General features: G+C 62.0%; 98 protein-coding genes, 1 tRNA gene and 4 pseudogenes (1 of these 103 running past the window's edge). 55 read left to right on the top strand and 48 right to left on the bottom strand.

What is annotated here, in order from left to right:
- Nucleotides 1-299: 299 nt before the first annotated feature.
- The gene (gene tyrS / locus M1B34_RS15580; RefSeq protein WP_268265579.1) at nucleotides 300-1,499 is read right to left on the bottom strand and encodes a tyrosine--tRNA ligase; all 1,200 of its coding nucleotides are present in this window, start codon (nucleotides 1,497-1,499) and stop codon (nucleotides 300-302) included.
- A gap of 210 nt (nucleotides 1,500-1,709) precedes the next feature.
- On the opposite strand from tyrS, the gene M1B34_RS15585 reads away from it, so the two are divergent.
- Complete coding sequence (locus tag M1B34_RS15585; protein WP_268265625.1) at nucleotides 1,710-3,125, top strand: peptidoglycan DD-metalloendopeptidase family protein; 1,416 nt, start codon at nucleotides 1,710-1,712, stop codon at nucleotides 3,123-3,125.
- Nucleotides 3,126-3,128: 3 nt separating this feature from the next.
- On the top strand, nucleotides 3,129-4,220 hold the full coding sequence (locus M1B34_RS15590; protein WP_268265580.1) for an anhydro-N-acetylmuramic acid kinase: 1,092 nt from the start codon (nucleotides 3,129-3,131) through the stop codon (nucleotides 4,218-4,220).
- A 70-nt stretch (nucleotides 4,221-4,290) separates the two neighbouring features.
- Here the strand turns inward: M1B34_RS15590 and erpA are convergent, their stop codons facing one another.
- Nucleotides 4,291-4,641, bottom strand: a complete 351-nt coding sequence (gene erpA, locus M1B34_RS15595) for an iron-sulfur cluster insertion protein ErpA (RefSeq protein ID WP_007906865.1) — start codon at nucleotides 4,639-4,641, stop codon at nucleotides 4,291-4,293.
- Nucleotides 4,642-4,809: 168 nt separating this feature from the next.
- Nucleotides 4,810-5,844, bottom strand: coding sequence for an N-acetyl-gamma-glutamyl-phosphate reductase (argC, locus tag M1B34_RS15600; protein WP_123327433.1), 1,035 nt, complete (start codon nucleotides 5,842-5,844; stop codon nucleotides 4,810-4,812).
- A gap of 135 nt (nucleotides 5,845-5,979) precedes the next feature.
- Between argC and hemJ the strand changes: the two genes are divergently transcribed.
- From hemJ to coq7, 6 genes are all read left to right on the top strand, one after another.
- Nucleotides 5,980-6,411, top strand: a complete 432-nt coding sequence (gene hemJ / locus M1B34_RS15605; RefSeq protein ID WP_123327434.1) for a protoporphyrinogen oxidase HemJ — start codon at nucleotides 5,980-5,982, stop codon at nucleotides 6,409-6,411.
- 34 nt (nucleotides 6,412-6,445) lie between these two features.
- Nucleotides 6,446-7,420, top strand: a complete 975-nt coding sequence (locus M1B34_RS15610) for an NAD(P)H-dependent flavin oxidoreductase (RefSeq protein ID WP_268263553.1) — start codon at nucleotides 6,446-6,448, stop codon at nucleotides 7,418-7,420.
- A gap of 84 nt (nucleotides 7,421-7,504) precedes the next feature.
- Complete coding sequence (locus tag M1B34_RS15615; protein WP_268265581.1) at nucleotides 7,505-8,482, top strand: DUF805 domain-containing protein; 978 nt, start codon at nucleotides 7,505-7,507, stop codon at nucleotides 8,480-8,482.
- A gap of 59 nt (nucleotides 8,483-8,541) precedes the next feature.
- Nucleotides 8,542-9,330 (top strand): SDR family NAD(P)-dependent oxidoreductase, encoded by a 789-nt coding sequence (locus M1B34_RS15620; RefSeq protein WP_268265582.1) that lies wholly within the window; start codon nucleotides 8,542-8,544, stop codon nucleotides 9,328-9,330.
- A 73-nt stretch (nucleotides 9,331-9,403) separates the two neighbouring features.
- Nucleotides 9,404-9,742: a histidine triad nucleotide-binding protein gene (locus M1B34_RS15625; protein ID WP_123327438.1), complete on the top strand. Its 339-nt coding sequence runs from the start codon at nucleotides 9,404-9,406 to the stop codon at nucleotides 9,740-9,742.
- Nucleotides 9,743-9,867: 125 nt separating this feature from the next.
- Nucleotides 9,868-10,515, top strand: a complete 648-nt coding sequence (gene coq7, locus M1B34_RS15630) for a 2-polyprenyl-3-methyl-6-methoxy-1,4-benzoquinone monooxygenase (RefSeq protein WP_123327439.1) — start codon at nucleotides 9,868-9,870, stop codon at nucleotides 10,513-10,515.
- Nucleotides 10,516-10,698: 183 nt separating this feature from the next.
- Here the strand turns inward: coq7 and M1B34_RS15635 are convergent, their stop codons facing one another.
- Nucleotides 10,699-11,121: an OsmC family protein gene (locus M1B34_RS15635; RefSeq protein WP_020295492.1), complete on the bottom strand. Its 423-nt coding sequence runs from the start codon at nucleotides 11,119-11,121 to the stop codon at nucleotides 10,699-10,701.
- A 232-nt stretch (nucleotides 11,122-11,353) separates the two neighbouring features.
- Between M1B34_RS15635 and crp the strand changes: the two genes are divergently transcribed.
- A complete protein-coding gene (gene crp / locus M1B34_RS15640; RefSeq protein WP_123327440.1) occupies nucleotides 11,354-11,998 on the top strand; it encodes a cAMP-activated global transcriptional regulator CRP in 645 nt (214 codons plus the stop codon).
- Here the strand turns inward: crp and M1B34_RS15645 are convergent.
- The 17 genes and pseudogenes from M1B34_RS15645 to M1B34_RS15725 all read right to left on the bottom strand — a co-directional run bounded on the left by M1B34_RS15645 (nucleotide 11,995) and on the right by M1B34_RS15725 (nucleotide 31,648).
- Nucleotides 11,995-12,696: a lipoate--protein ligase family protein gene (locus M1B34_RS15645; RefSeq protein WP_268265583.1), complete on the bottom strand. Its 702-nt coding sequence runs from the start codon at nucleotides 12,694-12,696 to the stop codon at nucleotides 11,995-11,997. The two genes, crp and M1B34_RS15645, sit on opposite strands and share 4 nt — an antisense overlap.
- Nucleotides 12,697-12,763: 67 nt before the next feature.
- The gene (gene trpC / locus M1B34_RS15650) at nucleotides 12,764-13,600 is read right to left on the bottom strand and encodes an indole-3-glycerol phosphate synthase TrpC (RefSeq protein ID WP_268263550.1); all 837 of its coding nucleotides are present in this window, start codon (nucleotides 13,598-13,600) and stop codon (nucleotides 12,764-12,766) included.
- A complete protein-coding gene (trpD, locus tag M1B34_RS15655) occupies nucleotides 13,597-14,646 on the bottom strand; it encodes an anthranilate phosphoribosyltransferase (protein WP_123327443.1) in 1,050 nt (349 codons plus the stop codon). Before trpD ends, trpC begins: the two co-directional genes overlap by 4 nt.
- Before the next feature lie 9 nt (nucleotides 14,647-14,655).
- Nucleotides 14,656-15,249, bottom strand: coding sequence for an aminodeoxychorismate/anthranilate synthase component II (locus M1B34_RS15660; RefSeq protein WP_123327444.1), 594 nt, complete (start codon nucleotides 15,247-15,249; stop codon nucleotides 14,656-14,658).
- A 12-nt stretch (nucleotides 15,250-15,261) separates the two neighbouring features.
- Nucleotides 15,262-16,749, bottom strand: coding sequence for an anthranilate synthase component I (trpE, locus tag M1B34_RS15665; protein ID WP_123327445.1), 1,488 nt, complete (start codon nucleotides 16,747-16,749; stop codon nucleotides 15,262-15,264).
- A gap of 71 nt (nucleotides 16,750-16,820) precedes the next feature.
- Nucleotides 16,821-17,639 (bottom strand): phosphoglycolate phosphatase, encoded by an 819-nt coding sequence (locus tag M1B34_RS15670; protein ID WP_268265584.1) that lies wholly within the window; start codon nucleotides 17,637-17,639, stop codon nucleotides 16,821-16,823.
- Complete coding sequence (gene rpe / locus M1B34_RS15675; protein ID WP_123327447.1) at nucleotides 17,636-18,310, bottom strand: ribulose-phosphate 3-epimerase; 675 nt, start codon at nucleotides 18,308-18,310, stop codon at nucleotides 17,636-17,638. The genes M1B34_RS15670 and rpe overlap by 4 nt, the downstream gene beginning before the upstream one ends.
- Nucleotides 18,311-18,390: 80 nt before the next feature.
- Nucleotides 18,391-19,539 carry an iron-containing alcohol dehydrogenase gene (locus M1B34_RS15680; RefSeq protein WP_268263549.1) on the bottom strand — a complete coding sequence of 383 codons (1,149 nt, stop codon included), beginning with the start codon at nucleotides 19,537-19,539 and terminating at the stop codon, nucleotides 18,391-18,393.
- Nucleotides 19,540-19,655: 116 nt separating this feature from the next.
- Nucleotides 19,656-21,089 (bottom strand): hypothetical protein, encoded by a 1,434-nt coding sequence (locus M1B34_RS15685; protein WP_268265585.1) that lies wholly within the window; start codon nucleotides 21,087-21,089, stop codon nucleotides 19,656-19,658.
- A gap of 79 nt (nucleotides 21,090-21,168) precedes the next feature.
- Nucleotides 21,169-22,317 carry an iron-containing alcohol dehydrogenase gene (locus M1B34_RS15690; RefSeq protein WP_268265586.1) on the bottom strand — a complete coding sequence of 383 codons (1,149 nt, stop codon included), beginning with the start codon at nucleotides 22,315-22,317 and terminating at the stop codon, nucleotides 21,169-21,171.
- A 194-nt stretch (nucleotides 22,318-22,511) separates the two neighbouring features.
- On the bottom strand, nucleotides 22,512-23,885 hold the full coding sequence (locus M1B34_RS15695; protein ID WP_268265587.1) for a sigma-54 interaction domain-containing protein: 1,374 nt from the start codon (nucleotides 23,883-23,885) through the stop codon (nucleotides 22,512-22,514).
- A 103-nt stretch (nucleotides 23,886-23,988) separates the two neighbouring features.
- Nucleotides 23,989-24,813, bottom strand: a complete 825-nt coding sequence (locus M1B34_RS15700; protein WP_123327452.1) for an ABC transporter permease — start codon at nucleotides 24,811-24,813, stop codon at nucleotides 23,989-23,991.
- Nucleotides 24,814-24,826: 13 nt separating this feature from the next.
- Nucleotides 24,827-26,074: an ABC transporter permease gene (locus M1B34_RS15705; RefSeq protein WP_123327453.1), complete on the bottom strand. Its 1,248-nt coding sequence runs from the start codon at nucleotides 26,072-26,074 to the stop codon at nucleotides 24,827-24,829.
- A gap of 68 nt (nucleotides 26,075-26,142) precedes the next feature.
- Nucleotides 26,143-27,186: an ABC transporter substrate-binding protein gene (locus tag M1B34_RS15710; protein ID WP_268265588.1), complete on the bottom strand. Its 1,044-nt coding sequence runs from the start codon at nucleotides 27,184-27,186 to the stop codon at nucleotides 26,143-26,145.
- 44 nt (nucleotides 27,187-27,230) lie between these two features.
- On the bottom strand, nucleotides 27,231-28,355 hold the full coding sequence (locus M1B34_RS15715) for an ABC transporter ATP-binding protein (protein ID WP_123327455.1): 1,125 nt from the start codon (nucleotides 28,353-28,355) through the stop codon (nucleotides 27,231-27,233).
- 230 nt (nucleotides 28,356-28,585) lie between these two features.
- Nucleotides 28,586-29,215 (bottom strand): response regulator, encoded by a 630-nt coding sequence (locus M1B34_RS15720; protein ID WP_123327456.1) that lies wholly within the window; start codon nucleotides 29,213-29,215, stop codon nucleotides 28,586-28,588.
- 40 nt (nucleotides 29,216-29,255) lie between these two features.
- Nucleotides 29,256-31,648 (bottom strand): annotated as a pseudogene (locus M1B34_RS15725) (PAS domain-containing sensor histidine kinase).
- 74 nt (nucleotides 31,649-31,722) lie between these two features.
- Here M1B34_RS15725 and M1B34_RS15730 point away from each other — a divergent pair.
- A complete protein-coding gene (locus M1B34_RS15730; RefSeq protein ID WP_123327458.1) occupies nucleotides 31,723-32,721 on the top strand; it encodes an alpha/beta hydrolase family protein in 999 nt (332 codons plus the stop codon).
- Nucleotides 32,722-32,782: 61 nt separating this feature from the next.
- Here the strand turns inward: M1B34_RS15730 and M1B34_RS15735 are convergent, their stop codons facing one another.
- From M1B34_RS15735 to M1B34_RS15745, 3 genes are read right to left on the bottom strand one after another with little or no spacing between them, the layout of a single operon-like run.
- Complete coding sequence (locus M1B34_RS15735; protein ID WP_123327459.1) at nucleotides 32,783-33,550, bottom strand: DnaJ domain-containing protein; 768 nt, start codon at nucleotides 33,548-33,550, stop codon at nucleotides 32,783-32,785.
- Between the two features lies 1 nt (nucleotide 33,551).
- On the bottom strand, nucleotides 33,552-34,223 hold the full coding sequence (murU, locus tag M1B34_RS15740; RefSeq protein ID WP_268265589.1) for an N-acetylmuramate alpha-1-phosphate uridylyltransferase MurU: 672 nt from the start codon (nucleotides 34,221-34,223) through the stop codon (nucleotides 33,552-33,554).
- Nucleotides 34,220-35,245 (bottom strand): aminoglycoside phosphotransferase family protein, encoded by a 1,026-nt coding sequence (locus M1B34_RS15745; protein WP_123327461.1) that lies wholly within the window; start codon nucleotides 35,243-35,245, stop codon nucleotides 34,220-34,222. The genes murU and M1B34_RS15745 overlap by 4 nt, the downstream gene beginning before the upstream one ends.
- 130 nt (nucleotides 35,246-35,375) lie before the next feature.
- Here M1B34_RS15745 and M1B34_RS15750 point away from each other — a divergent pair, with 130 nt between their 5' ends.
- From M1B34_RS15750 to M1B34_RS15800, 11 genes and pseudogenes are all read left to right on the top strand, one after another.
- Complete coding sequence (locus M1B34_RS15750; RefSeq protein ID WP_268265590.1) at nucleotides 35,376-38,171, top strand: LPS-assembly protein LptD; 2,796 nt, start codon at nucleotides 35,376-35,378, stop codon at nucleotides 38,169-38,171.
- A pseudogene (surA, locus tag M1B34_RS15755) lies at nucleotides 38,152-39,467 on the top strand (peptidylprolyl isomerase SurA). Before M1B34_RS15750 ends, surA begins: the two are co-directional and overlap by 20 nt.
- On the top strand, nucleotides 39,464-40,453 hold the full coding sequence (pdxA, locus tag M1B34_RS15760) for a 4-hydroxythreonine-4-phosphate dehydrogenase PdxA (RefSeq protein WP_268265591.1): 990 nt from the start codon (nucleotides 39,464-39,466) through the stop codon (nucleotides 40,451-40,453). The pseudogene surA and the gene pdxA overlap by 4 nt, the downstream one beginning before the upstream one ends.
- Complete coding sequence (rsmA, locus tag M1B34_RS15765; protein WP_123327465.1) at nucleotides 40,450-41,268, top strand: 16S rRNA (adenine(1518)-N(6)/adenine(1519)-N(6))-dimethyltransferase RsmA; 819 nt, start codon at nucleotides 40,450-40,452, stop codon at nucleotides 41,266-41,268. The genes pdxA and rsmA overlap by 4 nt, the downstream gene beginning before the upstream one ends.
- Nucleotides 41,269-41,391: 123 nt before the next feature.
- A complete protein-coding gene (apaG, locus tag M1B34_RS15770) occupies nucleotides 41,392-41,772 on the top strand; it encodes a Co2+/Mg2+ efflux protein ApaG (protein ID WP_268265592.1) in 381 nt (126 codons plus the stop codon).
- A gap of 1 nt (nucleotide 41,773) precedes the next feature.
- On the top strand, nucleotides 41,774-42,646 hold the full coding sequence (locus tag M1B34_RS15775) for a symmetrical bis(5'-nucleosyl)-tetraphosphatase (RefSeq protein ID WP_123327467.1): 873 nt from the start codon (nucleotides 41,774-41,776) through the stop codon (nucleotides 42,644-42,646).
- A 31-nt stretch (nucleotides 42,647-42,677) separates the two neighbouring features.
- Nucleotides 42,678-43,007 carry a thiosulfate sulfurtransferase GlpE gene (gene glpE, locus M1B34_RS15780; protein ID WP_268263541.1) on the top strand — a complete coding sequence of 110 codons (330 nt, stop codon included), beginning with the start codon at nucleotides 42,678-42,680 and terminating at the stop codon, nucleotides 43,005-43,007.
- A 300-nt stretch (nucleotides 43,008-43,307) separates the two neighbouring features.
- Entirely contained in the window at nucleotides 43,308-45,230 is a 1,923-nt protein-coding gene (locus tag M1B34_RS15785) for a PrkA family serine protein kinase (RefSeq protein ID WP_123327469.1), read from the top strand.
- A 113-nt stretch (nucleotides 45,231-45,343) separates the two neighbouring features.
- On the top strand, nucleotides 45,344-46,615 hold the full coding sequence (locus M1B34_RS15790; protein WP_123327470.1) for a YeaH/YhbH family protein: 1,272 nt from the start codon (nucleotides 45,344-45,346) through the stop codon (nucleotides 46,613-46,615).
- Nucleotides 46,612-48,174 carry a SpoVR family protein gene (locus M1B34_RS15795; RefSeq protein ID WP_123327471.1) on the top strand — a complete coding sequence of 521 codons (1,563 nt, stop codon included), beginning with the start codon at nucleotides 46,612-46,614 and terminating at the stop codon, nucleotides 48,172-48,174. The genes M1B34_RS15790 and M1B34_RS15795 overlap by 4 nt, the downstream gene beginning before the upstream one ends.
- A gap of 66 nt (nucleotides 48,175-48,240) precedes the next feature.
- Nucleotides 48,241-49,470: a multifunctional CCA addition/repair protein gene (locus M1B34_RS15800; RefSeq protein WP_268265593.1), complete on the top strand. Its 1,230-nt coding sequence runs from the start codon at nucleotides 48,241-48,243 to the stop codon at nucleotides 49,468-49,470.
- 46 nt (nucleotides 49,471-49,516) lie between these two features.
- On the opposite strand, the gene folK is transcribed toward M1B34_RS15800, so the two are convergent.
- Both folK and folB read right to left on the bottom strand, forming a co-directional pair.
- The gene (folK, locus tag M1B34_RS15805; RefSeq protein WP_268265594.1) at nucleotides 49,517-50,032 is read right to left on the bottom strand and encodes a 2-amino-4-hydroxy-6-hydroxymethyldihydropteridine diphosphokinase; all 516 of its coding nucleotides are present in this window, start codon (nucleotides 50,030-50,032) and stop codon (nucleotides 49,517-49,519) included.
- The gene (gene folB / locus M1B34_RS15810; RefSeq protein WP_123327474.1) at nucleotides 50,023-50,376 is read right to left on the bottom strand and encodes a dihydroneopterin aldolase; all 354 of its coding nucleotides are present in this window, start codon (nucleotides 50,374-50,376) and stop codon (nucleotides 50,023-50,025) included. The genes folK and folB overlap by 10 nt, the downstream gene beginning before the upstream one ends.
- A 74-nt stretch (nucleotides 50,377-50,450) precedes the next feature.
- Here folB and plsY point away from each other — a divergent pair, with 74 nt between their 5' ends.
- Nucleotides 50,451-51,020, top strand: coding sequence for a glycerol-3-phosphate 1-O-acyltransferase PlsY (gene plsY, locus M1B34_RS15815; protein WP_123327475.1), 570 nt, complete (start codon nucleotides 50,451-50,453; stop codon nucleotides 51,018-51,020).
- A 45-nt stretch (nucleotides 51,021-51,065) separates the two neighbouring features.
- Here the strand turns inward: plsY and tsaD are convergent, their stop codons facing one another.
- Nucleotides 51,066-52,091, bottom strand: coding sequence for a tRNA (adenosine(37)-N6)-threonylcarbamoyltransferase complex transferase subunit TsaD (gene tsaD / locus M1B34_RS15820; RefSeq protein WP_268265595.1), 1,026 nt, complete (start codon nucleotides 52,089-52,091; stop codon nucleotides 51,066-51,068).
- A 200-nt stretch (nucleotides 52,092-52,291) separates the two neighbouring features.
- Here tsaD and rpsU point away from each other — a divergent pair, with 200 nt between their 5' ends.
- The 16 genes from rpsU (at nucleotide 52,292) to M1B34_RS15900 (ending at nucleotide 73,166) form a co-directional block, all read left to right on the top strand.
- Entirely contained in the window at nucleotides 52,292-52,507 is a 216-nt protein-coding gene (gene rpsU, locus M1B34_RS15825; protein WP_002551877.1) for a 30S ribosomal protein S21, read from the top strand.
- A 481-nt stretch (nucleotides 52,508-52,988) separates the two neighbouring features.
- Nucleotides 52,989-54,962 (top strand): DNA primase, encoded by a 1,974-nt coding sequence (gene dnaG / locus M1B34_RS15830; RefSeq protein ID WP_268265596.1) that lies wholly within the window; start codon nucleotides 52,989-52,991, stop codon nucleotides 54,960-54,962.
- Between the two features lie 67 nt (nucleotides 54,963-55,029).
- Complete coding sequence (rpoD, locus tag M1B34_RS15835) at nucleotides 55,030-56,877, top strand: RNA polymerase sigma factor RpoD (RefSeq protein WP_123327478.1); 1,848 nt, start codon at nucleotides 55,030-55,032, stop codon at nucleotides 56,875-56,877.
- 117 nt (nucleotides 56,878-56,994) lie between these two features.
- The gene (locus M1B34_RS15840; protein WP_268265597.1) at nucleotides 56,995-60,738 is read left to right on the top strand and encodes a bifunctional diguanylate cyclase/phosphodiesterase; all 3,744 of its coding nucleotides are present in this window, start codon (nucleotides 56,995-56,997) and stop codon (nucleotides 60,736-60,738) included.
- A gap of 15 nt (nucleotides 60,739-60,753) precedes the next feature.
- A tRNA-Ile gene (locus M1B34_RS15845) sits at nucleotides 60,754-60,830 on the top strand.
- A gap of 321 nt (nucleotides 60,831-61,151) precedes the next feature.
- Nucleotides 61,152-62,060 carry a sugar ABC transporter substrate-binding protein gene (locus M1B34_RS15850; protein ID WP_268265598.1) on the top strand — a complete coding sequence of 303 codons (909 nt, stop codon included), beginning with the start codon at nucleotides 61,152-61,154 and terminating at the stop codon, nucleotides 62,058-62,060.
- Between the two features lie 80 nt (nucleotides 62,061-62,140).
- Nucleotides 62,141-62,602, top strand: coding sequence for an Lrp/AsnC family transcriptional regulator (locus M1B34_RS15855; RefSeq protein WP_123327481.1), 462 nt, complete (start codon nucleotides 62,141-62,143; stop codon nucleotides 62,600-62,602).
- A 176-nt stretch (nucleotides 62,603-62,778) separates the two neighbouring features.
- Entirely contained in the window at nucleotides 62,779-64,461 is a 1,683-nt protein-coding gene (locus tag M1B34_RS15860) for a flavin monoamine oxidase family protein (protein ID WP_268265599.1), read from the top strand.
- A gap of 76 nt (nucleotides 64,462-64,537) precedes the next feature.
- Nucleotides 64,538-65,332 (top strand): carbon-nitrogen hydrolase family protein, encoded by a 795-nt coding sequence (locus M1B34_RS15865; protein ID WP_123327483.1) that lies wholly within the window; start codon nucleotides 64,538-64,540, stop codon nucleotides 65,330-65,332.
- 49 nt (nucleotides 65,333-65,381) lie between these two features.
- On the top strand, nucleotides 65,382-67,874 hold the full coding sequence (pqqF, locus tag M1B34_RS15870; protein ID WP_268265600.1) for a pyrroloquinoline quinone biosynthesis protein PqqF: 2,493 nt from the start codon (nucleotides 65,382-65,384) through the stop codon (nucleotides 67,872-67,874).
- Between the two features lie 136 nt (nucleotides 67,875-68,010).
- Nucleotides 68,011-68,085 carry a pyrroloquinoline quinone precursor peptide PqqA gene (pqqA, locus tag M1B34_RS15875; RefSeq protein ID WP_009045898.1) on the top strand — a complete coding sequence of 25 codons (75 nt, stop codon included), beginning with the start codon at nucleotides 68,011-68,013 and terminating at the stop codon, nucleotides 68,083-68,085.
- A 99-nt stretch (nucleotides 68,086-68,184) separates the two neighbouring features.
- Nucleotides 68,185-69,096 (top strand): pyrroloquinoline quinone biosynthesis protein PqqB, encoded by a 912-nt coding sequence (gene pqqB / locus M1B34_RS15880; protein WP_268265601.1) that lies wholly within the window; start codon nucleotides 68,185-68,187, stop codon nucleotides 69,094-69,096.
- Nucleotides 69,097-69,202: 106 nt separating this feature from the next.
- On the top strand, nucleotides 69,203-69,955 hold the full coding sequence (gene pqqC, locus M1B34_RS15885; protein WP_123327485.1) for a pyrroloquinoline-quinone synthase PqqC: 753 nt from the start codon (nucleotides 69,203-69,205) through the stop codon (nucleotides 69,953-69,955).
- Nucleotides 69,952-70,227 carry a pyrroloquinoline quinone biosynthesis peptide chaperone PqqD gene (pqqD, locus tag M1B34_RS15890; RefSeq protein ID WP_268265602.1) on the top strand — a complete coding sequence of 92 codons (276 nt, stop codon included), beginning with the start codon at nucleotides 69,952-69,954 and terminating at the stop codon, nucleotides 70,225-70,227. Before pqqC ends, pqqD begins: the two co-directional genes overlap by 4 nt.
- On the top strand, nucleotides 70,199-71,368 hold the full coding sequence (gene pqqE, locus M1B34_RS15895; RefSeq protein WP_268265603.1) for a pyrroloquinoline quinone biosynthesis protein PqqE: 1,170 nt from the start codon (nucleotides 70,199-70,201) through the stop codon (nucleotides 71,366-71,368). The genes pqqD and pqqE overlap by 29 nt, the downstream gene beginning before the upstream one ends.
- The gene (locus tag M1B34_RS15900; RefSeq protein ID WP_268265604.1) at nucleotides 71,334-73,166 is read left to right on the top strand and encodes a S9 family peptidase; all 1,833 of its coding nucleotides are present in this window, start codon (nucleotides 71,334-71,336) and stop codon (nucleotides 73,164-73,166) included. The genes pqqE and M1B34_RS15900 overlap by 35 nt, the downstream gene beginning before the upstream one ends.
- Nucleotides 73,167-73,257: 91 nt before the next feature.
- Here the strand turns inward: M1B34_RS15900 and M1B34_RS15905 are convergent, their stop codons facing one another.
- The 3 genes from M1B34_RS15905 to M1B34_RS15915 all read right to left on the bottom strand — a co-directional run bounded on the left by M1B34_RS15905 (nucleotide 73,258) and on the right by M1B34_RS15915 (nucleotide 75,656).
- Nucleotides 73,258-73,416 (bottom strand): YqaE/Pmp3 family membrane protein, encoded by a 159-nt coding sequence (locus M1B34_RS15905; RefSeq protein ID WP_011063854.1) that lies wholly within the window; start codon nucleotides 73,414-73,416, stop codon nucleotides 73,258-73,260.
- A 261-nt stretch (nucleotides 73,417-73,677) separates the two neighbouring features.
- Nucleotides 73,678-74,961, bottom strand: a complete 1,284-nt coding sequence (locus tag M1B34_RS15910; protein WP_268265605.1) for an aspartate aminotransferase family protein — start codon at nucleotides 74,959-74,961, stop codon at nucleotides 73,678-73,680.
- A complete protein-coding gene (locus M1B34_RS15915; protein ID WP_268265606.1) occupies nucleotides 74,958-75,656 on the bottom strand; it encodes an MOSC domain-containing protein in 699 nt (232 codons plus the stop codon). The genes M1B34_RS15910 and M1B34_RS15915 overlap by 4 nt, the downstream gene beginning before the upstream one ends.
- 102 nt (nucleotides 75,657-75,758) lie before the next feature.
- On the opposite strand from M1B34_RS15915, the gene M1B34_RS15920 reads away from it, so the two are divergent.
- Nucleotides 75,759-76,688: a LysR family transcriptional regulator gene (locus tag M1B34_RS15920; protein WP_268265607.1), complete on the top strand. Its 930-nt coding sequence runs from the start codon at nucleotides 75,759-75,761 to the stop codon at nucleotides 76,686-76,688.
- 238 nt (nucleotides 76,689-76,926) lie between these two features.
- Here the strand turns inward: M1B34_RS15920 and M1B34_RS15925 are convergent, their stop codons facing one another.
- The 10 genes from M1B34_RS15925 to bioB form a co-directional block, all read right to left on the bottom strand.
- Nucleotides 76,927-78,705 carry an acyl-CoA dehydrogenase C-terminal domain-containing protein gene (locus M1B34_RS15925; RefSeq protein WP_268265608.1) on the bottom strand — a complete coding sequence of 593 codons (1,779 nt, stop codon included), beginning with the start codon at nucleotides 78,703-78,705 and terminating at the stop codon, nucleotides 76,927-76,929.
- Between the two features lie 191 nt (nucleotides 78,706-78,896).
- Nucleotides 78,897-80,693: an acyl-CoA dehydrogenase C-terminal domain-containing protein gene (locus M1B34_RS15930; RefSeq protein ID WP_268265609.1), complete on the bottom strand. Its 1,797-nt coding sequence runs from the start codon at nucleotides 80,691-80,693 to the stop codon at nucleotides 78,897-78,899.
- Nucleotides 80,694-80,783: 90 nt separating this feature from the next.
- Nucleotides 80,784-82,076 (bottom strand): GGDEF domain-containing protein, encoded by a 1,293-nt coding sequence (locus tag M1B34_RS15935; protein ID WP_123327494.1) that lies wholly within the window; start codon nucleotides 82,074-82,076, stop codon nucleotides 80,784-80,786.
- A 219-nt stretch (nucleotides 82,077-82,295) separates the two neighbouring features.
- On the bottom strand, nucleotides 82,296-84,101 hold the full coding sequence (locus M1B34_RS15940; RefSeq protein ID WP_268265610.1) for a phenylacyl-CoA dehydrogenase: 1,806 nt from the start codon (nucleotides 84,099-84,101) through the stop codon (nucleotides 82,296-82,298).
- A gap of 305 nt (nucleotides 84,102-84,406) precedes the next feature.
- Nucleotides 84,407-84,703 (bottom strand): pyrroloquinoline quinone biosynthesis protein PqqE, encoded by a 297-nt coding sequence (locus M1B34_RS15945; protein ID WP_123327496.1) that lies wholly within the window; start codon nucleotides 84,701-84,703, stop codon nucleotides 84,407-84,409.
- A 106-nt stretch (nucleotides 84,704-84,809) separates the two neighbouring features.
- Nucleotides 84,810-85,490 carry a dethiobiotin synthase gene (bioD, locus tag M1B34_RS15950; RefSeq protein ID WP_123327497.1) on the bottom strand — a complete coding sequence of 227 codons (681 nt, stop codon included), beginning with the start codon at nucleotides 85,488-85,490 and terminating at the stop codon, nucleotides 84,810-84,812.
- The gene (gene bioC / locus M1B34_RS15955; protein ID WP_268265611.1) at nucleotides 85,487-86,299 is read right to left on the bottom strand and encodes a malonyl-ACP O-methyltransferase BioC; all 813 of its coding nucleotides are present in this window, start codon (nucleotides 86,297-86,299) and stop codon (nucleotides 85,487-85,489) included. The genes bioD and bioC overlap by 4 nt, the downstream gene beginning before the upstream one ends.
- Nucleotides 86,292-87,023, bottom strand: a complete 732-nt coding sequence (locus M1B34_RS15960) for an alpha/beta fold hydrolase (protein ID WP_268265612.1) — start codon at nucleotides 87,021-87,023, stop codon at nucleotides 86,292-86,294. Before M1B34_RS15960 ends, bioC begins: the two co-directional genes overlap by 8 nt.
- Nucleotides 87,016-88,194, bottom strand: coding sequence for an 8-amino-7-oxononanoate synthase (gene bioF, locus M1B34_RS15965; RefSeq protein ID WP_268265613.1), 1,179 nt, complete (start codon nucleotides 88,192-88,194; stop codon nucleotides 87,016-87,018). Before bioF ends, M1B34_RS15960 begins: the two co-directional genes overlap by 8 nt.
- Nucleotides 88,195-88,329: 135 nt before the next feature.
- Nucleotides 88,330-89,385 carry a biotin synthase BioB gene (bioB, locus tag M1B34_RS15970; protein ID WP_268262761.1) on the bottom strand — a complete coding sequence of 352 codons (1,056 nt, stop codon included), beginning with the start codon at nucleotides 89,383-89,385 and terminating at the stop codon, nucleotides 88,330-88,332.
- 91 nt (nucleotides 89,386-89,476) lie between these two features.
- Here bioB and M1B34_RS15975 point away from each other — a divergent pair, with 91 nt between their 5' ends.
- From M1B34_RS15975 to rarD, 5 genes are all read left to right on the top strand, one after another.
- Entirely contained in the window at nucleotides 89,477-90,217 is a 741-nt protein-coding gene (locus M1B34_RS15975) for a ComF family protein (RefSeq protein WP_268262760.1), read from the top strand.
- Nucleotides 90,218-90,278: 61 nt separating this feature from the next.
- Entirely contained in the window at nucleotides 90,279-91,043 is a 765-nt protein-coding gene (locus M1B34_RS15980) for a TOBE domain-containing protein (RefSeq protein WP_268265614.1), read from the top strand.
- A gap of 71 nt (nucleotides 91,044-91,114) precedes the next feature.
- Entirely contained in the window at nucleotides 91,115-93,019 is a 1,905-nt protein-coding gene (locus M1B34_RS15985) for a PhoX family protein (RefSeq protein WP_268265615.1), read from the top strand.
- Between the two features lie 145 nt (nucleotides 93,020-93,164).
- Nucleotides 93,165-94,139, top strand: a complete 975-nt coding sequence (locus M1B34_RS15990; protein WP_123327505.1) for a serine/threonine protein kinase — start codon at nucleotides 93,165-93,167, stop codon at nucleotides 94,137-94,139.
- A 310-nt stretch (nucleotides 94,140-94,449) separates the two neighbouring features.
- A complete protein-coding gene (gene rarD / locus M1B34_RS15995) occupies nucleotides 94,450-95,337 on the top strand; it encodes an EamA family transporter RarD (RefSeq protein WP_123327506.1) in 888 nt (295 codons plus the stop codon).
- 223 nt (nucleotides 95,338-95,560) lie between these two features.
- Here rarD and M1B34_RS16000 read toward each other — a convergent pair whose 3' ends face one another.
- The gene (locus M1B34_RS16000) at nucleotides 95,561-96,079 is read right to left on the bottom strand and encodes a glycine cleavage system transcriptional repressor (RefSeq protein ID WP_268262757.1); all 519 of its coding nucleotides are present in this window, start codon (nucleotides 96,077-96,079) and stop codon (nucleotides 95,561-95,563) included.
- 545 nt (nucleotides 96,080-96,624) lie between these two features.
- On the opposite strand from M1B34_RS16000, the pseudogene M1B34_RS16005 reads away from it, so the two are divergent.
- Nucleotides 96,625-98,801, top strand: a pseudogene (locus M1B34_RS16005) (malate synthase G).
- A 96-nt stretch (nucleotides 98,802-98,897) separates the two neighbouring features.
- Here the strand turns inward: M1B34_RS16005 and M1B34_RS16010 are convergent.
- A complete protein-coding gene (locus M1B34_RS16010; RefSeq protein WP_268265616.1) occupies nucleotides 98,898-99,344 on the bottom strand; it encodes a response regulator in 447 nt (148 codons plus the stop codon).
- Between the two features lie 260 nt (nucleotides 99,345-99,604).
- On the opposite strand from M1B34_RS16010, the gene M1B34_RS16015 reads away from it, so the two are divergent.
- From M1B34_RS16015 to M1B34_RS16045, 7 genes and pseudogenes are all read left to right on the top strand, one after another.
- A complete protein-coding gene (locus tag M1B34_RS16015) occupies nucleotides 99,605-101,539 on the top strand; it encodes a putative nucleotidyltransferase substrate binding domain-containing protein (RefSeq protein ID WP_279653324.1) in 1,935 nt (644 codons plus the stop codon).
- On the top strand, nucleotides 101,536-102,243 hold the full coding sequence (locus M1B34_RS16020; protein WP_268265617.1) for a 3'-5' exonuclease: 708 nt from the start codon (nucleotides 101,536-101,538) through the stop codon (nucleotides 102,241-102,243). Before M1B34_RS16015 ends, M1B34_RS16020 begins: the two co-directional genes overlap by 4 nt.
- Before the next feature lie 115 nt (nucleotides 102,244-102,358).
- Complete coding sequence (locus M1B34_RS16025; RefSeq protein WP_123327512.1) at nucleotides 102,359-102,877, top strand: RNA polymerase sigma factor; 519 nt, start codon at nucleotides 102,359-102,361, stop codon at nucleotides 102,875-102,877.
- Nucleotides 102,874-103,854, top strand: coding sequence for a FecR domain-containing protein (locus M1B34_RS16030; RefSeq protein WP_123327513.1), 981 nt, complete (start codon nucleotides 102,874-102,876; stop codon nucleotides 103,852-103,854). Before M1B34_RS16025 ends, M1B34_RS16030 begins: the two co-directional genes overlap by 4 nt.
- 167 nt (nucleotides 103,855-104,021) lie before the next feature.
- Nucleotides 104,022-106,459: pseudogene (locus tag M1B34_RS16035) on the top strand (TonB-dependent siderophore receptor).
- Between the two features lie 61 nt (nucleotides 106,460-106,520).
- A complete protein-coding gene (locus tag M1B34_RS16040) occupies nucleotides 106,521-107,645 on the top strand; it encodes a PepSY-associated TM helix domain-containing protein (RefSeq protein ID WP_268265618.1) in 1,125 nt (374 codons plus the stop codon).
- Entirely contained in the window at nucleotides 107,642-107,830 is a 189-nt protein-coding gene (locus M1B34_RS16045) for a hypothetical protein (protein WP_123327516.1), read from the top strand. The genes M1B34_RS16040 and M1B34_RS16045 overlap by 4 nt, the downstream gene beginning before the upstream one ends.
- Here M1B34_RS16045 and M1B34_RS16050 read toward each other — a convergent pair.
- Nucleotides 107,808-108,230 (bottom strand): hypothetical protein, encoded by a 423-nt coding sequence (locus M1B34_RS16050; protein ID WP_123327517.1) that lies wholly within the window; start codon nucleotides 108,228-108,230, stop codon nucleotides 107,808-107,810. The two genes, M1B34_RS16045 and M1B34_RS16050, sit on opposite strands and share 23 nt — an antisense overlap.
- A 119-nt stretch (nucleotides 108,231-108,349) precedes the next feature.
- Between M1B34_RS16050 and M1B34_RS16055 the strand changes: the two genes are divergently transcribed.
- Nucleotides 108,350-108,979, top strand: coding sequence for a glutathione S-transferase (locus M1B34_RS16055; RefSeq protein WP_123327518.1), 630 nt, complete (start codon nucleotides 108,350-108,352; stop codon nucleotides 108,977-108,979).
- A gap of 141 nt (nucleotides 108,980-109,120) precedes the next feature.
- Here the strand turns inward: M1B34_RS16055 and creD are convergent, their stop codons facing one another.
- The 4 genes from creD to rloA2 all read right to left on the bottom strand — a co-directional run bounded on the left by creD (nucleotide 109,121) and on the right by rloA2 (nucleotide 113,246).
- Nucleotides 109,121-110,497 (bottom strand): cell envelope integrity protein CreD, encoded by a 1,377-nt coding sequence (gene creD / locus M1B34_RS16060; protein ID WP_123327520.1) that lies wholly within the window; start codon nucleotides 110,495-110,497, stop codon nucleotides 109,121-109,123.
- Nucleotides 110,498-110,593: 96 nt separating this feature from the next.
- Entirely contained in the window at nucleotides 110,594-112,012 is a 1,419-nt protein-coding gene (gene creC / locus M1B34_RS16065) for a two-component system sensor histidine kinase CreC (protein ID WP_268265619.1), read from the bottom strand.
- Nucleotides 112,012-112,686, bottom strand: a complete 675-nt coding sequence (creB, locus tag M1B34_RS16070) for a two-component system response regulator CreB (RefSeq protein ID WP_268265620.1) — start codon at nucleotides 112,684-112,686, stop codon at nucleotides 112,012-112,014. Before creB ends, creC begins: the two co-directional genes overlap by 1 nt.
- 59 nt (nucleotides 112,687-112,745) lie before the next feature.
- Nucleotides 112,746-113,246 carry a retropepsin-like aspartic peptidase RloA2 gene (gene rloA2, locus M1B34_RS16075; protein WP_268262754.1) on the bottom strand — a complete coding sequence of 167 codons (501 nt, stop codon included), beginning with the start codon at nucleotides 113,244-113,246 and terminating at the stop codon, nucleotides 112,746-112,748.
- A 184-nt stretch (nucleotides 113,247-113,430) separates the two neighbouring features.
- Between rloA2 and M1B34_RS16080 the strand changes: the two genes are divergently transcribed.
- A complete protein-coding gene (locus M1B34_RS16080; RefSeq protein ID WP_268265621.1) occupies nucleotides 113,431-114,318 on the top strand; it encodes an acyltransferase in 888 nt (295 codons plus the stop codon).
- Here M1B34_RS16080 and M1B34_RS16085 read toward each other — a convergent pair whose 3' ends face one another.
- Nucleotides 114,319-114,876 carry a DUF2780 domain-containing protein gene (locus tag M1B34_RS16085; RefSeq protein ID WP_123327525.1) on the bottom strand — a complete coding sequence of 186 codons (558 nt, stop codon included), beginning with the start codon at nucleotides 114,874-114,876 and terminating at the stop codon, nucleotides 114,319-114,321.
- A gap of 154 nt (nucleotides 114,877-115,030) precedes the next feature.
- On the opposite strand from M1B34_RS16085, the gene M1B34_RS16090 reads away from it, so the two are divergent.
- Nucleotides 115,031-115,343, top strand: the 5' end (the start) of a protein-coding gene (locus tag M1B34_RS16090) for an RNA polymerase sigma factor (RefSeq protein ID WP_123327526.1). It continues 329 nt past the right edge of the window; only the first 313 of its 642 coding nucleotides appear in the window; the start codon lies at nucleotides 115,031-115,033; the stop codon falls past the right edge of the window.

The following is a 115,343-nucleotide window of genomic DNA, read 5'->3' on the forward strand; positions in this document are numbered from 1 at the left end:
CAACTTCAACCACTTGCGCTCGATCACTCGTTAGCGGGAGGCGAATTCTACAGCGTTACACGCTGCTGTCAAACACCTCTTTTTTCTCCGCTTTCGACCGAGAAAGATCGAAAACGTTAATAGAGCCTAACTAAAACCGCTCTACCAACTCCTTCTGGGCTTTCGATAAAACTGAAGCAAAGTCGCTGTCGAAAAACTGCGTAACTCGTTGAGTTTCAAGGAGTTTTCCGTTTCGACTGCGCCGGAAGTGGGGCGAATTATAGGGCCCATAGAATCTGCCGTCAACACTTATTTCAAAATCATTCCGACTTAAGCGTAATACGGGCAAAAGCCTTCTTGCCGGCCTGGCACACGTGAGTAGCACCCAATGCGTATATATAGGTGCGATCAACCACCTCACCATCTACACGCACGCCACCAGACCCCAGAAGATCCCGAGCCACTGCAGCATTCTTCACCAAACCAGCCTTATTAAGGACAGCGGCGATCGGCATATCTTCAGTAGCACTCAGCTCGATCTCCGGCAGATCATCCGGCAACTCGCCATCCTTCATGCGATTACCTGCCGCGCGATGGGCATTCGCTGCCGCCTCCTCACCATGAAAACGAGCAACAATCTCTTCCGCCAGCTTGATCTTGATATCCCGCGGATTCGCACCACTCTCGACCTCAGCCTTAAAGGAAAGGATCTCCTCCATGGAGCGGAAGCTGAGCAGCTCGAAGTAGCGCCACATCAACGCGTCAGGGATCGACACCAGCTTGCTGTACATGACACCTGGAGCTTCCTGGATTCCGACGTAGTTACCCAGGGACTTGGACATCTTCTTGACGCCATCCAACCCCTCAAGCAACGGCATCGTCAGAATGCATTGCGCTTCTTGACCGTAGCCGCGCTGCAACTCGCGCCCCATGAGCAAATTGAACTTCTGATCAGTGCCGCCCAATTCCACGTCCGCACGCAACGCCACCGAGTCATAGCCCTGAACCAAGGGATACAGGAACTCATGAATAGCGATAGGCTGATTGGTGGAGTAGCGCTTGTCGAAGTCGTCACGCTCAAGCATGCGCGCAACGGTGTATTGAGAGGTCAGACGAATGAAGTCCGCCGGCCCCATCTGATCCATCCAGGTAGAGTTAAAGGCGACTTCTGTCTTGGCAGGATCGAGAATCTTGAAAACCTGGCTCTTGTAGGTCTCGGCATTCTCGAGCACTTGCTCGCGAGTCAACGGCGGACGCGTTGCACTCTTGCCACTCGGATCACCAATCATCCCAGTGAAGTCACCAATGAGGAAGATCACCTGGTGACCCAAGTCCTGGAACTGACGCAGCTTATTAATAAGCACCGTATGACCCAGGTGCAGATCCGGCGCCGTCGGGTCGAAGCCAGCCTTAATACGCAGCGGCTGGCCGCGCTTGAGCTTCTCGACCAACTCAGACTCGACCAACACCTCTTCCGCACCACGTTTGATCAGCGCTAGCTGCTCTTCAACCGACTTCATAACAGACCCGCAAGGCTCAGATTCAAAGGGAACCAACCATACAAGATCACGGACTAATTACAAGTTTTGCCCGGCGCACGGGCAACATTCTATAGGCGCGGCTTCCGCACGCTTGCGTCACTGATGATTTGGTTATATTTTATACAGTTATTTCATCTTCATCATGTCATTCATCTTTTCCAATTCATCTTTTCTAAAGCCAAATTACTTATGACCACAGAACCGTCTAAAGCGCCGCCGCTTTACCCGAAGACCCACCTGCTCGCAGCAAGTGGTATCGCCGCCCTCCTCAGCCTCGCACTACTGGTCTTTCCTTCCAGTGATGTAGAAGCCAAAAAGACAACGCTGAACCTTGATCTGGAAAGCCCAACTCAACAACTGACACAAGATCAAGACGCTGCAAACCTCGAACAAGCCACAAGCGAAGCCGTAGCCTCGCCATTCGCACAGATCGAAAACAGTACGGATGACACCCAGGAAACCGCCGAAGCCGAACCGGCCGTCCAAGAGGAAATCAAGGCACCCGGCCATAAAGAAGTCATCGTTGCCAAAGGCGACACGCTTTCAACACTCTTCGAGAAGGTCGGCCTGCCCTCGACTGCGGTGCATGAAGTGCTGGCCAGTGACAAACAGGCCAAGCAGTTCACCCAGCTCAAGCATGGCCAGAAGCTTGAATTCGAACTGAGCCCGGATGGCCAGTTGAACACCCTTCACAGCAAGGTCAGCGACCTCGAAAGCATCACCCTGACCAAGGGCGACAAAGGGTTTACCTTCAACCGTGTCACCACCAAACCCGTCGTACGCTCGGCCTATGCCCACGGAATCATCAACAGCTCCCTGTCGCAGTCGGCAGCACGAGCGGGTCTGTCGCACAGCCAGACCATGGACATGGCCAACGTATTTGGCTACGACATCGACTTCGCCCAGGACATTCGCCAGGGCGACGAATTTGATGTGATCTATGAACAGAAGGTCGCCAACGGCAAAGTCGTGGGGACCGGCAACATCCTGTCTGCCCGCTTTACCAACCGTGGCAAGACCTACACCGCAGTGCGCTACACCAACAAGCAAGGCTCCAGCAGCTACTACACCGCCGATGGCAACAGCATGCGCAAAGCCTTCATCCGCACACCGGTGGATTTCGCCCGTATCAGCTCACGCTTCTCCATGGGCCGCAAACATCCAATCCTCAACAAAATCCGCGCCCACAAAGGCGTCGACTACGCGGCTCCGCGTGGTACGCCGATCAAGGCTGCGGGTGACGGCAAAGTCCTGCTCGCCGGGCGCCGAGGTGGTTACGGCAACACGGTAATCATCCAGCACGGCAACACCTACCGCACCCTCTACGGGCACATGCAAGGTTTCGCCAAAGGCGTCCAGACCGGCGGTAATGTGAAACAGGGCCAAGTGATTGGCTATATCGGCACTACCGGGCTCTCAACAGGCCCGCACTTGCACTATGAGTTCCAGGTCAATGGTGTGCACGTTGACCCGCTGGGTCAGAAGCTGCCTATGGCTGACCCGATCGCTAAAGCCGAACGTGCCCGCTTCCTGCAACAAAGCCAACCGCTGATGGCACGCATGGATCAAGAGAAGGCCACCATGCTGGCTTCGAGCAAGCGTTAAGCCATGACGTTCTATATAGGCGTGATGTCCGGCACCAGCCTCGATGGGCTGGACATCGCTCTGATCGAGCTGAACCCGGCGATCAAACTGGTCGCCACCCACTACATCCCCATGCCCGCCCCCCTGCGCGCCGAGCTGCTCGGCTTATGTGCCAGCGGCCCGGACGAAATCGCCCGCTCAGCTTTGGCCCAGCAACAATGGGTAATCCTCGCAGCACAGGGCATACGCACCTTACTTGAGCAGCAACAGCTTTCAGCACAGGACATCCGCGCCATTGGCAGCCACGGGCAAACCATTCGCCATGAGCCGGCTCGCGGCTTTACGGTGCAGATCGGCAACCCTGCCCTGCTGACCGAGCTGACGGGCATTAGCGTCGTCAGCGACTTCCGCAGTCGTGATGTCGCTGCCGGCGGCCAGGGTGCTCCATTGGTTCCCGCTTTTCATGAAGCGTTGTTTGACCAGCAGCCAGGCAAGCGCGCCGTCCTGAATGTCGGAGGCTTCAGCAATCTGAGCCTGATCGAGGCCGACAATCCAGTCGCCGGTTTTGACTGCGGCCCCGGCAATGTCTTGCTCGATGCCTGGATCTACAATCAGCGCGCAGAGCATTTCGATCGTAATGGTCAGTGGGCAGCCAGCGGCAAGGTCGCCCCGCTCCTGTTAAAGACCCTGCTCAGCGATCCATTCTTTGCCACCCAAGGCCCTAAAAGCACTGGCCGCGAAGTGTTCAACCTTGAGTGGCTGCAGCAGCATTTGGCAACGCTGCCCGCCATTGCAGCCGAAGACGTGCAGGCCACCTTGCTGGAGCTGACGGCGCTGACCATCGTCGACTCGCTGCGGGCCGCACAAAGCGACACTACGGAGCTCTTGGTCTGTGGCGGCGGCGCGCATAACGCAACCCTGATGAATCGTCTGTCCAGCCTCATGCCCAACACCCGGGTCAGCAGCACTGCGGCATACGGCGTGGACCCGGACTGGGTTGAAGCCATGGCGTTTGCCTGGCTGGCCCATTGCTGCCTGGAAGGTATTACCGCCAACCGCCCAAGCGTGACAGGCGCCCGCGGCCTGCGAGTGTTGGGCGCTATTTACCCAGCCTGAGCAGCAGACAGCAAAACGCCGCAGGGCCGGAAGGCCGTGCGGCGTTTTACAAAACCGAGTTGCTGCAGGATCAGATCGAGAACGAAGAACCGCAACCACAGGTTGTCGTGGCATTCGGGTTCTTGATCACGAAGCGCGAACCTTCCAGGCCTTCCTGATAATCCACTTCCGCACCTGCCAGATACTGGAAGCTCATAGGATCGACCACCAGGCTCACACCCTCGCGCTCGACGATGGTGTCGTCATCGGCCACTTCCTCATCGAAAGTAAAACCGTACTGAAACCCGGAACAACCGCCGCCCGTAACGAATACGCGCAGCTTCAAGCGATCATTACCCTCTTCATCGACCAGGCTCTTCACCTTGTGCGCGGCACCGTGAGTGAATTGCAAAGCCGTGGGGGTGAAGGATTCAACGCTCATGCTGACTATCTCCCGGCGTGTGCCGTCATATTGCGTGATGACGCGCATTATCCGCTTCTCCCAGAAAATCGGTCAACTATTGTTACGGTATATCAGTCAGCAAAAACGCCCCTGCAGAATGCACAAAGGCCCGATCAACGGGCCTTTGTGTGATGGCAGGAGAGCCGCTTAAGGCAACATGCCCGCGTGGGACAAGCCCAAACGCTCATCCAGGCCGAACAGGATGTTGAGGTTTTGTACCGCCTGACCCGAAGCGCCCTTGACCAGGTTATCGATCACCGACAGCACCACCACCAGATCACCGTCCTGCGGCCGATGAACGGCAATCCGGCAAACGTTGGCACCGCGCACGCTGCGGGTTTCAGGGTGGCTGCCGGCCGGCATCACATCCACGAACGGCTCGTTGGCATAACGCTTCTCGAACAAGGCTTGCAGGTCCACCGAGCGATCCACGACCGTGGAGTAGAGCGTCGAGTGAATACCGCGAATCATCGGTGTCAGGTGTGGAACGAAAGTCAGGCCCACATCCTTGCCAGCGGCACGACGCAGTCCCTGGCGAATTTCCGGAAGGTGACGGTGCCCTTTGACTGCATAGGCCTTCATGCTTTCCGACGTCTCGGAATACAGGGAGCCGACACTGGCACCACGACCAGCACCGCTGACACCCGATTTGCAATCCGCGATCAGCCGCGAAGTATCCGCTAGCCCTGCTTCAAGCAATGGCAGGAAACCCAATTGGGTGGCGGTAGGGTAGCAACCCGGCACGGCAATCAAACGCGCGCCCTTGATCTGCTCACGATTGACTTCCGGCAAGCCGTAGACGGCCTCGCCCAACAGTTCTGGCGCGCCGTGGGGCTGGCCGTACCACTTGGCCCACTCATCAGCATCCTGCAGACGGAAGTCCGCCGAGAGGTCTATGACTTTGGTCCCAGCGGCCAGTAACTCACCGGCCAAGGCATGGGCAACACCGTGCGGCGTGGCAAAGAACACCACATCACAGGCGCCCAGGGTCTTGATATCGGGCACGCTGAAAGCCAGGCCGTCGTAGTGGCCTCGCAGGTTGGGGTACATATCGGCTACGGCCAGGCCGGCCTCGGATCGGGAAGTGATGACGACCACTTCTGCCTGCGGATGCTGTGCCAACAGACGCAGCAATTCGACACCCGTGTAACCCGTGCCGCCGACAATACCGACCTTGACCATAAACCTGCCCTCAACGAACCCACTGGAAAGCCGTCGATAATAGGGGCCGCAAGGTTCTGCGACAACCACGAACGTGACGTGCGGACGCTCAAGCCTCTACTATCTTGGCTACCGTGAACCTGGGAATAACTAAAAATGCTTTATCTATGGCTCAAAGCCTTTCACATCATCAGTCTGGTCTGCTGGTTTGCTGGCCTGTTCTACCTGCCCCGCCTGTTCGTCTACCACGCACAAAGCGAAGACACCGTCAGCAAAGAGCGCTTCAGCCTCATGGAGCGCAAGCTCTACCGCGGCATCATGGGGCCGGCGATGGTCGCCACCCTGGTATTCGGCATCTGGCTACTGAGCCTCAACCCCAGCGCTTATTTCGGCCAAGGCGGCTGGATGCACGCCAAGCTGACCCTGGTGGTACTGCTCATCGGCTACCACCATATGTGTGGCGCCCAAGTGAAACGCTTCGCTCGTGGCGAAAACACCCGCAGCCATGTCTTTTATCGCTGGTTCAATGAAGTTCCGGTTCTGATATTGCTGGCTATCGTAATTTTGGTCGTTGTGCGGCCGTTCTAACACCTAATAGCCGTTACTCATGAGGGTACTTCCAATGTCGCTGCCCGCTCTGCTCGAACAACGTCTGCGCCTGCCAATCGTGGCAGCGCCGATGTTCCTGATTTCCAATCCGCAACTGGTACTGGCCTGCTGTCGCAATGGTGTAGTCGGCACATTCCCGGCCCTCAACCAACGAGAAAGCAGTGGCTTCAAGGCCTGGCTTGAGGAAATCGAAACGGGACTGGCGACATTGGACAATCCCGCGCCCTACGGGGTGAACCTGATCGTGCATAACAGCAACCCGCGCCTCCAGGCGGACCTGGAAATCTGCATCGAGCACAAGGTCCCCCTCATCATCACTAGCCTCGGCGCAGTGAAGGAGTTGGTTGACGCGGTGCACAGCTACGGCGGCCTGGTCTTCCACGACGTGACCAACCGACGCCACGCTGAGAAGGCCGCCGAAGCCGGGGTCGATGGGCTGATCGCCGTCGCGGCGGGCGCAGGAGGTCATGCCGGTACCTGGAGCCCGTTTTCGCTGATTGCGGAGATTCGCCAGTTCTTCGACAAAACCCTGCTACTGGCCGGCTGCCTGAACCATGGTCATGAAATTCTCGCCGCCCAGTTACTGGGGGCAGACCTCGCCTACCTGGGAACGCGCTTTATCGGTACCACCGAAAGCCACGCGCCTGACGCCTATAAGGAAATGCTGCTGACATCCAGAGCCGCAGACATCGTGCACACCGCCGCGGTGTCCGGGGTTCCAGCCAGCTTCATGCGACAGAGCCTGGAAAACGCCGGCTTTGATCTGGCCGCGCTCCAAGGTAAAGGAACAGTCGACTTCGGCTCCAAACTCAAGCCCATCAGCGACGAAGCCAAGGCCTGGAAAACCGTCTGGTCGGCCGGCCAGGGCGTTGGCGGCATCCATGACCTGCCCACTATCGATAAGTTGGTGGCACGGCTGGATGCCGAGTACCGCCAAGCACAGGAACAATCAGCCTTGCTGCAACAGCACTGGCCACGCAAATCCTGAATGTTTTTGGCCAGTCCAGGGGCGCTGGCCGTAAACTAGCCACCTTTTGTATAACCCTTCAATTCAAGTGACAAGGAAGCCCCCATGAGCGAATCCCGCTTCAAGATCGTGTTTGATGGAAGCCTCTTGCCCGGTGTCGAAATAAACACCGCTCAACTCAACCTGGCCGAACTGTTCAAAAGTGATATCGCCTCGATTGAACGCCTGTTCAACGGCCAACCGGTGGAACTCAAGCGCGACCTGTCACAAGCCGACGCGGATCGCTACCTGGAGGCCCTGAACAAAACCGGCATCGCCGCACGGATTGAACAGGAACAACTGCTGGACCTGCAGTTTGACGCCCTGGTCCCGCCCAGCCCTGCTCCTGCTCCTGCTCCTGCTCCTGCTCCTGCTCCTGCTCCTGCTCCTGCTCCTGCGGCCAGCGAATCGCCTTATGCACCACCCCGGGCGACCGTCGGCACCAGCATCGCCGAGTTTTCCACCTTGAAAGTGATGAGTTTTCAAGGCCGCATCGGGCGAGTGCGTTATCTCGCGTGGACGCTGGCACTGAGCCTGGCAATGATGGCCGTTATCGGCGTTGGCGCCATGATCGGCTTCGCCAGCATGCTGACCCTGCAATCCTCTGTGTTTGCCATGATCATCGGCGGCCTCATTTCAATCGGGCTACTGGTGGCCTTCACCGTGGTCGCCATCCAGATCTCTGTTCAACGCCTGCATGACCTCGGCTGGTCGGGCTGGCTCTGGCTGATCAACTTCGTCCCCATCGTCGGCGGCGTATTCCCGTTCGTGCTGGCAATCGCCCCTGGCAACACCACTGCCAACCGTTACGGCGCTCCGCCACCGCCTAACAGCACCGCGGCCAAGGTACTGGCCTGGATGTGGATCCCCCTGTTCGTATTGATCATGGTGGGGACGGTTGTCGGTGGCCTCAGCTCCCTCGGAGAGCGCTACAGCGAAAGCACTACCAGCTACAGCGAAAGCATCGAGTCCGGCGACGCCGATGATGCCAGCGAGCCAGCCGAATCGGCCGCCCCCGCTGTAGACTACGACGAAGAAGAATAAACGCGCCTGACCTGCGGCCTCTCTGTCGCAGGCTGCCGGCCGTTGCGATGGAGAACTGCATGACCCGTTACGCTCTGATCACCGGTGCTTCCAGTGGCATAGGCCTGGCCATGGCCGAAGCACTGGCCCGGCGCGGCCGCAACCTGCTTCTGGTGGCCCGTCAGCGTGATCAGCTGGAAAGTATTGCCCTGGAATTGACTCAACGCTTCGGCGTTGAGGTGCTATTTCGCGCCTGCGACCTGGGCGAGCCGTTGCGGCTGTCGGGCTTTCTGTTGGAGCTCGAAGAGGGCGATCGACAGATCGATCTGCTGGTCAACTGCGCGGGAATGGGCACCAGCGGCCCCTTCCTGGCCCAGGACTGGATGACCGAGCAGGACCTGATCGAAGTCAATATCCTGGCCCTGACCCGCCTCTGTCATGCCCTGGGCAATAGCATGGCGCTCCTCGGTGGCGGGCAGATCCTCAATGTCGCCTCGGTCGCGGCCTTTTACCCCGGCCCCTGGATGAGCACCTACTACGCCAGCAAGGCCTATGTCCTGCACTTTTCAGAAGGTCTGCGTGAAGAACTGAAGAAATGCGCGGTCAAGGTCTCGGTGCTTTGCCCAGGGCCGACACGCACCGCGTTCTTCCGCACCGCTCAGCTGGACGATGAAAAACTGCGCAACAGCAAACTGCTGATGAGCCCTGAAGAGGTCGCACTCTACGCCGTGCGCGCGCTGGAAAAGAACCGCGCCATCATCATCCCCGGCCGCCTGAACCGCTGGATGGCCTTCAGCAGTCGCCTGGGCTCACGCTGGCTGATCCGCAAAATCGTCGGCTACGCCAACCGCGCCTACTGCCCGCGTTAACCAAGCAAAAGGCTGGGCGCACTCGGATCGCCTGAGTACACTCAGCCCGGACCAACACAACGGAGAAACAGCTGTGGATACTCTGTTCACCAAGATCATCAACAGAGAAATACCCGCGAATATCATTTACGAGGATGACCAGGTACTGGCCTTCCACGATATTGCCCCCCAGGCACCGGTGCATTTCCTGGTGATCCCCAAGAAGCACGTGCGCACCCTCAACGACCTGACCGAAGACGATAAAGCGCTGGCCGGGCACATTCTGTTCACCGCGCAACGCCTGGCCAAAGAGCTGGGTTGCGATGACGGCTTCCGCGTGGTCATGAACTGCAATGAGTTGGGCGGGCAGACCGTCTATCACATTCACATGCACGTGCTGGGTCAGCGTCAGATGAACTGGCCACCGGGCTGATTGCTCTGGCACGGCACTTTGCAGCGCCCTCTTGGTTTATTCCCGGGAGGGTGCGCTGATCCAGCGCAGGTTTCGCTCCAACGATTGGAGTAAACTGGCCGCCGAGATTTTTCCCGGAGATAAGTATGACTACCCAACGTCACTACTCGCCGATTGACCGCCTGCTGCTGCAGGCCGATACCGCCATGCGCACTCTGCTGCCCTTTAGCGGCCAGCCTTATCGCCCTTCGCCTGCCATCGTGCAGCCGGAAGCCCAGATGAGTGACGAGGAGACCCGTCACGTTGCCGGGCTGATGCGCATCAACCACACCGGAGAAGTCTGCGCCCAGGCGCTGTATCAAGGGCAAGCGCTGACGGCCAAGCTGCCGCAGGTACGTGCTGCAATGGAGCACGCCGCAGAAGAAGAGATCGATCACCTGGCCTGGTGCGAACAACGCATCCGCCAATTGGGCAGCCACCCCAGCGTACTCAACCCACTGTTTTACGGTTTGTCGTTCGGCATCGGCGCGGTCGCCGGGCTGATCAGCGACAAAGTCAGCCTGGGTTTCGTCGCCGCCACCGAAGACCAAGTGTGCAAGCATTTGAATGAGCACCTGGAGCAACTGCCCGCCGAGGACGAAAAGTCCCGGGCCATTCTTGAGCAAATGCGCATCGACGAAGAGCTCCACGCCGAAAGCGCCCTCGATGCCGGCGGTTTCCGTTTCCCGGCACCGGTTAAGTTCGGCATGAGCCTGCTGGCCAAGGTCATGACCAAAAGCACTTATCGCATCTGAGCCAACACTCGGGCACAAAAAAGGGCGCTATCACAGCGCCCTTTTCTTTTACCTGGAAAACCCACTCGGCTCTCGCGCGTAGAAGGTCTCCAGACTGTCTTGCTTCACCCAGTCAGCGCAGAGCTGTATGGGCGAGCTGTCGCAATCCCGGCCCCACGCAGGACTCGGAGATTAAAAGGCAGATCAGCCCAACTCGACGATTTCATAGTCGTGGGTAATGGCCACACCGGCGGCGCCGAGCATGATCGAGGCGGAGCAGTACTTCTCGGCCGACAGCTCGATGGCGCGCTTGACCTGTGCCTCTTTCAAGCCACGGCCCTTGACCACAAAGTGCATATGAATCTTGGTGAAGACCTTGGGATCTTCAGTCGCGCGCTCGGCCTCGAGAAAAGCCTCGCAACTTTCCACGGCCTGGCGGGACTTCTTGAGGATGCTGACCACGTCGAAGTTGCTGCAACCGCCCACACCGAGCAGGAGCATTTCCATGGGGCGAACACCCAGGTTGCGGCCGCCGGCCTCTGGAGGACCATCCATTACCACCACATGGCCGCTGCCCGATTCACCGAGGAACATGGCTTCGCCAGCCCATTGGATGCGTGCCTTCATCGCCAAGACTCCACTGTTAAAAAAGGGTCGCCAGCTTAGCACAGGGCCTCGAAATGACAGCCTTTTGCCTGTTCATCGGATCAGAGGATGACCAATTGGAAAAATCTTAATCTGCTCAAGATGTGTCTGTTAAGCTGACGCCAATCGGCTGGCGCATCGCCACCTCTCCAGTGTTCAGCGCTCATCCTTATAAAAACCAAATCACACCGTGCAGTCTTTTCGGGATACAACCATGGTTGCTGTTGCCCCAACTCCCAAGATCAAGAACCTCGACAAGCTCTTGCAGCATTGCCAGCGTCGACGCTACCCGGCCAAAAGCAACATCATCTGCGCCGGCGATGCTTCACAGACTCTGTTCTTCATTATCAAAGGCTCGGTCACCATCCTGATTGAAGACGACGATGGTCGGGAAATGATCATCGCCTACCTCAATGCCGGTGATTTTCTCGGTGAGCTGGGCCTGTTCGAAGAAGCCGGGCACGAACAACAGCGCAGCGCCTGGGTCCGGGCCAAGGTCGAATGCGAAGTGGCGGAAATCAGTTACGCCAAGTTCCGCGAACTGTCCCAGGTCGACCCGGACATTCTCTATGTGCTCAGTGGCCAGATTGCCCAGCGCCTGCGCAACACCACACGCAAGGTCGGCGACCTGGCGTTCTTCGATGTCACCGGACGGGTAGCCCGCTGCCTGTTGGAGCTGTGCAAACAGCCGGATGCCATGACCCATCCTGACGGCATGCAGATCAAAGTGACCCGCCAGGAAATCGGCCGGATTGTAGGCTGCTCACGGGAAATGGTCGGTCGCGTGCTCAAGGACCTGGAAGAGCGCAACCTGGTGCACGTCAAAGGCAAGACCATGGTGGTCTTCGGTACCCGCTAACCGGGCAATAGCTGCATCAGCATTTTTCGATACAGGCTGTCCAGGCGCCCAATCGCCTCAGGAGCCGCAAAGGCTTCGTGCAACGCGATATGACTTTCTGCGCGGCAACGCTGCTCCAGGCCGCAGGCCTGATTGAAGCCATTGACCGCCGCCACCATCGACTCACGCTCGTCATCCAGTAATAACGCGCCATGCACTAGGCCAACCGGGCGTTGCCCGCCTTTGCTCTGGCGCCAACGCTGTGCGGTGCCGACCATCTTGCGGCCGTCGAGGTTGACGTTGAAACGGCCGTCACAGAAGGCCCCGTCCACTTCACCCAGAGACGGGTTGCCGCCCAGTTCGCCCAGCAGGTCACAAATAGGCTGGCACAGGCGCCGGTACGCAGTTTCGATCCGCCCGTGGTCACCTTCGCTGCGCGGCGGCGCATAGACCAGGGCGATATTGACCGTAGCCGCCGATTGAGGCACCGGCTCACCCCCCGTTTCCCGCAACAGCACCGGCCAACCGGCGGCGGCCGATGCCTCGCACGCCTGCTCGAACCCGGGCAGCCGGCTCAAACGCCGCGGCATGACCAGCGCCTTGTCACTGGGCTGCCAGAACAGCACGCCAAACTCGGCCTCACCGGCACACACGCGGGCCAGCAGGTCCTGCTCGGCTTGCAATCCGGCTTCGACGGTCAAGGCTAGGGGCTGAGTCATGGCAGTAACGATCCTTTGCGATAGGTATGAAAAAGCCGGCATCGCCGGCTTGTTCATTCAGTCAGTATCAATCCAGGGTGGAGCCGCTCACCGGCACGCCACGCTCAGGGAAGAACAGGCGCTGCAGTTCTGCTCCCGGGCTCTCGGCACGCATAAAGGCCTCGCCCACCAAGAACGAATAGACATCACTGATTTCCATCAGCTCGACATCCGCTCGATTGAGGATGCCGCTCTCGGTGATCACCAAACGGTCACGGGGAACGCGAGGCAACAGATCGAGGGTGGTTTCCAGGTTGACGTCGAAGGTGTGCAGGTTGCGGTTGTTGATCCCCACCAACGGCGTGTCGAGGGTTTTCAAGGCCCGCTCCAGCTCGTCGCCATCATGCACTTCCACCAGCACATCCAGGCCAACACCTTTGGCCACCGCCGCCAGCTCAGCCAGCTTGACGTCGTCCAGGGCGGCCACGATCAACAGCACGCAGTCAGCACCCAGGGCACGGGCTTCAACGATCTGGTAAGGATCGATCATGAAATCCTTGCGGATCACCGGCAGCTTGCAAGCCGCGCGCGCTTGCTGCAGGTAGACATCGGCTCCCTGGAAATAATCCACATCGGTCAACACCGACAGGCAGGTGGCACCGCCTTTCTCGTAGCTCTTGGCGATATCCGCCGGCAGGAAGTTTTCCCGGATCACGCCTTTACTGGGGGACGCCTTCTTGATCTCGGCAATCACCGCCGGCTGCTTGAGCTTGACCTGATCGATCAGAGCCTTGGCAAACCCGCGCGGTGCATCCGCCGCGCGCGCCAGCACTTCCAGCTCCGCCAGGCTCACCCGGGCACTGCGCTCGGCCACTTCCTCAACCTTGCGAGCGAGGATATTTTCCAGAACCGTCGGCACACTCATCCTTCATTCTCCTGCTTGAATACCGCGGTAAACGCGCCCAACTCTTCGAGCTTCTCTCGGGCCAGGCCGGTGTGCAGGGCGTCGTGGGCCAGGGCCACGCCTTCTTTCAAACTGCTGGCGTGGTCCGCCGCATACAGCGCCGCGCCCGCATTGAGCACAATCATCTCGGCAGCCTTCTGCCCGTGCTCGGTTTTGCGCCGGCCCAGGGCATCACGGATCAACTCCAGGGACGCTGCCGGGCTTTCGACCACCAGGCCGAACAAGCTCTGGCTCTTGATGCCCAAGTCTTCCGGCTGGACCCAGTACTCGGTGATTTCGCCGTTTTTCAACTCGGCCACGTAGGTCGGCGCTGCCAGGCTGAACTCATCCAGGCCATCCTGGGAGTGCACCACCAACACATGCTTGCTGCCCAGACGATGCAAGACTTCAGCCAACGGCCGGCACAACGCCTGGGTGAAGACGCCTACCACCTGGTGCTTGACCCCGGCCGGATTCGTAAGCGGGCCGAGCATGTTGAACAAAGTACGCAAGCCCAAGTCGCGGCGCGGGCCGGCGGCATGCTTCATCGCACCATGGTGGGCTTGGGCAAACATAAAGCCGATGCCGACGTTATCAATGCAGCGCGCCACCTGCACCGGCGTCAGGTTCAGGTAGATCCCGGCCGCTTCCAGCAGGTCGGCACTGCCGCTCTTGCCGGACACTGCACGGTTACCGTGCTTGGCAACGGTGCAACCCGCCGCTGCGACCACAAACGAAGAGGCGGTGGAGACGTTGAAGATGTTCGCCCCATCGCCGCCGGTGCCGACCACATCGACCACGCCGTCGAGGGTCTTGAGTTCAACCTTGTCTGCCAGCTCACGCATCACCGAGACGGCACCGACGATCTCGTCAATGCTCTCGCTTTTCATGCGCATGGCCATCATAAAGGCGCCGATCTGCGCGTCCGTGCATTGCCCGGTCATGATTTCGCGCATCACATCGCGCATTTCATCAGTGCTCAGGTCCAGGTGGCCGACGATACGGCTCAGGGCTGTCTTGATATCCATGGAAAGTCCTTAGCGCGTGCCGCCGCTCTGTTTGAGGAAATTGGCGAACAGCTCGTGGCCCTGCTCGGTGAGGATCGACTCGGGGTGGAACTGCACACCCTCGATGTTCAACGTCTTGTGGCGCAGCCCCATGATCTCGTCGACCGAGCCGTCGGCCAGTTGGGTCCAGGCGGTCACTTCCAGGCAGTCGGGCAAGGTCTCGTGCTTGACCACCAGGGAGTGATAACGGGTCACCGTCAGCGGGTGATTAAGCCCGGCGAAAACCCCTTGGTCTTCGTGGAACACCGGGCTGGTCTTGCCGTGCATCACTTGCCGAGCCCGCACCACCTGGCCGCCAAAGGCCTGGCCGATGGATTGGTGCCCCAGGCAAACGCCAAGAATCGGCAACTTACCGGCAAAGTAATGAATGGCTTCGATGGAGATACCGGCTTCGGTCGGGGTGCACGGGCCAGGCGAAACGACGATCCGCTCAGGGTTCAGCGCCTCGATCTGGGCCACAGTCAATTCGTCATTGCGCACCACCTTGACCTCGGCCCCCAGTTCACCCAGGTACTGCACGACGTTATAGGTAAAGGAGTCGTAGTTATCGATCATCAGCAACATAGTGAAAACTCCTCAAGCCTTGGGTGCGGGGGTTTGTTCGGCGAGCGCTACAGCGCGGAACATGGCGCGTCGCTTGTTCAGCGTCTCTTCCCACTCCAGGGCCGGTACCGAATCGGCCACGATGCCGCCGCCGGCTTGCACATGCAGTTCACCGTTCTTGATCACCGCGGTGCGGATGGCAATCGCCGTGTCCATGTTGCCGTTCCAGGCGAAGTAACCCACCGCGCCGCCATAGACGCCGCGCTTGACCGGCTCCAGCTCATCGATGATTTCCATGGCGCGGATCTTCGGCGCACCGGACAAGGTGCCCGCCGGCAAGATCGCCCGCAGCGCGTCCATGGCGGTCAGGCCGGCCTTCAGTTGACCGGTGACGTTGGAAACGATGTGCATCACGTTGGAATAACGCTCGATGACCATCTTCTCCGTGAGCTTCACCGAACCGATCTCGGAGACCCGGCCCGTGTCGTTACGCCCCAGGTCGATCAGCATCAGGTGCTCGGCGATTTCCTTGTCGTCGGACAGCAAGTCTTCTTCCAGCGCCAAGTCCGCTTCCTCGGTGGCCCCGCGTGGGCGGGTGCCGGCAATCGGGCGCACGGTAATCAAGTTGTCTTCGACCCGCACCAGCACTTCTGGGGAACTGCCCACCACATGGAAGTCGCCGAAGTTGAAGAAGTACATATAAGGCGTCGGGTTGAAGCAGCGCAGCGCCCGGTACAGGTCAATGGGCGCAGCCTTGAAGTCGATGGACATGCGTTGCGACGGCACCACCTGCATGCAGTCGCCCGCCAGGATGTATTCCTTGATGGTATCGACGGCACGCTCGTAGTCGGCCTGGGTAAAGCTCGAACGGAACACCGGGTCGGCACTCTGTTGCCGACTGAAATCCAGGCCGGCGCGCGGGGTGATCGGCTGGCGCAGCTGTTCGAGCAGCGCCTGCAGACGCGCCTGGCCTTGTTCGTAGGCGTTGTCCTGGGCTGGGTCGGCGAGCACGATTGCGTGCATCTTGCCGGCGAGGTTGTCGAACACCACCACCGCGTCGGAGACCATCAGCAGAATGTCCGGCACGCCGATGGGATCGGGGTTCGGGCATTTGCCCAGGCGCTTCTCTACATACCGCACACAGTCATAGCCGAAGTAACCCACTAGACCACCGTTGAAACGCGGCAAGCCGGCAATGGTCGGCACGTTGTAGCGGGCTTTGAACGCTTCGACGAAGGCCAGCGGGTCGGCCACTTCATGGCGTTCGATCTCGACGCCGTCGTGGGTCACGCTGACCACGTGGTCGTGAACCCGCAGCACGGTGCGGCACGGCAGGCCGATGATCGAGTAACGGCCCCACTTCTCACCGCCTTGCACCGACTCCAGCAAATAAGAGTTGGGCTCATCGGCGAGCTTCAAGTAGATGGACAGGGGTGTATCGAAGTCGGCCAGGGTTTCGCATGCCAGGGGGATGCGGTTATAGCCGGCTGCGGCCAAACGCAGGAATTCTTCGCGAATCATGGGGTGCCTCGTGGCTTGAGGGTCTAACAGTCAGGTATGCAAACGTGCCGGACGATCCGGCCAGACAAAAATCAGGCGCGCCAACGCCAGCGGGCCAAGGCCTTGATGACTTTCATCCAGAGTTTGCGAGTGACCACCACGATGGGATTTCCAGGAGGGGATTGAACAGCGTCGGGCAACGTTATCTCAGCGGCCGTCTCTAAGCAACCAGGGATCAGCGCCCGCAGATTGTCGATCACCAGCGCCGGAGATTCCTCGGCAATCGGCCGGCCATGGTTGTAGCCATAACTCAAGGCCACGCACTTGACCCCCGCCGCCTTGGCCGCCAGCACGTCACTGCGTGAGTCGCCGACGAACAGCGACTGGGACGCCGGCACGCTGGCCATTTTCATGACAAAGAACAGCGCCGCCGGGTCAGGTTTCTTCTGGGGCAAGGTATCGCCGCCAATGATCCAGCGGAAATAACGACCGATCTTCATCTGGTCCAGCAAGGGCGCGACGAAGCGCTCCGGTTTGTTGGTGATCAGGGCCATTTCCACGCCCTGCTTGTGCAGCCACTTGAGGGTTTCACGCACGCCGGGGTAGACCACGGTCAGCGCATGGCCGTCTTCGTAGGCAACATTGAACAATTCCAGGGCCTGCTCGGCTTCAGCCTCGTCCACACCTTGAGGGTCGAGGCTGTTAGCCAGGGCCCGGTGCACCAGCATCTGCACGCCGTTGCCCACCCACTGGCGCACCGATTCGATGCCAGCGGGCGGACGCCCCAACTTGAGCAACATGTCATCCACAGCGGCCGCCAGGTCGGGGACCGAATCGACCAGGGTGCCATCCAGGTCGAACATCACCAGCCGCGGCAGGCTCCCGGGAAACAGCTGCTCAAAAGCGCTCATGGTCGGGCCAGCGCCAGTTCGGAACGCATTTTCTCAATGACTTCCTGGTAATTCGGGGCATTGAAGATCGCCGAGCCGGCGACAAAGGTGTCCGCACCGGCCGCGGCGATTTCACGGATGTTGTTGACGTTGACCCCGCCGTCGATTTCCAGGCGTATATCGCGCCCGGAGGCATCGATCAAGGCCCGCGCCTCACGCAGCTTGTCCAGGGTGCCAGGGATGAATTTCTGCCCGCCAAAGCCTGGGTTGACGCTCATCAGCAACACCATGTCGACCTTGTCCATCACGTACTTGAGTACGTCCAGCGGGGTCGCCGGGTTGAACACCAGGCCGGCCTTGCAGCCGCCTTCACGGATCATCTGCAGGGAGCGATCGACGTGCAGGGTGGCCTCAGGGTGGAAGGTGATGTAGGTGGCGCCAGCTTCGATGAAGTCGCCAATGATGCGATCCACCGGGGACACCATCAAATGTGCGTCGATCGGCGCGGTAATGCCGTACTTGCGCAGCGCGGAGCAGACCATTGGGCCGATGGTCAGGTTCGGCACATAGTGGTTGTCCATGACATCGAAGTGCACGATGTCAGCGCCGGCGGCGAGAACGTTATCCACTTCTTCACCCAGGCGGGCGAAGTCGGCGGAGAGAATCGACGGAGCAATAGCGAAGGGCTGCATGACGCACCTTTTTTGAGCGGAATCACGGTGGCGCGCATTGTATACCTCATGCTTTGGCCCGCGCACCGTGACCGCGATGATCAGTACGCAGCGCGGTAGATTTTCTCGATATCAGCAGGGCTCAATCTGCGCGGATTGTTGCGCATCAAGCGCTCAATGCCCGCGGCTTCCAGGGCCATGGCCGGTAGCGCATCCTCGGGCACGCCGAAACTGCGCAGGCCTTGGGGGATTTCCACGGCGGTGCACAGCGCGGTCATGGCCTCCACCGCTTTGTCGGCGGCCTCTGCGGCACTCAGTCGCGCCGTCTTCACCCCCATGGCTTCGGCAATGTCCTGCATGCGTTCGACACAGGCCAGCTTGTTCCAGGCCATCACATACGGCAGCAACAGCGCGTTGCTGACCCCGTGGGACACATGAAAGCGCCCGCCCAACGGGTAGGCCAGGGCATGCACCGCGCCCACCCCGGCATTCCCGAAGGCCATGCCGGCCATCAAACTGGCGGTGGCCATGTCTTCCCGAGCCTGCAGGTGCGACGGATTGGCGTAAGCCTTGGGCAAGGCCTTGGCGATCAACTTGATGGCGCCGATCGCCAGGGCATCGGTGATCGGCGAGGCATTCAGCGACAGGTAGGCCTCGACGGCATGCACCAGGGCGTCCACCCCACTGGCCGCAGTGACGCTGCGGGGACAAGTCAGGGTCATCTGCGGGCTGACCAGTGCCACATCCGGCAGCAGGTAGTCACTGACGATGCCCTTTTTCAGCTGGGCTTTACGGTCCGAGAGAATCGCCACATTGGTCACCTCCGAACCGGTGCCGGCGGTGGTTGGAATGGCGATCAGCGGTGGCCCTTTGCGCGGCACCTGGTCGACGCCGAACAAGTCTGCCAATGCTCCGTGGTAACCGGCATAGGCGCCCACGCTCTTGGCGATATCGATGGCACTGCCGCCGCCCAGGCCAATCAGCCCGTCGTGCCCGCCTTCGCGGTAGACCCGCATGCAATCCTCAACGATGGCAATCTCCGGATCAGGCTGCACGCGGTCGAAAATCTCGTAACTGCGCTCCCCCAGCTGCGCCAGGGCCAGCCCCACAGTGCCGGACTTGACCAGCGCGGCGTCGGTGACGATCAGCGGATGGTCGACATCCAGGCGCGTCAGCTCGGCACCGAGCTGCTCGATGGCGCCGGCGCCGGTCAGGAGTTTATGGGCGCTCTTGAAAGAGGAAATACTCATGGGCTCATGCCTCTTGTTAGAAGTGGGGCTGGCACAAGCGTAGCTGGGGATTGGCAATTGTCAGTGCAGGACGCCAGGCAGGCCCACCCGGCCTGGCGTCCTCGGTTGTGGCGGGCTTAGGCCACTTCCTCACGCACCTTGGTCGCGCTCACAGGCGCCGCGCTGGGTGCGGGTGGTGCGTCGGCGCAATCCAGGTCCTTGCTGAAGGTGCGGTCGTTTTCACCTTTGAAGAAGTTCTTGCCGTAAATCAGCAGGCACAGCACCACGCCAATGGCAAAACCCCAGCTCGCGCCCTTGATCGCCAGTACGGCACCGATCACCCCGGCAATCCCCAGGTCACGCTGGCTGCGGGCCTCTAAAATCCCCAGGCGCACACTGACGTAGCCCTGGATCAGCAAGGTCAAGGCCAGCGCCACGCCGAGAATCGGCTGCACCAGGGTCACCACCGGCAACAGCAGCAGGCCGGTGTTGGTGCCCCAGCGGAACGAGCCCATGCCGCCGTAGATCGACTTCATGGCCTTGGGGCCGCCCTTGAAGCGCTCGATCACCACCACCAGCATCGCCGCCCACTTCGGCCCGCACATGGCGATATCCGGACCAAAAATACTCATGAAGGCGTTGCGCCCACCGAAGATCAGGTGCGAACGGTCCGGGTCGTAGTCGATTTTCTCGTCCTTGCGGATCTGCTCGGCTTCATCCAGCAGCACCTTGGCGCTGAGCACGTCGCCGAAAACGATGATGTACACCGCCAGCATGGTCGGCAGCGCCGTGATGAACATCGACAGCGGCGGCATGCCCAGACCGAACACCGTGTAGTTAGTCCACAGCCCCGCGAAGTCCGGCTTGCTGAAGCCCCACTGGATGGTCGGCCACGGCGCTTCGCCAAACAGCGGTGCGATCACCACCGCCAGCAGGATGATCGGCAAGATGCCGAGCTTGGCGAAGTTCCACCAGAAGCGGTTACGCAGCTTGAGCTGGGCAAAATGCTGGGAAAAGATCAGGTAGAACGCGATGCCGATGGCGATGGAAATGGTCCAGGGCAGGCTGTCGAACTTGCCGCCGACCTGGAACACCGCGGTCACCGCGCTGATGCCGGCGCCGACGATAATCCCCGACTTGATCGCCGACGGCACAAACCCCACCACCTTGCGCGCCATGCCGGTGGCGCCCAGGGCAATGGAAAACACCCCGAGCATCAACTGGAAGGCAATCAAGGCATGGACACGCTCCGGGCCCATGGGGAACTGCGAACAGTAGGCCATCAACAGAGGCACCGCCGGGGTGATCCAACCGGGTACCACCGGGTCGCCCAGCAGGTGGTGCGCCAGGTACAACAGGCCATTGAGCATCACCACAGCCAGGGCGATTTCAAACGGCATGCCGAGGAATTCGGTCATCAGGGGAATGGCCGCCAGGTCGACGGCGCACATCAGCAGGCCCTGCAGGTAATCCGGCAGTTCGAGCTTGTAGTGGATAACGGGTAAACGCACCTTGAACGGACCAAGGGGTATATACGGCGACTCGTGCCGTGTATCGGAAGGCGTTGGCATCAACTGCACCTGTCTTATTGGAATTGGTTGCGGTGTAAAACCGCCTGCAGCGGCACGGACCGCCGCAGGCACAGGCCGATCAGTAGGCGGCCCGGTAGATCTGCTCGATATCGGCGGCGCTGAGTTTGCGCGGGTTGTTGCGCATCAGGCGTTCGATGCCGCTGGCCTCGACGGCCATGGCCGGGATCGCATCCTCGGGCACGGCGAAGCTGCGCAGGCCTTTGGGGATATCCACGGCAGCGCACAACGCAGCCATCGCTTCCACCGCTTGATCGGCCGCCTGCTGATCACTCAGCCCAGCCAATTGCACGCCCATGGCCGCGGCGATATCACGGAAGCGCTCGACGCAGGCCATCTTGTTCCAGGCCATCACATAGGGCAGCAGCAAGGCGTTGCTCACCCCGTGGGCAATGTTGAAACGCCCACCCAAGGGATAGGCCAAGGCATGCACCGCGCCCACGCCGGCGTTGCCGAACGCCATGCCGGCCATCAGGCTGGCGGTGGCCATGTCCTCACGGGCCTGCAAATGGTTGGGGTTGGCGTACGCCTTGGGCAGCGCCTTGACGATCAGGCGGATCGCCCCCAGCGCCAGGGCGTCGGTGATCGGCGACGCATTCACCGACAGGTACGACTCAATGGCATGCACCAGGGCATCCACGCCGCTGGCAGCGGTCACGCCCCGTGGGCAGGTCAAGGTCATCACCGGGCTCACCAGCGCGACATCCGGCAACAGGTAATCGCTGACGATGCCCTTTTTCAACTGGGCTTCCTTGTCGGAAAGGATCGCCACATTGGTCACCTCCGAACCGGTCCCCGCCGTGGTCGGGATGGCGATCAGCGGTGGGCCTTTGCGCTTGACCTGGTCCACACCGAACAGCTCCGCCAGCGGGCCGTCATGGCCGGCAAAGGCCGCCACGGCCTTGGCGATGTCGATGGCGCTGCCGCCGCCCAGGCCGATCAAGCCATCGTGGCCACCGGCGCGGTAAGCCCGGGTGCAGTCCTCGACAATGGCAATTTCCGGCTCTGGCTTGACCTCGTCGAAAATCCCGTAGGCACACCCACCCAAGTGGGCCAGGGCCAGGTCGACGGTGCCGGACTTGACCAGGATCGCGTCCGTCACGATCAGCGGGTTGCTGATATTCAGGCGCGCGAGTTCGCCGGCCAGTTGCTCGATGGCGCCTTGGCCAGTAATCAGTTTGTTGGCAATTTTGAACGCAGAAATACTCATCAGCTCGGCCTTGATTAATTGTTGTGGCAAGTGCCGCGCAGGGGCGGCACTCCGAAGGGCTCGAACGCTGTAGAGCGAAAGCTGTGCCAACATGTCGCAGGCCTTGTAGATCAAGGCTGCGGGGGTTCGGAGGAAAAATGACCGGGCAGACGCGATTGTTTTTCTAATCGCTGAGGCGGGTGTTGATCAGCAATCTAATCAGAGTGTTCCCAGCGTTTCATCTTCTGCACCACCGTCGCCTGGCTCACGCCCAGGGCCTTGGCGGCCAGGCGGGTGGTCTTGTGCACTTGCAAGGCCGCACGAATGGCCTGGCGCTCGGCGTTTTCCAGGACCTTGCGCAATAGCAGGCGGCTGTCGTCGGTGTTGCGCGCCTGGCGATCGATGATGTCTTCCGGCAGGTCCAGGGCCTCGATGACCTGGCTGTTGCAGGTCACCACCAGCCGCTCCACCACATTGATCAGTTCACGGATGTTGCCCGGCCAGGCGTAGTCCCCAAGCAACTCCAGGGCCTCCAGACTCCACTGCGCCTGTCGCGAATAGCGCTGGTTGAAGTGCGCCAGGTAGTACTCGAGCAAGGGGCCGATTTCCTCGCTGCGCTCGCGTAATGCCGGAATGCTGATGGGCACCACGTTCAGGCGGTAATACAGGTCGGCGCGGAACTTGCCCTCGGCCACTTGCTGTTTGAGGTCGTGGTGGGTGGCGCTGATGATGCGCACATCGACCTCTTTGAGCTCCAGCCCGCCCACCGGGATAAAGCGGTTCTCCTCGATCACCTTGAGCAGCTTGACCTGCACCGCCAGGGGCAGGTCGCCAATCTCGTCGAGGAACAAGGTGCCGTTGTGGGCCAGCTCCAGCAGCCCGCGCTTGCCCTTGGTTCCGGCACCGGTGAAGGCGCCCGGGGCGTAGCCGAACAGCTCCGCCTCGATCAGGTTCTCCGGCAAGGCCCCGCAGTTCAGGGCCAGGAACGGCTCCTTGGAGCGGCCACTGGCGTTATGGATAAATTGCGCCACCAGGGTCTTGCCGACGCCGGTCTCGCCCTGCAGCAAGACCTTCACATCACAGTCGGCCACCTGCCGAGCCAGGGCGAAGACCCGCCCCGACACTTCCTGGTCGGCCATCAAGGGGGATTGCAGCAGGTTGTCACGCTGACCGGCATGCAGGCGCGCGGTGCTGTTGCGCAGTTGCTTGAGTTGTTGCAACTCGTCGCGCTCACGCTTCATGCGCAGCAGCTCGGTCATGTCGCGCACGGTGCTGACCACATAACGGATGCTCTGGTCGGCGGCGAGAATGGGCGTGGCACTGACCAGCAGCTTCTTGCCTTGGCTCAGGCTCTGCATCACCGACGTCGGCTTGCCGTCCTGCAACACCCGCAACGATGCGGACTGGGAGATCAGCCCGGACTTCACCAGTTCCTGCATCTGCCGCCCCAAAAGGTCGGCGCCACTCAGGCCGGTGAGGCGCTCGTAGGCCTGGTTGACCTTGAGGGTCTTGCCCTGGCCGTCGGTGATATAGACACCGTCATGCAAGGCATTGAGCAGCTCTTCGAAGCTGGCGTCGTTGAAGTTCACCCGTGACTCCACAGTAGGCTCGTGAAGCGCGAAGTTTACGGGTGATCATCGGCCAGGTGTGATTCGGCGGCCCCGACCTTAGTTCAAGGCCGCCCGGGGGAGGTCAGACTTGGGCAGTGCGCAGCTTCTCGCTGCGCCCACGCAGCCATTCCAGGGTCAGCAGCAGGATCACCGAGAAGGCAATCAGCAGGGTCGCCGCAGCGGCGATGGTTGGGCTGAGGTTCTCGCGGATGCCGCTGAACATCTGCCGAGGCAGGGTCGCTTGCTCGGGGCCGGCGAGGAACAGGGTCACCACCACTTCATCGAACGAGGTGGCGAAGGCGAACAACGCCCCACTGATCACCCCGGGGGCGATCAACGGCAAGGTCACCCGGCGGAACGCGGTCACTGGCGAGGCCCCCAGGCTGGCCGCAGCACGCACCAGGTTGTGGTTGAAGCCCTGCAGGGTGGCCGACACGGTGATGATGACGAACGGCACGCCCAGCACCGCATGCACCACGATCAGCGAGAAGAAGCTATTGCCCAGGCCCAGCGGGGCGAAGAACAGGTAGCTGGCCACACCGATGATCACCACCGGCACCACCATCGGTGAAATAACCAGGGCCATCACCAACGGCTTGCCGGGGAAATCGCCCCGGGTCAGGCCGATGGCCGCAAGGGTACCGAAGATCATCGCCAGCACGGTCGCGGCCGGGGCAACGATGATGCTGTTCTTCAAGGCACGCATCCACTCCGCCGAGGCGAAGAAGTCCTGGTACCAGTGCAGCGAGAAGCCCTGCAACGGGTACACCAGGAAGCTCCCCGAGTTGAACGACAGCGGGATGATCACCAACACCGGCAACACCAGGAACAACAGGATCAAGCCGCAGAGAATCCGCAAGCTGTAGAACCAGACCCGTTCGACGGGCGACATGTAAGGGCTCAGCATTTCGATTCTCTCCTTAGCTCAGGCGCAGGCGACTGGCGCCCACCAACCAGCTGTAAATCAGATAGAGCACGATGGTCGCCAACAGCAGCAGCCCACCCAGTGCGGTCGCCATGCCCCAGTTGATGCTGGTGTTGGTGTAGAAGGCAACGAAGTAGCTGACCATCTGATCGTTCGGGCTGCCCAGCAGCGCCGGGGTGATGTAGTAGCCAATGGCGAGGATGAACACCAACAGGCAACCGGCGCCCACACCGGCATAGGTCTGCGGGAAGTACACCCGCCAGAAGCTGGCGAACGGATGGCAGCCCAGGGAAATCGCGGCGCGCATGTACGTCGGGGAGATGCCTTTCATCACGCTGTAGATCGGCAAGATCATGAACGGCAGCAGGATGTGCACCATGGAGATGTAGACCCCGGTGCGGTTGAATACCAGCTCCAGGGGCTTGTCGATCACCCCCATGGCCAACAGCGCGCTGTTGATCAGGCCGCCGGACTGCAAGAGCACGATCCACGCCGCCACCCGCACCAGGATCGAGGTCCAGAACGGCAGCAGCACCAGGATCATCAGCAGGTTGCTTTTGCGCGCCGGCAGGTTGGCCAGCAGGTACGCCAGCGGATAGGCCAGGGCCAGGCAGATGGCGGTGATCACCAGGCCCATCCAGAAGGTCCGGGCAAAGATGTCCAGGTAGATCGCCTGGTCCGGGGTGGCTGGCGCCACTTCACCGAGGTCGTCGATGCGGTGGTCCACGGCGGCCAGCAGGTAGTAAGGCGTCAGGCTGCTGGTGTTGCGACGGATCGCCTGCCAGTAGGCCGGGTCGCCCCAACGCTCGTCCAGGCTTTCCAGGGCTTCTTTATAGGCGCTCGGCTCGGCCTTGAACGGCAGGGCCCGGGCAGTTTTGGTCAGCAGGCTGCGATAGCCGGCCAACTCCATGTTCAGGCGCTTGGACAGGTCGCCCAAGGTTTGATTCTTGCGTGCTTCGGCCAGGTCTTCGCTCAAGGCCTTGTAGGCCGGTTCTGCCGGCAAGCCCCGACCGTCCCAGCCACTGATGGCGGCAACGGTACGCGGCATGCCTGCCACCACTTCCGGGTTACCGACGCTCTTGTACAACAGCGCCACAATCGGCACCAGGAACACCAGCAGCAGGAACAGCACCAGAGGCGCAATCAGGGCTTGAGCCTTCCAGCGGTTGACCCGCTCGGCACGTGCCAGACGCTGCTTCAAGGTGGGGCCGGTGACCGCGTTCAGGGGAACGGTGATGGTCATGACAAACTCCGCAAGACTTTAAACGATGGCGCCGTCACCCAGAGGTGACGACGCAGTTGCAGGGCGCCTTACTTGGCAGCCCAGGCGTTGAAGCGCTGCTCCAGTTGCTCGCCGTTGTCAGCCCAGAAGCTGACGTCGATCTGCACCTGGTTGGCGATGTTTTCCGGGGTGGTCGGCATGTCCTTGAGGATGTCTTTGGCCAACAACGGAACCGCCAGGGTGTTAGCCGGGCCGTAGGCGATGTTTTCCGAGTAGGTCTTCTGCTGCTGTGGCTGGACCGAGAAGGCGATGAACTTCTTCGCCGCTTCCGCACGGTCCTTGGCCAGGCCTTTAGGAATGGCCCAGGCATCGAAGTCGTAGATGCCGCCGTTCCACACCACTTTCAGGTTGCTTTCTTTCTGCACGGCAGCGATCCGGCCGTTGTAGGCCGAGCTCATGACCACGTCACCCGAGGCCAGGTACTGCGGCGGCTGGGCGCCGGCTTCCCACCATTGGATGCTCGGCTTGAGCTCGTCGAGTTTCTTGAACGCGCGGTCCTGGCCATCTTTGCCGGCCAACACTTTGTAGACGTCTTTCGGCGCAACGCCGTCGGCCATCAGGGCGAATTCCAGGGTGTACTTGGCGCCTTTACGCAGGCCACGCTTGCCCGGGAACTGCTTGGTGTCCCAGAAATCAGCCCAGCTGGTCGGTGCGGTTTTCAGCTTGTCGGCGTTGTAGGCCAACACGGTGGACCAGACGAAGAAGCCCACGCCGCACGGCTGGATCGCGCCCTTGACGTAGTCTTCGTTCTTGCCGAACAGGGCCGGGTCCAGTTGTTCGAACATGTCCTCGTCGCAACCACGGGACAGTTCCGGGGATTCAACTTCCACCAGGTCCCAGGACACGCTCTTGGTGTCGACCATGGCTTTGACCTTGGCCATTTCACCGTTGTATTCGCCGGCGACGATCTTGCCGTGGCCCGCCGCTTCCCAAGGTGCGTAGAAGGCTTTGACCTGCGCGGCCTTGTTCGCCCCACCAAAGGACACCACGGTCAGGTCGGGACCTGCCGCCATTGCGCTTGCCGCACCCATCAAGCCCAGTGTCAGGGCGGTGAATTTCAGGGATCTCAACATTTATTGTGTTCTCCACGTGCAGGGTTGGTGTTGCCAGGGGGCGATCAGTTCGCCTCTAGAAGGGGGTCAAGCGCACGAACGTGCTCGACTTGCCAGCCAAGCGGAACCACATCGCCCACCGCCAGCGCAGTATCGAGCTCGGCAATCGGCTGTTTCACGAAGAAGTCGGCCTTGCCGCAGACTTCCAGGCGAACCCGGACGTGGTCGCCCAGATAGATGAACTCCGCCACCCGTCCCGAGAAACGGTTGACGCAGCTTTCACTGGAACCGTTGAGGCTCACACGTTCCGGGCGGATCGACAGGGTCACCGGCTCGCCAATCTTGCCGACGTTGACCGCCAGGGCCTCGACCTTCTCGCCCCGGCCCAGCTCGACCACACAACGGTCGCCGGTGTGGCTGTGCAGCCGGCCATTGAGGCGGTTGTTTTCGCCGATGAAGTTGGCCACAAAAGTGTTTTTCGGTTCTTCGTAGAGGGTACGCGGCGGGGCGATCTGCTGGATCTCGCCCTGGTGGAACACCGCCACACGGTCGGACATGGTCAGGGCCTCACCCTGGTCGTGGGTCACATAGACCACGGTCACGCCGAGGCGCTGGTGCAGGTGTTTGATCTCCATCTGCATGTGTTCGCGCAGTTGCTTGTCGAGGGCGCCGAGGGGTTCGTCCATCAGTACCAACTGAGGCTCGAACACCAGGGCCCGAGCCAGGGCCACCCGCTGCTGCTGGCCGCCGGAAAGCTGGGCCGGATAACGCTGGGCGAACGCCTCGAGCTGGACCATGCTCAGCACGCGTTTGACCCGCTCGCTGATGTCGGTCTTGCTCAGGCCACGTACCGACAGGGGAAAGCCCAGGTTCTCGGACACGGTCATGTGGGGGAACAAGGCGTAGTTCTGGAACACCATGCCGATGTCGCGCTTGTGCGGCGGCACGTTGTTGATGGAGCGCCCGGCCAGCTGGATCTCGCCAGCGGTCGGGGTTTCGAAACCGGCCAGCATCATCAGGCTGGTGGTCTTGCCGGAACCCGAAGGCCCGAGCAGGGTGAGGAATTCGCCTTTGCGAATTTCCAGGTTGAGGTCTTTGACGATCAGGTTCTCGCCGTCGTAGCTCTTTTGCACACCACGAAAGCTGACCAGAACATCGTTGGCCCCAGCACTTGAATCGACCTCGCTCATACCCACACCTTTTGTTTATGACGGCTGTGGACCAAGCCTAGTGGAGGCCGCAAAGCGCGCAAATCGGGGGGTAGGAGAGATTCGCCTCAGCCGGATGGAAGGTTGCGTGTAGGGATTGCCCTACAAGGATGGCGGGATTGGATAAGCGCAGTGGCGAGTGTGTCGCGGCAAGCGGCAAGAACCGGCAAAGGCTTGGGGTGTGGATGTCGTTAATGGATATGTGGCGGCGCCTAGAGCAGTTTGTGTTCCATCGCGTACTTCACCAATTCGGCCAGGGAAGTGATGTTGAGCTTCTGCATCAGCCGCGCTTTGTGGGTGCTGATGGTTTTGCTGCTCAGGGCCAGTTGCTGGGCAATGTCGTTGACGTTGGCGCCCTGGGCCAGGCGCTCGAACACCGAAAATTCGCGCTCCGACAATAAGGAATGCAGGGGCCGGCTGTCCGTCAGGCCGACCTCGAAGACCATGCGGTCCGCCAAGTCCGGGTCGATGTAGCGCCCGCCCGAAGCGACTTTGCGAATCGCCGTCAGCAACAGCGACGGATCGCTGTCCTTGGTGGCGTAACCCGCCGCGCCAACCTTCAGCGCCCGGGCCGCCATTTGCGCCTCATCGTGCATGGACAGCACCAGGATCGCCGGCGGGTTGTTCAAGGCGCGAATGCGTGGAATCGCCTCCAGGCCGTTGACGCCGGGCATGGAGATGTCCAGCAACACCACCTCGCACGGCACATGGCGCAGGGTTTCGAGCAACTGTTCACCGTTGCTCGCCTCACCCACCACGACCAGGTCCTTGGCCAGGCCGATCAGTTGCTTGATGCCTTCACGAACGATGGTGTGGTCTTCGGCTACCAGTACACGAATCACGCAGTTCTCCTTTTTATCAGGGCGTTATCAAAGCAGTGGTTCACGCATCCAGGGGCACCCTGACGCTCAGGGTCGTGCCCTCCCCCAACTCACTGTGCAAGACCAGGCTACCGCCCATGATCAGCACCCGCTCACGCATGCCTACCAGGCCGAAGGACGTTGGCCGGCTGGCGTCGGCGACAAAACCCTGACCATCGTCGCTGATGCTCATGCACAACTCATTGCCCTCCAGAGCCAGGCTGAGTTCGACAGTATGCGCTTGCGCATGCCGCATGACATTGGTCAGCGCCTCTTGAAGGATACGGAACAGGCCGATGGCCTTGGCGTCGCTGAGCACCGGCAAGTTGTCGGGGACCTGGACCAGGCAAGGAATCTGCGTACGCGCTTCAAAACGCCGGGCCTGCCACTCGATGGCCGAAGCGATGCCGGCGTCGAGGATCGGCGGGCGCAGGGCCGTGGCCACGTCCCGCACCAACTGGAACAACTGGGCGATCAGGCGCTTCATGCTGTTGAGCCGCTCGTGTAGCCCCGGATCAAGCTGGGCATAGGCCAGCTCGCACATGGAGGTTTCCAGCTTGAGCACGGTGAGCATCTGCCCCAGTTCGTCATGCACTTCCCGGGCGATGTGGGCCTTTTCCTCTTCACGCACACTTTCCAGGTGCGCCGAGAGTTCGCGCAATTGCTCACGGGAACTGGCCAACTCCAGCTCGATGCGCTTGCTCTCGCTGATGTCCCAGACAATGCCGTCCCAGACAAAGGCGCCGTCATCGAGACGCCGGGTAATGGCCTTGATTTCCGCCCAGCGCTGCTCGCCCTGGCGCGTCAGGATCCGCCCCTGCCAGGACCAATCGCTGTCGGTGTCCAGGGCCTGGTCCTGGGTGCGGTGATAACTGGCTTTGTCGTCGGGATGGACCAGGCTGCGCAGCCCCATGTCCCGGTGGCTCAGCACGGCCGGCGCATAGCCCACCAGGCTCTCGCTGCCTTCGCTGATGTAGGCAAAATCAATCTGCCCGGTAACCGGCGCCCGCTCCAAGCGAAACACCAGCCCCGGCACATTGGCAGCAATGCCTTGCAATCGCGCTTCGCTTTCACGCAGGGCGGCCAGGGCGCGGCGGCGCTCGGTGACGTCATTGAGGTAGACCACCAGGTATTCACTGTCGCGAAAGCGCAGGAAACTCAAGGACACGTCCACCGGCAAAATGCTGCCGTCGGCTTTCACACACTGGGTTTCAAAACTCTGCGCGCCCTCCTCGCTGGATCGGGCGCGCTTCCACAGGTTCAGCCAACGATCCATGTGCAGGTTGGGCTCGAAGTCGATCAACGGCCGGTCAATCACAGCGCCCGCCACGTAACCGAGCATCTCTTCGGCAGCCCGGTTGGCATAACGCACATGGCTGTCCCAGTTGACCCAGAGAATGCCCACGGTGCTCTGGTCAATGGAGAACTGGGTCAGGCGCAGGGCTTCTTCACCGGCCGCGCGAAAGGCAATGTCCTCCCGGGCAGCCAGCAAGCTCTGCTCCAGGCTGCGTTGCTGGCGACGCTGCCAAACCACAATGGCCATGCTGGCCAACAGCAACACCAGGGCGATCAGGCTGAGGTTCTGCCAAAACCCCGGCGACTCGGCCAACCGCGGGTACTTGGGTTGCAGCCAGCGGTTGTGCAGTTGCTCCAGCTCTTTGGCCGGCATCGCATGCAAGCCGTTCTCGACGATGCTGGCTAACTCGGGCCAGTCGCGCCGGGTGGCAACACGCAGCAGTTGCGGCAGGCCGATATCGCCGACCACCGCCAGCTCGGCGAACTCCGGCTCACCCGAGAGCCGGCTGAGCTGGGCCTCATCGACCACCGCGTAGCGCGCCTGCTGGCTGAGCAGCAATTGCAGGGCCTGGCGCTCCAGAGGGACGCCCTGCAGGTTCAGGTTGGGATAGGTGACTTTCAGGTAATCGGCCACGGTGCTGGGCATGCGCACGGCGACCCGGGACTGGCTATCGAGCTTCTCCAGTTCCACCGCGCCGGAGCCTTTACGCTCGCCTACTACCAACTGCGGCACACGCATATAGGGGTCGCTGAACATCCACAGGCGCAGCCCGGCCGGGGTTTGGCTCAGCCCCGGCGCCATGTCCACCTCGCCCTCGCGCAGGGCTCGCTCCAACTGGGCCTGGTCAGGGAAGTTGCGCCAGCTCAGCTCGACCTTGAGCGCCTTGCCCAGCCATTGCATCAGCTCGACGTTGGCCCCGGAAAGGCGTTGCAGGCGGCGGTCGTACAAAGCGAAAGGAGCCTGCAACACCAGGCCCACCCGCAGTTCCTTGTGCTGTTCGAGCCATTGCTGCTGCTCCTGGCTCAAGGGCACGGCGGCACCGGAGTGGCCGGTGCCGCCCAGGCCATCAAGGGAAGGCAGAGACAGCCGATAACCAACAGGCAGCGCATACGCATCATCTGAACTCTCACCCACTGACAAATACTGACCAACCCATTAGGCTGCCGGGATTACTTCTGGCCTGGAATATCCGATGCCCTTTGTCTACCGCTCGGCACTGCCCGCATTGTGCCTGTCGCTGATCCTGCCCTGTGCCTTTTCTGTCAGCGCCGCCGAACCGGCACCCGCCGCAACGGAAAAAGCCGCCGAGGAAAAACCCCAGGAACGTCAACCGCTGCTCGAGCGCAGCCAGGAAGATGCCACGGCCCTGGAGCGCCAGATTCCACCCCAGGAACAACAGCAACTGCAAGCGGGCGGCGACACTTTCCTCGCCCTGTGGAAGCCCGCCAACACCAGCGACCCGAAGGGCGTGGTGATTATCGTCCCCGGGGCCGGGGAAACCGCTGACTGGCCGCAAGCCATTGCACCGCTGCGCAACAAGTTGCCGAACGCCGAGTGGAGCAGCCTCAGCCTGACCCTGCCCGACCTGTTGAGCGACGCCGCGCAAGCACGGGTCGTCGAAACGCCTGCGCCTGCCCCTGACGCCAAGGTTGCCAGCAGCAAAGACGCCAGCACCGAAGCCAAGCCCATCGAGCAGGTCGCCGGCGGTGAAGCCGATATTGCCGACCGCGCAGTGGTCGAGAGCGCCGACGAACAGGCCAAGGCCGACGCGGAACGGCTCTTTGCCCGCATCGACGCGGCATTGGCCTTCGCCGAACAACAGAACGCCCGCAGCATCGTCTTGCTCGGCCATGGCACCGGCGCCTATTGGGCGGCGCGCTACCTGAGCGAAAAACAACCGGCCCAGGTGCAGAAGCTGGTGATGGTCGCGGCCCAGACACCGGCCATCGGCAAGCCGGAGCTGGCGGCCGTGACCCCGACGTTGAAACTGCCCACTGCGGATTTTTTCTACAAGGACCAGCCCCAGGCGCAAAAAGCTGCGCTGGAGCGTTTGCAAGCCAGCAAACGGCAAAAGGCCGCGGACTTTACCCAGATCGCCCTCAAGGCCTTGCCGGGCAATAGCGCCGCGCAGCAAGAGCAACTGTTCCGGCGCATACGCGGCTGGTTGAGCCCGCAAAACGTCGAAAGTTGAACCCAACCGCCCGTAGCGCACCTGCAGCCTTAGCTGGCAGGCGCGCCACGAGCGACGCGGTTTAACGAAAGTCCCGGCGCTGGCGGATCAACGTGTAGGCGCTGTGCAGTTCACGGGTCTTCTCGGTGGCCTCACGCACCTCATTGGCGGTGGCACCGGTGCCGGCAATCTTGTCCGGGTGGTGCCGACTGAGCAGGCGTCGATAGGCTCGCTTGATCTGCGCCGGCTCACTCGTGGCGGAAACACCGAGCAGGCGCAACGCATCCTGATAACTCCCGGCACTGTTGGTGAGCGGTCGCTTGTTGGGCTCATAGTCATGGGCCAAGGCCTGAACCTGCGGCGCACTCCACCCCAACCACTTGCCCCATAGCAGCAGCAATTCACGCTCGGCGCTGCCCGCTCGCCCATCGGCCCAGACCATGCGCCAGCACGCGCGCAACACGCCCTCTGCCGCATGGGGCTGAGCCCCGAGGCGCCGCAGGTAACCGCGCAAACGATCATTGCCCGACTTACCCCGGTTGAACGCCGCAATCGCCCGACGCTGGGCCGACTCGGCCATTTCCAGGGCGCGCATTTCCTGGCGCGCCTGCTGGATATGCCCATCCACTACCCGACCATCACTTTTGGCCAGGCGCCCCAAGAGCACGAACAGCAGTTCATCATTGCGCAGCGCCGGACGACCGCCCAAGCGCTCGCGCACATGGGCCCAGCTGTGCAACTGCAGGCGCCGATCCAGCGCCTGCCCCAATAACGCGCCCAATATGGCCCCCGGAATACTGGCGATGGCAAACCCCGCTCCGGCTCCAATCAGAGTCCCTGGCCATAACATCTCAGCGACTCGCTTCTAGCAGCTGTTCAACCTCGGCCAGACGCTCCAGGGTGCCGACATCCACCCAGTGACCGCGCAACGTCTCGCCAGACACCTGGCCGTCCGCCATCGCCTTGCGCAGCAACGGCGCCAGCTTGAACGCCCCCGCTGCGCAACCGGCAAACAACTCCGGGTGCAACACCGAAACACCGCTGTAGGTCAGGGTCGACTCGCCCAGCTGCGGCTCGCACACCTCGTCCTCCACCAGGCTGAAGTCGCCTGCAGGGTGATGGGGGGGATTGCTCACCAACACCAGATGCGCCAAGCCATGGATCGGCGCGTGCAAGACGCTGAAGTCGTAGTCGGTCCAGATATCGCCATTGACCACCAGGAACGGCTCATCCCCCAGCAACGGCAAGGCGCGGAAAATGCCGCCGCCGGTTTCCAGCGGCTCGCCCTCGGGGGAGTACTGGATACGCACGCCCCAGCGCGAACCGTCCCCCAGGTAATCCTCGATCTGCTGGCCCAGCCAGGCGTGGTTGATGACGATGTCGGTAAACCCCGCAGCGGCCAGTGCCCGCAGGTGGTACTCGATCAACGGCACGCCGCCCGCGCGGATCAGGGGCTTGGGTGTGGTCAGGGTCAAGGGGCGCATGCGCTCGCCCTTGCCTGCCGCCAGGATCATTGCCTTCATGAGTCGGCTCCGACCGAGGCGCGCAAACTGGCCAGCAGCTCACCCAGCTCCGCCAACTCCGGCCGACGCAGCAACACGGCTTCTATATAAGCAAAGAAACGCGGCACGTCGGCCAGGTAGCGCGGCTTGCCGTCGCGATGGCAGATCCGCGCAAAAATCCCGATGACCTTGAGGTGCCGCTGCACGCCCATCAAATCGCTGGCGCGCAGGAAGTCGTCGAAGTCCGGCTGGACCGGAATACCCCGCTCACCGGCCTGGCGCCAGTAAGCCTCCAGCCAGGTGCGCACTCGCGCCTCGGGCCAACTGAGGAAGGCATCCTTGAACAGGCACGTGACGTCATAGGTCACCGGCCCATAGACCGCATCCTGGAAATCCAGCACGCCCGGGTTAGGCTCGCTGAGCATCAGGTTGCGCGGCATGTAGTCGCGATGCACCAGCACCTTGGGCTGGGCCAGGGCGCTGTCGATCAGCAGGTCGCTGACCCGCTGCCATTGGCCACGTTGCGCGGGGTCGAGCTCGACTCCCAGCTCGCTGCCGACGTACCACTCGGGGAACAGCTCCAGCTCGCGGCGCAACAGCGCCACGTCATAACTGGGCAGCGGCGCCTGCATCGGCAATTGCTGGAAGGCCAGCAACGCAGTCAGGGCGTCGTTGAACAAGGCATCGGCATTGTCGCTGTCGATGACGTCGAGGTAGGTCTGATTGCCCAGGTCATTGAGCAAAAGAAAACCGCGGGCCAGATCCTCGGCATAAATTTTCGGCACATTTATTCCCGACGTGGCGAGCAAATGGGCGATATCGACGAAGGGTTTGCAGTTTTCCTGAGGCGGCGGCGCGTCCATCACCACAAAACTGCGGCCCTCGCCCTGCCAACGGAAATAACGCCGGAAACTGGCGTCACTGCTGGCCGCGGTCAATGTGGCCGGGGGCACTGCACCCCAGCCTTGTGCTGCATAAACGATTGCCAACTGCTCATCGAGCCAAACTTTCAGGTGTTGCAAGCGTACATCTTGGTCAGGCATTGCAAGGGTCTCCGACGGCGCTAGCCGTCAAGCGGGTCATGCTTTATTATCCAGCATCTTTTTCAGACCATCGAGAGGCGTGCGGCCCCCACCGCGGGCAGATGGCACGCAGGAAGCCCGGACTAATAAGATGGCATTGAAATCCCCCGCGTTTCGTAAAAAATTTCCGTTGTTGGTTACCGGCGGTTTGCTGGCCCTGCAACCTCTAGCCACTTCCTTCGTGGTCGCCGCGGAACAGTATGACTGCTCAGTCTCTGCTTCGGGTGGCTGGGCCTGCGCGCCGAAAAGCAACGCCGCCCAGCTCCCTCCGCGTCCGGTGCATGACGTCGGCGTCGCTAGCTCCACTGGCGAAACCCCGGCTGACAGTGGCTCCACCGCCGAAACGGGCAACAAGCCCGTGCTGGTCACCGAAGCCAAAGGCCGTGGCCTGAAGTCACGCAGCGAAGACTACAGTCACCTCGACTGGGTACCGCGCGAGAAGCTCACCGCCGCCCAACTGGCCGAGACCGGTCCTTACTGCTCTGGTTCCTATATCGAACCGATTCGTCCTGGCATGAATGACAAGACGAGTAAAAGTGACGCCCCGACCTTTATCGGCGCCAAGGCTTCGCGTTATCAGCAGGAAGAGCAAGTCGCGACCCTGGCCGGTGACGTGGTCATGCGCCAAGGCAGCATGCAAGTCGAAGCCGACGAAGCCAGCCTGTACCAGGCTGAAAACCGCGGCGAGCTGAACGGCAACGTGCGCGTACGCGACAACGGCGCCCTGCTGGTCGGCGACCACGCCGATGTGCAGTTGGACACCGGCGAGGCCAAGGTCGACAACGCCGAATACGTCCTGCACAAATCGCGAATCCGCGGCAGTGCGCTGTACGCCAAGCGCGCAGAGAACGCCATCATCCGCCTCAAGGATGGTACGTACACCTCGTGTGAACCGAACAGCAATGCCTGGCAGCTCAAGGGCAACAACATCACCTTGAACCCGGCCACCGGCTTCGGTACCGCGACCAACGTGACGCTGCGGGTCAAAGACATTCCGGTGCTCTACACCCCGTACATCTATTTCCCGATTGACGATCGTCGTCAGTCCGGTTTCCTGCCGCCGACCATCGGCACCGGCAGCGATACCGGCTTCACGATGGTGACGCCGTACTACTTCAACCTGGCACCGAACTACGATGCCACCGTCTACCCGCGCTACATGAGCAAGCGCGGGCTGTTGATGGAAGGCGAGTTCCGTTACCTGACCCAAAGCAGCGAAGGTCAGTTCGGCGCCGCGTACCTCAACGACGACGACACCGAGCGCAAGCAGCAGACCGACTACGAAAAAACCCGCTACATGCTCAACTGGCAGCACAAAGGCGGGCTTGATTCGCGCCTGATGACCGAAGTCGACTACACCAAGATCAGCGATCCGTACTACTTCCAGGATCTGCAATCGGAACAGATCGGCATCTCCACGTCGGACTACGTCAACCAGCAAGCGGTGGCCACCTACCGGGGCGACAGCTACACTGCGCGCCTCAATGTGCAGGCTTATGAGCTGGCGAGTGTTTCCAACATCACGCCTTACAACCGCCTGCCTCAGCTGACCCTTGACGGGACCCTGCCTTACCATCCGGAAGGCCTGGACTTCACCTACAACACCGAACTGGTGCGCTTTGAGCGTGATCTGTATAGCGGCACCTATACAGACCAGGACGGTGTAGAGGCTGCTCGCCTGGACACCAACGTCGCCGGCCTGGCTCGCGCCAACGGCGATCGCCTGAACTTGAAGCCTGGTGTCAGCCTGCCGCTGAACTGGACGTACGGCTACCTGACCCCATCGGTCAAGTACATGTATACCCAGTACGAGCTCGACCTTGACGGCCAGGGCAAGCAGGATCTGCTGACCAACCGTAACAACTCGGCGTCCCTGGGCGAGTCCTTCAGCAGTTCGCAAAACCGTGGCGTGCCCATCGTCAGCGTCGACAGCGGCCTGTACTTCGACCGCGACACCCAGTGGTTCGGTACCAACTACCGGCAGACCCTGGAACCACGCATGTTCTATCTCTATGTCCCGGAGAAGGACCAGAACGACATTCCGGTGTTTGACAGCCGCGAATACTCGTTCAACTACGCCTCCCTGTTCCGCGAGAACCGTTTCTCCGGTTCGGACCGTGTCGGCGACGAGAACAAGCTGTCCCTGGGCCTGACCAACCGCTGGATCGAAGACAACGGCTTCGAGCGCCAGCGCATCAGCGTCGGCCAGGCCCTGTACTTCAAGGACCGCACTGTCCAACTGCCAGGCATCAACTACCGCGACCGCGACGAAGCCACTTCGGACGTTTCGCCTTATGCCCTGGAATACGAGTTCCGCTTCAACCGCGACTGGCGCGCAACCGCCGAGTACAACTGGGACCCGGACACCCACAGCCCCCGCTCGGGTAGCACCATGTTCCACTACCAGCCTGAAGATAATCCGAACAAGGTTATCAACGCCGGCTATCGCTATCGCAACGACATGGTTCGCTACGACCAATCGACCGGTAAGTGGACCACTGGCAGCGACTACGGCACTGCGGGCCAACCTGGCTACGTGAAGGACTACTACAAGATCCAGCAGCACGACTTCTCGGTGATCTGGCCGATCGTGCCGCAATGGAACGCCATCAGCCGCTGGCAGTACGACTACAACCGCAACCGCACGCTGGAAGCCTTCGGTGGTTTCGAGTACGACAACTGCTGCTGGAAACTGCGCCTGATCAGCCGTTACTGGGTCAAGTATGACGAGTTCAGTCAAGACGCTCCGGAGAACGAAAAAGGCGACCGCGGCATCTTCCTCCAAATTGTTCTGAAGGGACTCGGTGGCGTTATGGGCACCAAGGTAGAGAGCTTCCTCGACAAAGGCATCCAAGGTTATCGTGAACGTGAAGACCAAGCTTTCTGATTGTCTGCGCCCGCTGATGCTGGGCGCGCTGTTCCTGAGTACCGCGGCCAGCGCCGCGGTGCAGCCCATCGACAAGGTCGTGGCCATCGTCGACAACGACGTGGTCATGCAGAGTCAACTGGACCAACGGGTTCACGAGGTTCAGCAAACCATCGCCAAGCGTGGCGGTGGCGTGCCGCCCACCAGCGTCCTGGAACAACAGGTACTGGAACGCCTGATCGTCGAGAACCTGCAACTGCAGATCGGCGAGCGCTCCGGCATCCGCATCACCGATGAAGAGCTGAACCAGGCCATCGGCACCATCGCCCAGCGCAACAACATGAGCATCGATCAATTCCGTGCGGCCCTGGCCCACGACGGCCTGTCTTATGAAGACGCCCGTGACCAGGTCCGTCGCGAGATGGTCATCAGCCGTGTACGTCAGCGCCGCGTCGCCGAACGCATCCAGGTCTCCGAGCAAGAAGTGAAAAACTTCCTGGCTTCCGACTTGGGCAAGATGCAGCTGTCCGAAGAACTGCACCTGGCCAACATCCTGATCCCAACCCCGGAAAGCGCCAACTCCGAAGCGATTCAGGGTGCCGCGCGCCAGGCGATGGAGGTCTATCAGCAACTCAAGCAAGGCGCTGACTTCGCCCAGATGGCCATCGCTCGCTCCGGCAGCGACAACGCCTTGGAAGGCGGCGACATGGGCTGGCGTAAGGCCGCTCAACTGCCACCGCCTTTCGACCGCGAGCTGAGCGCCATGTCCGTAGGCGATATCACTCAGCCAGCGCGTACACCTGGCGGCTTCATCATCCTCAAGCTGCTGGAGAAGCGCGGCGGTGGCAATCAGGTGCGGGACGAAGTCCATGTTCGCCATATCCTGATCAAACCAAGCGAAATCCGCAGCGAAGAAGAGACCAAGCGCCTGGCGCAGAAACTCTACGAGCGCATCGAAGCCGGCGAAGACTTTGCCGAACTGGCAAAAAGCTACTCGGAAGACCCGGGCTCCGCACTTAACGGCGGCGACCTGAACTGGATCGACCCGAACGCCCTGGTGCCCGAGTTCCGCGAAGTGATGGCCAAGACCCCGCAAGGTCAGCTGTCCAAGCCGTTCAAGAGCCCGTATGGCTGGCACGTCCTGGAAGTCCTTGGCCGTCTGCCACCGACAGCACCAGCCAGGCCCGCGAGCAGCAAGCCATGACCGTATTGCGTAACCGTAAATACGACGAAGAGCTGCAGACCTGGTTGCGTCAGATCCGCGACGAAGCCTACGTCGAGATCAAACTTCCTGGCGCTGACCAGGCGGCACAGTGAAACCCCAGCGTTTCGCTCTGACACCCGGCGAGCCGGCCGGCATAGGTCCTGACCTGTGCCTGCTGCTCGCCTCGCAACCCCAGCCTCACCCCCTGATTGCCATTACCAGCCGTGACCTGCTCCTAGAGCGGGCCGCGCAGTTGGGTGTGGCGGTCAGGTTGTTGCCGGTCACCCTGGACAGCCTGCCCGATGCACCCGCACCGGCAGGCAGCCTGTATGTCTGGGACACCGCGCTGGCCAATAGGGTGGTTACCGGCCAGCTTGATCAGGCCAATGCCGCATTTGTCCTCGAAACCCTGACCCGCGCAGGCCAAGGCTGCCTGGATGGGCATTTCGCCGGGATGATCACGGCCCCGGTGCACAAAGGCGTGATCAACGACGCCGGCATTGCCTTCTCCGGGCACACCGAATTCCTCGCTGACCTGACCCACACTCCGCAAGTGGTCATGATGCTGGCCACCCACGGCCTGCGCGTGGCCCTGGTGACCACTCACCTGCCCCTGCGAGAGGTGGCCGACGCCATCACTGCAGAGCGCCTGGAACGAGTGACGCGCATTCTGCATGCCGACCTGCGTGACAAGTTCGGCATCGCCCAGCCACGCATTCTTGTCTGCGGGCTCAACCCTCATGCCGGCGAAAGCGGGCATCTGGGCCATGAAGAAATCGACATTATCGAACCCACCCTGGAGCGTCTGCGCAACGAAGGCATGGACCTGCGCGGTCCGCTGCCCGCCGACACTCTGTTCAACCCCAAATATCTGGAGCACTGCGACGCGGTGCTGGCGATGTACCACGACCAGGGCCTGCCCGTGCTGAAATACAAAGGTTTCGGCGCCGCAGTCAATGTGACCCTCGGTTTGCCGATCATCCGCACCTCAGTCGACCACGGCACCGCCCTGGATCTGGCCGGTAGCGGCAACATCGACACCGGCAGCCTGCAAGTCGCCCTGGAAACCGCCTACCAGATGGCCGAGACCCGTTTATGACCGAGCATTACCAACACCGGGCGCGCAAGCGCTTCGGCCAGAACTTCCTGCATGACGCTGGCGTGATCGACCGTATCCTGCGCTCCATTCACGCCAAGCCAGATGACCGCATGCTGGAAATCGGCCCGGGCCAGGGTGCGCTCACCGAAGGCCTGCTCAACAGCGGCGCCCAACTGGACGTGGTGGAGCTGGACAAGGACCTGATCCCGATCCTCAACCAGCAGTTCGCCGGCAAGAGCAATTTCAGCCTGCACCAAGGCGACGCCCTGAAGTTCGACTTCAACACCCTGGGCGCTGCACCGAACAGCCTGCGAGTGGTCGGCAACCTGCCCTACAACATCTCCACGCCGCTGATCTTCCACCTGCTGCAGAACGCCGGGCTGATCCGCGACATGCACTTCATGCTGCAAAAGGAAGTGGTCGAGCGCCTGGCAGCCGGCCCGGGTGGCGGTGATTGGGGGCGTTTGTCGATCATGGTCCAGTACCACTGCCGCGTGGAGCACCTGTTCAACGTCGGCCCAGGTGCGTTCAACCCACCGCCGAAAGTCGACTCGGCCATAGTACGCCTGGTCCCTCATGCGGTGCTTCCGCACCCGGCCAAAGACCACCGCCTGCTGGAACGCATTGTTCGCGAAGCCTTCAACCAGCGCCGCAAGACATTGCGCAACACCCTCAAGGCCCTGCTCTCGAGCGCCGAAATCGAAGCCGCCGGCGTCGACGGCAGCCTGCGCCCGGAACAGCTCGACCTGGCCGCCTTCGTGCGCCTGGCCGACAAGCTCAGCGAACAGCCCCTCGAGAAACCCAGCGCCGACTGACAAGCCCTGATGGTTATCGGGTAGGACGCCAGGCGCGATGTCTGGTTTACTACCCGGTACTTGACCTAGACTGATTCCCGTCAGCTTCGTCCCGCGCTCCGCTTTGTTTTAAAGGCCCCTTGCATGTCCGATCCCCGCTATCAGGTCGACGTCAGCGTCGTCACCCGCTTTCTGGCAGAACAATCGCAACCCGAGCACAGCCGCTTCGCTTTTGCCTACACCATCACCGTGCAGAACAACGGCTCCCTGGCTGCCAAGCTGCTGTCGCGGCACTGGGTGATCACCGACGGTGACGGCCATGTCGAAGAAGTGCGTGGCGCTGGCGTGGTTGGCCAACAACCGCTGATCGCAGCGGGCAACAGCCACACCTACAGCAGCGGCACCGTGATGACCACCCGCGTAGGTAACATGCAAGGCAGCTACGAGATGCTCGCCGAGGACGGCAAGCACTTCGACGCTATCATTGCGCCGTTCCGCCTGGCGGTGCCCGGAGCCCTGCACTGAGATGACGACCTACGCTGTCGGTGATCTGCAAGGCTGCCTGGAACCGCTGCAGTGCCTGCTCAAGCAGGTCGCCTTTGACCCTGCCAAGGATCACCTGTGGCTGGTGGGCGATCTGGTCAACCGCGGGCCCCAGTCCCTGGATACCCTGCGTTTTCTCCACGGCATGCGCGACTCGCTGGTCTGCGTGCTGGGCAATCATGACCTGCACCTGCTGGCTGCCTGGCGCAATGTCGAGCGCTTGAAAAAAAGCGACACCCTGCGCGAGATCCTCCAGGCGCCTGATGGCGAAACCCTGCTGCAATGGCTGCGCCAGCAGAAGCTCATGCACTATGACGAACTGCGCGAAGTGGCCATGGTTCACGCCGGCATTCCTCCTCAGTGGTCCCTGAAGAAAGCCCTCAAATGCGCCAGCGAAGTCGAAGAGGCGTTGCAAGACGACAACCTTTTCGAGCCCTACCTGGATGGCATGTACGGCAACGACCCGGCGAAGTGGGACAACGACCTCAAGGGCGTTACCCGGCTGCGAGTGATCACCAACTACTTCACCCGCATGCGTTTCTGTACCAGTGACGGCAAACTCGACCTCAAGAGCAAGGAAGGGGTCGAGACCGCCCCACCGGGATACGAGCCCTGGTTCCAACATAAAGAGCGCAAGACCAAAGGCCTGAGGATCATCTTTGGCCACTGGGCCGCCCTCGAGGGCAAATGCAGCGAACCTGGCATCTTCGCCCTGGACACCGGCTGTGTCTGGGGCGGCGCCATGACCCTGCTGAATGTCGACACCGGCGTACGCCTGAGTTGCGACTGCGACACTCAGGGCCATGCCGCACCTCTTCCGCCCACCCCCATGCCCGTCACGGCCGAGCGCCCATAACGCGCCGCCAACCAAGCCCCAGGAGCCCGCCATGAGCGAATTCAAACGCATCCCCCCAGAACAAGCCCAGGCACTGCGCGAACAAGGCGCGGTCGTGGTGGATATTCGCGATCCGCAAACCTATGCCTTGAACCACATCAGTGGCGCCCTGCATCTGGACAACCATTCCATTTCAGACTTTATCCGCGCCGCCGATCTCGATGCCCCGCTGGTCGTGGTCTGCTACCACGGCAACTCCAGCCAGAGTGCTGCGGCGTACCTGGTCAGCCAGGGCTTCTCCGAGGTCTACAGCCTCGACGGCGGCTTTGAACTGTGGCGCACCACTTACCCGACGGAAATCGCCCAAGGCACTGCCGAATAATTTTTTTTCTGCACCTCTAGCCCGCGTCTTACGCGGGCTGAAGCGGACGCTGACGAACGGTCAGCCGCAACTAATTCCCCATCTCGCCTTGACCTCTCCGATTCCGAACTATCCTTAGCCACAGGCCATCCAAATCAGGGGAGAGCCGGTACACCGGCGAGCGGGTCATCGGTACTAGCTTTCAAGGTCGATAGCTTTGAAGGTGTTCTGGGGGGTAAACCACAACTGGACGCTCAGTTGCGGGCCAGCACTTGACTGACTGATCCGACGTCGGCTCCACGTATCGAGCGAGGTGACGTCATGAGTATTTTTAGCCACTTCCAACAACGCTTCGAATCCACACGCCAGGAAGAGCTGTCGCTGCAGGAATACCTGGAGCTCTGCAAAAAGGATCGCAGTGCTTACGTATCCGCCGCAGAACGCCTGCTACTGGCCATCGGCGAACCCGAGCTGCTCGACACCTCGACCAATTCGAGGCTGTCACGCATCTTCTCCAACAAGGTGATCCGCCGCTATCCGGCCTTTGAAGACTTCCATGGAATGGAAGAATGCATCGACCAGATCGTCTCCTACTTCCGCCACGCCGCTCAGGGCCTGGAAGAGAAGAAACAAATCCTCTATCTGCTGGGCCCCGTAGGCGGCGGCAAGTCGTCCCTGGCCGAGAAGCTTAAACAACTGATCGAAAAGGTGCCGTTCTACGCCATCAAGGGCTCTCCGGTCTTTGAGTCGCCCCTAGGGCTGTTCAACGCCACTGAAGATGGCGCGATCCTCGAAGAGGACTTCGGCATCCCCCGGCGCTACCTGAACACCATCATGTCGCCTTGGGCCACCAAGCGCCTGGCTGAGTTCGGCGGGGATATCAGCCAGTTCCGCGTGGTCAAGCTCTACCCATCGATCCTCAACCAGATTGCCGTGGCCAAGACCGAACCCGGGGATGAAAACAACCAGGACATCTCTGCCCTGGTGGGTAAGGTCGATATCCGCAAACTGGAGGAATTCCCACAGAACGACGCCGACGCCTACAGCTACTCGGGGGCGCTGTGCCGGGCCAACCAGGGCCTGATGGAATTCGTCGAAATGTTCAAGGCACCGATCAAGGTGCTGCACCCACTGCTGACCGCCACCCAGGAAGGCAACTACAACAGCACCGAGGGCTTGGGGGCGATTCCGTTCACCGGGATCCTGCTGGCCCACTCCAACGAATCCGAGTGGCACACCTTCCGCAACAACAAGAACAACGAAGCCTTCATCGACCGGATCTACATCGTCAAGGTGCCGTACTGCCTGCGGGTCAGTGACGAGGTGAAGATCTACGACAAACTGTTGTTCAACAGCTCCCTGGCCAAGGCCCACTGCGCGCCCGACACCCTGAAGATGCTGGCTCAGTTCACCGTGCTGTCGCGCCTCAAAGAACCCGAAAACTCGAACATCTACTCGAAAATGCGGGTCTACGACGGCGAAAACCTCAAAGACACCGACCCCAAGGCCAAGTCGATCCAGGAGTACCGCGACAGTGCCGGCGTCGATGAGGGCATGAACGGCCTCTCGACCCGCTTCGCGTTCAAGATCCTGTCGAAAGTCTTCAACTTCGACCCCCATGAAGTGGCAGCCAACCCGGTGCACCTGCTCTATGTGCTGGAACAGCAGATAGAACAGGAGCAGTTCCAGGCGGAAACCCGCGAGCGCTACCTGCGCTTCCTCAAGGAATACCTGGCGCCGCGCTACATCGAGTTCATCGGCAAGGAAATCCAGACCGCTTACCTCGAGTCCTACAGCGAGTACGGGCAGAACATTTTTGACCGTTACGTGCTGTACGCGGACTTCTGGATCCAGGATCAGGAATACCGCGATCCGGAAACCGGCGAAATCCTCAACCGCGTAGCGCTCAACGAAGAACTGGAGAAAATCGAAAAACCGGCGGGCATCAGCAACCCGAAAGATTTCCGCAACGAGATCGTCAATTTCGTCCTGCGCGCCCGGGCCAACAACAACGGCAAGAACCCAACCTGGCTCAGCTACGAAAAACTGCGGGTGGTCATCGAGAAGAAAATGTTCTCCAACACCGAGGACCTGCTGCCGGTTATCAGCTTCAACGCCAAGGCCAGCAAGGAGGATCAGCAAAAACACAACGACTTCGTCACACGCATGGTCGAACGCGGCTACACCGACAAACAGGTACGGCTTCTTTCCGAATGGTACCTACGGGTCCGGAAATCGCAGTGAAGCAGCGGCAAGCTTCTAGCGACAAGCTGCAAGAGAAAAGCCACTGAGCCCGCCGTCAACGGGCTCTTACTTGCAGCTTGTGGCTTACGACTTGAAGCTCCCCGGAGGGGCCCATGAGCTACGTGATCGACCGACGCCTGAACGGCAAGAACAAGAGCACGGTGAACCGCCAGCGGTTTCTCCGGCGTTACCGTGACCACATCAAAAAGGCGGTGGAAGAAGCCGTCAGCCGCCGCTCCATTACCGACATGGAGCACGGCGAACAGATCAGCATTCCCGGCCGGGATATCGATGAGCCCGTGCTGCACCATGGCCGTGGTGGCAAACAGACCGTCGTGCACCCGGGTAACAAGGAATTTACCGCCGGCGAACACATCGCCCGGCCTCAGGGTGGAGGCGGCGGCGGGGGCCGCGGCAAGGCCGGTAACTCCGGAGAGGGCATGGATGAGTTCGTGTTCCAGATCACCCAGGAAGAGTTCCTGGAGTTCATGTTCGAGGACTTGGAACTGCCCAACCTGGTCAAGCGCAACCTGACCGGCACCGACACCTTCAAGACCGTGCGCGCGGGCATCAGCAACGAAGGCAACCCGTCACGTATCAACATCATTCGCACCCTGCGCTCGGCCCATGCCCGGCGTATCGCCCTGTCAGGCAGCAGCCGGGCCAAATTGCGCGAGGCCAAGGAGGAACTGGCGCGGCTGAAACGGGAAGAGCCGGACAACTTCGGCGATATCCAGGAACTGGAAACCGAAATCGAGCGTTTGAGTGCGCGGATTCACCGGGTGCCCTTCCTCGACACTTTCGACCTCAAGTACAACCTGCTGATCAAGCAGCCCAACCCCAGCTCCAAGGCGGTGATGTTCTGCCTGATGGACGTTTCCGGCTCCATGACCCAGGCCACCAAGGACATTGCCAAGCGCTTCTTCATCCTTTTGTACCTGTTCCTCAAGCGCAACTACGACAAGATCGATGTGGTCTTTATCCGCCACCACACCAGCGCCCGCGAAGTGGATGAGGAAGAGTTCTTCTACTCCCGGGAAACCGGCGGCACCATTGTCTCCAGTGCCCTGAAGCTGATGCAGGAGATCATGGCCGAGCGCTACCCGAGCAATGAATGGAACATCTATGCCGCCCAGGCCTCCGACGGCGACAACTGGAACGATGACTCACCGATCTGCCGCGACATCCTGATCAACCAGATCATGCCGTTCGTGCAGTACTACACCTACGTGGAAATCACCCCCCGCGAACACCAGGCGCTGTGGTTCGAATACGAGCGCATCGCTGACGCCTTTTCCGACACCTTCGCCCAACAGCAACTGGTCTCGGCCGGAGATATCTATCCGGTCTTCCGTGAACTCTTCCAGCGCAGGTTAGTGACATGACCGCCAGAGAGCAGAAACGCCAACCTATCTCCACCGGCTCGGAATGGACGTTCGAGCTGATCCAGGCCTACGACCGCGAAATCAGCCGTATCGCGGCCCGGTACGCCCTGGACACCTACCCCAACCAGATCGAAGTGATCACCGCCGAGCAGATGATGGATGCGTACGCCTCGGTGGGCATGCCATTGGGTTATCACCATTGGTCCTACGGCAAACATTTCCTCAGCACTGAAAAGTCCTACAGCCGCGGCCAGATGGGCCTGGCCTATGAAATCGTCATCAACTCCGACCCCTGCATCGCCTACCTGATGGAAGAAAACACCATCTGCATGCAGGCCCTGGTGGTGGCACACGCCTGCTACGGCCATAACAGCTTCTTCAAGGGCAACTACCTGTTCCGTACCTGGACCGACGCCAGCTCAATCATCGATTACCTGGTGTTCGCCAAGCAGTACATCATGCAGTGCGAAGAGCGCCACGGCATCGATGCGGTGGAAGACCTCCTGGATTCCTGCCACGCCCTGATGAACTACGGCGTGGACCGCTACAAGCGTCCCTACCCCATCTCCGCCGAAGAGGAACGGCGCCGGCAGAAAGACCGTGAAGAGCACCTGCAGAAACAGATCAATGACCTGTGGCGCACCATCCCCAAAGGGGCGGACAAATACAGCGACAAGGACAATGCGCGCTTCCCCGCCGAACCTCAGGAAAACATCCTCTATTTCATCGAAAAACACGCGCCGCTGCTGGAACCCTGGCAACGGGAAATCGTGCGCATCGTGCGCAAGATCGCCCAGTACTTCTACCCGCAACGCCAGACCCAGGTGATGAACGAAGGCTGGGCGACCTTCTGGCATTACACGCTGATGAACGACCTGTACGACGAAGGCCTGGTCACCGACGGCTTCATGATGGAGTTCCTCACATCCCACACCAGCGTGGTGTTCCAGCCAGGCTTCGACAGCCCTTACTACAGCGGTATCAACCCCTACGCCTTGGGCTTTGCCATGTACCGGGATATTCGCCGTATGTGCGAAAACCCCACGGATGAAGACCGCCACTGGTTCCCGGACCTGGCCGGGACCGACTGGCTGTCGAGCATCAAGTTCGCCATGAGCAGCTTCAAGGACGAGAGCTTCATCCTGCAGTACCTCTCGCCCAAGGTGATCCGCGACCTCAAGCTGTTCAGCATCATGGATGACGACCAGAAAGACGACTTGCTGGTGCCCGCCATCCACGATGAAGGCGGTTATCGGATCATCCGCGAAACCCTGGCCGCGCAGTACAACCTGGGCAACCGCGAACCCAACGTGCAGATCTGGAGCATCGACCGTCGTGGCGACCGCTCGCTGACCCTGCGCCACCAACAACACGACCGCAAACCCCTCGGTGACTCCACCGACGAAGTGCTCAAGCACCTGCACCGGTTGTGGGGCTTCGATATTCACCTGGAAACCCTGCAAGGCGACCAAGTGACCAAAACCCATCACGTACCGCCCCGCAGCGATCACAACGAAGGCGATTACGGCCGTCTGGACCTGGCTGTCATCCACCTTTGAAGCCGTGATCAAACCTCCGCTAGCGCGGCACAAGGGTTATTCTGTCGCGCTAACGGAGGTTTTTTTATGCAGATTTACAAGGTCGGCGGCGCAGTGCGCGATCGCCTGCTGGGCGAGCCGGTCACTGATATCGACTGGGTCGTGGTGGGCGCTACCAGCGAAGAGATGCTCGCCCAGGGCTTTCGTCCCGTGGGTGCTGATTTCCCGGTATTCCTTCACCCCAAGAGCGGCGAGGAATATGCCCTGGCCCGCACCGAGCGCAAGAGCGGGCGCGGCTACGGCGGATTCACCTTTCACGCCAGCCCCGAGGTCACCCTTGAAGAGGACCTGATCCGCCGCGACCTGACGATCAACGCCATGGCGGAAGATGACAAGGGCAACCTGACCGATCCTTATCACGGTCAAAAGGACCTGAAAGACCATATCCTGCGCCATGTTTCCCCGGCATTCGCCGAAGATCCCCTGCGAGTCCTGCGGGTCGCCCGTTTTGCCGCTCGCTACGCCGGGCTCGGTTTTTCAGTGGCCCAAGAAACCCTGGAACTGATGCGCCAGCTCAGTGAATCTGGCGAATTGGAGGCCCTGACGCCCGAGCGCAGCTGGAAAGAAATCTCCCGTGCTCTCATGGAGAAGCAGCCACAGGTGTTTATCCAGGTGCTGCGTGATTGCGCCGCACTCAAGGTCCTGATGCCGGAAGTAGATGCCCTGTTCGGCGTGCCCCAACCGCCGATCCACCACCCGGAGATCGACTGTGGCGTACACACCCTCAGCGTTGTGCAACAAGCAGCCCTGCACCAACAGCCGCTCACCGTGCGCTGGGCTTGCCTGCTCCACGACCTGGGCAAGGGCCTGACCCCAGAAGACCAATGGCCTCGGCACCTTGAACATGAACACACGGGGCTGAAACTGATCGAAGCGGTGAACCAGCGCTTCAAGGTCCCTCGGGATTGCCAGGAGCTGGCGGTGCTGGTGGGCGAGTACCACACCCACAGCCATCGTGCTTTTGAGCTGAGGGCATCGACCCTGCTGGCACTGCTGCAAAGCTTCGACGTGTATCGCCGCCCGCAACGTTTCGACGAGTTCATCGCCGCGTGTGAAATGGATGCACGGGGGCGTCTGGGCCTGGAGTCGCGCCCCTACCCTCAAGCCGACTACCTCAGGGGCGCAGCCAGTGCCGCACGCGCCGTGGCGGTTCAGCCATTGCTGGAACAGGGATTCAAAGGGCCCGCATTGGGGGAGGCGCTGAAGCGCGAGCGCTTGAACGCACTAAAGGCCTACAAGGAACAGCACACGCCTTGAGCAACCCGCGAGCAGGCGGGCACCCGAGCTTGCTCGCGAAAGGCCGTCAGAGACCGGGTGGCGTCAATTGCTGGCCACGCCACTCGAACGCTACCGGCGCCAGTACTTGATCGATCTGGGCGTCGCGCCAAAGCGCATCAAGGCGCTTGCCCGCCAGCGGATGCACACGCTCCGGCGCCATCAACGACAAAGGCCAGAGCACAAAGGCATTCTTGAGAATTTCGGCCCTGGGCAGGATCAACCCGTCAAAGTTGCCAACCAGATCGCCATACAGAAGCACGTCGATATCCAGCGGCAGGCCTTTGCGTTCAGGCGCATAACGCCCGTTGTCCGCCTCGATGAACTTCAAGCGGCGATCCAGCTCCATCAACGACAAGTCGGTCTGCGCTGAGACCACCAGGTTGAAGAACGGGCCGCTCTTGATCCCCACCGGCTGGCTCTCGAACACCGCCGAGCAACGCAGATCCAGCAAAAAATCCGCCAGGGCATCGAGCCCCGCTCGCAGATGGGTTTCGCGCTCGATATTGCTACCGAGCCCCAGAAAAACCTGAGTTAGCGACATCCGCGCTCGATCTCCACGCCAACGCCGCGGGCGGCCGGCACGGCGCCAGGCTTGGTCAGCTTCAAATGCAACCAGGGGATCTGGAATTCGCTCATCAACACCTCAGCGAGACGCTCGGCAAAGGTTTCCACCAACTGAAATTGCGCCTGCTCGGCAAAGGCCTGGATGCGCGAAGACACGCTGGCGTAGTCGAGGGCCAGGGTCAGATCATCGCCCGCCGCCGCTGGGCGATTGTCCCAGGCAAAGCTCAGATCCAGGCGCAGGCACTGGGTAATCCCGCGTTCCCAGTCGTAGGCACCGATCACAGTGTCGACTTCCAGGCCTTCGATAAACACTCTGTCCAAGCACTCTTCTCCGCAGCACGACAAGGGCGCAATGCGCCGTTAGAATCAGGGCGTCCTCGCCCGGAATAGTTAGCATGTTTTGGTTACTGGCGATCCTCGCCTACCTGCTCGGCTCTCTGTCCTTCGCCATTTTGCTCAGCCGCCTGACCGGTCATCCGGATCCGCGAATGAGTGGCTCGGGTAATGCCGGCGCCACCAACATGCTGCGCCTGGCCGGCAAGAAGCTCGCCGTACTGACCTTGCTCGGCGATCTGTGCAAGGGATTGCTCCCTGTCCTGATCGCCAGCCTGGCCGGGCTTTCCCTGCAACAACAGGCCTGGATCGGCCTGTGCGCCGTACTCGGCCACCTGTTCCCGGTGTACTTTCGCTTTCGCGGCGGCAAAGGTGTCGCCACCGCTGCCGGCATGCTGCTGGGGCTTTACCCGCCAGCCGCGCTGCTGGCCATCGCCGCCTGGCTGCTGACCTTCTACCTCACCCGCACCAGCTCCCTGGCTGCGCTGATCGCCACCCCCCTGACCTTGCCGCTGTTGGCCTGGCAGGAGCCGGAAGCGCTGTTGCCGATGAGCGTGCTCACACTGCTGATCGTCTGGCGCCACCGGGGCAATTTACGCGACCTGTTTGCCGGGCGCGAACGGCATTTTTGAATCTCGTCGATGAGCCGATTTCACCTTCATCCGGCCGCAATCCGCTCACAGCGCTGACAATTGCTCCATCGGCCAACGCGCCTGCACGCTGATGGCCAGGCTTTCCTGCTGCCCGGCCAGCAAGCGCTGGCAACCGGCAAAGGCGATCATCGCGCCATTGTCGGTACAGAACTCAGGACGAGCGTAGAACACTTGGCCCTTCATATCCCCGAGCATTTTCTCCAGGGACACCCGCAACGCCTTGTTGGCACTCACACCACCGGCAATGACCAGGCTTTTCAGCCCGGTCTGCTTCAAGGCGCGTTTGCACTTGACGGTCAAAGTGTCCACCACCGCCTGCTGGAACGCGAGGGCGATGTCGCAACGGGTTTGCTCGCTGTCGTCTCCAGCGCTGACGCACTGCTGCCAGGTGTTCAGGGCAGAGGTTTTCAAACCGCTGAAGCTGAACTCCAGGCCCGGACGATCGGTCATCGGCCGCGGGAATACGAAACGCCCCGCCACACCTTGCATGGCCAAGCGCGCGATCTCCGGACCACCCGGATAATTCAGGCCCATCATCTTTGCAGTCTTGTCGAACGCTTCGCCGGCGGCATCATCCAGGGACTCGCCCAACAGCTCGTATTGGCCGATGCCATCGACCCGAACCAGTTGGGTATGACCACCCGACACCAACAAAGCGACGAACGGAAACTCCGGCGGTTGCGCCTCCAGCATCGGCGCCAGCAAGTGGCCTTCCATGTGGTGCACGCCCAGGGCAGGAATGCCCCAGGCAAAGGCCAGCGCCTGGGCGCAAGAAGCCCCCACCAACAAGGCACCGACCAGGCCCGGGCCCGCCGTGTAGGCGATGGCGTCGATCTCGGTAGGCACGCAGTCGGCCTCGGCCAGAACCTGGCGGATCAACGGCAGCATGCGTTTGACGTGGTCACGTGAGGCCAGCTCCGGCACCACGCCACCATAGGCGCGGTGCAGGTCGATCTGACTAAACAGCGCATCGGCCAGCAGGCCGCGTTCACTGTCGTAAAGCGCGACGCCGGTTTCGTCGCAGGAGGTTTCTAATCCCAGTACTAGCATGGGTTTGCGCCTTGTAGAGGCTGAATTCGAAGGCGCGCATAATAGTCGCCACTCCTGCCCCCGACCAGCGGTTTTCGATCAGAGGCTTTGCATTCCGAGCGTTGAGGGGTTAACATCCGCAACCCTTAAAAACCGACGACCTCAGCCGCGATTTTTGCGACGAGAACGTTGACCCCGGTAATGAATGAAGGTAGCTCTGGATGCCAGCCGTCAAAGTTAAAGAGAACGAACCCTTCGACGTAGCTCTGCGTCGTTTCAAGCGCTCCTGCGAAAAAGCCGGTGTTCTGGCTGAAGTTCGTAGCCGCGAATTTTACGAGAAGCCGACTTCTGAGCGTAAGCGCAAGGCAGCTGCTGCTGTTAAGCGTCACGCCAAGAAAGTTCAGCGCGAACAGCGCCGCGCCGTACGTCTGTACTAATACACAGACGTTCGCTGCAAGCTTCTGCCAAGCCCGGCCCTCAGCCGGGCTAATGGCATTTGCGGACAACGCTTGATGCTTCACTGTCAAAGCCGCACACGCGACCAAGACAACCTGCTTCACACGTCAGACCTGGCTACTGCCAGCGGTGCACGTCTCTTCTGACGAGCCTTCCAAGGCTACTGACGAGCACACCTTTTCTGATTTCCTACAGACGATCAGCCCAAGGCGCCACTCTTCGCGCGCCCGCTTATGAGCTATCCGAGGCCTGTCATTGGCCGCTGCCGGACTCAGGGCAACATCTTCAAATCGTCGATTACTGATTGGAACTAACGTCAGTGAACCTTCGACAGATAAACTTTCCGACAACGATCAAACCGACAGCAATGGGTCGAGCCAGGCATTTTCTGTGCTTCGTATTCCCTGAATGTTCGCCGCCCTCGTTTAGGTCCAATTTCCGCGCAGTGATGATGAGAACGCCATGGCCGGGCTAATTCCCCAGAGCTTTATTGACGACCTTCTGAACCGCACCGACATCGTCGATGTTGTCAGCTCGCGCGTGCAAATGAAAAAAGCAGGCAAGAACTACACGGCCTGCTGCCCGTTCCACAAAGAAAAAACCCCGTCCTTCAGCGTCAGCCCCGACAAGCAGTTCTACTACTGCTTCGGCTGCGGCGCCGGCGGCAACGCCCTGGGTTTTATCATGGACCACGACAACCTGGACTTCCCCCAGGCTGTCGAGGAGCTGGCCAAAGCCGCCGGCATGGAGATACCTCGCGAAGAGAGCGGCCGCGCACAACGCAAACCGCGCCAGCCCACCGACTCGCCGCTGTACCCGCTGCTCACCGCCGCCGCCGACTTTTATCGCCAGGCCCTGAAAAGCCACCCGGCACGCAAAGCCGCAGTGGATTACCTCAAGGGCCGCGGCCTGACCGGCGAAATCGCCCGGGACTTCGGCCTCGGCTTTGCACCACCTGGCTGGGACAACCTGTTCAAACACCTGAGCAGCGACACCCTGCAGCAGAAAGCCATGATCGATGCCGGCCTACTGATCGAGAACGCCGAAACCGGCAAGCGCTATGACCGCTTCCGCGACCGCGTCATGTTCCCGATCCGCGACAGCCGTGGACGCATCATCGCCTTCGGCGGCCGGGTGCTGGGTGACGACAAGCCCAAGTACCTGAACTCCCCGGAAACCCCAGTCTTCCATAAGGGCCAGGAACTCTACGGGCTGTTCGAAGCCCGCAAGAACAACCGCAACCTCGATGAAATCATCGTCGTCGAAGGCTACATGGACGTCATTGCCCTGGCCCAGCAAGGCCTGCGCAATGCCGTCGCGACCCTGGGCACGGCAACCAGCGAAGAACACCTCAAGCGCCTGTTCCGCATTGTGCCCAACGTGCTGTTCTGCTTTGACGGCGACCAGGCTGGACGCAAGGCGGCCTGGCGTGCCCTGGAAGCCGCGCTGCCGTGCCTGCAGGACGGACGTCGCGCACGCTTCCTGTTCCTCCCGGAAGGCGAAGACCCGGACACCCTGGTTCGCTCCGAAGGCACCGATGCTTTCCGCGCCCGGATCAATCAGCATGCCCAGCCCCTGGCGGACTACTTCTTCCAGCAACTGATCGATGAATCGGACCCGCGCTCCCTCGAAGGCAAGGCCCACATGGCCACCCTCGCGGCACCACTGATCGAAAAAGTCCCGGGCGCCAACCTGCGCCTGCTGATGCGCCAGCGCCTCAGCGAGATCACCGGCCTCAACAATGAAGCCGTCAATCAGTTGGTGCAAAGTGCCCCCCAGGAGCCGCCGCCCCTCTACGACGCCGGCATCGACTACGACGGGATCCCCGACTACAGCGATTACCAGCAACCTCAGGAGGCCTACGCGCCGCAGCAGGAATGGACCCCCAAGAAGGGTGGCGGCGGCAAGAAGTGGGACAACAAACCCTGGGACAAGAACGGCAAGGGCAAGCGTCGGGACGGTGATCGCGATCAACCTCGCGGCCCGCGAGTGCCTGCAGCGGTGGAGCCACCGACGCTGTCAGCCCTGCGAACACTGCTGCATCACCCGACGCTTGCAGAAAAAGTTGAAGATGCCGGGCATTTTGCCGATGACGACAACACCAACACGCAATTGCTGGTGGCCCTGATCGAAGCTGTACAGAAAAATCCTAAGCTACGCTCTATTCATCAACTGATGGCGCGCTGGCACGGCACCCAACAAGGGAATCTGCTGACAGCGCTGGCGGAAAAGGAGTGGCTGATTGAAGGCGATAACCTTGAACAACAGTTTTTCGACACCATTAAGAGCTTGTCCGCTCGTCAACGCGAGCGTGTTTTGGAACAACTTCTCAGGAAATCGCGTCAAAGCGAACTGAGTAGCGAAGAGAAAATCCAGCTACTCGAGCTTTTAAAACGCAATGTTCCCGCATCAAACCCGACCTCAACTGGCGCGTGAGGTCATAGCTCGGGTATAATCCTCGGCTTGTTTTTTGCCCGCCAAGACCTTCAGTGGATAGGGTGTTATGTCCGGAAAAGCGCAACAGCAGTCTCGCCTCAAAGAGTTGATCAGCCGTGGACGTGAGCAGGGTTACCTGACTTACGCGGAGGTCAACGACCACCTGCCGGAGGATATTTCAGATCCGGAACAGGTGGAAGACATCATCCGCATGATCAACGACATGGGGATCAACGTATTCGAGAGTGCTCCGGATGCGGATGCCCTTTTGTTGGCCGAAGCCGACACCGACGAAGCAGCAGCTGAAGAAGCCGCTGCAGCGTTGGCGGCCGTGGAAACCGACATTGGTCGCACTACCGACCCAGTGCGCATGTACATGCGCGAAATGGGTACGGTAGAGCTGCTCACACGTGAAGGCGAAATCGAAATCGCCAAGCGTATCGAAGAGGGCATCCGTGAAGTGATGGGCGCAATTGCGCACTTCCCTGGCACGGTTGATCACATCCTCTCCGAATACACTCGCGTCACCACCGAAGGTGGCCGCCTGTCCGACGTTCTGAGCGGTTATATCGACCCGGACGACGGCATTGCGCCACCTGCTGCGGAAGTACCTCCGCCTGTCGATACCAAGACCGCGAAAGCGGACGACGATAGCGACGACGAAGAAGCTGAAGCCAGTGACGACGAAGAAGAAGCCGAAAGCGGTCCCGATCCGGTCATCGCAGCACAGCGCTTTGGCGCCGTTGCCGACCAGATGGAAATCACCCGCAAGGCGCTGAAGAAGCACGGTCGCGCCAACAAGCAGGCTATTGCCGAGATGCTGGCCCTGGCTGAGCTGTTCATGCCAATCAAGCTGGTACCGAAGCAATTCGAAGGCCTGGTTGAACGCGTGCGCAGTGCCCTGGATCGCCTGCGTCAGCAAGAGCGCGCCATCATGCAGCTGTGTGTGCGTGACGCTCGTATGCCGCGTGCCGACTTCCTGCGCCAGTTCCCGGGCAATGAAGTCGATGAAAGCTGGACCGATGCACTGGCCAAAGGCAAAGCAAAATACGCCGAAGCCATTGCTCGTCTGCAGCCGGATATCGCTCGTTGCCAGCAAAAGCTGACCGCGCTCGAAACCGAGACCGGCCTGACGATTGCCGAGATCAAGGACATCAACCGTCGCATGTCGATCGGTGAGGCCAAGGCCCGCCGCGCGAAGAAAGAGATGGTTGAAGCGAACTTGCGTCTGGTGATCTCGATCGCCAAGAAGTACACCAACCGCGGCCTGCAATTCCTCGATCTGATCCAGGAAGGCAACATCGGTCTGATGAAAGCGGTAGACAAGTTCGAATACCGTCGCGGCTACAAATTCTCGACTTATGCCACCTGGTGGATCCGTCAGGCGATCACTCGCTCGATCGCCGACCAGGCCCGCACCATCCGTATTCCGGTGCACATGATCGAGACGATCAACAAGCTAAACCGTATTTCCCGGCAGATGTTGCAGGAAATGGGTCGCGAACCGACCCCGGAAGAGCTGGGCGAACGCATGGAAATGCCTGAGGACAAGATCCGCAAGGTATTGAAGATCGCTAAAGAGCCGATCTCCATGGAAACCCCGATCGGTGATGACGAAGACTCCCATCTGGGCGACTTCATCGAAGACTCGACTATGCAGTCGCCAATCGATGTAGCCACCGTTGAGAGCTTGAAAGAAGCGACTCGCGAAGTCCTCTCCGGCCTCACTGCACGTGAAGCCAAGGTCCTGCGCATGCGCTTCGGCATCGACATGAATACCGACCACACCCTTGAGGAAGTCGGTAAGCAGTTCGACGTGACCCGTGAACGGATCCGCCAGATCGAAGCCAAGGCGCTGCGCAAGCTGCGCCATCCGACGCGAAGCGAGCACCTGCGCTCCTTCCTCGACGAGTGATACCAAAACCCCCAGCCCTGCTGGGGGTTTTGCTTTGCGCAGATTGAAACGCGCGCCCTCCCCTCGGCAAATGCCCGTCTACACTCGAAACATTCCCCGTGCCATAACGAGATCGTTATGCCCAGACTGTCGGCCATGCTCCTGCTGTCGCTGCTCACCTGGACCGCAATAGCTGACGCGCTGACTCTCACCGATGAAGAACGTAGCTGGCTCGCGGCCCACCCTGAACTACGCCTGGGAGTTGATGCGTCTTGGCCGCCTTTTGAGTACCGCGACGAGGAAGGCCGCTACCAGGGCCTGGCCGCCGACTACGTTAACCTGATTGAGGATCGCCTCTCCATCAAGCTCAAACCGGTGGAGCCCGCCAGTTGGACAGAGGTGCTTGAGGATGCCAAAAAAGGCCAACTCGACCTCTTGCCCGGCATCATGTCGACCCCGGAACGGCAACGCTACCTCTCCTTCACCCGCCCCTACCTGGATTTTCCGATTGTCATCCTGGCCCATGAAGGCGGCGCGAAACCCCGCAACCTCAAGGAGCTTTACGGGCTCAAGATTGCCGTGGTCGAGAACTATGCGCCCCACGAACTGCTGCGCACCCATCACCCTGACTTGAACCTGGTGGCATTGCCCAACGTCAGTTCGGCGTTGCAGGCGCTGGCCACCGACGAAGTCGATGCGGTCGTCGGTGACCTCGCGTCCAGCGTCTGGAGCCTGCGACAGCTCAAGCTTGACGGGCTCTACGTCAGCGGCGAAACGCCATATCGCTATCAACTGGCCATGGGCATTCCCCGGGACAACAAGATCCTGGTGAGCATCCTCGACAAGGTCATCGCCGACTTCAGCCCCGAAGAAATCAGCGCCATCCAGGAGCACTGGGTGGGCAGCGTCCTCGATCAGCGCCCATTCTGGTCGGACGTATTGATCTACGGCCTGCCCGGGCTTCTGCTGCTGGTCACTGTGCTGGCCATGGTGATCCGCATCAATCGCCGCCTGAGTTCGGAAATCTCCCGGCGCGTGGCCTTGGAGCAGGAACTGCGTAGCAGCGAATACCACTATCGCGGCCTGGTGGAGAGCCTCTCCGCAATTGCCTGGGAAGCGCGCATCAGCGACTTCACCTACAGCTACGTTTCGCCCCACGCCGAAGCCCTGCTGGGTTATCCCCTGGCCCACTGGCTGGTGCCCGGCTTCTGGCGCAACATCATCCACCCCGCCGACCTGACCCGCGCCCAGGCCTTTTGCGACCACGAGGTGCTGGCCGGGCGCGATCACAGCCTCGACTACCGGGTAATCACCGCCGACGGCCGCTGTCTGTGGGTGCGCGACATCGTCAGCCTGATCGAACACGGCCACGAGCCGATCATGCGCGGGCTGATGATCGATATCAGCGAGGCCAAGCGCACCGAGGAAGCCCTGCGTCTGTCGGAGCAGAAGTTCGCCTCGGTGTTCCAGCAATGCCCAGACATCCTGGTGATTGCCCGCCTGTCCGACGGCTGCCTGCTGGAGGTCAACAACGCGTTTGAAGAGCAGATCGGCCTGAGCGCCGAGGAGGTCATTGGCCAGACCGCCACCCGCCTGAATATCTGGGGGATCAACGGGGTTGGCCCGTCATTGTTGCAGCGCCTGCAGGGCGGCAGCATTCGCAATCTGGAGATGCCCTTTCGCCGGCACAACGGTCAATTGTTCACCGGCCTGATCTCCGCCGAGCCCTTCGACCTCGACACCACGCCGGCCATCGTGGTGGTGGTCCGCGACATCACCCAGCTCAAGGAAACCCAACAACAGCTGCAGACCTCGGAAGAAAAATTCGCCAAGGCCTTTCACGCTTCGCCGGACGGCCTGCTGCTGACCCGCCAGCGCGACGGCTTGCTGATCGAAGCCAACGAAGGTTTCAGTCGTATCACCGGGTTCAACAACGCCATGTCCGTGGACCGCTCGACCCTGGACCTGGGCATCTGGGTCAACCTCAACGAACGCAAGCAGATGCTCGACCTGCTGCAGCGCGACGGCTTTGTCCGCGACTTCAGCTGCCACATCCGCCGCAGCGACGGGCAGATTCGCCTCTGTGAACTGTCCAGCCGCCCCCTGCCGATCGGCGACGAAGACTGCATGCTGACCATTGCCCGGGACATCACCGAGCGCCAACTGATGCAAGAAACCCTGCAACAGGCCGCCACGGTTTTTGAAAGCACGGCTGAAGGCGTACTGATCACTGACACCCGGCAACACATCAGCGCGGTAAACCGAGCCTTCAGCGAGATCACCGGCTACAGCGAGAACGAAGCCCTGGGCCATACCCCGCGCCTGCTCGCCTCCGGCCTGCATGACAGCGCGTTCTACGCAGCCATGTGGCACCAGTTGACCCTTGAGGGCCATTGGCAGGGCGAGATTTCCAATAGACGCAAGAATGGCGAGATCTACCCCAGCTGGCTGACCATCAACGCCGTGCGCAACAAAGACCGCTTCATCACCCACTTCGTCGCGGTGTTCGCCGACATCTCCAGCCTCAAACACGCCCAGGCACGGCTCGACTACCAGGCCCATCACGACCCGTTGACCGGCCTGCCCAATCGCACCCTGTTCGAAAGCCGACTGCTGACGGCCCTCAACAACCAGCAGGAAAACGGCGGACAGGGCGCCGTGCTGTTTCTCGACCTTGACCGTTTCAAACACATCAATGACAGCCTCGGCCACCCAGTGGGCGATCTGCTGCTCAAGGGCATTGCCGTACGCCTGAAAGAGCAGTTGCGCGACATCGACACCGTGGCCCGCCTGGGCGGCGACGAGTTCATCATCCTCCTCCCCGGATTGCAGCAAGCCAGCGATGCCGACCATATCGCCACCAAGCTGCTGAACTGCTTCAACGCGCCCTTCCAGGCCGGCGAGCATGAGTTTTTCATCAGCGCCAGCATCGGCTCCAGCCTGTACCCCAAGGACGGCTGCGACGTCGCCACCCTGGTCAAGAACGCCGATGCCGCCATGTATCGCTCCAAGGCCAAGGGCCGCAACCGCGTGGAGCGCTACACCCGCGACCTCACTGCCCAGGCCAGCGAACGAGTGGCCCTGGAACACGAACTGCGCCGCGCCATCGAGCGCAACGAATTGTCCCTGTACTACCAACCCAAGATCAGCCTGAGTAACCAACAGCTGGTCGGGGCCGAAGCGCTGATTCGATGGCGTCACCCGACCTTCGGGGTGGTTCCCCCCGAACACTTCATTCCCCTGGCCGAAGAGAACGGCATGATCCTGCTGATCGGCGACTGGGTCCTGGAACAGGCCTGCCGACAGGTCAGCGCCTGGAACCTCAGCCATGAGAGTTTTGGCTCGCTCTCGGTCAACCTGGCCGGCGCCCAGCTGCGCCAGCCCAACCTGCTGGGGCGCATCGAGCAACTGCTCAAGGACCACCACCTCAAGCCGGGTGTGCTGCAACTGGAAATCACCGAGAACTTCATCATGAGCCAGGCCGAGGAAGCCCTGGAGGTGCTGCACCAGCTCAAACACCTGGGGGTGCAACTGGCCATCGATGACTTCGGCACCGGCTACTCGTCCCTGAGCTACCTGAAGCGCCTGCCCCTGGACTTCCTGAAAATCGATCAGTCCTTTGTCCGTGGCCTGCCGGACGACCCCCACGACGCAGCGATCGTCCGCGCCATCATTGCCCTGGGCCGCAGCATGCAATTCACGGTGATTGCCGAAGGCGTGGAAAGCCAGGAGCAACAAACCTTCCTGGCCCAGGAAGGCTGCGAACAGATCCAGGGCTACATCGTCAGCCTGCCCCTGTGCGCCGACGAGTTCTGCGCCACCTTCCTGCGCCCCCGGGTTTCCAACTTTTCGGATAGCACAGCCGAGAAACCATCGCTATAATCCGCCGCCTACTGAGGGCCTATAGCTCAGTTGGTTAGAGCAGAGGACTCATAATCCTTTGGTCCACGGTTCAAGTCCGTGTGGGCCCACCAATTCGAAAGCCGCGCATTGCGCGGCTTTTTTGCGCCTGGCATCACGCCGTTCAACCCCACGCGGCCAGACAAGCAATGCCCGCCAACAGCAACGCCCACCACTTACCCCCGCCTGCTGAATCCACGCCAGTTCATTTCGTCTCCTGACTATCGATGCGCGCCACTCAACGTCATCTGCTGGCATCGAGGCAGCAGAGGCCGCACCGCCTGAAAACAATAAATTCCACCGATTATTGATATGGAAAATATATTCCAATAATCTGCATGCCAGAACCTGATTCTTCCCGATCTGCCTTCCAACAATAAAAAGGATTACCCGTCATGAGGCGTTTCCTCGGCTGTCTCTGTGCACTGCTGCTGTCTGTTTCCGCCCACGCCGAACTGCGCATCGGTGTCACGGTGGGCCAGTACGACAACTACATTTCCTACCTGGTCAAAGCCATGCAGGACCGGGCCAAGCAGGTTCCTGGAGGGGTGACGCTGCAAGTCGAGGATTCCGCCAGCGATGTGGTGCGCCAGTTGAGCCAGGTGGAGAGCTTTATCAGCCAGAAGGTCGACGCCATCATCGTCAACCCAGCGGACACCGCAGCCACCCGCAAGATCAGCGAGAAGGTCATCGCCGCCGGCATCCCCCTGGTGTACATGAACAGCCGACCGGAAGTGGACAACCTGCCGCCCGGGGTGGTGTTCGTCGGCACGGATGAACGCGCCATCGGCCGTATGCAGATGCAGTACCTGGCCGAGAAAATGGGCGGCAAAGGCAACCTGGCGGTGATTCTCGGGCGCCTGGCCCACAGCGATACCGGCAAGCGCACCAGTGGGGTCAAGGATGTGCTGGCGCAGTACCCGGGGATCAAGATCGTCGAAGAGCAATCCGGCGACTGGCAGCGGGAAAAAGGCATGGACTTAATGAACGAATGGCTGACCAAGGGCCAGACCATCAATGCCGTAGCCTCCAATAACGACGAAATGGGCATCGGTGCCGCCATGGCTCTGCGCCAGGCCGGGCGCGATGACATTCTGGTGGGCGGTATCGACGGCACCCCGGACGGGCTGCTTGCCTTGAAAAAAGGCCAACTGAGCGTCAGCGTGTTCCGCGACCCGGTGGCCATCGGCGCCGGCTCCCTAGACGCGGCGGTGAAGCTGGTCAACCACGAAGCCCTGCAAGGCGACCTTTGGGTCCCGACCCAACTGGTCACCCCGGAAAACTACGCACAATTCCAACACTGATCGACCCGCGCCCACAGCGCGCATCGGGCCGGGCGAGGCTGTAACATGCTCGCTCCCCGATGCCCGCGCCGGAGCACCCTTTGCCTGACAGCCGCCCCCCCGTCCTTGATGAAATCGACCGCCAGTTGATTGCCGCCCTGCAGATCAACGCCCGCGAAAGCGTGGCCATGCTCGCTCGGCAACTGGGGATTGCCCGCACCACCGTAACCTCGCGCCTGGCCCGCCTGGAGAAAACCCGGGTCATCACGGGTTACGGCGTACGCCTGGGCCAGCGCGTTATCGACGGCGGCCTGCAGGCCTATGTGGGAATCAAGGTGCAGCCACGCTCAGGCAAGGAGGTGGTGCGCCGCCTGAGTGCCATGGCCCAGGTGCAGCAGCTGTGTGCAGTCAGCGGCGAGTTCGACTATGTGGCCTGGTTGCGCAGCGACTCCCCCGAGCAACTGGACCAGTTGCTGGATCAGATTGGCAGTGTCGACGGTGTCGATAAAACCACCACGTCGATCATCCTCAGCAACAAAATCGACCGCGGCCACCCGGTTTAACCCGGCGCTTGCTCGTGAACAACTACGTCAATATGAATCAATATTTCGTCACTTTGCCTAATAACAATTCATATCGACTACAGTTTGCGTCTTATTAACGTCTTCTACGCTCTCTAAAATGGCTGCCATCTTTTCCTATACTCAGCACTCTGCTGGGCCGCCAGCCAAGGTCAGCCATGAACAAGAACAACCGCCACCCTGCCGACGGAAAAAAGCCGATCACCATTTTCGGCCCGGACTTTCCTTTCGCCTTCGATGACTGGATCGAGCATCCCGCCGGCCTGGGCAGCATTCCACAGGCCAATCATGGCGCCGAGGTGGCCATCGTCGGCGCCGGTATCGCCGGGCTGGTCGCCGCTTACGAGCTGATGAAGCTGGGCTTGAAGCCAGTGATTTATGAAGCCTCGAAGATGGGCGGCCGCCTGCGCTCCCAGAGTTTCGAAGGCGCCGAAGGCATCATCGCCGAGCTGGGCGGCATGCGCTTCCCCGTCTCGTCCACGGCCTTCTACCACTACGTGGACAAGCTGGGCCTGGAAACCAAGCCCTTCCCCAACCCGCTGACCCCGGCCTCGGGCAGCACCGTGATCGACCTGGAAGGCCAGACCCACTACGCACAAAAGCTCTCCGATCTGCCGGCGCTGTTCCAGGAAGTCGCCGACGCCTGGGCCGATGCCCTGGAAGACGGCTCACGCTTTGGCGACATCCAGCAGGCGATCCGCGACCGCGACGTGCCACGCCTCAAGGAGCTGTGGAACACCCTGGTTCCGCTCTGGGACGACCGCACCTTCTATGACTTTGTCGCCACTTCCAAGGCCTTCGCCAAGCTGTCTTTCCACCATCGCGAAGTGTTCGGCCAAGTAGGCTTCGGCACCGGCGGCTGGGACTCGGACTTCCCCAACTCCATGCTGGAAATCTTCCGCGTAGTGATGACCAACTGCGACGACCACCAGCACCTGGTAGTCGGCGGCGTGGCCCAGGTGCCCATGGGCATCTGGCGCCACGTGCCCGAGCGCTGCGCCCACTGGCCGGCCGGCACCAGCCTCAGTTCCTTGCACAACGGCGCGCCACGCACCGGGGTCAAGCGCATCGCCCGCGCCGCCGATGGTCGCTTCAGCGTCACCGACAACTGGGGCGACACCCGGGAATACGCCGCGGTGCTGACCACCTGCCAGAGCTGGCTGCTGACCACTCAGATCGAGTGCGAAGAGTCGTTGTTCTCGCAAAAGATGTGGATGGCCCTGGACCGCACCCGCTACATGCAGTCGTCGAAAACCTTTGTCATGGTCGACCGGCCGTTCTGGAAGGACAAAGATCCGGAAACCGGGCGCGACCTGATGAGCATGACCCTCACCGATCGCCTGACCCGCGGCACCTACCTGTTCGACAACGGCGACGACCAGCCGGGGGTGATCTGCCTCTCCTACTCATGGATGAGCGACGCCCTGAAGATGCTGCCGCAACCGGTGGAGAAGCGGGTCAAGCTGGCCCTCGACGCCCTGAAGAAGATCTACCCGAAGGTGGACATCGCCAGCCGCATCATCGGCGACCCGATCACCGTGTCCTGGGAGGCCGACCCGCACTTCCTCGGTGCCTTCAAAGGCGCCCTGCCCGGCCACTACCGCTACAACCAGCGGATGTACGCGCACTTCATGCAGGACGAGATGCCCGCCGAACACCGTGGGATCTTTATCGCCGGCGACGACGTGTCCTGGACCCCGGCCTGGGTCGAAGGCGCGGTGCAGACCTCGCTGAACGCCGTCTGGGGCATCATGAAACACTTTGGCGGCGCCACCCATGCCGCCAACCCGGGCCCGGGCGACGTGTTCCACGAGATCGGCCCCATCGCCCTGGCGGACTGACCCCGGCGCCCACCGCTAGCCGCTGCCTCGGGTGGCGGCTACAGTGGTCGCTGGCTATTTAACAGGAGTCATCGTCATGCGCGTCGCGCTCTATCAATGTGCCCCGCAGCCCCTGGATGTCGCTGGCAACCTGCTGCGCCTGCAACAGGTGGCGATGGAAGCCACGGACGCCGACCTGCTGGTGCTGCCGGAGATGTTTCTCAGCGGCTACAACATTGGCCCGGAAGCCGTCGGCGCCCTGGCCGAAGCCCAGGACGGCCCATCGGCCCAGCGCATTGCCGGCATCGCCCAGGCAGCGGGCCTGGCCATTCTGTATGGCTACCCGGAGCGCGCCGACGACGGGCAGATCTACAACGCCGTGCAGTTGATCGACGCCCAGGGCCGGCAGTTATGCAATTACCGCAAAACCCATCTGTTCGGCGACCTCGACCACGCGATGTTCAGCGCCGGGGCGGACGAGTTCCCACTGGTGGAGTTGAACGGCTGGATGCTCGGCTTCCTGATTTGCTACGACATCGAGTTCCCGGAGAACGCCCGACGCCTGGCCCTGGCCGGTGCCGAACTGATCCTGGTGCCCACCGCCAACATGACTCCTTACGACTTCGTTGCCGATGTCACCGTGCGTTCCCGCGCCTTTGAAAACCAGTGCTATGTGGCCTACGCCAACTACTGCGGCCATGAGGAAGACATCCACTACTGCGGGCAAAGCAGCATTGCCGCCCCGGATGGCAGCCGCATCGCCCTGGCCGGCCTCGACGAAGCCCTGATCAGCGGCACCCTGGACCGGCAATTGATGCTCGACTCCCGCGCCATCAACCGCTATTTCCATGACCGACGCCCCGAGCTTTATGACGATCTGAACAAGCGCTGATCCCAACTTATCCGCTAGCATGAGCGCTTCTAATGTTGTGGAAGTGCTCATGCCCGCGCCGAATCACCCTCGCCCCTCCTGTTCGACCCTGGCCAACGGCCTGCGGGTGTCACTGCGTCACGCGCCCCACCTGAAACGCTGCGCCGCCGCCTTGCGGGTGGCCGCGGGCAGTCATGACGCGCCATTGGCCTGGCCGGGGCTGGCGCACTTTCTTGAACACCTGTTTTTTCTCGGCAGCGAGCGCTTCAGCGGGCAAGACGGTTTGATGGCCTATGTCCAGGCGCAAGGTGGGCAGGTCAACGCCAGCACCCGCGAACGCACCACCGACTTTTTCTTTGAGCTGCCGCCCACGGCCTTTGCCGGAGGGCTGGAACGCCTGTGTGACATGCTCGCCCATCCGCGCATGGACAAGCAGGATCAGTTGCGTGAACGGGAAGTCCTGCACGCAGAATTTATCGCCTGGTCCCGGGACGCCGCCGCACAGCGTCAAGCGGCGGTGCTCGAGGGCGTATCCGCCAACCATCCCCTGCGGGCCTTCCACGCCGGCAATCGCTACAGCCTGAGCGTGCCCAACCCGGCCTTTCAGCAGGCGCTGGAAGCCTTCTACCGCGCCTACTATCACACCGGGCAAATGACCCTGAGCCTGGCCGGCCCGCAATCCCTGGAAGAACTGCAGGCCCTGGCCGAACAGTTCGGCGGCGCTTTCGCCAGCGGTCAAACCGTTGGGCAAAGCCCGGCACCGAGCTTGCTGCCCGGCGGGCCGGGGATCTCGTCACAACTTCGCGGCCGGCGCCTGGACCTGCTGTTGGCCGGCGAAGACTTGCCCAGCGCCAACCCGGCGCCCCTGGAGTTTCTCTGCACCTGGCTGCAATCGAGCAAACCTGGCGGTCTAGTGGCCGAACTCAAGCAACGTCGATTGATCGTTGGGCTGCAAGCCAAGCCGCTGTATCAGTTTGCCGGCCAGGCCCTGCTGCACCTGGAGTTCAGCCTCAGCGCCGAAGGCGTGCAACAACAGTCGCTGATTCGCCAGCAACTGGAAGATTGGCTGGCCTTCTTCTGCGCCCAGGCCGAATGGGCCGATTTACGCGAAGAGTTTGCCCTGTTGCAGCAATGCCAATATCAGGTGGCTGGAGCCCTGGAGCTGGCTCGCCTGGACAGCCAGCAACGGGAGCGGCACCTGACGGACACAGACGTCAGCGCCCTCAAGGCACTGCTGGAACAACTGCGCCCCGTGGCGCTGGATAAGCCCATCGGCGATTGGCAACTCCCGGCCGCCAACCCCTTCCTGCGCCCCGCCGCGCCAGCGCGTAGCGCCGGCTTGATCCGCGGCCAGACCAGCGCCCATCGCGGGCTGCGCACTTTTGCCCAGGACCGCTCCCGGGGCCGCCGCGAGGCCTCGCCGCTGCTGTTCAGCCAGGAGGTGGCCGCTGACACCGGTTCTGCGGTGATCTACCTCCGGTGGCAACTGAACAGCACGGCTCCCCAAGACCTGCTGCCCAAGCTGCAACAGCACCTGGAGGAGCTGCAGGGCGATGCACGCCAAGCCGGGGTGGACCTGTCGCTGAACAACGCCGGCCGGCACTGGATTCTGAAGCTGGCTGGGCTGCATGAGCCGCTGCCGGCGATCCTGCAACAGGCCCTGAAAACCCTGAGCCAACCTGCTGACGCGTTCTGGTTGAGCGAGCAGCCGCGGGTCGACGAACCGGCCCCAATGCCAATCCGCCAATTGCTCAAGGTGCTCGGCGAAGGCAGCCCCGACGCCACGCCAACACCCGAACTGGAGCACGCCCAACAGTTGCGGGACTTCTGGGCCGGCACCCAATGGGACGGCGTCGCCGTGGGCGTACCCAGCAGCCTGCAGCCCGCGCTCAGTGCAGCGTTGAGCCAGATACCCGGCACCGTCAACCCTGGGCAACCGGCCACACTCGACACACCGACAGCCCTGCATCGCTGGCGTGAGGTGCCTACCGGCTCCAGCGAACAGGCGGTGCTGCTGTTCTGCCCTGTGCCTTCATCTTCAATCACCGATGAAGCCGCCTGGCGCCTGCTGGCGCAGTGCAGCCAGACGCCGTTCTACCAGCGCCTGCGGGTGGAGCTGCAATTGGGCTATGGCGTGTTCAGTGGGGTCCGCCAGATCAACGGCCAGACCGGTTTGTTGTTCGGCGTGCAGTCGCCCCACGCCAGCGTGGTCGAAATTCTTGGGCACATCGAAGCCTTCCTCCAGCAACTGCCGGAGCGGATCAGCCAGACCGACGACGCCAGCCTGAGCCAACAGCAGCAAAACCTGGCGAGCCAATTCGATGCCGCCGAGCTGCCGCTGACCCAGGCCGCAGAGCTGCTCTGGCAGGGTCGGCTGGCCGGTCATCCGTCGGATTACCTGGCCCATTTGCAGACGGCGATCAGCACCTTGCCGCGCCCCGAACTGCTGGCCCAGGCCCAGCGCCTGCACCAGGCCGAAGGTAGCTGGTATTGCCTGGCCAGCGCGGCCTGCCCGGGCTCACCCTGGCAAGAGGCCGTGGGATCATTACCGACGCTGCAATGAGCTTTCTTCAATAATTACAGGCAAGCGCTAACTGAATCTTAGTAAGATAGCCCCCTAAGCATCTGAACATCTCCGGCCGGAGGTGGACTATATGTATAGAGAGCACCCGTCCCACCCACCTGAAAGGAGCACTTTTATGTCTTGGTCCAAACCTGCTTACACCGACCTGCGTATCGGCTTCGAAGTCACCATGTACTTCGCCAGCCGCTGATTGCCGGCTCAGGGCCACCGCCCCGAGACAGCAAGCGCAGTGCAACGCCTCGGTTCGCCGGGGCGTTTTTATTTCCAGTTGCAACCTGATGGAGCACTCATGTTCGTCCAGATTCTAGGGTCCGCCGCCGGCGGCGGTTTTCCGCAGTGGAACTGCAATTGCGCAAACTGCGCGAGTTTTCGCGACGGCAGCCTGCGGGCCCACGCGCGCACTCAATCGTCCATCGCGATTTCCGATGACGGTGTGAACTGGGTGCTGTGCAACGCCTCGCCGGACATCCGCGCCCAGCTCCAGGGCTTTGCCCCGATGCAGCCGGGCCGTGCCCTGCGCGACACCGGGATCAGCGCGATCATTCTCATGGACAGCCAGATCGACCACACCACCGGCCTGCTCAGCCTGCGCGAAGGCTGCCCGCACCAGGTCTGGTGCACCGACATGGTCCATGAAGACCTGAGCACCGGCTTCCCGCTGTTCACCATGCTCAAGCACTGGAATGGCGGCTTGAGCTGGAACCGCATCGAACTGGACCAGAGCTTCAGCATCCCGGCCTGCCCCAACTTGCGTTTCACCCCGCTGCCGCTGCGCAGCGCCGCACCGCCCTATTCGCCGCACCGCTTCGACCCGCACCCGGGCGACAACATCGGCCTGATCGTCGAAGACCTGCGCACCGGCGGCACCCTCTTCTACGCCCCGGGCCTGGGCAAAGTCGACGCGCCGTTGCTGGAGATCATGGCCGGCAGCGATTGCCTGCTGGTGGACGGCACCTTGTGGGACGACGATGAAATGCAGCGCCGCGGCGTCGGCACCCGCACCGGCCGGGAAATGGGCCACCTGGCGCAAAACGGCCCGGGCGGCATGCTGGAAGTCCTGGAGCAGTTGCCCACGCAGCGCAAAGTGCTGATTCACATTAACAACACCAACCCGATCCTCGACGAAGACTCGGCCGAACGTGCCGAGCTTGTACGCCGAAAGGTCGAGGTGGCCTACGACGGAATGAGTATTGAGCTGTAGGGCAAATCCCACGCAAGCTCGCGCCTACGGGTTGTAGGAGCGGGCTGGCCGGCGATGGCACCGCCACCGGCGATCGATTTCCCCAGCGGGCTCCCGGAGAACCGAAATGACTGATACACCACTGTCCCCCGCCGAGTTCGAGCAGGCACTGCGGGCCAAGGGCGCCTACTACCACATCCATCACCCCTACCACGTGGCGATGTACCAAGGCCGCGCCACCCGCGAGCAGATCCAGGGCTGGGTCGCCAACCGTTTCTATTACCAGGTGAACATTCCCCTGAAAGACGCGGCGATCCTCGCCAACTGCCCGGACCGGGAAATCCGCCGCGAGTGGATCCAGCGCCTGCTGGACCACGACGGCGCCCCCGGCGAAGACGGCGGCATTGAAGCCTGGCTGCGCCTGGGCCAGGCCGTAGGCCTGGACCCGGACCAACTGCGTTCCCAGGAGCTGGTGTTGCCCGGCGTGCGTTTCGCCGTGGACGCCTACGTCAACTTCGCCCGCCGCGCCAGTTGGCAGGAAGCCGCCAGCAGTTCCCTGACTGAGTTGTTCGCCCCGCAGATCCACCAGTCGCGCCTGGACAGCTGGCCCCAGCATTACCCGTGGATCGACCCCACCGGTTATGAATACTTCCGCACCCGCCTGGGCCAGGCCCGACGCGATGTGGAGCACGGCCTGGCGATCACCCTGGAGCACTACACCACCCGTGCCGGCCAGGACCGCATGCTGGAAATTCTCCAGTTCAAACTGGACATCCTTTGGAGCATGCTCGACGCCATGAGCATGGCCTATGAATTGAATCGACCGCCTTACCACAGCGTCACCGCACAACGGGTCTGGCACAAAGGAATCGCCTTATGAGTTTCGATCGCAGCAAGACCCCGACCTGGCGCCCTGGCTACCGCTTCCAGTACGAGCCGGCGCAAAAAGGCCACGTGCTGCTGTACCCCGAAGGCATGATCAAGCTCAACGACAGCGCAGCGCTGATCGGCGGTCTGATCGACGGCCAGCGTGACGTCGCGGCGATCATTGCCGAGCTGGAGATACAGTTCCCCGGCGTGCCCGAGCTTGGCGAGGACATCGAGCAATTCATGGAGGTCGCCCGTGCTCAGCACTGGATCGAACTTGGCTGATTCCCCGAGCCTGCCGGCCAAACCGGAAGTGGGCCTGCCGCTGTGGCTGCTGGCCGAGCTGACTTACCGCTGCCCGCTGCAATGCCCGTATTGTTCCAACCCCCTGGACTTTGCCGAACAGGGCAAGGAGCTGAGCACCGAGCAGTGGATCAAGGTGTTCCGCGAGGCCCGGGAGATGGGCGCTGCGCAGTTGGGTTTCTCCGGCGGCGAGCCCCTGGTGCGCCAGGACCTCGCCGAGCTGATCGGCGAGGCCCGCCAGTTGGGCTTCTACACCAACCTGATCACGTCAGGCATCGGCCTCACCGAGCAGAAAATCAGCGACTTCAAAAAAGCCGGCCTGGACCATATCCAGATCAGCTTCCAGGCCAGCGACGAACAAGTGAACAACCTGCTGGCCGGGTCGAAGAAAGCCTTCGCGCAAAAGTTGGAAATGGCCCGTGCGGTCAAGGCCCACGGCTACCCGATGGTGCTGAACTTTGTGACCCACCGGCACAACATCGACAAGATCGACCGCATCATCGAACTGTGCATCGCCCTGGAAGCGGACTTCGTAGAACTTGCCACCTGCCAGTTCTATGGCTGGGCCCAGCTCAACCGTGTGGGGCTGCTGCCGACCAAGGAGCAACTGGTGAGGGCCGAGCTCATCACCAACGAGTACCGCGCCAAACTGGAAGCGCAAGGGCACCCTTGCAAGCTGATTTTCGTCACCCCGGATTACTACGAAGAGCGTCCCAAGGCCTGCATGAACGGCTGGGGCAGCATTTTCCTCACCGTGACCCCGGACGGCACCGCTCTGCCCTGCCACGGCGCGCGGCAAATGCCGGTGCAATTCCCCAATGTGCGCGACCACAGCATGCAGCACATCTGGTACGACTCCTTCGGTTTCAACCGCTTCCGCGGCTACGACTGGATGCCCGAGCCCTGCCGCTCCTGCGATGAAAAGGAGAAGGACTTCGGCGGCTGCCGCTGCCAGGCCTTCATGCTCACGGGCGATGCCAGCAATGCCGACCCGGTGTGCAGCAAGTCAGAGCACCACGGCATGATCCTCAACGCTCGAGAAGAAGCCGAGCACGCCACCCAGACCATCGAACAACTGGCCTTCCGCAATGAACGAAACTCCCGCCTCATCGCCAAAGGCTGACCTCTTCAGCGCCGACAAGGCCGTGGCCGCCGGTATCGACTTCGCCGAGCTGCGCGTCGGCGCCCAGGGCTTGTTCTGGAATGAATACCGCCCCGCCGACGCCGCCTGCCGCATCTGGCACTGGCATGAACAACAGGCCCGCTGCCTGACGCCCCAAGGCTTCAGTGTGCGCAGCCGGGTCTACGAATACGGTGGCGGTGCCTTCTGCCTCAGCGACGAGGGCCTGGTGTTCGTCAACGAGGCAGACCAGCAGCTGTACCGCCAGTCCCTGCAAGGCGAAACACCCAGCGCCCTGACCCACGGCGAGTGCCGCTACGGCGATCTGCAGTACGCCAATGGCCAGGTACTGGCCGTGGAAGAGCACCTTGATCGGCACCGGCTGGTGAGCATTGCCCTACAGGATGGCGAACGCACCGTGCTGGTCGAAGGCGCGGACTTCTATGCCGCGCCCACCTTAAGCAGCGACGGCCAGCGCCTGGCGTGGATCGAGTGGGACCGCCCCCATCAACCCTGGACAGCCACGCGGCTGATGGTGACCGACTCCTTGGCCCCCGGCCGCTGGAGCCCCCCTCGTTGCGTGGCCGGCGATGCGTTCGAAGAGTCATTGCAGCAACCGCGCTTTGACCCGCAGGGGCGCCTGTGCTGCCTGAGCGATCGCGGTGGCTTCTGGCAGCCCTGGGCTGAGTCCCCGGCGGGCTTGCAAGCGTTGCCCTGCGCGCCTGCCGACCATGCCCCGGCACCTTGGCAATTGGGCGGTGGCACCTGGCTGCCCCTGGGCGGTCAGGCCTGGCTCGGGACCTGGACTGAAGACGGTTTCGGGCGCCTGGGCTGGCACCTTGAGGACGGTTCCAGCGCCACCTGCGGCGAGGAGTACAGCCGCTTCCGTAACCTGGCCGTGGATGAGCATCACCTGTATTGCATTGCCGCGTCGCCGGTCAGCCCATCTGCGGTGATCGCCATTGCCCGTGACACTCACCAGGTACACATCCTTGCAGGCGGCGTGGCCCCCCTGCCCGCCGCACAGATCAGTCGCCCGCAAACCCTGCGTTACCCCTCAGGCCCCGAGGAGGCCCACGGCTTCTTCTACCCGGCCATGGGCCAGGCCAGCAAACCGCCGCTGGTGGTGTTTATCCACGGCGGCCCGACATCGGCCTGCTACCCGATCCTCGACCCCAGGATTCAATACTGGACCCAGCGCGGTTTTGCCGTCGCCGACCTCAACTATCGCGGCAGCACCGGCTATGGGCGCGCCTATCGGCAAGCCCTGCACCTGGCCTGGGGCGAAGCGGATGTGCAAGACGCCTGTGCGGTGGTCGAGTACCTGGCCCGCCAGGGTCTGGTGGACGGCGAGCGGGCATTTATCCGCGGCGGTAGCGCCGGCGGCTACACCACGCTCTGCGCGCTGGTCTTCGCCAAGGTGTTCCGCGCCGGCGCCAGTCTGTACGGGGTCAGCGATCCCGTGGCACTGGGCCGGGCCACCCATAAGTTCGAAGGCGATTACCTGGACTGGTTGATTGGCGACCCCGAGCGGGATACCGAACGCTACCGGGCGCGCACGCCGTTGCTGCATGCGGGGAACATCCAAGTGCCGGTGATTTTCTTCCAGGGCGAACTCGACGCGGTGGTCGTACCCCAGCAAACCCGCGACATGCTCAAGGCCCTGCAAGACCGAGGCATTGCCGCGCAAGCTCATTACTACCCCGATGAACGCCACGGCTTTCGCAAAGCCCACAACCAGGCACACGCCTTGGAGCAGGAGTGGCGCTTCTATCAACAGGTGATGACATCGGGGGACTGAAGGGGGGATTGAAAAGGCTGTTGCTCAAGGGCCATGCCAGCGCCCTTGAGCACCTGCCCACGCAATGAAAGCGCAGGCAGGCTCGTCATTGTCAGCGTTTGGCGATGATATAGACCGCGTGCACAATGCCGGGGATGTAGCCGCACAGGGTCAGCAGGATATTCAGCCAAAACGCGCCGCCGAAGCCCACCTGCAGGAACACGCCCAGTGGTGGCAACAAAATAGCGAAGATGATGCGAATCAAGTCCATGGGGCAGCTCCAGATAAAAGAGGGCTCTCATAAGCCTCACTCCTAATCGACCGACGGCGTGCACCAGGGTTCACTCGACTTTTGCGCGCCATTGTTGACCTGATGTGTCCTTGGGCTGCGGTTCAGGAAACATCGCGCTGCGCCAGAATCAGCGGACAAAAAAAACGCCCCGTGCGAAAAATCGGACACGGGGCGATGCGTTATACCGCGAGACGGTTCTTGTGTTCAGTCGAGGTCAATCAAGACGGCAATCGGGCCTCATCAGACCGCCAGCCCTTTACGGCACTGCAACTGCGCCGTGCGTACCCGGGAAAATGCCCGGGCCAGGCGCAGCAGCATTTCGTCGATATTGGCTTTGCTGACGGTCAAGGCAGGGGTCAGGCGCAGGCAATTGGCTTGCGGCGCATTGAGCAGCAGACCCTCAGAACGAGCAGCGTTGACCACGGCCTGGGCGGAGTCGTCGGCCAGTGTCAGGCCCCACAACAGCCCTTGCCCGCGCACTTCGCCATGGGCATAGCGCTGGGCCAGGCGCGCCAGCCCTGCGCCCAAGTGCTGCCCGGCGGCGCGCACCTGTTCCAGAAAGCCGTGCTCCTGGACCGCGTTGAGCACTGCCAGCCCGGCCGAAGTCATCAAGGCATTGCCGTGATGCGTGCCATCCAGTTCACCGACGTCGAAACAGCAGGCCGTGCCCCGGGCCAACAAGGCCGCCAGCGGCACACCGCCACCCAGGCCCTTGCCCAGGATGACGATATCGCCACGAATACCGTACGACTGCTCCGCAAGCAGGTGAGCACAACGCCCAATACCGGTCTGGACCTCGTCGAGGATCAGCAAGATGCCCAACTCGCGGCATAGACGCTCGACGCCCTTGAGGTAGTGCTCGGTCGCGGGGATCACTCCCGCCTCACTCTGGATCGGCTCCAGCATGATCGCCACGGTCTGCGCGTCCACCGCCGCGTGCAAGGCCGGCAAGTCATTGAACGGCACCTGGCTGAACCCCGGCAACTGTGGCTCGAAACGATTGCCAAGGTTGGCGCTGCCCGAGGCCGACATCGCGGCAAAACTGCGCCCGTGGCAACTGTTGCTGGCGGTGATAATTCCAGAGGCCCCGCCCCGATGACGCTGCCCCCATTTGCGCGCCAGCTTGACCGCTGCTTCACAGGCTTCACTGCCACTGCCGAGCAAGTACGTCTGGTCACTGCTGGTGGCCTTGCACAGCCCTTCCGCCAGCTTGAGCATGCCGCGGTTGTAAAAGGCCGAACCGGGGTTGATCAGGGATTGGGCTTGCGCCGTCAGCGCCTGGACCAGCACCGAAGGGCTGTGGCCCAGACTATTGGCCCCGCCGCCCTGGATGAAATCGAGGTAAGCGCGGTCGTCCTGGTCCCACAGCCAGGAACCCTGGCCACGGACGAACACCGGAAGGGGACGCTGCACACTGGGCATCAGGCACTCACTGGAAAAGTCATCGCCCAACGACGACGGATAGGGCTCGACAGCCAGGTCGTCAAGGCTAGGCGGGGTACGCCGCAGACTGAACAGATTCATGCCCGCAGTCCCTCCAGCGGCAGCCCCTGCAACCGCGAAGACCAGTCCTCCACCCGCCCGCTGCGCATGCGCTTGATGGCAATGTCGCGCCAGCGAGAGGCCAATGCCGGGCAATCCACCAGCTTTCTCAGCCCGGACTGCTCCAGTGGCTCCTGGTAAAAACAGCGCAGCGCCCAGGCCACCGTCAGCCCGGGGTAGCTGCGTTGGATCAGCTCGAACGGCTCTTCGGCGCAGACAAACCCCGGCTTGAGTACGCGATAAAACCAGCCGCAACGCCCATTGTCCTGGGCTTGTTGCGGCAGGTTGGGCAGCCCCCAGTGGTGACTCAGGCGATAACAGGGCGAGCGCGGCTGACTGATCTGCAGCAAGGCGCCGCCCCAGCGAAAGAGGTCGCCGAGGCACACCTGTTCTTCAGTCAATCCATGGGTGGAGAGGTTTTCGCCGAACGCCGGCGCACGCCAGTCAATCTGCGGATAACGCTTGCGCCAATGGGCGTAGTGCTCGGCCGGGTAGTGATGCAGGGCCCGCTCGGGGCCGGTGTGAAAGCGCGGATCACCGTGCTCATCGCTGCCCAGGCCCTGTGGCCACAACCAGAGTCGATTGGCAACCCTGTGCTTATCGGTATCGCTGATCAAACCCTGCCCGAGATTTTTTGCCTTGCCTATGTAAACGCCATCCACGTAAACGGTGTTCATCGCGCTCTATGGCCCTGTAAGCCCTGTGAATAGGCGCTAGACTAGGCGCGCGTCGGGCTTCGGGCCATTTCGATTTTCCAGCTTTTTTGATAAGTAGAACTTATGGATTTCAAGCAACTGCGTTATTTCGTCGCGGTCTACGAAGAAGGCCATGTGGGGCGTGCCGCAGAGCGCCTGTCGATCTCCCAACCCGCGCTCTCGCAGCAAATCCGCCAATTGGAACTGAACCTCGACGTCAGCCTGTTTGAACGCAGCAGTAAACGCCTGCTGCCGACCCTGGCGGCGCACACCTTGTACAACCACGCCCTGCCCCTGCTCGACGGCTTGCAGCAAGCCCGCGAAGCCTTGCGCAACTTCAAGGGCCAGGCCTTGCGAACCCTGGCCATCGGGGTGCTGCAGACGGTGCACACCAGCCTGGTGCCGCAAATGCTCGAGCGCGTGCGCAAGGCCCAGCCCCACCTGGTGGTTCAGATCTATGAATTGACCGGCCTGGAAATCGAACGCCGGCTGCTCAATGGCTCACTGGACATCGGTATCAGCTACTTGCCACCGCGCCAGCCGGGCTTGCACGGCGTCGCCTTGTACGAAGATGAGTTGACCCTGGTCATCCCGGCGGACCACCCGCTGCGCGAATTCAAGAAGGTTTCCATGAGCCAGGCCGCGGAGTTGCCGATGCTGCTGCTCGGCGAAGAATTCCAAGTGCGGCAGATCTGGCAGGCGCAACTGGCCAATCTGGGACGGCGGCCACACGTCCAGGCCGAACTCAACAATATGGCGGGGATTCTCGACAGCCTGCCTCACACGCACTTGGCAACAATACTGCCCGGTCGCTCGCGACAGGAACACAGCCATCAGGCACTGCTCTGGAAACCCCTGAGTGAACCACGGGTGCCGCTGAAGGTAGGCTTGGTCTGTCGTGATGTGCAGCGTCAACAGGGAACCCTAGAGTTACTGCGTACGTTGCTGGAAGACGTGATGAACGGTCCGGAAGGACGAGGTGGCGTTGCAGGAGCCCTGGAAGGGACTCATTGAAGACCCGAAAATAAAAAACCCGGGCAAAAGAAAACCCCGCCGAAGCGGGGTTTTGCAGACTGTTTCCCTGACATCCATTTCACTCCGCCATCCTGGCAGAATCCTACGTGTCCCTGTTGTTACTTTTGCGCTTCCTGCGCGACGTCCATGAGCAGTAGATTATCCTTGGATCCAATTTTCTAAAAGGCGTAAACAGCAGCACGCAATGTAAGAGATTGCTTACATTGCGTGCCCGCCGTCAGAACTGCGCAGCGTCCAGTAAAAACAGCGAATCGCTACCGGCCTTGACCGAGGCGCTCAACGAATGGATACGGGGCAGCAGGCGCGCAAAGTAGAAGCGTGCGGTGCCCAGCTTGCTGGCGTAGAAATCCTCCTGCGCCTCCTTGCCCAGAGCCGCCCGAGCCATCAGCGCCCACATGTAGGCATAAGCGGTGTAGCCGAAAGCCTGCAGGTATTCCACCGAGGCTGCGCCGATTTCGTTGGGGTTGCTTTGCGCCCGGTCGAGCAACCAGGCGGTCAACTCGTCAAGGTTGTCCAAGGCTGCGTCCAGTGGCCGGGTGAATTCGGCCAGGCCGGCATCGGCGGTGGCCGTGAAGTGGCGGATTTCATCCGCGAACACTTTGTAGAGCTCGCCCCCGCTACCGACGATCTTGCGGCCCACCAAGTCCAGCGCCTGGATGCCGTTGGTGCCTTCGTAAATCTGCGTGATCCGCACGTCGCGCACCAACTGCTCCTGGCCCCACTCACGAATGTAGCCATGGCCGCCAAACACCTGCTGGCCGTGGATCGTGGTTTCCAAGCCCAGGTCCGTGAGGAACGCCTTGGCCACCGGAGTCAGCAGTGCCACCAGACCTTCAGCGCGCTGACGCACGCTGGCGTCTTCACTGAACTTGGCGGTGTCCAGTTGCATCGCCACGTACGTGGAAAACGCACGCCCGCCTTCGTTCGCCGCCTTCATGGTCAGCAGCATGCGCCGCACGTCGGGGTGCACGATGATCGGGTCCGCTACCTTGTCCTTGGCTTGCGGGCCGGTGGGTGAGCGGCTTTGCAAACGGTCGCGGGCGTACTCCACAGCGTTCTGGTAAGAACGCTCACCCGAGGCCAGGCCCTGAATGCCTACGCCCAGACGCTCGTAGTTCATCATGGTGAACATCGCCGCCAGCCCTTTGTTCGGCTCACCCACGATGTAACCGACGGCCTCGTCGAAGTTCATCACACAGGTCGCCGAGGCCTGGATCCCCATCTTGTGCTCGATCGAGCCGCAGCTCACCGGGTTGCGTGCACCCAGGCTGCCATCGGCATTGACCATGAACTTGGGCACCAGGAACAGCGAGATCCCCTTGGGCCCGGCTGGCGCGTCCGGCAGTTTGGCCAGCACCAGGTGAATGATGTTCTCCGTCAGGTCGTGCTCGCCGCCGGTGATGAAAATCTTCGTGCCGCTGATGGTGTAGGAACCGTCCGCCTGGGGCTCGGCCTTGGTCCGGATGATCCCCAGGTCAGTCCCTGCGTGGGGTTCGGTCAGGCACATGGAGCCCGCCCAGACTCCGGCGTACATGTTCGGCAGGTACGTCTCTTTCAGCGCATCGCCGGCATGGGCGTTGATCGACAAGCAGGCGCCGGCAGTGAGCATCGGGTAGAGGCCGAACGACAGGCTGGCGGAGTTGACCATTTCCTCGACCTGGGCCGACACCGCCTTGGGCATGCCCATGCCGCCGTAGGCAGGATCACCGCCGACACCGACCCAGCCACCCTCGGCGTAAGTCTGGTAGGCCTGCGGAAAGCCTTGCGGCGTGGTAACCACACCGTCCTTCCAGTGGCAGCCTTCTTCATCGGCGCTGCGGCTCAGCGGAGCCACGCTTTTGCCCATGACCTTGCCGGCTTCCTCGAGAATCGCCTCGACGGTTTCGGCATCCACGGTGTCCGCCAAAGCAGGCAATTGGGCCCAGAGTTTGGAGACCTCGAAGACCTCATTGAGGACGAAGCGCATATCGCGCAGGGGCGCTTTGTAGTCAGCCATGGCAAACCTCGAAAGATCTAAACAAGCGGTCCACAACGGACCCATTTACGAAAAGCCGAGTGTACCCGAACAACTTTTGCGACACATAGGGTCGCTTAGTGACCTTTTTGTTATTTTTAGTCACAGAGACCCTCAAGCAAGAAAAAGCCCGAATCAGATTCGGGCTCAAGGGTTTCCGGGGCGACGCTGGATCAGAGGGCAAACAACGACGCCGGGAGTTTCATCAGGCAGTCGCTACCTGCTTCGATGGCCGCCTGATGGGCGCGGGTACGGGGCAGCAAACGCTTGAAATAGAACTCGCAGGTCGCCAGCTTACCGGCACAGTAATCGGCATCGCCCTCGCCGGCTTCCAGCTGTGCCTGGGCCTCCAGGGCCATGCGCAGCCACAGGTAGGCGAGAATGATGTAACCGCTGTACATCAGGTAATCCAGGGCCGCCGCGCCCACCTCGTCCGGGTTCTTCATGGCCGCCCTGCCAACCTGGGTGGTCAGTTCGCCCCATTGCTGGTTCAGGGTATTAAGTTGGGCCACATAGGCCTTGAGTTGCGGATGCTCACCATGGGCCATGCAGAATTTGTGGACGATCCGGGTGAAGCCCATCAGCAGCTTACCCTGGCTACCCAGGACTTTACGCCCCAACAAATCCAGGGCCTGAATGCCATTGGTGCCTTCGTAGATCGGCGCAATCCGGCAGTCGCGTACCAGTTGCTCCATGCCCCACTCACGGATGAAACCGTGGCCACCGAACACCTGCATGCCGTGGTTGGTCACTTCCAGCCCGGTCTCGGTCATGAACGCTTTGCAGATCGGGGTCAGGAACGCCAATAGGTTCTCGGCCTCCTGGCGCTGGCCAGCATCCGCCGCCAAGTGAGCGCTGTCGAGCAACTGGGCGGTGAAATACGTCAGGGCGCGGTTGCCCTCGTTGAAGGCCTTCATGGTCAGCAACATGCGCCGTACATCGGGGTGCACGATAATCGGGTCCGCCACTTTATCCGGTGCCTTGGGGCCGGTCAGGGCACGCATCTGCAGACGATCGTTGGCGTACTGGATCGCCCCCTGGAAGCTCGCTTCCCCCAGACACAAGCCCTGCATCCCGGTGCCCAGGCGCGCGTGGTTCATCATGGTGAACATGCAGTTCAGGCCCTTGTTGGCCTCACCAATCAGAAAGCCCGTGGCGCCATCGAAGTTCAGTACGCAAGTGGCCGAGGCCTTGATCCCCATCTTGTGTTCGATGGAGCCGCAACTGACACCATTGCGCTCGCCCGCCTCGCCCTCGGCGTTGGGCAGGAACTTGGGCACGATAAACAGCGAGATGCCTTTGGTCCCGGCCGGCGCATCCGGCAGCTTGGCCAGCACCAGGTGGATGATGTTTTCACTCAGGTCATGCTCACCGGCGGAGATGAAAATCTTGCTCCCGCTCACGGCATAGCTGCCGTCGGCCTGAGGCACGGCGCGGGTCTTGATAATGCCCAGGTCGGTGCCGCAATGGGCTTCGGTCAGGCACATGGTGCCGGTCCACTGGCCAGCGGTGAGCTTGGTGAGGTAGGTGTTTTTCTGCGCTTCGGTGCCATGGGCGTGAATCGCCGACATGGCGCCGTGGGTGAGCCCCGGATACATGCCCCAGGACGTGTTGCTGGAGCCGACCATCTCGCTGATCACCAACCCCAAGGATTGGGGCAGGCCCTGGCCGCCATAGGTGGGATCGGCCGCCAACCCGTGCCAGCCGCCTTCAACGTACTGCGCGAATGCCTCTTTGAAACCTTTGGGCGTGGTGACTACGCCCTTGTCGAAGTGGCAGCCTTCCTCATCACCGGAACGGTTCAACGGCGCGAGAACGTTTTCACAGAACTTCGCGCCCTCTTCAAGGATTGCGCTGACCATGTCCGGGCTGGCATCGGTCGCCCCCAGGGCCGCGTAATGGCCGTGGAAGTCGAAGACGTGATCGATCAAAAAGCGCATGTCGCGCAGGGGAGCTTTGTACTCAGGCATGGTCATTTCTCCGGCAGCAGATTGATTAACCTACTGCCCTGTCCGCTGACCTGCCAATCACTCTCCAGACGCTGAATGCGCCGTCATCACTCAACCCGCAGCCGTGTCCATGCGCACCGCACCGCGACGAGTCTGGCCGAATGCAACGACACAATTTCGCCCTGCGCCCTTGGCGCTGTAGAGCGCCTGGTCAGCAGCTTTCAGCACTTCCTCGGCGGTACGGTGCTCAATCAAGCGCTCGGAAACGCCGATGCTGACGGTTACCGAAACGCTGGAAGCACCGGCAGCGCCACGACGCTGGCGGCCCGTTTGATCGTCCTGGGGACGGTTGTCCTGGTTACGCAGCTGGATGCTGTAGTTGGCGATGGTCTCGCGGATCATCTCCAAGTGCGGCATGCATTCCTCCAGGGTCTTGCCAGCGAACACCACGGCAAACTCCTCACCGCCGTAACGGTAGGCACGGCCACCGCCCGTGACCTTGGCCAGTTTGCTCGCCACCAGGCGCAACACTTGGTCACCCACATCGTGGCCGTGGGTGTCGTTGAATTTCTTGAAGTGGTCGACGTCGCTCATCGCCAACACGTAATTACGCCCCAGACGCTGCATGCGCTCGTTCAATGCGCGACGCCCCGGCAGGCCGGTCAACTCGTCACGGAAGGCCATCTGGTAAGCCTCGTGGGCGACCGCAGCGGCGATCATCAGCATCACCTGGCTGCACATGATGTTCAGGGTGAAAGGCAGGATAAAGGTCTTGGGCAGCATCCAGAACAACCCCAGCAGGCCCACCAACTGCGCCGCGTGCAGCGGTCGCGGGCTGCGCCAGTACTGGATCGCCAGCAACAGGAAGGCCGCAATGAACACCGGATACGACAACTGGATCAGGCTCATCCAGGCGCCGTGCAACGCCGGCCAGCGGATCTCTGCAAGCCAGGCCAGCAGCGCCTGTGGGTAACTTTGCTCCAGGCCCAGGGCCACGCTGCCGAATGCCACCAGCACAGCGAAGCGCGCCACCATGTCCTGGAACAGATGGGTTCGTTCCTGCCAGGCGGCGAACAAACCGAACAACAGCGGCAACAGCAGGCAGCACAGGTGGAACACCACCGCCGCATCTTCGCGGACCCGGCCATTGTCGCGGTAGAAGTCAGTCTGGGTATCGAGCAGGAAATACGCGGTGTACACGGTGACCATTAGAAACAGCTCACGCTGACGCCGATACACCGCGCAGTAAGCCCCCCCCAGCAACAGCACCAAGGTCGGCAGCACATTGAACAGGGAGGTGAAGAAGACGTTGAGGTCCTTGACGTAGGCGGCCGCCAGCCCAGCAAGCAAAAGCAGTAACGACGGTAAAAAATGACTGAAACGTACAGCTGAAGAACGCGGCAAGGGTAAAACTCCGACCCGGCTGATCAATAGATGGCATTGTGCCTTCATTTGACTGAGTTAAGCACAAACAATGTGACTGACATCACATAGCCACCTCTTTAACGGCAGCGCTGCGCTTCTTCTTAGCGTTTTAGTCGGGAATTTTTTATCAAAAGATAACGCCCACAAAAAAGCCGCTCCCCCGAGGGCGAGCGGCTTCTTGGCGGGCGTCGGCGAGGCTTAGTAAGCCAGGCCGAAGTCCTCTTCTTTCATGTCCATTAGGTTGTTGGCACCCGAGAGCATGGTCGCAACGTGAGTGCGGGTACGCGGCAGGATGCGCTGGAAGTAGAAGCGCGCGGTCTGCAGCTTGGCGGTGTAGAACGCCTCTTCGCTGGTGCCGGCGGCGAGCTTTTCAGCCGCCAGCCGTGCCATGTCGGCCCAGAAGTAAGCCAGGCAGACGTAGCCGGAATACATCAGGTAGTCCACGGAGGCGGCACCCACTTCCTCGCGATCCTTCATCGCTGCCATGCCCACTTTCATGGTCAGCTCGCCCCATTCCTTGTTCAGTGCCGCCAAGGGTGCGACGAACTCTTTGACGGCTTCGTTGCCTTCGTTGTTCTGGCAGAACTTGTGGACGATCTTGGTAAAGCCTTTGAGGGCTTCGCCTTGGGTCATCAGCACTTTACGGCCCAGCAGGTCCAGGGCCTGGATGCCGGTGGTGCCTTCGTACAGCATCGAAATGCGGCTGTCGCGAACGTTCTGCTCCATGCCCCACTCGGCGATAAAGCCGTGGCCACCGTAAATCTGCACGCCGTGGTTGGCGGATTCAAAACCGACTTCGGTCATGAATGCCTTGGCGATGGGCGTCATGAACGCCAACAGCGCATCGGCTTTTTTCTTCTCTTCTTCGTCTACGCCGTATTTGACGATGTCCACCTGCTTGGCGGTGAAGTACACCATCGCCCGGTTGCCCTCGGCGAAGGCTTTCATGGTCAGCAGCATGCGACGTACGTCCGGGTGGACGATGATCGGGTCAGCAGCCTTGTCCGGCGCTTTCGGGCCAGTCAGGGAGCGCATTTGCAGGCGATCGCGAGCGTATTTCAGGCCACCCTGGAAGCCGATCTCGGCGTGGGCCAGGCCCTGCAGAGCGGTGCCCAGGCGGGCGGTGTTCATAAAGGTGAACATGCAGTTCAGGCCTTTGTTCGCCGGGCCGATCAGGAAACCCGTGGCCGCGTCGAAGTTCATCACGCAGGTGGCGTTGCCGTGGATGCCCATCTTGTGTTCCAGGGAACCGCAGCTCACTGCGTTGCGCTGGCCCACAGTGCCATCGGCGTTCGGCAGGAACTTCGGCACGATGAACAGCGAGATACCCTTGGTGCCAGCCGGTGCATCCGGCAGGCGCGCCAGAACGATGTGGACGATGTTATCGGCCATGTCGTGCTCACCGGCGGAGATGAAGATTTTGGTGCCGGTAACTTTGTAGGAACCGTCGGCCTGTGGTTCGGCCTTGGTGCGCAGCATGCCCAGGTCGGTGCCGCAATGCGGCTCGGTCAGGCACATGGTGCCGGTCCATTCGCCGGACACCAGCTTGGTCAAGTAGGCGTCTTGCTGCTCAGGCGTACCGTGCTCGGAAATGGTGTTCATCGCGCCATGGGACAGGCCTGGGTACATGCCCCACGACCAGTTGGACTCACCGACCATTTCGCTGATCGCCAAGCCCAGGGATTCAGGCAAGCCCTGACCGCCGTGCTCAACGTCGTGAGCCAGGCTTGGCCAGCCGCCTTCAACGAATTGTTTATAGGCTTCTTTAAAGCCCGTCGGGGTTTTAACGCCGGATTCACTCCAGGTACAACCTTCCAGGTCACCTACGCGGTTCAGCGGAGCCAGCACCTGCTCACAAAACTTCGCGCCTTCCTCAAGAATGGCGTCAACCATGTCTGGGGTCGCGTCCTGGCATGCCGGGAGGCTCTGATAGTGCGCTTCATAGCCGAGCAGTTCGTCACGAACGAAGCGAATATCACGCAAGGGGGCCTTGTAGTCAGGCATAGCGATAAACCTCTGCTGATGTAACCGGGAATGAACAACCGCGTTGAATTTTTATAGCGGTCAAACAGGTGTTTGAAACATACGTTTACGTCCAAACCTTGTCAAGCGTCGCGCACGCGCCTTTTGTCTGCACAGTTCTAGATGCCGCGCAGGCAAGCGCACACGGCATACGCCATGCAGTCTAGTGGGTAGAGAGAAGGTCGGAGCGGGATTGCCGGCGTTCAGCGGCGCCCAAAAACATGCAGCAACAATACAGCGCAGCGACCCGCCGCCATTCAAGGCACCGGGTCACCGATGAGAGGGGGTCAAGCGTAGGTATCGATCAAGGTGCCGAGCATTTCATCGGAGGCCTTGGCCACCTTCACACCGAGTTCTGTCTGGACCTTGCCCATGGACATTTCCACCATGCTGGTGGCCACGTCGGATTCGCGGCTGCGGTCTACGGCGCGCAGGCGATCGGCTTGGATCTCGGAAGACTGGCTGGTGACAGAACGCTCAACGGTGGTGTTGGCGATTTGGCTAGCCGCCTGATCGACACGGTTCTGCCCGGCCTGGATGCTGCTCAGGCCTGCGTAGTAAGCGGTGTTCCCTGAAATTTCCATGGGAGTACTCGACTTTGAAAATAATTAACTCGCGCATTGAAGCAGATGCGTCAACAAAACACCCGTCAAAAACACTAATGGCACAGTGCCTCGTCATAGGCAAAATCTAGTCCAGCAGGTCCAACTGCAGATACTCGGCGACTGCCTGCGCGCTCGGCGCCTTGAGCTTGGGCACCCGGCCCAGGCAAGGCGCCGGCAGACGCTCCGCCAGGGTGGCCAGGTTCTCTTCAAGGCGCGAGGTTTTCGGCTCGATGATATTGGCCACCCAACCCGCCAGCTGCAAACCGTCCTGGGCGATGGCTTGCGCCGTCAGCAGCGCATGGTTGATGCACCCCAACCGCACGCCCACCACCAGGATCACCGGCAGGTCCAGGGCCATGGCCAGGTCCGAAAGGTTGTCCTGATCCGCCAGGGGCACCCGCCAGCCGCCAGCGCCCTCGATCAGGGTAAAGTCCGCGCCCTTGGCGAGAATATGCCGCATAGGCTTGAGCAGCGATTGCACGGTCAAGGCCACGCCGGCTTCCCGGGCCGCCAAGTGCGGAGCGATGGCTGGCTCGAACGCCACCGGGTTGACCTCTTCGTAACGCAGCGGCAACGACGATTCAGCCAGCAGCGCCAGGGCATCGGCGTTGCGCAGGCCTTTGGGCGTCAACTCACAACCGGAAGCCACGGGCTTGCCCGCTGCGGTGCTCAAACCCGCCAGGCGCGCTGCATGCAGCAGGCCAGCGGCAATAGTGGTCTTGCCCACATCGGTGTCGGTGCCAGTGATGAAATACGCGGGGCTCATAGAGGCTTCTCCAAAACGGCATAGACCACCTGATACGTCGCCGGCAACCCCTGATCCTGACGGAACCCTTCGTAGGCGCCGATCAGGCCGCTGATCCGCGCCCGCCCGGTCAACCCACCAGGGCGCCCCGGGTTCAGGTTATGCGCGCCCAGCGCCTTGAGTTCATGGGTCAGGCTGCGCACATCGGGGTAGTGCAGCACGTGCGGGCAGTTTTCCAGGCTCCGCAGGCCCAGGCCGCTGCCCCCACAGAGTTGCTGATAACGCTCGAACTCACGAAACCGATTGACGTGCACCTGGCCATCGACCTGGCCCCAGCTCTCACGCAACTCGTACAAGGTACCCACGCACAGGCTGGCAAAAGCCAGCACGCCACCCGGCCTCAAGACCCGCTGCGCCTCCCTGAGTACCGAGGCAAAATCCGCGCACCATTGCACCGCCAGGCTGGAGAAAATCAAGTCGCAGCAGTTGTCCTGCAAGGGCAGGCGCTCGGCATCACCGGCCAGAAAGTACTCGGCGCCGCCCTGGGGCCGGGCGTGGTTAAGCATGCCCTCGGCAATGTCCAGGGCCACCCCCTGGCTGCCCGGAAAATGCTCGCCCAGCACACGGCTGAAATACCCGGTGCCGCAGCCCATGTCCAGCCAGCGCTGTGGCACAAAGCCCTGGGGCAAACGATCGAGCAGCGCGTGCCCGACGGCTCGCTGCAACTCGGCAACACTGTCGTAGCTGGCCGCCGCACGGGAAAACGATGCCGCCACCTGGCGCTTGTCAGGCAAGCCGCCAGTCAGGGTAGGAAAAGACAAATCAGTCATCACCGGACTCATGCAAAAAGGCCTGAATCGCCCCCGCCACAGCGTGGGGGTCTTCCAGAAGAAATCCGTGGCTGGCCTGTTCAATCAGACCAATCTCGACATCCGGCAACAGGGCCAGCAACTCGGTGGCCGCTTCGGCCGGCACCAGGCCATCCAGCCCGGCGAACAGGTGCAACTGCGGCCCGCGGTAGTCTTGCAGGGCCCGTCGGGTGTCCAGCTGCGCCAACAGTTCCAAGCCCGCCATCAGCACCGCCGGCGGCGTGTTCGGCGCCCCACCCAGCAACAGTCGTGACAGGCCGCGCGGGTCTTCGGCGCCTTGGGCGCACAACAGGCTGAAACGCTTGAGGGTCAGCCGCGGATCGCTGCTGCAACCCGCCAGAAACCCATCGAAGGTGGCTTCCGGCATGCCACTCGACCACTCGCTGTGGGCGACAAAACTGGGGTTGCTGGCCAAGGTCAGCAAACCGCAGCAGCGCTCCCCCCGACGCGCCGCCAGCTCCGAGGCGAGCATGCCCCCCAGGGACCAGCCGCCCAGCCAGGCGTCATCGGCCAGGGTGGCATCCAACTCATCCAGCCAATCGCCCAGGTCGCTGGACTCCAACTCCGGCAGCGGTTCGATCTCCACCCGCAGGTGTTCATCCAACCCCTGCAAGGCTGCCGCCAGAGGCTCCAGGGGCGAAACGCCCAGGCCCCAGCCGGGTAGCAGAATCAGTCGATCACGCATGGCTTGGCTCCGCTCCCAGTTCGCTGAAACACTCCGCCAGTGCGTCTAACAATAGCTGGACCTGCGCCTCGCTGTGGGCCGCCGAAAGGGTTACACGCAAGCGCGCGCTGCCGGCCGGCACCGTGGGTGGACGGATGGCCGTGACCATCACCCCGCGTTCACGCAGCCGCTGCGACAGCGCCATGGCCCGGGCACTGTCGCCCACCATGATGGGCTGGATCGGCGTGAAACTGTCCATCAGTTCCAGGCCAATCTGCTCGGCACCCTGGCGGAACTGGCGAATCAGCGTGTTCAGGTGCTCGCGCCGCCAATGCTCGCTGCGCAGCAACTCCAGGCTTTTCAGGGTCGCGCAGGCCAGGGCCGGCGGCTGGCTGGTGGTGTAGATGTAAGGCCGGGCGAACTGCACCAGGCTCTCGATCAGCTCTTCGCTACCGGCGACAAAGGCCCCGGCGGTCCCAAAAGCCTTACCCAGAGTGCCCACCAGCACCGGCACGTCCTCCTGGCTCAAACCGAAGTGTTCGACAATGCCGCCGCCATGGGCGCCCAAGGGCCCGAAACCGTGAGCATCGTCCACCATCAACCAAGCGCCCTTGGCCCGGGTTTCACGGGCCAGCGCCGACAAGTCGGCGAGGTCGCCGTCCATGCTGAACACGCCGTCGGTGACCACCAGGGTATTACCGGTGGCTTTCTCCAGGCGCTTGGCCAGGCTCTGGGCATCGTTGTGCAGGTAACGGTTGAAACGCGCCCCGGACAACAAGCCGGCATCCAGCAAGGACGCGTGGTTGAGGCGATCCTCCAGCACCGTGTCGCCCTGCCCGACCAAGGCCGTGACCGCACCGAGGTTGGCCATGTAGCCGGTGGTAAAAAGCAAGGCGCGGGGGCGCCCGGTGAGGTCCGCCAGGGCTTCTTCCAACGCGTGATGGGGAGTGCTGTGGCCGATGACCAGATGGGACGCCCCGCCGCCCACGCCCCAACGGCTGGCACCGGCGCGCCAGGCTTCAATCACCTGGGGGTGATTGGCCAGGCCCAGGTAATCGTTATTACAGAACGCCAGCAACGGCTGGCCATCCACCACCACTTCCGGCCCTTGGGGGCTTTGCAGCAGGGGGCGTTGACGATAAAGGTTGTCGGCACGACGGGCAGCCAGACGCGCGGCGAGATCAAAAGACATGCTGGCCTCGATAGTGGCTCACAAACACATTACCTGTAGGCGCTGGCTTGCCAGCGCAGCAAGCGACGCGAACTCAGCCGGCTGGGCGGAGTTCGCGGGATTCGCCGGCAAGCCGGCTCCTACAATAGAAGGCGATCAGACGGCGGCGTTGTAGAACTGCTCGCTGCTCTTCTGCTCGACCAGGGCTTGCTCGATGGCCGCCTGATGTACTTCGTCAGCGTGCTCTTCACGGGCTTCCGGCTGGATGCCCAGACGTGCGAACAGTTGCATGTCCTTGTCAGCCTGGGGGTTGGCAGTGGTCAGCAGTTTGTCGCCGTAGAAAATCGAGTTGGCGCCGGCGAAGAAGGCCAGGGCCTGCATCTGCTCGTTCATGGCTTCACGGCCGGCCGACAGGCGTACATGGGATTGCGGCATCAGGATGCGCGCCACGGCCAGCATGCGGATAAAGTCGAACGGGTCGACATCGTCAGCGTTTTCCAGGGGCGTACCGGCGACTTTCACCAGCATGTTGATCGGCACCGACTCAGGGTGCTCCGGCAGGTTGGCCAGTTGGATCAGCAGGTTGGCGCGGTCGTCCAGGGACTCGCCCATGCCGAGAATGCCGCCGGAGCAGATTTTCATTCCGGCATCGCGCACATACGCCAGGGTCTGCAGGCGCTCGCTGTAAGTGCGGGTGGTGATGATGCTGCCGTAGAACTCCGGCGAGGTGTCGAGGTTGTGGTTGTAGTAGTCGAGGCCGGCCTGGGCCAGGGCTTCGGTCTGATCCTGGTCCAGGCGGCCCAGGGTCATGCAGGTTTCCAGGCCCATGGCCTTCACGCCTTTGACCATCTGCAGCACGTAGGGCATGTCTTTGGCCGACGGGTGCTTCCAGGCGGCGCCCATGCAGAAGCGGGTCGAACCAATGGCCTTGGCACGAGCGGCTTCTTCCAGGACCTTCTGCACTTCCATGAGCTTTTCTTTTTCCAGCCCGGTGTTGTAGTGGCCGGACTGCGGACAATATTTGCAATCTTCCGGGCAGGCGCCGGTCTTGATCGACAACAGGGTGGAAACCTGGACGCGATTGGCGTCGAAATGCGCGCGGTGCACCGTCTGCGCCTGGAACAACAAATCGTTGAATGGCTGAACGAACAAGGCTTTGACTTCAGCCAAAGACCAGTCATGACGCAGGTTGGCGGTGGTGCTGGCGCTCATGGGCGATTCCTTGATTATGCTTGGCTAACGACTGCGGGCAGGCAATACCCACAACCGCGACACGGATGTTCGGCATATTTAAGGAAGCGCCATGCACTGTCAACCAGAATACAAAGGACCGGTTTACATCTGGTTAAATAACAACCAACCCTGCTTACTCTGTGATCTCCCCAGCCAGACCGCCGCGCCCATTTGCCAAGCCTGCAAGAGCGAGCTGCCCTGGTTGGGCGATCAGTGCCGGATCTGCGCCCTGCCCCTGCCCGACAGCGGGCTGATCTGCGGCCAGTGCCTGAAACAGCCCCCCGATTTCAAGCAGGTGGTGGTGCCTTGGGCCTACGGGTTCCCCATCGACAGCCTTATCCTGCGCTTCAAGCACAACGGGAAATGGCCTTTTGGCAACCTGATGGCCGGTCTTCTCGGCCACTCGCTGCACTTTCGCTTCAACGAGGGTTTGCCCCGACCCGACGCGCTGGTCCCCGTGCCCCTGGCCACCAAGCGCCTGCGACAGCGCGGCTACAACCAGGCGGCGATGCTTGCCCACTGGCTCAGCCAACAGCTGGGCATCGCCAGCGAGGAACACCTGCTGCTGCGCACCCAAGACACCCAGGCGCAACAGACACTGGATGCCCGTGCCCGGCAACGCAACCTGCGCCAGGCCTTTGCCCTGGCACCCGGCGCGCAAGTGCAGGGCCGTCACCTGGCCTTGGTGGACGACGTGCTGACCACCGGCGCCACCGCTCAAACCCTCGCCCGCCTGCTGCTCCGGGCCGGCGCCCGGCGAGTGGATGTGTATTGCCTGGCACGCACCCCGAAACCCGGGGAGGCTGACTGACTTGACAGCCACCCCCCAAGCCGCAAACTCGCCCCACTCCCAGCCTGCAAAGCACCTCGTCATGCCCATGCCCAGTTTGTTGACCCAGCACATCGTCCGTCGCCCGCAGCGCATCGCCCTGCTGCAACACATCGCCGAGCAGGGCTCCATCACCCGCGCCGCGAAAAGTGCTGGCCTCAGCTACAAGGCCGCCTGGGACGCCATCGACGAGTTGAACAACCTGGCGCAAAAGCCCCTGGTGGAACGCAGCATCGGCGGCAAGGGCGGCGGCGGCGCCAAACTGTCCAGCGAGGGCCAACGGGTGTTGCGCCTGTACCAGCGCCTGCAAGCCTTGCAGGCCCAGGTCCTTGAGGCCGCAGAAGACGCCAGCGACCTCGATCTGCTGGGGCGGCTGATGCTGCGGACCAGCGCCCGCAACCAATTGCACGGCACGGTGCAGGCGATCACCGCCCATGGCTGCAATGACCTGATCCGCCTGGAGCTGGCCGGCGGCCTGACCCTCCAGGCGCAGATCACCCACGACAGCACCCTGCGCCTGGAACTGGACCTGGGCACCGAAGTGGTGGCGCTGATCAAGGCCGGCTGGCTGGAGCTGCTCGCCCCCGAGCAACCAGAAACACTTGGATACAATTGCCTGGAAGGTCGAATTGAGGGACTTCTCGACACCGAAGACGGCCCCAGTGAGGTGCGCATCAGCCTGCCCAGTGGCCAGACCTTGTGCGCCCTGGCCGAGCCTGCGCAGTTGCGTAGCCTCGCGCTGAGCCCGGGTCAGACGCTGCGGGTGCAGTTCACACCCGGCAACGTTCTGCTGGGCACGCCGCTGTAGTCGCAACAACTGCAACATTTCCGTCATGGAGGCTGATTAAGGTGGCTGCAAAAACCTGCAGGAAGCCTGAAATGAGCCTATTAGAAGAAGACCAACCCACCGACCTGGAACGCATCGTCGGCCTCAGCCGTCGCAGCTTCATCAGTGCCGGCGCCCTGTGCGGCGCCGCCATGTTTCTCGGTGGCAACCTCTTGAGCCGCAGCGCCCTGGCCGCCAGTGTCAGCGCCGGGGCCAGCCGGTTGCTGGGCTTCGAAGGCATCGCTGCCGCCACCACCGACCGCATCAGCCTGCCACCGGGCTACGCCGCGTCCGTGCTCATCAGTTGGGGCCAGCCGCTGAACCAGGACGGCCCGGCCTTCGACCCCAGCGGTAACGGCAGCGCCCAGGCCCAGGAAGTGCAGTTCGGCGACAACAATGACGGCATGAGCCTGTTTGCCTTCCCGGACGACCCGCACCGCGCCCTGATGGCCATCAACAACGAATACACCAACTACCGCTACCTCTATGCCCACGGCGGCATGCCGCAGTCGGCGGAAGAAGTACGCAAGGCCCTGGCCTGCGAAGGTGTCTCGGTGATTGAAGTGCGACGCCAGAACAACGGCCAATGGCAGTTCGTCCAGGGCTCGCGCTACAACCGACGTATCCACGGCAACACGCCGATCAATCTGAGCGGGCCCGCCGCAGGCCACGCCCTGCTGAAAACCAATGCCGACCCTCACGGCAAACAGGTATTGGGCACCTTCCAGAACTGCGCCAACGGCATGACGCCTTGGGGCACCTACCTGACGTGCGAAGAAAACTTCACCGACTGTTTCGGCAGCAGCAACCCCGAGCAGGCATTCGACCCGGCGCAAAAACGCTACGGTGCCGTGGCCGCCAGCAAAGACATCAACTGGCATCAGCACGACCCGCGCTTCGACCTGGCCCATAACCCCAACGAACTCAACCGTCACGGCTGGGTGGTGGAGATCGATCCCTTCGACCCTCAGTCCACCCCGGTCAAGCGCACCGCCCTGGGCCGCTTCAAGCATGAGAACGCGGCCCTGGCGCAAACCAAGGACGGCCGCGCCGTGGTCTACATGGGCGACGACGAGCGTGGCGAGTTCATCTACAAATTCATCAGCCGCGACAAGATCAACCATCAGAACCCCAAGGCCAATCGCGACCTGCTGGACCACGGCACCTTGTACGTGGCCCGCTTCGACGCTGGCGACGGCAACCCGGACCACCCCAAGGGCCAAGGCCAATGGCTGGAACTGAGCCACGGCAAACAGGGCATCGACGCCAGCAGCGGCTTTGCCGACCAGGCCGAAGTGCTGATCCACGCGCGCCTGGCGGCCAGCGTGGTCAAGGCCACACGCATGGACCGCCCGGAGTGGATCGTGGTCAGCCCCTCGGACGGCCAGGTCTATTGCACCCTGACCAACAACGTCAAACGCGGCGAAGACGGCCAGCCAGTAGGCGGCCCCAACCCACGGGAGAAGAACGTCTACGGGCAGATCCTGCGCTGGCGCACCGGCGGTGACGACCACGGCGCCATGGACTTCACCTGGGACCTGTTTGTGGTCGCCGGCAACCCCGGCGTGCACGCCGGCCAGGCCAAGGGTGGCTCGTCCAACATCACCCCGCAGAACATGTTCAACAGCCCGGACGGTTTGGGTTTCGATCAGGCTGGGCGCCTGTGGATCCTCACCGACGGCGACGTCAGCAACAGCGGCGACTTCGCCGGCATGGGCAACAACCAGATGCTCTGCGCCGATCCGGCCAGCGGCGAAATCCGTCGTTTCATGGTGGGCCCGGTGGGTTGCGAAGTGACGGGTATCACCTTCTCTCCGGATCAGAAAACCCTGTTCGTCGGCATCCAGCACCCGGGTGAAAACGGAGGCTCGACCTTCCCCGAGCACCTGCCCAACGGCAAACCCCGCTCCTCGGTGATGGCCATCACCCGGGAAGACGGCGGCATCATCGGCGCCTGACCGCTATCGCCGGCGAGCCGGCGTCTGCCACGCTCAAGGCAGGCGCCGACTGGCCGGCAATAACCGCGGCAAAGCCCCCGGATAACACCCGTCTGCGCTAACATGCCTGGCCGGACGCAGCCGCCTGCTGCGCGCAGGAGTCAGCATGTCTCACCCGTTCGCAACACTCACACCCGACCTGGTCCTCGATGCCGTTGAAAGCATTGGTTTTCTCAGTGACGCCCGGGTCCTGGCGCTCAACAGCTATGAAAACCGTGTCTACCAAGTGGGCATCGAAGACGGCGAGCCGCTGATCGCCAAGTTCTACCGGCCCCAGCGCTGGAGCAACGAGGCCATCCTCGAAGAACACCGCTTTACCTTCGAACTGGCCGAGTGCGATGTGCCGGTGGTCGCGCCGCTCATCCACAACGGCGCCAGTCTGTTCGAACACGCCGGCTTTCGCTTCACCCTGTTTCCACGTCGTGGCGGCCGTGCGCCGGAGCCCGGCAACCTCGACCAGCTCTACCGCCTGGGCCAGTTGCTGGGGCGCTTGCATGGCGTGGGTGCCACCCGCCCCTTCGAACACCGCGAAGCCTTGGGGGTGAAGAATTTCGGCCACGACTCCCTGGCCACCCTGTTGGAAGGCAACTTCATTCCCAAGAGCCTGCTGCCGGCCTACGAGTCCGTGGCCCGTGACCTGCTCAAGCGCGTGGAAGACGTGTACCAGGCCACGCCGCACCAGAACATCCGCATGCACGGCGATTGCCACCCCGGCAACATGATGTGCCGCGACGAGATGTTCCACATCGTCGACCTCGACGACTGCCGCATGGGGCCAGCGGTCCAGGACCTGTGGATGATGCTCGCCGGCGACCGCCAGGAATGCCTCGGCCAACTCTCGGAACTGATGGACGGCTACAGCGAATTCCACGACTTCAACCCTCGGGAGCTGGCCCTGATCGAGCCCCTGCGCGCCCTGCGCCTGATGCACTACAGCGCGTGGCTGGCGCGACGCTGGGATGACCCGGCCTTCCCTCACAGCTTCCCCTGGTTTGGTACCGAGCGTTACTGGGGCGACCAGATCCTGGCGCTGCGCGAGCAATTGTCGGCGCTCAACGAAGAGCCCCTGAAATTGTTCTAACCCCACCCGTAGGACCTGGCTTGCCAGCGATAGCAATCTTGCGAACGCCTCGCCAGCAAGCCGGCTCCTACAGAAAAGCCCCCCTCCGTAGGAGCTGGCTTGCCAGCGATAGCGGTCTTGCGGACGCCTCGCCAGCAAGCCGGCTCCTACAGAAACCCGCCCCCTCCGTAGGAGCTGGCTTGCCAGCGATAGCGGTCTTGCGAACACCATCGCCGGCACGCGGCCTCAACCGCGAGCGCAAAAGCCAGGACAGGTATAGACATTTCTCCTTACAATCGTCGTTTGTTAGCTGCCTAAGCAAGGACTCTGCATGCAAGCCGCCAACCCGCGCCACGGGTACATCCTAGGCCTGAGTGCCTACATCATCTGGGGCCTGTTCCCGCTCTACTTCAAAGCCATCGCCAGCGTGCCCGCCGTGGAAATCATCATCCACCGGGTGCTGTGGTCGGCGTTGTTCGGCGCATTGCTGTTGCTGGTATGGAAACACCCAGGCTGGTGGCGCGAACTGCGGGACAACCCCAAGCGCCTGGCGATCCTGGCCTTGAGCGGCACCCTGATTGCGGCCAACTGGCTGACCTATGTCTGGTCGGTGAACAATGGGCGCATGCTCGAAGCCAGCCTCGGCTACTACATCAACCCCCTGGTCAACGTATTGCTGGGCATGCTGATCCTCGGCGAACGCCTGCGGCGCCTGCAGTGGCTGGCGGTGGGGTTGGCGACGGTGGGTGTGCTGCAGCAAGTGTGGCAAGTGGGCAGCCTGCCCTGGGTGTCCCTGGTGCTGGCGCTGACCTTCGGTTTCTATGGGCTGATCCGCAAACAGGCGCCGGTCAAGGCGCTACCCGGGCTGGTGGTGGAAACCTGGATGCTGGTGCCCATCGCTGCCGCCTGGCTGTTGCTGCACCCGGAGGCCAGCAGCGCCCAGGCCCATTTCTGGACCACTTCCGAAGCCTGGTGGCTGGTGGCGGCCGGCCCGGTAACGTTGGTGCCACTGGTGTGTTTCAACGCGGCTGCACGGCACCTGCCCTACACCACCCTGGGCTTCCTGCAGTACCTGGCACCGACACTGGTGCTGTTGCAGGCCGTGCTGTTGTTTGATGAACACTTGTCGTCCAGCACCTTGCTGGCCTTCATGTTTATCTGGGCCGGGCTGGCGGTTTACAGCGTGGATGCCTGGATCAGCCTACGCGGCCGGCGCTGATCAAAAAACGCTCAAAGCCTTGCAGGCCATGATATCCGTGGCCTGCAGGCATCCTTCCCAAGGTTATCCACAACGTGATCCCCGCCGTTTGTGCACAAGCCCTTGAAACTGCTGGTTTTTTGATCAGATCCTGAAGAGCCACGGCCCGCCTGGGCTGGCGCTCAGTCTCTACAGGTTATCCACAGGCGCATGCACCTTAAACTTGGATAACCCGCAGCACCGGTCACCCCTCGCTGCGCAGCACCAACTCCACCATCAGATCGTCCGCCAGGGTTTCCAGGCGTGATTGCAAGACATCCAGGGACAACGTCAGGGGCACCGCCAGAATGGCCTCGGCATGAAACAGCGGCTCGCTGCTCATGGGCGCCGGCCGCACTTCGGTGACCAGGCTTTCCAGGTTGACCCCCTGCTCGCTCAGCAAACGGGTGATGTCGCGCACGATGCCCGGCCGGTCGTTACCCACCAACTCCATGGCGATCGGCTTCCAGGTGCAGGACTGCTCGATCCCGCTGTCGGCAAGCAGCACGCGAATGCCCTGGGCCGCCAGCCCCTGCAGGGCCTCCACCAACTCGTCGTAGGCTTCGGCCGGAACACCCACCCGCAAGATCCCGGCAAACTGCCCGGCCATGCGCGACATGCGGCTCTCCAGCCAATTGCCGCCGTGCTCAGCGATGCACTGGGCGATGCGCTCGACCTGTCCGGGTTTGTCCGGGGCAAATACGGTGAGTACGAGGTGGTCCATGGCGCAGCCCTCTGTTCAGGATGAAAGAGCAATTATAGGCAGCCTGGAATCCAACAGCTTCCGCTCCACCTTGTAGGCGCTGGCTTGCCAGCGATCGACACCCTCAAGCCCTGCGCAAAGCCTCAATCTTCAATCGCCGGCAGCCGGCTCATACAGAGGGCCGAAGGGAAGGAAAATACAAATCGTGTACAACTCTTTAGATTTATCTGGAACAATCAATCGTTTTTTTGAGAACATCCGACTCCCCGGCGTGACCGCGATGCTTTTCTGAGTCGCGGAACGACGTATTTAGTCTAATTTTCACAAGCGCAATTCATCATGTAGTATGCCGCAGCGCGCACTACATAACGTTGGATCGATGTCTGCCAAGGCGCAGTCGCAACCTTTGAAAGCCCCCGTCAGCAAGGCTCAGCCGTTGATTGGAAGCACCCAGCCGCCGGCAATGGCATGTACTGGAAACAGGGGTTGTGCTTTAAATGGCCCGAGGCTTCATTGTTAATTTGAAGAGCTGAAAAGCGAAATAGCTGAGCAGAGTGAGGCAAGCAATGACTGAACACGTTCAAGTCGGTGGCCTGCAGGTCGCCAAAGTCCTGTTCGACTTCGTGAACAACGAAGCCATTCCCGGTACCGGCCTCACCGCCGAGGCATTCTGGGGCGGCGCCGACAAGGTCATTCACGACCTGGCGCCGAAGAACAAAGCCCTACTCGCCAAACGCGACGATTTCCAGGCGCGTATCGATGCCTGGCACCAATCCCGTGCCGGTCAAGCACACGACGCCGTGGCCTACAAAGCCTTCTTGCAAGACATCGGTTACCTGCTGCCAGAAGCAGCGGACTTCCAGGCGACGACACAAAACGTCGACGAAGAAATTGCCCACATGGCCGGCCCGCAACTGGTGGTGCCGGTGATGAACGCGCGCTTTGCCCTGAACGCCTCCAACGCCCGCTGGGGCTCGCTGTACGACGCGCTGTACGGCACTGACGCCATCAGCGAAGCCGACGGCGCAGAGAAAGGCAAAGGCTACAACAAGGTCCGCGGCGACAAGGTCATTGCCTTCGCCCGTGCCTTCCTCGATGAATCCGCGCCATTGACCGCCGGTTCCCATGTCGACTCCGTGAGCTACAAGATCGTCGGCGGCAAGCTGGTGGTCGGCCTCAAGGGCGGCAGCAACAACGGCCTGCGCGATGACGCGCAACTGATCGGTTACCACGGCGACGCCGCTGCACCGAGCGCCATCCTGCTCAAGCACAACGGCCTGCACTTCGAAATCCAGATCGATGCCAGCAGCCCGGTCGGCCAGACGACGCCGCCGGGGTCAAGGACCTGCTGATGGAAGCGGCCCTGACCACCATCATGGACTGCGAAGACTCGGTCGCCGCCGTCGATGCCGACGACAAAGTGGTGATCTACCGCAACTGGCTCGGCCTGATGAAGGGCGACCTGTCCGAAGAAGTCGTCAAGGGCGGTAAATCTTTCACCCGCACCATGAACGCCGACCGTGAATACACCGGCGTCGATGGCTCGACAGTGAAACTGCACGGCCGCTCGCTGCTGTTCGTACGCAACGTTGGCCACCTGATGACCATCGACGCGATCCTCGACAAAGACGGCAACGAAGTACCGGAAGGCATCCTCGATGGCCTGGTCACCAGCCTCGCCGCCATCCACAACATCAACGGCGGCACCTCGCGCACCAACAGCCGGACCGGCTCGGTGTACATCGTCAAGCCGAAGATGCACGGCCCCGAAGAAGCCGCCTTCACCAACGAGCTGTTCGGTCGTATCGAAGACGTCCTGAACCTGCCGCGCAATACCCTGAAGGTCGGGATCATGGACGAGGAGCGCCGCACCACGGTCAACCTCAAGGCCTGCATCAAGGCCGCCAGCGAGCGCGTGGTGTTTATCAACACCGGCTTCCTCGACCGCACCGGCGACGAGATCCACACCTCCATGGAAGCCGGCGCCATGGTGCGCAAGTCCGCCATGAAGGGCGAGAAATGGATCGGCGCCTACGAGAACTGGAACGTCGACATCGGCCTGTCCACCGGCCTGCAAGGCCGTGCGCAGATCGGCAAAGGCATGTGGGCCATGCCGGACCTGATGGCCGCCATGCTCGAGCAGAAAATCGCTCACCCACTGGCCGGTGCCAACACCGCCTGGGTACCGTCGCCGACTGCCGCCGCCCTGCACGTGCTGCACTATCACAAGGTCGACGTATTCGCCCGCCAGGCCGAACTGGCCAAGCGCGAGCGCGCTTCGGTGGACGATATCCTGACCATTCCCCTGGCCAGCAATACCGACTGGTCCGCCGAAGAAGTGCGCAACGAACTGGATAACAACGCCCAGGGCATCCTCGGTTACGTGGTGCGCTGGATCGACCAGGGCGTGGGCTGTTCGAAAGTGCCGGACATCAACGATGTCGGCCTGATGGAAGACCGCGCCACCCTGCGTATCTCCAGCCAGCACATCGCCAACTGGCTGCGCCATGGCATCGTCACCGAAGCCCAGGTGCTGGAAAGCCTCAAGCGCATGGCGCCGGTGGTGGATCGGCAGAACGCCGGTGACGCGCTGTACCGTCCATTGGCCCCCGACTTCGACAGCAACATCGCCTTCCAGGCGGCGCTGGAGTTGGTGATCGAAGGCACCAAGCAGCCCAACGGCTACACCGAGCCGGTACTGCACCGTCGTCGTCGCGAGTTCAAGGCCAAGAACGGCCTGTAAACCCGCGCGATAGCCCCAACGAAAAAGCCCCGGTCCGCAAGGCCGGGGCTTTTTCATGGGCAGGTATTGGCAGCGTCCGGGCCGCCAGGCTCAACCCTAAGGAACAACCCCCAGCTCATGCTTGACCAGGGCCAGCAGCTTGCTGGTGTCCACCGGCTTGAGCAGAAAGTCCACCACACTCAAGTGCATGGCCTCGATGGCATCACGCACGTCGGCGTCCCCGGAAATGATGATGATCGGCAACGCCGCCCGCTCCGACTCGCGCACTTGGCGTATCAGGTCGAGGCCGCCACAGGGCGCCATGCGCAAATCGGTGATCAGCAAACCAATCGATTTGCTGGACTGGAGCAACTCCAGGGCCGCCACACCACTGGCGGCGGTCATGCAGCGAATACCGTCCAGAGCAAGGATTTCCGAGAGCAACTCCCGCGCATCCTTGTCGTCATCGGCGATCAGCACACGCTGGGGCGGCAGATCAGGCTCCAGCATCACGGCACTCAGCGCCTCGCGCTCGGCATCGCTCAAAATATCGTGGTCAGACATATGTTTCTCTGAATAGACAGATCAATCCCCTAGCACAGTGGTCAGACATCGCCAGGCAGGCCTTCAATGTGCACTTCGTCGGAAAAATTTCCAATCCCTTTGATCAGCACCTTTGTGCATGGATCAGCGGGGTTTCAATGCCAAATGTTGCGCCTGACGGCGGCTACCTAGACTTACGTCCAATGGGCACCCTGCGCCGACCGGCCGACCATGGCGCTTGATCCGACCACAATAAATCCAAAAAGACTGCGGTAATCGTTATGAGTAAAGCGGATGCCTTCACCCAGGCCGGGAAGACCGCGGTGTTGCAGAACATCCACGGGACCATGCAGTTCCTACAGCGCTTCCCGCCTTTCAACCAAATGGAAAACGCCCACCTGGCGTACCTGGTAGAACAATGCCAGCTGCGTTTCTATGGCCCCGGCGAGAGCATCATCAAGCCCGCCGACGGCCCGGTTGAACACTTCTACATCGTCAAGCAGGGCCGGGTGGTGGGCGAGCGCCCCCACAGTGCCAAGGGCGGCACCGAAACCACCTTCGAAATCACCACCGGCGAGTGCTTCCCCCTGGCGGCATTGCTGGGCGAGCGGGCCACCCGCACCGAACACTTGGCGGCCGAGGACACCTTCTGCCTGCAACTAAACAAGCTGGCCTTTATCAAGCTGTTCGCCCTCTCTGGGGAATTCCGCGACTTCGCCCTGCGCGGGGTCAGCAGCCTGCTGGACCAGGTCAACCAGCAAGTCCAGCAAAAGGCCGTGGAAACCCTCGGCACCCAGTATTCCCTGAACACCCGTCTCGGCGAGTTGGCCATGCGCCACCCAGTGACCTGCAACCCCTCCACGCCCCTGCGCGAAGCCGTGACTCTGATGCACGAGCAGCAAGTGGGCAGCATCGTGGTGGTGGATGCCCACAAGGCGCCGATCGGCATCTTCACCCTGCGCGACCTGCGCCAAGTGGTGGCGGACGGCACCCAGGACTTCAACCAGCCCATCGAACGGCACATGACCCAAGCGCCGTTCTTCCTCAGCCCGGACCACAGCGCCTTCGATGCGGCGATCGCCATGACCCAGCGGCACATCGCCCACGTCTGTCTGGTCAAGGATCAGCGCCTGTGCGGCGTGGTTTCGGAGCGTGATCTGTTTTCCCTGCAACGTGTGGACCTGGTGCACCTGGCCCGGACCATTCGCCATGCGCCACGCATCGACAACCTGGTGGCCCTGCGCGGCGAGATTGGCCAACTGGTGGAGCGCATGCTGGCCCACGGTGCGTCCTCGACCCAGATCACCCACATCATCACCCTGCTCAACGACCACACCGTGTGCCGGGTGATCGAACTGACCCTGGCCGACAAGGGTGACCCCGGGGTGCCCTTCAGTTGGTTGTGCTTTGGCAGCGAAGGCCGCCGCGAGCAGACCCTGCACACCGACCAGGACAACGGCATCCTCTTCGACGCCCGGGACGCTGCCCATGCAGCCGAAATCCGCGGCAAGCTGCTGCCCCTGGCCCAGCAGATCAACCAGAGCCTGGCGCTGTGCGGCTTCACCCTGTGCAAGGGCAATATCATGGCCAGCAACCCCGAGCTGTGCCTGTCTCGCGCCGAATGGGCCCGACGCTTTGCCGCCTTTATTCGCGAGGCCACCCCGGAAAACCTGTTGGGCTCGAGCATCTATTTCGACCTGCGGGTGGTCTGGGGCGACGAGCGCGGCTGTGAACAACTGCGCCAGGGCATCCTCGATCAGGTCGCCGACAACCGCTTGTTCCAACGCATGCTGGCCGAGAACGCCTTGCGTCAGCGCCCGCCGGTGGGGCGCTTCCGCGATTTCGTCCTGGAGAAGAAAAATGGTGGGAAAGCCACGCTGGACCTGAAAGTCCAGGGCCTGACCCCCTTCGTCGACGGCGCCCGGCTGCTGGCCCTGGCCAACGGCATCGGTGCCAACAACACCCTGGAGCGCCTGCGCCAACTGGTGGCCAAGGAAGTGATCGAGGCCCTGGACGGCGCGGCGTATGAAGAGGCTTACCACTTTATCCAGCAGACCCGCATGCAACAGCATCAGCGCCAGACGCGGGAGAACCTGCCGTACTCCAACCGCGTCGACCCGGACAGCCTCAACCACCTGGACCGGCGCATCCTGCGCGAATCCCTGCGCCAGGCCCAGCGCCTGCAAAGCAGCCTGGCCCTGCGGTACCAGTTATGAGCCTGTTTACCTGGCTACGCCCCGCCGGCGCACTGCTGACCGCCGAGCAGCAACAGCGCCGCGAACGCCTGCGTGAAGCCGCGCCCCTGGGCGAGTGCAGCCTGCGCGAACAACGCTGGGTGGTGGTGGACGTGGAAACCACCGGCCTGAACCTCAATCGCGACCTGGTGCTGTCCATCGGCGCGGTGGTGATCGAGGATGGCGCCATCGACTTCAGCCAGCAGTTTGAACGCACCTTGCAGCGCAACGGCCAAAAACTGAGCCCCAGCGTGCTGATCCACGGCCTGGGGCCCAGCGCCATCGCCGCCGGTTGCGACCCCGCCCAGGCCTTGCTGGACTTCATGGAGTTCGTCGGCGACAGCCCGTTGCTGGCCTTCCACGCGCCCTTCGACCAACACATGCTCGGCCGGGCGCTCAAGGACAGCCTGGGCTATCGCTTGCAGCACCCCTTCCTCGACGTTGCCGACATGGCGCCGCTGCTCTGCCCCCAGGCGAACATTCGCGAAGCCGGCCTGGATGACTGGATCGGCTGGTTCAAACTGCAGGTGGGCGAGCGCCATCACGCCGCTGCCGACGCCCTGGCCACCGCAGAACTGGCGCTGATTCTGTTCAGCCGCGCCCGCCAGCAGCAGATCCACAGCCCGCTGAACCTGCAACAGCGCCTCAGCCAGTGGAAACGCCGCCAACACGCCCCCACGTTCTAACCCCGAACGCCGCGCCGCCTGGGCAACCGACCAGCGTCAATTGCGCGGCTGTTTCGCCTCTGCCACAATCGCGAATAATTCTCGTTAGTTTCAACTTCCTCATTGGTGATACCCGTTGCCGTCAGCCCAAAGCCCACACAACGAACTAGTTGGTGCGTTGTATCGCGACCATCGTGGTTGGCTATTGGCCTGGCTGCGCCGCAACATGGCGTGCCCGCAACGGGCCGAAGACCTGAGCCAGGACACTTTCGTGCGCTTGCTGAACCGCGAGCAGGCACCCAGCCCGCGCGAGCCGCGGGCGTTCTTGCTGGCCATCGCCAAGGGCTTGTTGTTCGACCACTTCCGCCGCGCCGCCCTGGAGCAGGCCTACCTCAATGAACTGCTGCTAATTCCCGAGCACCAGCATCCGTCGCCGGAAGAGCAGCAACTGATCCTCGAAGACCTCAAGGCCATCGACCGCCTGCTGGGCAAGCTCTCGAGCAAAGCCCGGGCGGCCTTCCTGTACAACCGTCTGGACGGCCTGAGCCACGCCGAAATCGCCGAGCGCCTGGGCGTCTCGGTGCCCCGGGTGCGCCAGTACCTGGCCCAGGGCATCCGCCAGTGCTACATCGCGCTGTATGGCGAGCCGCTATGAAGCCCATCAGTTCCAAGCCGGTGTCGGCCCGGGTGCTGGACGCGGCAATTGCCTGGCAACTGTCCCTGGATTCCGGCGACGGCAGCAGCGTGGAGCGCGAAGAGTTCGCCAAGTGGCACGCTGCCGATGAGGAACACGCCCGCGCCTGGCGCCAATTGGGCATGCTCGACCAGCGTTTCAGCGTGGCTTCGGGGCCGGCCCGCGCCGCACTGCTGCAATCGCGCGAAGGCATTCGCCGCCAAGTGCGCAAGCTCGGCAGCGGCCTGGCCAGCGTGGTCGTGGTGCTCGGGCTGGCGCTGATGGTCGGCGACCGCTACCTGCCACTGGATTACTGGCTGGCCGACCAGCGCACCGCCACCGGCGAGCAACGCACCCTGCGCCTGAGCGACGGCACCGTGGTCAACCTCAACACCCACAGTGCCCTGGATGTGCGCTTCGATGACAAACAGCGACGCATCGTGCTCCAGGAGGGGGAAATCCTCATCGAGACCGGGCACAACGATGCGCGGCCATTTATCGTCGAAACCCGCGAAGGACGGATGCGCGCCCTGGGCACGCGATTCCTGGTCAAACGCGAAGACCAGGGCACCCGCCTCAGCGTGATCAAATCCGCTGTCGCCGCGCAGCCGCACACCCCGGCACAGGAACAGATCGTCAAGGAAGGCCAGCAGGTGCTGATTCACAGCGACGGCCTGGGCCCGCTATTGGCCCTCAACGCCGACGCCGACGCCTGGACCCGCGGCATGCTGGTGGTGGACAACGCCCGCCTCGGCGATCTGATCCAGGAACTGGGCCGCTACCGCCGCGGCTACCTGGGCGTGGCCCCGGAAATCGCCGACCTGCGTATCACCGGCAGCTTCCCGCTGCACGACACCGACCTGGCCTTGAGCGCGCTGCTGCCGACCTTGCCAGTGCGCCTGGAACAGCACACGCCGTGGTGGGTCACCGTGCAGGCCAAGGCCCCCGCCCAGCCCTGAATGCATCGCCCAGCCGGCGCCTCTCGCAGGCGCTGGCAGGGCGCCGGGCTCGGCAGATACAACCCGCCAGCGGGCTGATAAAAATTATTTTCATTCAGCCCTATCACTTTCTCGATCTCGTACGGCATGGAGGCAATTGCGAAACATTTCCATTCAGGAGCCGCCGTATGTCCCGCCCGCTTGACACCCTGCTGCGCCCCAGCCTGCTGGCCGTAGCCATTGCCCTGTGCGCCCCCTTGGCCAGTTCCCCGCTGCTGGCGCCGAGCAGGCTTCCAGCGTGCGCGCCTACAACCTGCCGGCGGCGCCCCTGGCCAGCACCCTCAACCGTATCGCCAGCCAGGCCGGCGTGGCCCTGAGCCTCAACCCGTCCCTCGCGGCCGGCAAGACCTCGGCCCCGGTCAACGGCCAGTTCGACGCCATCGGCGCCCTGCACGAAGCCCTGCGCGGCTCGGGTCTGCAACTGGAACAAGGCAGCGCCGGCACCTACACCCTGGCGCCGATCCCGGAGGGCGTGATGGCCCTGCCAGAAACCAGCATCACCGGGCAACAGGCGTTCGAAAGCGCCTGGGGACCGGCGGATGGCTACCTCGCCACCCGCACCGCCGCCGGGACCAAGACCGATACGCCCATCGCCGAACTGCCACGCTCGGTCTCGGTCATCACCCGCGAACAAATGGACGATCGCCCGGTGCTCAGCCTCAACGACGCACTGCGCTACACCGCCGGTGTGCAAAGCAGTGGCTACGGCTCCGACTCGCGCAACGACTGGTTGCTGGTACGAGGCTTCGTGCCGACGCAATTCCTCGATGGTTTGCCATTGCCCCGAGGCACTTACGTCACGCCGAAGATCGAGCCCTGGAACCTTGAACGCATCGCGGTACTGCGCGGTCCGGCCTCTTCGGTTTATGGCCAGACCCCGCCAGGCGGCCTGCTGGACATGGTCAGCCGCCGCCCCCAGGAACAAAGCAGCCATGAAATCGAAGTCCAGGCCGGCAGCAACGAACACAAGCAGATCAACTTCGACAGCACCGGCAAGATCGATGATGAAGGCCAGCTCCTGTACCGCGTCAGCGGCACCGTACGCGACAGCAATGCGCCGGTGGACCACATCCCGGACAAGCGCTACAACATCGCTCCCAGCCTGACCTGGAACATCAACGACGACACCAAGCTGACGTTTCTCTCGCAGTACACCCGCGACGATACCGGCATCACCGGGCAGTTCCTGCCGCTGCAAGGCACCAAACTGAGCAGCCCGGCCGGCAAGATCTCCCATCACAAAAATCTCGGCGATCCGGATTGGGAGTTCTACGATCGGACCTACTACTCCCTGGGCTACGCCTTCGAAACCCGCCTGAACGACACCTGGCAGTTCCACCAGAACCTGCGCTACACCAAGAACGAACTGAACTTCCAGGGCATCACCGCCGGTGGCCAAATCTGGCCGGCAGGTCCTGATCAGGCCGTCAGCGCCGACGGCACCGTGCAACGTACCGCCGGCAAGGTCGACGAGAACATCGGCCAGATCGCTGTCGACAACAACTTCCAGGCCGACTTCCAGACCGGCGCAGTGAGCCATACCGTGCTGCTGGGCCTGGACCACCAGCGCTCCGACAATGACTCTCGCTGGCTCTGGGGCTCGGCCGGGGTACCGGCCAGCAACATCAACAACCCGGTGTATGGCCAGGACTTCTCCAAGGTCCAGTACTTCACCATGTATGACTACAACCAGAAAATTCAGCAAACCGGGCTCTATGCCCAGGATCAGATGTCCCTGGACAACTGGCGCCTGACCCTCGGCGGTCGTGAAGACTGGGTGCATGCCGCTACCACCTTCCACAACTTGCAGGACGCCACCAGCACCCAGCGCAACAAGCAGTTCAGCGGCAATGCCGCCCTGAGCTACGTCTTTGACAGCGGCGTAACGCCCTACCTCTCCTACGCGGAGTCCTTCCAACCCACCAATGGCGCCCCCACCAACAAGCTCGATGCCTTCAAACCCACCACCGGCCAACAGTACGAAGTGGGGGTCAAGTACCAGCCACCTGGAAGCAAAACCCTGCTCAGCGCGGCCGTGTTCGACCTGACCCAGGAAAACATGTCGGTCACCGAAGCCAACATCACCCGTCAAGTGGGTGAGGTACGCGTACGCGGCCTGGAACTGGAAGCCACTGCGGACGTGACCAACAACCTCAAGCTGGTGAGCTCCTACACCTACAACGACAGCGAGATTGTCAAAGGCACTGCTGCCGAGAAAGGCAAGCGCATGGCCCAAGTACCGCGCAACCAGGCCACCACCTGGGCCGACTACACCTGGCACGAGGGGGCACTGGACGGTTTCGGTGTGGGTGCGGGCGTACGCTATGTCGGCGACACCTACGGCAACACCACCAACACCGACTGGGGGCATGTGGGCTCCTACACCGTGTATGACGCCTCGGCGCATTACGACCTGGGTCGCGTGAACAGCACGCTCAAAGGCGTCACGGTGGCACTGGATGCGAAGAACATCTTCAACAAGGATTACCTCTCCACCTGCGACGGCTTTTACTGCTACTACGGCGATCAGCGCAACGTTGTCGCCAGCGTCAAATACAAATTCTAAGAAGGGATAACCCTCGCCAAAGGGCCGCCTCAAACGCGGCCCTTTGGCCTTTGGAGCCGTGATGAGAAGCACCACTATCCGCCGCTGGTCCCTGGTCCACACCTGGAGCAGCCTGATCTGTACGGTCTTTCTGTTGATGCTGGCCCTGACCGGCCTGCCGCTGATTTTCCACCATGAAATCGACCATCTGCTGGGCGATGCCGCCGAGCTCAAGGTACTGCCCGCCGACACCCCGCACCTGGACCTGCAACAGCTGGTGCGCGCCGCCGAGGCCCATCGTCCGGGTGAGGTCATGCAGTACTTCGGCTGGGACGCAGACGAGCCCAACGGCGTGGTGGCGATCATGGCCAAGACTGCCGGCACCGAGCCCAATTCGTCCCACACCTTCATGCTCGACGCCCGCACCGGCGAGGCCGTGGCCATGCCTTCGGCCAACGGCGGCCTGATGATGGTCATGCTGCGCCTGCACGTGGACCTGTTCGCCGGGCTGCCGGGCAAGCTGCTGCTGGCCTTCATGGGGCTTCTGTTTGTACTGGCGATTGTCTCCGGCACAGTGCTCTACCTGCCGTTTATGCGCCGCCTGGATTTCGCCACCGTGCGCCGGGACAAATCCACCCGCCTGCGCTGGCTCGACCTACACAACCTGATCGGCGTGGTGACCCTGACTTGGGCCCTGGTGGTGGGCGTGACCGGGGTCGTCAGCGCCTGCGCCGACCTGCTGATCGCTGCCTGGCGCAACGATGCCCTCAGCGCCATGATCGCGCCCTACCAGGATGCCCCGCCCCTGACCCGGCTGGCCCCCGCCAGCCGCCTACTGGAAATTGCCGAAGCGACGACGCCAGGCATGCAGGCGGACTTTATCGCCTTCCCCGGCACGCGCTTTTCCAGCGAGCACCACTACGCGGTGTTCATGAAAGGCAGCACCCACCTGACGTCGCACCTGCTGACCCCGGTGCTGATCGACGCCAGCACCCTGGAGATCACCGCCGTGGCCGAGCGCCCTTGGTACATGGACGCCATGGGCCTGTCCCAGCCCCTGCACTTTGGCGACTACGGCGGCCTGCCGATGCAGGTGCTGTGGGCGGCGCTGGATGTGTTGACCATCATCGTCCTGGGCAGCGGTCTGTACCTGTGGGTCGTCCGCCGGCGTGGGGCCAAACCGGCCGCAGCACAGGTGCTGCCATGAAGCCCCGGGCCTCGAATTTCTGGAAGGTCTTCGGCACCCCGGCCTGGTTGGCGTTGCTCACCGCAGCCGGGTTGTTTGCCGCACTGCTAGGGGACGGGATCTGGGACAGCCTGAGCTGGATCGGCCTCGGGCTGCCGACCCTGATCGCCTTGCGCGGGCTACTCAGCGGTTACCGGGGACGCTAGCGCAACGTCGGGGAAAGCGCAGCAGCATATGAAATGACAGCCCCAGGCCCAGCAGGATGGCCGGGGCGAACCTGAGGTTCTCCAGCACCGCGCCGGCGGCGATCAACACGCCAACGCCGACCAACAACAGCAATGGCAGGTAACTCAGCGCCAACCCCCAATGCAGGCCACGGCTCACCCCATGGCGGGCACGCAGCCATAACGCCAGGGCCCCGGCCGCCAACACCAGCCACGCCAGAGGCAGCCAGGTACGGGCCAGCCAGGTGAAGACCATCAGGTACTCCGGCGTACCCTCGCCATGACGCCGCCATTCCACTTGCAACGCCAGATACACCGCAGCACTGCCCAAGGCCAGCAAGACCTGGGTGACCCACACATGTTGCATATAACGCCTGCGCATCCTGCTCTCCTTGAAGCCTCGTTGAGGGGCGGCAGCAGGATACTGAATCCGCCGCTGTGGCGTCGGCCCGGCTCTGGGATAAGATCCCCGGGTGCCCCCGCCCCCTTCGAGGAATGTCCATGTCCACCCCCAGCATGACGCTGTTCCACAACCCCGCCTCACCCTATGTGCGCAAAGTCATGGTGCTGCTGCACGAGACCGGGCAATTGAATCGCGTGGCCCTGGTCAACAGCCAACTGAGCCCGGTCAGCCCGGACGCCGAACTGATCAAGGACAACCCCCTGGGCAAGATTCCCGCCCTGCGCCTGGCCGACGGCAACGTACTTTACGACAGCCGGGTGATTGTCGAGTACCTGGACCAGCAACACGTGGGTAACCCGCTGATCCCCCGTGAGGGCTCGTCCCGCTGGCGGCGCCTGACCCTGGCGGCACTGGCCGACGGCATTCTCGACTCGGCGGTGCTGATCCGTTACGAAGTGGCCCTGCGTGCCCCGGAGAAACACTGGGACCTGTGGCTCGACGGTCAGCGCGACAAGATCCGTCGCGCCCTGGCCGAGCTTGAGGCCGAGGCCATTGCCGAACTGGCCTGCCACTTCGATGTGGCCTCCATTGGCGTGGCCAGCGCCCTGGGTTACCTGGACTTCCGCCACCCGGACCTGAACTGGCGCGAGGCCCAGCCGCAACTGGCCGCCTGGTACGCCGAAGTCAGTCAACGCCCCTCGATGCTCGCCACCCAGCCTGCGGTGTGACGCCGTTGGTCGCCGGCCGCCGCTGCCCGTCAGGGGCCGGCCGGCGATCAAGCCACAACAGGTCCACCGGGAACAAGCCGCCAATCCGTTGCGCCAATACCTCGCCCAGCCGTTGATCCTCACGCAAGCCCAGTGACCGGCTCATTGCACCGCCCCCAGCTCGAATTGCAGCGGTTTCTCGCCCTTGTCCTGGCCAATGCCGTACCAGTCCAGCTTACGGGTCAGCACCATAAACACCCCGAGCAGGCCAAACAGCAGCAGCGAGCCCATCAGCAGCGCGTAATCCTCGGCACTGAGCAAGCCATACAGCAGGCCGTACAAGGCCGCCAACGCCAGCGCAAACCCGGTGCCTTTCCCGGCGCTGTGCAACACATGGCTGACGTAGAAGCCGATCAGCACCACACAGCCGCTGGCGGACAACAGGTAGGCCAGGGCAAAGCCCAGGTGCTCCGACAACGACAGCAGCAACAGGTAGAAGAACGCCAGGGCCACCCCCACCAGAGCGTATTGCACCGGGTGCACCGCCAGGCTCTTGAGCACTTCGAACAGGAAGAAGCCGGCGAAGGTCAGGCCGATAAACAGTAGGGCGTATTTGATCGCACGGTCGCTTTTCAGGTACTGGTCCACAGGGTCGATAAAGCTCACGCCAAAGCTGCGGCCATGGAAGTCGCCGCACTTCTGGCTGGTGACGCAGCGGTCCATCGCCTGTTCCAGGTTGGTGGAGAAAAACGAGGTCTGCCAAGTCGCCGAAAAGCCGCGGTCGGTGACTTCACGCTCGGTCGGCAGGTAGTTGCCGATAAAGCTCGGGTGCGGCCAGTTGGCGCCCAGTTGCACCTTGCTGGTCTTGCCCACCGGGACCACCTCCAGTTGACCGGTGCCTTGCAGGCGCAGGTCGAAACCGAAGTCCAACTGGGTCACCTTCTTCACATCCAGGGGCGGCAACATGGCGTGCACGCCTTCGTCCAGCCAACTGACGTAAGTGCCCGGGGCAAAATCCAGGGTCTGGCCATTGAGTTGCAGCTTGAGGGCGTTCTCGATGCCGCGGATGTCGCTGATGCCCACTGCCAGGAAGGGCGGGTCGAACTGGTAATCAGCAAAGTCTTCCTTGATGCCGTACTGCTCGGGAACAGCGAAGTAACCGCTGATATGGCTGTCGGCGTGGAACAGCCGCGCCTCGTAGATGCCCCGCGCCCGCAGTTCGGTCTGGGCCTGGCCATTGAGTTCGAAATGCTCGGGCAGGAAAAACAGGCGCCCTTCCACCTCAGTATTTTCCTGGTAGCGTTTATTGGTTTTTTCGTTGGTCTTCCAGACGCGCACGGTCTTGCGATAGTCCACCACCAGCACCGGGCCGGTGAGTTGCTGGCTACCGCTGGAGCTGCGGGCGATGTCTTCCAGCACGCCGTCACGCAGTTGCTGACGCTCCTGGATCAGCCCGCCGATCATCAGCAGCGGCACCAGCAACAACAGGATCAAAAGGGCAATAGCCCCGAGTTTCAAGGCCAGACTGCGGTGGTTCATGGGGTTCTCTCCCTGTTCTGATGGGAGAAAGTCTGGGGCGTCGCTGTGGGGGTTTTATGAGGGCTGTGTGGAGACTCTGTGGAGAACGCCCACCGATCAAGGTAGGCGCAAGGTCACCAGCACCCCATCCGGCACATTGCCGATGCTCATCTGGCCGCCGTGCAACTGCACCACCTCGGCAACGAAATTGAGCCCCAACCCGGTGCTTTTGCGTCCACTGTCGGGCCGTGGCAGGGAGTAGAAACGCTCGCACAGGCGCGGCAGGGCGTAGTCGGGAATAGCCTCGGCCTGGTTGAACAGGGAGAACACCCGCTCATCGCCCTCACGCTCGGCGCCGATGCGCAGCAGGCCGTGCTGCGGGGTGAAATCCAGGGCGTTCTCCAGCAGGTTGCCCAGGGCCTGGCGCAGCAGGAACGGCTCGCCGTTGAGCGCCAGGTCCGGGGCGATCTGCTGCTCGATGCGCAACTGCTTGCGCTGGATGCGCGCGGCCTGGCCATCGAGCAGCTCTTTGAGCAGGGGCGCCAAGGGCACCGCCACCCGTTCTTCCAGGCCCTGGCGCTGCTCGACCTGGGCCAGGTTCAACAGACGCTCGATCAACTGCTGCATGCGCGCACTTTCGCTGTCGATATTGCCGACAAAGCGCTGCCGCTGTTCCACCGGCATCTCGCTTTGCAGCAGCTCGGCCGCGCCGCGAATCGCCGCCAGCGGGCTCTTCAATTCATGGGTCAGGGTGTGTACGTAGCGCTCCACATAGGCCTTGCCCTCCAACTGGGTACGCATGTGCTCCACCGCCGTGGACAACTGCTCCAACTCGCCGCCGCGATAATGGGGCAACTCGGCGCGCCGACCTTCGCTGACCGCCTGGGCATAGGCCGTCAGGCGCCGCAAGGCTGCGCTGAGCCACCAGGACAACAGGCCGCCGAACAGCAGGCCGAGGCCGATCACCCCGGCGCCGTACCAGATCAAGCGCCGCTGGGTGCGGTCCACATAGGGCTGCAACGAGCTGTTGGGCTTGGCCACGGTGACCACGCCAATGATCTTGCCGTTGTCACGGATCGGCGCACCGACGTGCATCACCGACGAGTCCGGGTCTTCGGCCACGGCCCGGGTAGAACGGGCGCCGTACTGGCCGCGCAAAGTCAGGTACACATCGTTCCAGCGCGAATAGTCCTGGCCCACGGCGACGCCGCTGGAATCCAGCACCACCTTGCCTTGGGCGTCGGTCACGTAAATACGGTGGTTGACCTGGTTCTTCGGCAACCCCCAGATGGTCGCCGCCGGCTGGCGCTCGCCATAGGCATGCAGCAACTGGGGCCAGCGGTTTTCGTTGAGGGTCCCGGCCTTGAAGTCGTCCCGCAGGATCTCCGCCATCAGGTTGGCGGTGTCCACCAGGGTTTCTTCGGTGGACTGGCGCACCCCTGGGCGGATTTCCTCCATCACCGTGTTGAGCACGAAGTAGCTGGTCAGGCCGACAAACAGCACATAGACCAGGAAAATCCGTACGCCCAATGGCATCAGCTGTTCACCGGACTGTAGCTGTAGCCCAGGCCTCGATGGGTCTGGATCGGCTCGGCGCTGGCCGCCACTGCCCGCAGCTTGGCCCGCAGGCTCTTGATGTGGCTGTCGATATTGCGCTCGTAACCGACGTCGGCGGCCACCCCCAGGGCGTCCAGCAACTGCTCGCGACTGAACACCCGTTCGGGCTGCTCCAGCAGGCTCTGCAACAAACGAAATTCGTGACGGGTCAGGCTCAGGGGCTGGCCGCGGTAGCTGATCTGCACCCGCTCCGGGTCGATGACAAACAAGGGCGCAGCCTCGCTGGTCCGCGGGCCCATGCGCTTGAGGATGGCCTTGACCCGTGCCGCCACTTCCCGGGGGCTGAAGGGCTTGACCACATAATCGTCAGCGCCGATCTCCAGGCCGACCACGCGGTCGATCTCGCCATCCCGGGCACTGAGGAACATCACCGGCACTTCGCTGAAGCGCCGCAACTGCTTGCAGGTCTCGAAGCCGCTGATGTCCGGCAAGCCGATGTCGAGAATGATCAGGTCCGCCGGCGTCGCCCGCTGGTGGTCCAACGCCGCCTGGCCCAGGCTCAGCCAGGTGGTGCTGAAACCCTCACCCTGCAGGGCAAAAATCAGCGTATCGGCAATCGCCGCTTCGTCTTCGACAATCAGGATATGGGGCATGGCATCCGAGCACAGAGGTTAAGTGCGGGAAAGGTGCCGGATGCCTCAGGCGCCGTCAATCAGCAGTCGGGCTTGTCCGCCGTATAGCGTCGAGCCGGGTTCACCGCGGCGCCAAACTCGCGCAGGGCCTTGGCGCCGATCAGCAACGGGTAGTTGAAGCCGCTGCGGTCGGTGAGGTTGACCTCCACAGTGCGCTTGACGTTGCCCAGGCACATTTCCAGGTCCACCACCGGGCGTTTGGCCGCCTGCGGTTCTTCGCTGTCTTCGTCTTCATCGGCGCGGCTCTTGATCTTGCTGATGCGCGCCACTTTGTGTTCGTAGACCTTGTTGTCGGCCCCCTTGGTGGCCAGGCGGAAACGCACCCAATCCTCACCGTCGCGGGTAAAGGTCTCGATGTCCTTGGCCGACAGCGACGCGGTCAGGGCGCCGGTGTCCATCTTGGCCTTGAGGGTTTCGCCGATTTCCGGCAACTGAATGTATTCGTAGCGCCCGTACAGCGTGGGCTCGGCGGCCATGACCGGCAGCGCGAGAAGGGACAGCAAAGCCAGGACGGATTTCACGTGAGGGGGTTCCTTGGAAAGTGGGCAGCGGTTTTTTAGACCGCTTCCGGGCAATGGGTTCAACGTACAGAGTGGGCAAAAGCATAACTGTATATAAGTGAAACATTCGTCAGCACTTGGGCATTTGGCCTCTGCACCCAAGCTGCTTATGATTGCCCGTCCAAACGTTTGCCAAGAGTTGCTTATGCGCCGCCTGCTCACCGGCTGTTTCGTCACCCTGCTGCTCCTGCTCAACACCCTGGTGCTGTTCGGCCCACTGATGGTGTTTGCCCTGCTCAAGCTGGTCCTGCCCGGGCGCTGGCGCGATAACGCCTCAAGGGCTGTGATGTGGATCGCCGAAACCTGGGCCGAGATCGACAAACTGATCTTCGCCCGGTGCATCCCCACGCAATGGGACATTCGTGGCGGCGAAGGCCTGCGGGTCAACACTTCGTACCTGGTGGTCAGCAACCACCAATCCTGGGTGGACATCCCGGCGCTGATCCAGGCCCTCAACCGGCGCACCCCGTTCTTCAAGTTCTTCCTCAAGCGCGAGCTGATCTGGGTGCCGTTCCTGGGCCTGGCCTGGTGGGCCCTGGACTACCCCTTCATGAAGCGCTACAGCAAGGCCTTCCTGGCCAGGCACCCGGAGCTGCGCGGCAAGGACCTGGAAATCACCCAGGCCGCCTGCGAGCTGTTCAAGCGCCAGCCAGTGACCGTGGTCAACTACCTGGAAGGCACCCGTTTCACCCCGATAAAACGCCAGCAACAGGGCTCCCCCTTCAGCTACCTGCTCAAGCCCAAGGCGGGCGGCGTAGCCTTTGTATTGGCCGCCATGGGCCAACAGCTGGACGCGATTCTCGACGTCACCGTGGTCTATCCGCAGCAGAAGATTCCGGGGTTCTGGGACCTGATCAGCGGCGCGGTGCCCAAGGTGATCATCGACATTCACACCCGTGAACTGGACCCGGCGTTGTGGCAGGGGGATTACGAAAACGATCCGGCGTTTCGCCAACACGTCCAGAACTGGGTCAACCAGCTCTGGACCGAGAAGGACCGACGCATTGCCCATCTGCGTGGCGAGCAGGGCTGATCAGCTGCCGGTGCCCCAGATACCGCCCAGGCTTTGCAGCAACGAACCACCAACACCCTGCTGCCCCAGGTACTGCAGGATCAACGGAGCGAATTGGCCGATCATGCCGCTGTCCATGCCCAAGGCGCCGAAGGTGTTGTTCAGGTCGCTGGTGGTTTTCACATTGCCCAGCAAACCGTCGAGGGCCGGGGACTTGGCGGAATCACCCAACAACCCTCCCAAACCGCCAAGCCCGCTCAGGGCATTGTTGCCCGCCAACTGGTCCAACCCCGGCACGCTCTTGGCCAACTGCGCGTAGTCGGTGGAGCTCAACTGGTTCTTCGCCAGGCCCAACATGGCACCGGCACCGCCGACCGCCTGCTCGGGGCTGATCTTCAATTGCGACCCCAGGCTATCCAGCAGGCCGGCCGTTTCAGGGGTGGTGGCGGCCTCCCCGGCCTTGTTGCCCTGGGCACCGGCAATGGCCCCGGCCACGTCCCCCAGGCTGAACCCGGCCAACACTGGGCCCGCGGCCAAGGTCATCAGTGAAGCCAGTAGCAAACCGCGTGAAATCTTCATCGAAGCAACCTCAGTGGACCTGTCGCCATCCTCGACAGTGGGATGGAAAACAGCGTTTTGACTGATCGGCCCGGTGAATGTTCCGGTCGTCCGTCGGCGCTGCATCCAGAGGCCCGAGGGCAACGTATAGGCCATGCCCTGGAGGATATTCCCGATGAATGGAACAACCGCGCACCCTGAACTAATCTCTGCCAGCCGGCCTTGCAAACCGGTGCCTTGCGCTCACCGCTGGTTTGTTTGGAGAACGCTTATTTCCGCCCTCGATCCCGATCATCTCAGGCAACTGCTGGCCCAATGTGCCCTGGGCGACCGCCGCGCCTTCGAGAGCCTGTACCGCAGCGTCGCCCCACGCCTGCACGGCGTGGCCTTGCGCTTCATGGGCCGCCACGACCTGGCCGAAGACGTGCTGCAGGAAAGCTTCATACGGATCTGGAACAACGCCTCGCGCTACCAGGCCCACCTCTCGG

It is taken from the genome of Pseudomonas morbosilactucae, assembly GCF_023241715.1.
In the GTDB taxonomy this organism is placed as follows: Bacteria; Pseudomonadota; Gammaproteobacteria; order Pseudomonadales; family Pseudomonadaceae; genus Aquipseudomonas; species Aquipseudomonas morbosilactucae.

Bases quoted from the DNA above. Each gene is read 5' to 3' on its own strand.
- tyrS (WP_268265579.1), bottom strand. From the start codon at position 1,499: ATGAAGTCGGTTGAAGAGCAGCTAGCGCTGATCAAACGTGGTGCGGAA.
- M1B34_RS15585 (WP_268265625.1), top strand. From the start codon at position 1,710: ATGACCACAGAACCGTCTAAAGCGCCGCCGCTTTACCCGAAGACCCAC.
- M1B34_RS15590 (WP_268265580.1), top strand. From the start codon at position 3,129: ATGACGTTCTATATAGGCGTGATGTCCGGCACCAGCCTCGATGGGCTG.
- erpA (WP_007906865.1), bottom strand. From the start codon at position 4,641: ATGAGCGTTGAATCCTTCACCCCCACGGCTTTGCAATTCACTCACGGT.
- argC (WP_123327433.1), bottom strand. From the start codon at position 5,844: ATGGTCAAGGTCGGTATTGTCGGCGGCACGGGTTACACGGGTGTCGAA.
- hemJ (WP_123327434.1), top strand. From the start codon at position 5,980: ATGCTTTATCTATGGCTCAAAGCCTTTCACATCATCAGTCTGGTCTGC.
- M1B34_RS15610 (WP_268263553.1), top strand. From the start codon at position 6,446: ATGTCGCTGCCCGCTCTGCTCGAACAACGTCTGCGCCTGCCAATCGTG.
- M1B34_RS15615 (WP_268265581.1), top strand. From the start codon at position 7,505: ATGAGCGAATCCCGCTTCAAGATCGTGTTTGATGGAAGCCTCTTGCCC.
- M1B34_RS15620 (WP_268265582.1), top strand. From the start codon at position 8,542: ATGACCCGTTACGCTCTGATCACCGGTGCTTCCAGTGGCATAGGCCTG.
- coq7 (WP_123327439.1), top strand. From the start codon at position 9,868: ATGACTACCCAACGTCACTACTCGCCGATTGACCGCCTGCTGCTGCAG.
- M1B34_RS15635 (WP_020295492.1), bottom strand. From the start codon at position 11,121: ATGAAGGCACGCATCCAATGGGCTGGCGAAGCCATGTTCCTCGGTGAA.
- crp (WP_123327440.1), top strand. From the start codon at position 11,354: ATGGTTGCTGTTGCCCCAACTCCCAAGATCAAGAACCTCGACAAGCTC.
- M1B34_RS15645 (WP_268265583.1), bottom strand. From the start codon at position 12,696: ATGACTCAGCCCCTAGCCTTGACCGTCGAAGCCGGATTGCAAGCCGAG.
- trpC (WP_268263550.1), bottom strand. From the start codon at position 13,600: ATGAGTGTGCCGACGGTTCTGGAAAATATCCTCGCTCGCAAGGTTGAG.
- trpD (WP_123327443.1), bottom strand. From the start codon at position 14,646: ATGGATATCAAGACAGCCCTGAGCCGTATCGTCGGCCACCTGGACCTG.
- M1B34_RS15660 (WP_123327444.1), bottom strand. From the start codon at position 15,249: ATGTTGCTGATGATCGATAACTACGACTCCTTTACCTATAACGTCGTG.
- trpE (WP_123327445.1), bottom strand. From the start codon at position 16,749: ATGATTCGCGAAGAATTCCTGCGTTTGGCCGCAGCCGGCTATAACCGC.
- M1B34_RS15670 (WP_268265584.1), bottom strand. From the start codon at position 17,639: ATGAGCGCTTTTGAGCAGCTGTTTCCCGGGAGCCTGCCGCGGCTGGTG.
- rpe (WP_123327447.1), bottom strand. From the start codon at position 18,310: ATGCAGCCCTTCGCTATTGCTCCGTCGATTCTCTCCGCCGACTTCGCC.
- M1B34_RS15680 (WP_268263549.1), bottom strand. From the start codon at position 19,539: ATGAGTATTTCCTCTTTCAAGAGCGCCCATAAACTCCTGACCGGCGCC.
- M1B34_RS15685 (WP_268265585.1), bottom strand. From the start codon at position 21,089: ATGCCAACGCCTTCCGATACACGGCACGAGTCGCCGTATATACCCCTT.
- M1B34_RS15690 (WP_268265586.1), bottom strand. From the start codon at position 22,317: ATGAGTATTTCTGCGTTCAAAATTGCCAACAAACTGATTACTGGCCAA.
- M1B34_RS15700 (WP_123327452.1), bottom strand. From the start codon at position 24,813: ATGCTGAGCCCTTACATGTCGCCCGTCGAACGGGTCTGGTTCTACAGC.
- M1B34_RS15705 (WP_123327453.1), bottom strand. From the start codon at position 26,074: ATGACCATCACCGTTCCCCTGAACGCGGTCACCGGCCCCACCTTGAAG.
- M1B34_RS15710 (WP_268265588.1), bottom strand. From the start codon at position 27,186: ATGTTGAGATCCCTGAAATTCACCGCCCTGACACTGGGCTTGATGGGT.
- M1B34_RS15715 (WP_123327455.1), bottom strand. From the start codon at position 28,355: ATGAGCGAGGTCGATTCAAGTGCTGGGGCCAACGATGTTCTGGTCAGC.
- M1B34_RS15730 (WP_123327458.1), top strand. From the start codon at position 31,723: ATGCCCTTTGTCTACCGCTCGGCACTGCCCGCATTGTGCCTGTCGCTG.
- M1B34_RS15735 (WP_123327459.1), bottom strand. From the start codon at position 33,550: ATGTTATGGCCAGGGACTCTGATTGGAGCCGGAGCGGGGTTTGCCATC.
- murU (WP_268265589.1), bottom strand. From the start codon at position 34,223: ATGAAGGCAATGATCCTGGCGGCAGGCAAGGGCGAGCGCATGCGCCCC.
- M1B34_RS15745 (WP_123327461.1), bottom strand. From the start codon at position 35,245: ATGCCTGACCAAGATGTACGCTTGCAACACCTGAAAGTTTGGCTCGAT.
- M1B34_RS15750 (WP_268265590.1), top strand. From the start codon at position 35,376: ATGGCATTGAAATCCCCCGCGTTTCGTAAAAAATTTCCGTTGTTGGTT.
- rsmA (WP_123327465.1), top strand. From the start codon at position 40,450: ATGACCGAGCATTACCAACACCGGGCGCGCAAGCGCTTCGGCCAGAAC.
- apaG (WP_268265592.1), top strand. From the start codon at position 41,392: ATGTCCGATCCCCGCTATCAGGTCGACGTCAGCGTCGTCACCCGCTTT.
- M1B34_RS15775 (WP_123327467.1), top strand. From the start codon at position 41,774: ATGACGACCTACGCTGTCGGTGATCTGCAAGGCTGCCTGGAACCGCTG.
- glpE (WP_268263541.1), top strand. From the start codon at position 42,678: ATGAGCGAATTCAAACGCATCCCCCCAGAACAAGCCCAGGCACTGCGC.
- M1B34_RS15785 (WP_123327469.1), top strand. From the start codon at position 43,308: ATGAGTATTTTTAGCCACTTCCAACAACGCTTCGAATCCACACGCCAG.
- M1B34_RS15790 (WP_123327470.1), top strand. From the start codon at position 45,344: ATGAGCTACGTGATCGACCGACGCCTGAACGGCAAGAACAAGAGCACG.
- M1B34_RS15795 (WP_123327471.1), top strand. From the start codon at position 46,612: ATGACCGCCAGAGAGCAGAAACGCCAACCTATCTCCACCGGCTCGGAA.
- M1B34_RS15800 (WP_268265593.1), top strand. From the start codon at position 48,241: ATGCAGATTTACAAGGTCGGCGGCGCAGTGCGCGATCGCCTGCTGGGC.
- folK (WP_268265594.1), bottom strand. From the start codon at position 50,032: ATGTCGCTAACTCAGGTTTTTCTGGGGCTCGGTAGCAATATCGAGCGC.
- plsY (WP_123327475.1), top strand. From the start codon at position 50,451: ATGTTTTGGTTACTGGCGATCCTCGCCTACCTGCTCGGCTCTCTGTCC.
- tsaD (WP_268265595.1), bottom strand. From the start codon at position 52,091: ATGCTAGTACTGGGATTAGAAACCTCCTGCGACGAAACCGGCGTCGCG.
- rpsU (WP_002551877.1), top strand. From the start codon at position 52,292: ATGCCAGCCGTCAAAGTTAAAGAGAACGAACCCTTCGACGTAGCTCTG.
- dnaG (WP_268265596.1), top strand. From the start codon at position 52,989: ATGGCCGGGCTAATTCCCCAGAGCTTTATTGACGACCTTCTGAACCGC.
- rpoD (WP_123327478.1), top strand. From the start codon at position 55,030: ATGTCCGGAAAAGCGCAACAGCAGTCTCGCCTCAAAGAGTTGATCAGC.
- M1B34_RS15840 (WP_268265597.1), top strand. From the start codon at position 56,995: ATGCCCAGACTGTCGGCCATGCTCCTGCTGTCGCTGCTCACCTGGACC.
- M1B34_RS15850 (WP_268265598.1), top strand. From the start codon at position 61,152: ATGAGGCGTTTCCTCGGCTGTCTCTGTGCACTGCTGCTGTCTGTTTCC.
- M1B34_RS15860 (WP_268265599.1), top strand. From the start codon at position 62,779: ATGAACAAGAACAACCGCCACCCTGCCGACGGAAAAAAGCCGATCACC.
- M1B34_RS15865 (WP_123327483.1), top strand. From the start codon at position 64,538: ATGCGCGTCGCGCTCTATCAATGTGCCCCGCAGCCCCTGGATGTCGCT.
- pqqF (WP_268265600.1), top strand. From the start codon at position 65,382: ATGCCCGCGCCGAATCACCCTCGCCCCTCCTGTTCGACCCTGGCCAAC.
- pqqB (WP_268265601.1), top strand. From the start codon at position 68,185: ATGTTCGTCCAGATTCTAGGGTCCGCCGCCGGCGGCGGTTTTCCGCAG.
- pqqC (WP_123327485.1), top strand. From the start codon at position 69,203: ATGACTGATACACCACTGTCCCCCGCCGAGTTCGAGCAGGCACTGCGG.
- pqqD (WP_268265602.1), top strand. From the start codon at position 69,952: ATGAGTTTCGATCGCAGCAAGACCCCGACCTGGCGCCCTGGCTACCGC.
- M1B34_RS15900 (WP_268265604.1), top strand. From the start codon at position 71,334: ATGAACGAAACTCCCGCCTCATCGCCAAAGGCTGACCTCTTCAGCGCC.
- M1B34_RS15905 (WP_011063854.1), bottom strand. From the start codon at position 73,416: ATGGACTTGATTCGCATCATCTTCGCTATTTTGTTGCCACCACTGGGC.
- M1B34_RS15910 (WP_268265605.1), bottom strand. From the start codon at position 74,961: ATGAATCTGTTCAGTCTGCGGCGTACCCCGCCTAGCCTTGACGACCTG.
- M1B34_RS15915 (WP_268265606.1), bottom strand. From the start codon at position 75,656: ATGAACACCGTTTACGTGGATGGCGTTTACATAGGCAAGGCAAAAAAT.
- M1B34_RS15920 (WP_268265607.1), top strand. From the start codon at position 75,759: ATGGATTTCAAGCAACTGCGTTATTTCGTCGCGGTCTACGAAGAAGGC.
- M1B34_RS15925 (WP_268265608.1), bottom strand. From the start codon at position 78,705: ATGGCTGACTACAAAGCGCCCCTGCGCGATATGCGCTTCGTCCTCAAT.
- M1B34_RS15930 (WP_268265609.1), bottom strand. From the start codon at position 80,693: ATGCCTGAGTACAAAGCTCCCCTGCGCGACATGCGCTTTTTGATCGAT.
- M1B34_RS15940 (WP_268265610.1), bottom strand. From the start codon at position 84,101: ATGCCTGACTACAAGGCCCCCTTGCGTGATATTCGCTTCGTTCGTGAC.
- M1B34_RS15945 (WP_123327496.1), bottom strand. From the start codon at position 84,703: ATGGAAATTTCAGGGAACACCGCTTACTACGCAGGCCTGAGCAGCATC.
- bioD (WP_123327497.1), bottom strand. From the start codon at position 85,490: ATGAGCCCCGCGTATTTCATCACTGGCACCGACACCGATGTGGGCAAG.
- bioC (WP_268265611.1), bottom strand. From the start codon at position 86,299: ATGACTGATTTGTCTTTTCCTACCCTGACTGGCGGCTTGCCTGACAAG.
- M1B34_RS15960 (WP_268265612.1), bottom strand. From the start codon at position 87,023: ATGCGTGATCGACTGATTCTGCTACCCGGCTGGGGCCTGGGCGTTTCG.
- bioF (WP_268265613.1), bottom strand. From the start codon at position 88,194: ATGTCTTTTGATCTCGCCGCGCGTCTGGCTGCCCGTCGTGCCGACAAC.
- bioB (WP_268262761.1), bottom strand. From the start codon at position 89,385: ATGAGCGCCAGCACCACCGCCAACCTGCGTCATGACTGGTCTTTGGCT.
- M1B34_RS15975 (WP_268262760.1), top strand. From the start codon at position 89,477: ATGCACTGTCAACCAGAATACAAAGGACCGGTTTACATCTGGTTAAAT.
- M1B34_RS15980 (WP_268265614.1), top strand. From the start codon at position 90,279: ATGCCCATGCCCAGTTTGTTGACCCAGCACATCGTCCGTCGCCCGCAG.
- M1B34_RS15985 (WP_268265615.1), top strand. From the start codon at position 91,115: ATGAGCCTATTAGAAGAAGACCAACCCACCGACCTGGAACGCATCGTC.
- M1B34_RS15990 (WP_123327505.1), top strand. From the start codon at position 93,165: ATGTCTCACCCGTTCGCAACACTCACACCCGACCTGGTCCTCGATGCC.
- rarD (WP_123327506.1), top strand. From the start codon at position 94,450: ATGCAAGCCGCCAACCCGCGCCACGGGTACATCCTAGGCCTGAGTGCC.
- M1B34_RS16000 (WP_268262757.1), bottom strand. From the start codon at position 96,079: ATGGACCACCTCGTACTCACCGTATTTGCCCCGGACAAACCCGGACAG.
- M1B34_RS16010 (WP_268265616.1), bottom strand. From the start codon at position 99,344: ATGTCTGACCACGATATTTTGAGCGATGCCGAGCGCGAGGCGCTGAGT.
- M1B34_RS16015 (WP_279653324.1), top strand. From the start codon at position 99,605: ATGAGTAAAGCGGATGCCTTCACCCAGGCCGGGAAGACCGCGGTGTTG.
- M1B34_RS16020 (WP_268265617.1), top strand. From the start codon at position 101,536: ATGAGCCTGTTTACCTGGCTACGCCCCGCCGGCGCACTGCTGACCGCC.
- M1B34_RS16030 (WP_123327513.1), top strand. From the start codon at position 102,874: ATGAAGCCCATCAGTTCCAAGCCGGTGTCGGCCCGGGTGCTGGACGCG.
- M1B34_RS16040 (WP_268265618.1), top strand. From the start codon at position 106,521: ATGAGAAGCACCACTATCCGCCGCTGGTCCCTGGTCCACACCTGGAGC.
- M1B34_RS16045 (WP_123327516.1), top strand. From the start codon at position 107,642: ATGAAGCCCCGGGCCTCGAATTTCTGGAAGGTCTTCGGCACCCCGGCC.
- M1B34_RS16050 (WP_123327517.1), bottom strand. From the start codon at position 108,230: ATGCGCAGGCGTTATATGCAACATGTGTGGGTCACCCAGGTCTTGCTG.
- M1B34_RS16055 (WP_123327518.1), top strand. From the start codon at position 108,350: ATGTCCACCCCCAGCATGACGCTGTTCCACAACCCCGCCTCACCCTAT.
- creD (WP_123327520.1), bottom strand. From the start codon at position 110,497: ATGAACCACCGCAGTCTGGCCTTGAAACTCGGGGCTATTGCCCTTTTG.
- creC (WP_268265619.1), bottom strand. From the start codon at position 112,012: ATGCCATTGGGCGTACGGATTTTCCTGGTCTATGTGCTGTTTGTCGGC.
- creB (WP_268265620.1), bottom strand. From the start codon at position 112,686: ATGCCCCATATCCTGATTGTCGAAGACGAAGCGGCGATTGCCGATACG.
- M1B34_RS16080 (WP_268265621.1), top strand. From the start codon at position 113,431: ATGCGCCGCCTGCTCACCGGCTGTTTCGTCACCCTGCTGCTCCTGCTC.
- M1B34_RS16085 (WP_123327525.1), bottom strand. From the start codon at position 114,876: ATGAAGATTTCACGCGGTTTGCTACTGGCTTCACTGATGACCTTGGCC.